Raw genomic sequence first — 103,491 nt, 5'->3', positions numbered from 1 at the left:
ACGCCGGCGGCGAACGGGAACAGCAGCACCTGGTCCGCCTGGCTGGCTGCCTTGCCCAAGGCGCGTTCATCGGGCTGGCCGACGTTGATCCACTCCAGGATCCGGCCCGTGTAGTCCGCAAGCCCCAAGTCCGGTACGCCGGGTGTGGACAGGCCCGCACCGAACGCCAACTCACCGTCGACGTCGTTGAGCCGGTGTGCGCGCAGCCCAAACGCCAACAACCGCACCACCATCCGCTCATCGGTCTCACTGGGATGACGGGCCACCGTCAGCGTGTGGTCGGCGTAGTAACCGTGATCGACATCGGAGACGCCAAGTTCGACTTTGAACACTGTTGCAGAAAGGGCCACGTCATAGTGTCCACCCTGGTGGTGTTCCCCGACCAGGCAGGCTGCTTCGAGTGGTCAGGCCGCCGAGCTAGCGGTCGGATCGAGTCGCCACCGATAGTTCAGGCGACACTGCTGATGATCGCGATAACCAGCCCGCCCAGGGTCAGCACCCCGACCATCACCGCGGCGGCGATCGCCCGGCCCCGCCGGTGCCGGCGTACGTCGTAGATCGCCACCGCGATGCCGGCGAGGATCAACCCTGCATAGGCTGCCAGCCCCACCGTCAGTGTCGCCGTTGACGCGGCGCTGGCAAGGGTCACGTTGTGCACGGCGTGAGCCTACGGCGCGCGGGTTGGCCAGGTGGTCGCCGAGGGGAGTCGTCATCCGCAGAGCGAGCTGATTCCCTCGATGTCGTCGGTGGTAAGCGAGCAACGCTAGAGACCTTCAGTGGAGCAAGTTCACAGGGAAAGTTTGCGCACCGTCGGATCGGTCAACCCCACCTCTGGTCCAGCACGGCTGCATTCGCTCGGTTCGGGCGTAGCATTAATGCACGTCGGGGCCGTCCCCAGGAAGGGTACCGATCATGTCCTACTTGACCCGCTCGCTCGTCGTAACGTCTGCAGCGATGCTTGCGTTCAGTTTCAGTAGTGCCATCGCCGCAGCCGACCCGCCAGCTCCGGGGACCCCCTGCGGCGCCGGCAAGGTGATCACGTCCATCAATAGCTGTGAGCCGCTCAACTCGCCCTGCACCGGCTACGACAGCATGGTGATCGGTCGCGTGGCCGCCGACGGGCGGTGCGTGATTCCCGGGCTTGATGGCACCACCTGGTAGCACGCGATCTTGCACTTTCCGCTGAGCGGCGAAACCAGCGCCGATCCGGCCTGTCCGCTCTCAAATATCTTGGCAGGCAGTACCTTCGCGACTGCCAGAAAACCTGAGACGGCACTGCGGTTGATGGTCTCAATTGTTGTGGCAGTTCTGTATTTTGAGCGGTGGCTAGGATCGGTAGGTTCGGATTCGTGCTCACACCGGTAGGTCCCGCACTCGACGCGGTCATCGACGACCCCGAAGCGGTCATGGACTGGTACCGGGCGGTGAGCTGAGTGGCGGACGGCGGCCCCGCCCTTCCTGCACAAGTGGGGCGAGGCGCGGTAGCCGACCACGCCTCGCCTCGCTTCACTGGGCCGGACCCAGGCAGTAGGTCCGTGGCGGAGCTGGATAGTTGTAGGCATTGGTTTCAGCTGGGCACTGTCCGGCGCTGTCGCTGTCGATGCGATGGACGACCTTATATGTCTTGTCGTCGCTGACGGAGCAGTCGAGTTGTTCGAGAAGGTCGGTGCCCGGCTGTGGGTGATAGCAGTGCCCCACGGCGAGGTTCTCGACGAGGCAGAGCCGTCCGACCGTGTCCGTGTCGCCGACGGTCCACTTGTAGCCGATGTAATTCTGATTGGGGCAGGGTTGGTCGGTTTCCATGACAACGCCGACCGTGTAGCTCGGATCGGTCGTGCAGGAGCCGCGTTGAATGTCGTTGCCCTTCTCTGGCGTGCCGGAACCGATTGTGACGCAGTCGCCAACAGCGAAGCTAGTGATCTCGTGCTTGGCCTCTGAGGCAGCGCGTTGCTCCTCACGTTTCTCGGCCAGACTGAACTTCGCGAGAATCACCAAGGCAGTGCCGATGACGACCATCGCGACCCGCACGCCCTTCCTGCGCCACCACCGCTGCTTGGCGGGTACTGGCCTCTCATTCTCGGTCATTGGGTGAATCTCCTTGTCGGCCTGGGGGATTGCATTAGGGAGTAAAATCATCGGCATGCCAATGACCGCTACTGCTTAGCTGCGGCTGTCTTCTGTGTGGGCCCTAAGCGCCGGTAGCAACATTCTGCGTGTGGCGTTCTCTATGCGGTTACTGGGTAACTGAGTAGCTCGTTCTGATCATTGCCTAATGCCGGGAACGTTGCAACAGGAGTGGTATAAGTGGCCGTGAAATGCGCATATGTACTTGTTCGGAGTGTCTGCGTCGCCGGAACGGGTGGCGGCGTCCCTGTCAAGTGATTTGCCATGGCGTCAGCCGACGTGATGCCGGTGGACGACGGCAGCAAATCGATGTGGAACACCATGTCATCCGGGAATGTGAGAGGTCCGACCGTTTGCAAGGCGAGTGTGGCTATCATGGCGGCGACAGCGCGGCCGGTGGGTGTGCCGGCATCTATGCCTTCGCGTATGGCCCGCAGCAGGATTCGCCGTTCGCCGAAAGTCGCGATGGTGCGGGTGATCTCAGCGACGGAGCTTCCGAGTCGGTCGATCGCGGCGACGATCACGGTGTCGCCGGCGCGGGCGTAGTCGAGCATGGCGGCCAGGCGTGGCCGCTCGGTGCGCGCTGATCCGGGGAGTTTGTCGGTGAAAACACGATCGGGGTCGACGCCGGCTGCGGTGAGCGTCGCCAGTTGTGCATCGTGATCCTGGCCGGTGGTGCTGACGCGGGCGTAGCCCAAGATCGCCGACACTCCGACACTGTCTCACTGTCCACCTACGGCGAGGATCTGAGACACGCGGTGTGAGACAAGAAATGAGACACCACGAGCTGGAGGAATGCGCTCGGGAGTGGTGCCGTGGAGGCGTGTCTCGTTTCTCTAGATACGAGACAGGGCGACTGTCTGCGGGTGTCACTATTGTCACGTGCGTGAATCTGCGACCGCCTCCGCAACCTGCCGATCTCGACACCGTTCGCGACTCGTACGACCGCGTGGCCGACAACTACGTCGAAATGGTGACAACGACAGGTATCGGCGACATCCGCACCCACCCGTGGCTCAAAGCAGCCATAGACGCATTTGCGAGCACAGTCGCCTCGATAGGCCCTGTCCTCGACGTCGGCTGCGGGCCAGGAACGGTCACGGCCTATCTCGCCGAGCGCGGTATCAACGTTTCGGGAGTCGATCTCTCACCGCGCATGATCGACCACGCGCGACGCCTACATCCTCAGTGCACGTTCACCGTTGGTTCGGCGACCGACGTCGACCTCCCCGAGGGGTCGCTGGGCGGAGTGCTGGGTTGGTGGTCGCTGTTCAACCTGCCACGCAACGTCCTACCGGCGGTTCTGGCCTCTTTCGCCGCGGCTCTGCGCCCAGGCGGCCAGCTGATCATCGCTACCCACGTCGGTGACAGCGATGTCGAGCGCACCGAGGCCTACAACGGGGTGCCGGTCCAGTGGACGACCTACCAATGGCAGCCAGAACAACTCATCGCCCTAGTGCAACAGGCAGGATTGCGACTCGTGGCCGACCTTCGCCTCCCCGCCGATCAGACCAGCGGACCCGCCGCCGTCCTTGTCGCACAACGAGACGACCCGTAGCCGTCGCCCGTTTCGGCGAGACAAGATGTGATCGCTCTTGAATCTCTAGAAAGGAGACAGGGCCGTCGATTCAGCGGTTTTATGCCTGAAGGTCAATTCCTTGGGTGGCTGCGTCGCGCTGGATCCGTACAACCGTCCACATCCATTTGCTATTTCGGCCGGATGTCACGCCGGCGACACTCAGAAAACTACTGTCCGAGCTGAAGACCACAACGACCGATGCAAGCGGTCGCGAGGGGGGGAGGTCTCGCACATCACCTGCACTGTCGAGTGGGCTGATCCAGCGGTCACCGAGGGAAAGATCATCTACATCCCTCAGAACTCTCTGTTCGCCGTCAGTGATCGCCCGGGGGAGATCACCGACAAGATCCAACCGGTCCTCTACAGGATGGATCCCGGCCTGAAGATCGATCACCAGCGCATGCATGCTGATGTGGAGTCGAGCCAAGCCCTCATCGCCGGCGCAGTTGACGAATGGTTCCGCTTGGCTGACCGAATTGGTGATGCACGCTCCGAGCTTCGCGGTCTCGGCGACCCGACCGCCATCGCGTCGACTCGAGACGACCTTTCTCAGCGCATCGCTCAATTGCGTGAAGCTTCGGCACTTTCCGCCGAGGACATCGATGCGTACCAACACCTTGTGGATCGGCTTGCGGCCAACTCGTCGCGCCGTGATGCCATCCGTCTCGAAACAGCCGCAATCGCGCCTTACCTCGCGCGAGTTGATGACCAGTATGTGACCACAGGGGTGTCGGCCGAGATCCGGCTTACACCATTAGCAGACGCCTTCCCGCATGCTCTCGCAGGTGAACTCACCCGCCTGAGCGCAGACGCCGCGGCGCCGCTGAATGATTCGATCACCCGTGCGGTGATCGAATATCAGTCGGCCCTAGATGTGGAGGCGAACGCGCTCGAAGAGGATGAGCGCGCGCTGCGCGAGGCCAACGTCGACCTGATAATGCGCAACCAAGCCAATTCTGAGTTGGAAGAGGTCATCAATTCTCATAAGCGTCAAGAAGACCTCCTAGCAGACATTGCGGACAAGCAGGAGGCACTGCAGACCTTACTGGGGGCTCAGCTGACGCAGGTGGCTGTCATCCAAGAAGAGCGGGAGAAACTCGTAGAGTACATCGACGGGTTTGTCGCTCGCTTCCGGTCAACCGAATATCCGCTTGATGACATGACGTTCGGAGTCGAGCGGATGGTGACAGCCGAGGCGTTGCAGTCGGTTTCGGCCGGCTTCAACCGGCAAGAGAACACGGCCTACTTCGACAGGTCGTCGGACCTCGTAAAGATCGACACCGTACTTGCCGATCCGGCAGCGTTTTTGGCTAGTCTGCGTGATGGCGGCCAGAAGGTGAAAACCGGCAACACCCTGTTGCAGGTGGCCCGGAACGCACTATGCGTTACACCGGAAGTGCGGTTCATAGCGACCCTAGACGGCGATCGCATCGGAGGATTCGAGCGTTCCTCCATGACGCCCGGCAAGCAAGCACTCTTCGCGCTTACACTGATCCTCAACGAGTCCGAAGAGTCGTGGCCTTTGCTGATCGACCAACCCGAAGACGACCTCGACAGTCGTTCGATTTTCGAGACCATCGTGCCCTACCTAGTCGAGCGCAAACGCGACCGCCAGATCTTGATGGCTAGCCATGATGCGAACCTGGTAGTAGGTGCCGACTCGGAGCAAGTGGTGATCGCCAACCGCCACGCGAACGACCGCCAAAACCGCGAAGGGCAGGAGTTCGCGTACTTGTCGGGCTCACTCGAACACAGCGCGCCTGAAAACGACAGCGATTATGTTCTGGAGTCGTGTGGGGTGCGGGAGCATGCTTGCAAGATCCTGGACGGTGGCGAGACCGCGTTTCAGAAGCGCCGCGACAAGTACAAGATCTAGCAGTCTGCAAGAACCCCTATGGCTGCGTAGTCGGGTCTCGACAGGCGCGAGATGGCGAAGAGCGAAACGGCGAAAGGGGCAGCGCCCCGAGTTTCGAGTGCCGATAGTCTCAGTCAGATGGCATCGAGTCCCAACACCGTTGTCCAAGTCTCAATCACGATGTCATCCAACAGTGGCCGGCAAGCGACCAGGCGTTGATTCATCTGATGCAATATGCAGTGGTTCACTTGACATAATGTAGCTTATCGGCACAGAACCAACCTGGTGGTGATGGCGACCAAGCGGCGTACGGTCAATCTCTTTCGCCGTGCTGCTCGCGGCGCCATTCCCGGGAAGCCTCTCGTGCCCAATCGTCATCCGTCTCGCAAATGGCCTGTCAAGACTCGGTCGCCGCACAGGCGTCGATACCTGGGATGTGGACGTCGTCATTTTTCGCCGCCAGGTCGGGCCGCGACAACTCCCGCTATAGGCCCCTGCGCACCCACCCGCCTAGGATGCAGTTACGTCACGGTGACGTTTTACGCATTGGTGCCCGTAGGTCGATTCGGTTGCTCCACAGTCGGTTTCGGCTTTCTGACGCTACGGCGGGCCAAGCGTCAGCTCCGGGTGTTGTGTGGGTGTAGCGTCGTTGGCGAATCTCAAGGGGTTGGCCAGATGGTGATGACGACTGGACGGAAACAGCGAGCTGCGCAGCTCGCGTACCTGGTGCCCGTGTTGGCGGTCGTTGCCGCCGGGTGCGGTGTCGATGCCACGCGACCGACGGCGTCAGATGATGCCGTGACGCTCCTGCCGGTTCCATCCAACGTTCCGCCCGTTCCGTTGCCTAGCGATATTCCACAGGTGCCGTTGCCGGGCGCCATCCCGAACGTGCAACTGCCCAATGAGATTCCGCGAGCCCAGCTTCCGGCGGACCTACCACACGTCGAGTTACCCGCCGCGATACCGCAGATTGAACTGCCTTCGGCAGTTCCGCCTCTCCCCTTTCCGTGAACGCGGACAGTTCCCAGATTCGTCACTGTGACGTATTTTCTTGTGCCCCAATGGATTTCATGGTTATGGGACAATGTGATGGGCGTACGTCCTGGAACAGCCCCCGCGCCGAGGAAGGGCAACCCTTGGTAACTGGTGAGAGGCGGTCGAAACGTGAGCGTCGATACTGAGGATTTTGTCAGGGCATGGGGTGCCCCGATGTGTTCGCAGGCTCCCGCTCCGGAGCGCTTCGACCAGTTCCAGAACGTGGTACCTGATCTGCTGCTGACGTTCTGGCGTGAGTTCGGCTTCGCCGGATTCGGAAACGGGCTGTTGTGGTTGTGTGATCCCGTCGTGTGGCAGCCCGCTGTTGATGCGTGGACCCGCGGTCTCGAATTGGAAATGGGTACCGATCGCTGGGTGGCCGTCTGCCGGAGCGCTTTTGGGCGTATGCAGTTGTGGGGGCAGCGCACCGGGATGAGCTTGACGATTACGCCCTACCGAGGCTCGGTGTGGCCTACTGACCGGTCCGACAGGATGGCGACGGGTGACGATCGTGACGACCAGATCTACGCGGCGCTGATGGGTGCGGACAGGGCCGGCCTCGATGTCGTTGGTGACGACGGCCAGCCCTTGTTCGATGAGATCGTGGGTCGGCACGGCATAGTCGGCCCCACTTCGATGTACGGGTTTGTGCCGGTGCCCGCGCTAGGGGGCGCTTTGCGGTCGGATCGCGTGGAGATAGTTGATGCGGTGGTTCACCTCCAAGTGCTCAGCGACATTGTTCCCCGCCACGTGGGTGACGATATGCGCCAGGCACCTCGCTGGCGGATGCTTCAAGTCGATCAAACCGGCCTCGCTGGGATGACCGCGAAGCTGGTGACGAACACACCGACCAACGACGCTGGTTGGCCCGCCGACCTACCGGAGGGCACCACTGAAGTCGTCATCGTTGACGACACACCCGGGCCGTTGTTGACGCTGCGTGTACATCCCGTGGGCGAACCATCCGGTGGCGTTCATGTCCGTTTCGATCAGCTTGCCGTCCGGACCCGCTGAACCGCGATATCGGCCAGCGATGACGTAGTTTGAAAGTTCGAAACCGCGCACCTGGGGAGGCCTTTGCCGTGAGCCAGAGGCCCGAGCCCTCACCGATCGACCCTGACGATGCGGCGCGACTCACCGAGCAGATGACGGCTCGCTCCAGCGCTTGGCCCAGCGGTGCCGAGAAGCCCAAGTTCACCAAACCGGTGGAACTCTCTCCGCGATTCGCGGCATGGGCGCAGGCTCATGGCTACGTGATCGTTCCCGAAGATCGTGCCCGCACTCTCATCGTCGCCCCTGAGCACCACCCCAATTGGCTGGTTTGGCCGACTCCCTCTGCCAACGGCTTGTGGGCGGTCGGCCACCGCTACCGGGACGGACGGGTCACTCGGCTGTTCGACGTCGCAGACGGGGACGATTTGGAGCGCGTGCTGTACTACCTGATCGGTGATGGGGCCCGATTCCAACGAACCGGCGTATTCCCAATCGAATATCCCTCCGTTTGGGCCACAGGCTGGAGTCAAGCGCCTACCACGTCCCCGGACGCCCCGGCTGAGTTGATCGACCCCGACGGAGTCGTCAGGTACCGCGCGCACGTCCCCGGAATGTGGCGTCCCCGCGTCCTGTCATACGTTCTGCAGACGAGCCCCAGCCGTGTCGCGAAGGCCTACGACGCCAATTTCAGAACGCCATGGCGGCGTATGCCGACCCGGCGCCCCAGCCTCTCCCGAATAGGATCCGCCGCAATAGTTTTGGCGCTCATAAGTGCCGTGATCTATGGGGCGGCGCACGCGGGCGACAATGCGCTGACCGTTACGCTGTTCGCACTCACCGCTCCACTGGTCGTGGGTGCAACGGCCGCCCTGGGCGCAGGGTTGGTTCTCGGCGCTATTGACGAGAATGCGTTGGTGCGTGACGGCGCCCTGTGGTGGGTGACGGCAGGCGTAGCCGGATCCGGACTTACCGCCGAACTCGTGGGAATGTGGCTCGCCTACGGCGCTGACGGGACGACGTGGTTCTACCCGCTGATAGCCGCCGCCGGCGCATTCACCGCAGCGGGAATCGTGTGGGCCATCGGCGCCCTCGTAGAGCGATAGCGATACGTTCAGTCGACGTTAGGGTGCAGTATGGACGCGCCAGAGCCGACCCACAGCGCGGATGTGGGAAGGCGTATCGCTGCGTCTCTGCTGACGAATGTGTCGAGCCTGGCCGAGGACATGCACAGGTACATCGTCGAGCGGGTACCGGAGATCGGCGGCGACGCCGAGCTTCGTGGTCTGACCCTTGGATCGTGCTCGTCGAATCTCGAAGCGGTATTTTCGATGATTCGTCATGGAATCGACGCAGCGGCTGCCGAGGCACCGGTAACGGCGCTCGAACACGCACGAGCAATGGCGTCACGAGGCCACAGCGTCGACGTGATGCTGCGGTTCTATCGGTTGGGCCACGAATACTTCACCGAGAAGCTCTTCGACCTGCTGACCGAGAGGATCGAGGACCCGGCCGTCGCACTGAGGACGTTTGTCGAACTCGAGCGGTTCGGGTTTCGGTACATCGACCGCATCTCGAGTCTCGTGGCCGCGGAGTACGTCGCTGAACTCGACCGCCGCCAGAACCAGGCCAGAGCCGAGCGAGCCGACGTGGTGCGGGCACTGCTCGCCGGGGAACGTGTCGATCATGCTCGGGCCGAACGTGTGCTCAGCCACCCGCTCACCGGTCGGCAAATCGGTTTCGTGTGCTGGGCCGACGATCGCGGCGTTGATCTAGAGGCGTTCGCCAGGCGCGTCGGTCGATTTCTCGGCGCGCGACATTCGGTCGTCATGGCCGACGGCCCACTTGCCGTGTGGGGATGGGTATCGATCACCGGAAACCCGAGTCCGTCGCTGACAGACATGCCAACAGAGTTGGCGGACGAAGGCGATAATGTCCACGTCGCGGTGGGCTCGGCCCACCCGGGGGCCGCCGGATTCCGCACCTCCCACCTCGAGGCCTTACGCGCTCGCCGGGTCATCGAACTATCTGGGCGCGCGGCACCAACGATCACCGCATTCAGCGATATTGCCTTGGTGGACGCCATCTCGCGCGACCTGGACGCCGCACGAGCCTTCGTTGCCGCCCAGCTCGGCGATCTCGCACGAGACGACGCGAAAGAGCGTGACGAGCGCGCGACCCTCCTGGCCGTCCTCGACGCGCAAGGCAGCCTGACGACCGCGGCACGCACGTTGGAAATCCACAAGAACACGGTCCTGCAAAGGGTGCGTCGCGCAGAGGAGCGCATGGGCCGGCCCGCCACGGTCGACGTCGTCGAGCTGCATGCCGCACTCCTCGTCTGCGACGTGCTGGGGGCCTCGGTACTGCGCGAGCCATAGCGTCACCACCGGATCGCGGGCGCGCCGGGATGTGCTGACGGCACACCGGAGAGTGCTGCGAGGGCCTTGTTGGTCGACGCCGGCGGTTTGTAGTTTTCGAGGCATCTCATCCCCGCAGCGCGAAGGATTCCGATGTTGACCACCGCTCAACACTCCCAGCCCCCGACGCCCTCGCCGCACGCGTTGCCTGATCCGGGCGAGCAGGTTCCCGCGCTGTCCTGGCCGATACTCGGCATCTTCACCTTCGCGCTTGCGCTCTTCGGCGCATCGACGTGGGCGGCGATCAGCGACGTTTTGCCTGCGATCGCCACCATTGCGGCGAGCGCCGTGGCGATCTTCGTCATGTTCACCGTCCTACACGACGCCTCGCATTATTCGATCAGCTCCCACCGCTGGGTCAACGTCGCCTTCGGTCGCGTCGCGATGTTCTTCGTCTCGCCGCTGATCTCGTTCAAGTCGTTCTCGTTCATCCATATCGAGCATCACCGCAACACCAATGACGGTGCGTCCGATCCCGATCACTTCGTCAGCGCCGCGCCCTGGTGGCAGCTGCCGATCCGCTTTCCGGCCATGGACGTGCCCTACATCAGTTTCTTGGTACGGAACGTGAGCAGACGCCCACGCGCGGAGATTCTCGAGACGGTGGCCTTGATGGCCTTTTCGGTGTCGGTGATCGTGTTGGCCGCCTTCGCCGGCCATCTGTGGACGCTCGCGCTGGTCTACCTGATTCCTGAGAGAATCGCGATGTTCGTGCTGGCTTGGTGGTTCGACTGGCTTCCCCACCACGGCCTGGAAGACACCCAACGCGAAAACCGGTACCGCGCAACCCGTAACCGTGTCGGCTCGGAGTGGATCCTGACTCCCCTACTGCTGTCCCAGAATTACCACTTGGTCCACCACCTACACCCCTCGATCCCCTTCCACCGCTACGTCGCGACCTGGCGGCGCAACGAGACCGCGTACCTCGAGCGCGACTCGGCAATCGGTACAGTCTTCGGTCAGCAGCTCGACGCCACGCAGTACCACGAGTGGAAACGCCTCAACGGCAAACTGGCTGCGCTGCTGCCTGTCCGGATGCCACGTTCCTCCGCAGCACGCCATGCCGGTTCATACCCGATCCCTGTCAGAAGCGTCGAACCCCTGACCAACGACAGCGTCAAAGTCAGTTTCGATGTTCCCGCTCACCTCACCGATCAGTTCGCATTCCAGGCAGGCCAACACCTGACCGTCAAACACCGCATAGGCGGAAAGGAGGTGCGACGAAACTACTCGATCTGCACCTCGGCCACATCGGGCGAACTGGCGATCGGCGTAAGGCGCATCGCCGGTGGGCGATTCTCGACATTCGCGGTCGAAACACTACGGGCCGGTGACGTTTTGGAGCTGATGACCCCCACGGGCAGCTTCGGTGCGCCGCTTGATCCACTCGCTCGGCGCCACCATGTCGCGGTCGCAGCCGGCAGCGGTATCACGCCGATCTTGTCAATCATGCGCACCACCATGGAGATTGAGACCGAGAGCCGCTTCACTCTCTTCTACGGCAATCGAGCCAAGGACTCGACCATGTTCGCCACCGAACTCGACGAGCTCGAGGCACGATATGCAGATCGCTTACGCATCTTCCACATCCGCTCAGCGGAGGCCCACCACCCTGCCGCGCTTCGCGGCCGGATCGACCTGGCGATGGTTCACCGGCTCCTTGAGCGCGACCTCACGTCAATCGACCAGTGGTATCTCTGCGGCCCAGGCGATCTCGTCACGACCATGCGCGACGACCTGGCAGCGGCGGGAGTGTCGATCGAGCGGACACACCTCGAACTGTTCCGCGGCACGAACCGACCTACACAGGTAAACGAGTTCCCCAAGTCCGCACTGACCATCACCCTGTCCGACGCCGAGTACACCGTGGAACTCGCCGCCGGTGAGACGGTCCTCGAATCCGCGCTGAAAAACAACATCGACGCGCCCTATGCCTGTCTCGGCGGCGCTTGTGGCACGTGCAAAGCCAGGATCACCACAGGCGCAGTATCGATGGAGCAGAACTTCGCACTCAACACCGCCGAGGTCGAGGCGGGCTTCATACTGACCTGCCAATCGCATCCGATGACCCCAACCGTCGCGGTCGACTACGACACCTGATGCTGCGTGAGCAGAGCCGGTTCCTCTGCGATACTGGCGACGGATCAGTGGCGTGGTTGTGGAGGTGAGCGGTGCGAAAAATCTGTGGCATCGCGATGGCCTTGGCATCGTCGGCTGTGGTGGTCGCGGGCTGCACGTCGGTGCAGGATGGGCACGCGGTCAGCGACCCAGCCTTCACGGCAAACGGTGATGGGGTCATTTTGGCCCTCCTCGACCCCGGCAATTACCCGACCAAACCCCTCGACCCAATGGGGACCGCCGGAGGTCGTGGACATGTTGTGGAGTCACAACGAATGGCCGAATACCTCGTTCTGCCCAGCGATGTGGACAAGAGCATGACGACCCAGGGCAACCTCGACGGTCTCGGTACCGCCATACCATTGCCCACCGCCGGGCTCATCGACGGATTCGTTGTCTCCGGCACCGAGAAGATCCTCGAATCTCATCACTATGTCGCCGGCTTCGCCGCGCAGCGATTCGGTTCCACGCGGGCCATGACGGTGATGGTCGCTCGCTTTCCGGACGAGACGACTGCTGCCGATGCGGCGACCCAGATGGCCGCCGTCCCAGCTCCAGGTGGGACTCGCGTTCCGTTCCCGATCCCGCGGCATCCCGAGGCGTTGGGCTCCACCTTCGACGTGGGCGACGGCGCCCACTACGTCGAGAGTTACACAGCGCACGGCCCGTATGTGCTCTACCAGTTCGTGAACTCTCAGGAATCACCAAACGGGGCAGCCGATCTCGCCGCGGCAACGTTGGACCGGCAAGCCCCACGTATCGACGGGTTCGTGCCCACGGATCCCGCGAAATTGGGTGATCTTCCGCTCGATCCCGACGGCCTCTACGCAGCGACGCTTCACCAGGAAAGCGACGCGAAGGACTTCACTCAAGGTGTCTACGGTCCGCAAGGCGGTTTGGCATACGAGGGCGATACCGGATCCATGGGCGAGGTCTACACCGACACCGGCGTCGATACCGTCGTGCGAGGCGCGGCGGTCGTCTACCAGACCAAAGACGCGGCGTCGGCGCGTCGATTCACCGACACCCTGGTCAGAGACGCCGACGGCGACAAGGCGTTCAAACCGATACCAGCGGTTCTCGGACTGCCCGAATCTCGTTGCTATGACGGCACAACCGGCCGCAGCGGTCCCAACGGTGCGATCTTCCAATGTGTCGCCACCGCCGGTCGCTACGCCTTCCGCGTCTTCTCGCATCAGAAGCTCGACGTCTCCCAACGCACCGCTTCGCAGTATCTGATGCTCAACTCACGACGATGATCTCCTGCACCAGAGGCGCTTTCGGCCAAGAAGCATCAGATGGGCTGAGCGCCGGGCTCCAGTAGTCGCTTGGGGTGCATGCCGTCGACCTGGCCGATGAATGGCGGATGGATGCTGTAGCCGAGCATGCGGCGAATGTCTTCGGATACGGCGCGCACCGTGTCACGTGTCATCGACAAGGTGAACGCCTCCTGCGGGCGCAGCCACGGCTCGCAGTATTGGGCCGTCACCGCCAAGCGTGCGTTCGCGGTACGGTTGGCGCCTCCGCCGTGCCACAACGTTCCGAGAAAGAACACGCATGATCCGGCGCTCATCACCACGGGCTTGCGTTCGTCGGGCTCGGGTAACCGATCGCCCCAGGTGTGGCTGCCGGCGACGATGTCGGTGGCTCCGTTGTCGGTGGTGAAATCGTCGATGGCCCAGATCGTGGCCGCGCCCAACGCTTTTCGCGGTCTGGGCAACGGGTAGAACCCGTCGTCGGTATGCAACATCTGGGCCTGCTCCCCCGGCAGGATGTTGATCACCTGCAACATCGACAACAGATAGTTCGGCATGAACAGCCGATCCAGCAGCGCCAGTACTCGCGGATGGTCAGCGATCCGGTCGCAGCTGCGGGTCTTGTTGAAGACGCTGTAGACCCGTTGGGTGGTATGGCCTTCGAACCCGTTGCGGCCCCGCTGATCCAGCAGCGGCATGACGGATTCGCGAATGGCATCGAGCTCTGCCGCCGTGAGCAGTTCGGGCAGGATCACATATCCGTCGCGCAGCAGTGCCGCCAGGTCTGCGTCGGCTACGGTCGGGTCGACCTGCTCGCCGGTGCTGCGGGTTCGTCGATATGTGCCGGCAAGGTCGCCGGTCAACTCCATCAACGATGTCACTTCAGTGCTCATGGCAGCCCCTACCCGAAACATAACTGACTTCTGTTATGGTTCGAACTATGGCACGCGCCCCGATCGGGCGTCAACAATTACTCGACGCCGCCCGCGATGAACTCGTACAGGGAAACGGTGTCATCGAACTGAGCGGGCTCACCCGCCGTGCCGGCCTCAGCACCGGCGCGCTCTACCACCACTTCGGATCGAAGAGCGGGCTCCTGACGGCGATCTACGACGGCTTCTACGACGGGCTGCGCCACGCGATCGCCGATGCGCATCTACCCACCGGAGACTGGGCCACTCGCGAACGCGACCGCACCCACCGCTTCGTCGCCTATCACCTCGCCGATCCACTGGCGCCGATCCTGCTCAATCGCACCGCCGGCGATCCGCAGTTGACCGAACTCGAAGCCGCCTACATTCACGACCTCATCGACAACGCCGCCGCCAACATCCGCCATGGCCAGAACCTTGGTCAGCTGTCGCCGGACCTGGACCCCGACGGTGCGGGCGCGTACGTCATCGGCGGTCTGCGTCACGGCATCGCACAACAACTCCGCGTCACTCCTGCGCCGGACTCGGACCAAGCCACACAAACCTTGTGGCGCTTCACCGCTGCAGTCCTCGGCATCGGGTAGGCCGACGGGCCCATACCACCACCCGCGGTCAGCTCCGCTCGTCCTGCCCGCGGCCGGCGATGCGGTTCAGCGTCGAGATGCCGGGGATGTTGGTCAGCTTCCGGAAAACGTCGTTGCCGGTGTTGATCAACGATTCCAATTGCGGCAGCAGGCGGTCCACCGTTCGGAACATCGGATCGGCCATGGCCATATACCGTTCCGTCCGGTCGATCGTCGTGTTGAGCCGTTCTGTCGCGACAGCGAGATTTTCCAGCAAATCGGGCAATTGCGCGGCAAGCTGAGCCGACGCCGGCGGGATGCGCATCGCGCCGCTCGCCACCGCCTGGGCGGCTTCCACGGCCGACTGGGCTGTACCAACTGCCGCCTGAGCGGCCGATTTGAGGTCGCTGGGTTTAGGCACTTTCTGGCTACTCATACTGAGAACTGTCCCCCACATGGGCCACGCCGACACCGGTAACCAGCAATATCGCGCACCCGTGGTTGCCGAAGGATCATGGCAGGGCAAACTGATCAGGGCACCGCCGCATCGACAGCGCCGCTGCGTCGTGCAGTCCGGACGGAAGGAATCCACCATGAGCACACCCCGGACCCCGATCGACCCGGATGCGCCAGTCCTTGTGACCGGCGCCAGCGGCTATATCGGGAGCTGGATTGTCCGCGCCCTCCTCGAAGCCGGCCACACCGTTCACGGCACCGTGCGAAACCCGCAAAAGACCACTGCCTTGGAGCATCTGCACAAGCTCTCGGCGGATCATCCCGGGCGGCTGATGCTCTTCAAGGCGGACCTGCTCGCCCCCGGCAGCTTTGACGATGCCATGGATGGGTGTCAGGTCGTCATGCACACCGCCTCGCCATTCCTGCTGTCCGGCTTCACCGATGCGCAGGAGGCTCTGGTTCGCCCGGCCCTCCAGGGAACGCGCAATGTGCTCGACGCGGTCAACCGCACCCAGAGTGTCAAGCGGGTCGTGTTGACCAGCAGCGTGGTCGCGATCTACGGCGACGCCCGGGAATCACGGGACGTCCCCGGCGGAGTTTTCACCGAGGAACACTGGAACACCACCAGCAGTGTCGATCACCAGCCCTATCCGTACTCGAAGACCGTGGCTGAGCAAGAGGCCTGGCGATACCAACAGGGGCAGGAACGCTGGGACATGGTCACCATCCATCCCGGCCTGGTGCTCGGGCCTTCTCTCACCAGTGCCAGCGACTCGGCGAGCCTGAGCACGATGAAGCAGTTCACCGACGGCAGCATGCTGGCCGGCGCTCCCGCGTTGACCATGGGCGTGGTGGATGTCCGCGATGTCGCCGATGCGCACCTGCGTGCTGGTTTCACCGCCGAGGCGCACGGCCGCTACATCGTCAACGCCGAGTCACTCACGCTGCTGGACATCGGCAGGATCCTGCGACGCCGGTTCGGCCCGTTCTACCCGTTCCCGAGGATGACCGCACCCAAGGTGCTCGTGAAAGCCATCGCTCCGGCAGCCGGGCTGACGCGAAAGTTCGTCGATCGCAACATCGGTTACCCGCTGGAATTCGACAACTCCCGCAGCCGCAATGAACTGGGACTGGTCTACCGTCCTGCGGAGCAGACCATTACCGAACACTTCCGGCAGATGCTCGACGACGGGCTGGTTCGGCGGATGCCCGGCAGCTAGGCCCCGGGTTCTGGCGGAAGGCCGTATCGCACGGCAATCCCGGTGAGCAACATGGTCATTCGCTGCTGAAAGGCATCTTCGCTGAACGGGTCGAAACCGGACTGGGCGATCGCGCGCAACGTTGGATAGTCGCACGTCGGGCGTTTGGCTGTGAGCTTGAAGATCCGGGCCAGCCATGGTTGTCCGCTCTGGGCGTGGAGGTACTCCCGGTGCGCCTCGGTGACGCTGCCGACTGCCAGGGCGCTCACCGCCGACCAGACCGCCATGGCGTCATCGGGTGACAGGCCGTGCTCCGCCAACGCCTCGACCGCGTCGCCGGTGTACTCCATCTCCATGGCATCGCGCACCCCGCCCGTGACGAACTTCTCCACGAGCGCCGGCTCGGAGGCCAGCACCGTCCGGATGTACGACGCGTAGCTGCGCATCCAGGTTGCCCAGTGCTCGCCGGCGTATCGCGGTGGCGGCGACATGACGAGTGCGCTCTCGGCAGCCAACCGCAATAGATCGTCCTGGTTCTTCACGTGGTGGTAGAGCCCGGGAAGGCTGATGTCCAGGTGCTCGGCGACGCGGCGCATGGTGACGTTCTCGCTGCCGATCTCCAGTACGGCCGCGACGATGGCCCGCTCGTCGATGCGCGGCGGCCGGCCGCGGCGCGGCGTTAAAGCTTTGGAGCTCATGGTTTCCCGATTGTCGTAGCGCGATTCATCGGTGTTCTCCCGCGTGGCGAGACACTTTCGATCTGGGGCTTGACGCTAATCGATGGGAGTTCTAAGAATCAATATGAAAATTCGGATGACCACGGGAGAGATGAATTGACTGACGCTGCGCACCGCCAGAACCGTCAGGTGCTGTTGCGCCGACGCCCCGAAGGGCTGGTCTCCCCCGACGACACGGAGATGGTGACCACGATCGCGCCCACACCGGCCGAGGGCGAGGCGCTGTTGCGCACCACCTATGTCGGCATCGACGCTGCCGCTCGCACGTGGCTGGACGGCGAGCCCGGCTACCTTCCGGCCCTCGAGCTCGGCGAGGTGGTTCGGGTGGCGGGTATCGGCGAAGTCGTCGAATCCCGTTGTGATGCCTACAAAGTCGGCGACCTGGTGACCACTCTGACCGGATTGCAGGATTACGCGATCATCCGCGACGACCTTTTCAGCACGCCGGTGGTCGGGTACACCGATCCGCTGGCCGTCATGTCGATCTACGGGCCGACCGGCGCGACGGCCTACTTCGGCATGAAGGGCGTCGGCAATCCGCAACCCGGCGAGACCGTCGTCGTATCAGCGGCCGCGGGTGCCACCGGGTCGGTGGCCGGCCAGATCGCCAAGATCGCCGGCGCGCGCGTGGTCGGTATCGCCGGCGGTCCGGAGAAATGCCGTGCCGTAGTAGAGGATTTCGGCTTCGACGCCTGTGTCGACTACAAGGAGGGCAACCTGACCGCCGCGCTACGGAAAGCGTGCCCGAACAGGATCAACGTCTACTTCGACAACGTCGGCGGCGACATTCTGGATGCCGCGCTGGCCAACCTGGCGCACAAGGCACGCGTGGTGATGTGCGGCATCATTTCGAGCTATCTCAACGGTGACCACCCCGGGCCGGCCAATTACGTGAACCTGCTCGCCACGGCCTCGACGATGCAGGGCTTCATCGCACTCGAAGAGTGGGCGCGTTTCGACGAGGCGTTCGCCGCACTGCAGGGTTGGGAGCAGGACGGGCTGTTGGTGCATCGCGAAACCGTATACGAGGGGCTGGAATCCAGTATCGACGCACTCAACGGTCTGTTCACCGGCGCCAACATCGGCAAGATGCTGGTCAAGATCAACGAGCCGAGCCAATGAGAGGATGAGCAACTTCCAGGGTTGACGTCGTCACCCGAAATGGGGTGGCACCGGCCACTGGTTGTCGATCAGCGCCTGGTTCGCGGCCTGCCAGCGGTCGATGGTCGCGATCCCGTGGTCGACGTAGTCCGCCGGTTGGACCGGGCTCTGCTGGCGGGTGTTCTCCATGCCGGTCCGCTCTTTGAACACCCGGTCTACTCCGGAGTTCATGAGGTCGTGGGCGATGGCCGGCCTGTTGTGTCCATCACCGGGGATGTCATCCCAGAGCAGCGCGTGCCCGATCTCGTGCGCGAGCGTCTCCCCGATCAACCTGCCGAAGACCTTTGTGGCGAGGTCCGTCAACGCGGGGTTGGCGACCAGCGAGGTCTGGAGTTCGATGACCAGGGCCTGGGTCTCGGTGTCGACATCGATGGCATCAGGCTCGGTGTACATGCCGGGGAAGATGTCGATCGTCTCATCGAACGTGTCTGCCGCCGGCCCGTTCGTGATCCCGAGGTTTCCGTCCGCGTCCTTGTTGCGGATCGTTGCGGTCACCACATTGGCTGCCGGAACATGTGCCGGAAGAGCATCGTTCAGGCCGCCGAGCTGCCAATAGACACGTGTGTTCGAGGTGGCGAGAAGGTTTTCCACCACCGCCTTGGTATGGCCGAGCAGCACGCCCTTGCGTCCGGCAAGCTGTGCGTCGGCCAGCGCCTGGTCGAAGTCGGCAGTGCTCTCCACCACCTTGACACATTGGGGCACCGACAGTTTGAGCTTCATGCTCGCGATGCGGACGCCGCCACCGTCGAGCAGTTCGATGTCCAGATCGGTGATCCCGGGCACGATGCCGCGCACCTTGGTGCGCGGGGAATCAGGGTTGTCGATCTTGACCGTGCCGGCTTTCGGCGTCGACCAGCGCAACCGGGCGTCCGCCGGCGCGTTGCGGAACTTGGCCGCCACCTCGATCACGAGCGACTTGTCGTTCGACTTCGGATGGAACGCCCTCAAATCAGCCGATTCGGTGTCGCCGTCGAGGATGATGATCGGCTTGGCCGAGTCCTCCGCACTGTGCTTGTCTCGCGCGTCGACTTCGATCTTCTCGCCGGTGGGTCGAGTGACCGACACGGACGCCTTCTCACCGCCCGCCGTCTTGGTGATCTTCTCGACATCCTCGGTGGTGCTTGCCTCCTTGGGGTTCGTGGTACCGGCGCCGACCATGCCGCGGATCGCGGTCTCGGTCAGGCCGGCGGCCTGCGCGTCGTTGATCAGACCCTGCTGCTTCGCCGAACCGATGGTCTTGATCGCTTTGTCGATGTCCTTGCTCATCTTTGCCTGCAGCGCCAGATCGGCGGCCTTGGTGCCGAAGGTGGTCGCCGTCTGCAGCGATTGCTGAAGGGCCGCAGCCGCATTCCGCTGGGTCCCCTCGAGGCCGGTGATGTCCTTGAACGCTCCTGCCTGTCCGAGCAGGCTCAGAGCGGCACCAACACCCGTCGGATCCGGAGCTGCCGGCGCATTCTGCATCGCGATGATCGGGGCCGGCAGATCGGTCGGCTTGACCTCGGCCGGCGTAGCTCTCCTGGTATCGGTCGAGACCGGCAGTAGTGCCGTCGGCGAATCTGGAATCGGCGACTCCTCCCACCGCCAGAACCTTGTCTCGTCCATGGATTCACAGGAGTTGCATGCGCCCATGACGGCTTCCGCGTATACGCCACGGGTCGGGATGGCGATTCGCGTCGGCTCGATCGGTGTGTTCGGTTCATAGTGCTCGAGCAGGTCGATGGGGTTTTCCACGTCCTGCTTGAAGGTCGGATCCAGATGAAATCCCCGAGCGACGGGCAGCACGAGGCTGTTGCCGATGATCCCGATGAGTTCGTTCTCCACGACGCTGGCGACCGATCGACCGCCCGAGTTGGGCGCCTCGAAGCCGTCGAGCAGCATGAACAGGCGGGCGTCGCTCAGGCTCGACCATAGCCGCTGGTGCATCACCTCGATGTTCTCGTTGAGGTGATCGAGCAGGTGGCGCGCGAGCTCCTTGTCCTCTTCACGCGGGTTACGCAATTCCTGGCGATTCAACGGAGTTTCGATGCGGACGTCATCGAAGCCGGTGAGGTCGTTGCGGATGAAAGCGTTTCGGAACAACGCATCCGACAGGTGCGCCGTGCGGTAACGCAACGATCCCGACTCGACGATGACCCGCGAGCCGGCCGGAAGCACGTCGAAAAGCAGCGGTGAGCCCGGGACATTCAGGCGCGCACTGATTTTCACCGCCTTGACGTCGGCGCGGTGCACCGGTGCCAATGTCGACGTCATCCGAAGTGACAGCGACAGCTGGCGATCGTTGGCGAAGGTCGACACCAGGGTCGGATCCAGCCTGAGATCGATCTCGGAATCATCGGCGCGGACAGCGAAGACACGCAGGGCCGACGCCACGTTGGACGCGATGCGCGGGCCCATCTGGTCGAGAAAGACCCGGTCCTTGAATTGTTGCTCCTTGAGGAACTGCGCGTAGAAGTCGGCGGCGTCGAATCCGAATAGCTTGAGTAGCGGGGACCATGTGTTCGGGTCGAACTGCTCGTCTTTGTCGCGGGGCCGAGTGAGCTGGAATCTGATCGACAGGTCACCCTCGACCGATTCGAGGTTCTCGTCTGCGTAGCGCCCCGTGGGCAGATCGCTTCCGATGTAGCCGGCGTCGATGCGTTCGAGGGCGGCGAATCCCGCGCGTAGTGGTTGGGAGACCCAGCGGGCCAGGGTGTTTCGCCACCGCAGTGCCTTGTCGCGGGTGAACCACGACATGAGCATCGGTACCAGGAGGCACTCTTGCACATCGACCAGTCGCTGGCGGATCAGCATGTGCCGCAACACCTCGAAGTATTGGATGGTGATCGCGTGGCAGTGGTTGTAATTCGCGACCGTTTCGGTCGTGGCAGTGACGCGCTCGCCCTGGGCCACCGTGTGTACCACCGAGGTTCGTTGGCTCCGGACCGACGACGCGCTCTGGATCGTGCGATCGCGAAGTTGGTTGAGCGCGTTGGCCGATGTCTGTCGCGACGAGTTCTGCCACGCCTCGCTGTCGGCGCTGGCATACCCGCCGCCGACCCCCAGTAATCCGCCGACCGGCCCGACAATCGCGCTGATCCCGAGGCCCCCTCCGACTCCTCCGGTCGACGAACTCGATCCGCCCCGGGTCGATTCGGTCAGCGTCCCGGACACGATCTCATTCACGTCGCGGTCGCGGACCAGGCTTGCGTCAATCCGATCAACCGATGTGCGCGATTCCTCCAATGTGGTGACCTCGCGCCGCTCCCAGTCGACGACCGCGATCTGCTTCTTCTGGCCAGGTGCCATCGGCAGGCTGTAGAGCAAATTCCCCATCGAATAGCCGTCGGACACATATTCCTGTTTGAACCTCAGCACGTGGCCGTGGGCAATGGTCGTCGCTTGGTGGACGGTTGCCTCATCCCAGTCGATGGGGTCCGCCCCGGACAGCGGACGCCTGCCGGGATCGCGCGCGACCGCCTTACCCAGGAACCGCTGGAGATCGCCGTGCAGAGACAGGCGCACCGCGCTGCTGATCCGGTCCGCCGTGACCGTTGCCGGATCCCGGGTGATGGCGCGCAGGATGCCGGCGTCGACCGCCAGATTCTGTGGCAGCGCGGCCGCGTCGGTCGCCAGGATTTGTGGCAGTGTTCCGGTGGAGCCCGCTCTCACCGCGATGTCGGCATCGCCGGCAACACGCCGCCCGGCGGGGACTGCCTTGGTGGTGTCGGGTGCGGTCATCACCACGTCCTGAAGCAACCCGGGCAGGAATTTGTCGACCACAGACCAAGGGACCTTGTGCGGTTCTTCGAGAGTCAAGGCGCGGATCGCCGGTTCGGTGGTTCGCACCACATACGAGAACGAGTACTCCTCCAACGTGCGGTCAGGCTTGGTGAAGTCGACACAGCGCCCCGCGCCCGCGTCACTCGAGAAGGTGCCGTCGGCACGTCCCAATTCGGTCGAGTCCGGCGACCTCGGAGCATCGGCCGGGGCGTGACAGTCGCAGTCGTCGTCGGTGTCCTTCGGTTCCGGAAGGTCGATGACAAGCAGGACGTGCTCAGGAAACTCGTTGCCCTCCAGATGGATTGGCGCTGTCTCCGGTTCTTCTCCGGTCCCCACCGTGGCATGTGCCGCACTGAACTCGCCTATCGGGTACGGGCCGGAGAAGAAGCCGTGCCGATCCGTGGTCACCACGATCAGTGCACGGAAGTCGGCATCTGCCGGGTCGGCTACCGAAGCTGCCCACACGACGACTTGCAGGTTGGATGCGGGGCGCCGTCCCGCGGCGTCGATCACCTGCCCTCGTAGCCGATTGGGCTTTCCGGCGGACGGGTCGGTGTTGGGCAGCGGAGACCCGAAGACCTTCGGGTCCACCTGGATGGTCAGCCTCTGCGGCAAGGTCGTCCCAGGTTCGACCCGCGTGGCGAGAACGTCGCCATCGGGAGCCAAGACCCGGACGCGCACGGCGCCCACCAACGTCGATCGATCCGGGATCGCAAGGGTCACCTGACCGTTCGGCGGTGTGGGTGTCGAGACGGCGAAGGGCACGGCGGTGCCGGTGTCCGGGTTGGCATGTGACGAGGTCAGGTCGACGGAGTGACCGCTGAAGTCCGTCGTGGCATTGGCGCCGCGCTCGAGCACCACGTCGAGGGTCTGGCCGGCACCCGTGCTCACGGTCAGTTGGCCGCGAATTCTGACGAGGACTCGTGCGCTGATGCCCTCGACTTCGACCAGGCCATCGACGGTGAGGAAGGGGCCATGTGTGTCACGATGCTTGACGATCGCCGCGGCAAGCACCTGCCCGATTCCGTCGACAGACGCGAGTTCGTCGACGGACGCCGTGTTGATGTCGATCAGTGCCATGGCACACCTCATCCTTGTCGTGATGAACCGCGTCGATCGTCCCGCCGATCAGCCTCCAGGGCGCGAGTAGTCGACTACCCAATTCGTGCTAACCGGCTGAGACAAGAACGCGATCTCGGCTAGGGAGCGAAGAGTGCGATTCTGTAACGGTTGGGGCTCAGTGATTGGTGTGATGTAGGGTACGTACGTACGTAGTTACTACGTAGATAAGTAGGCCGGTATTCGTGGCCGAACCTGGCGCAGCGCGGAAGGGGAATGGGTGAAGTGCCTTCCATCCCGCATGCACACCACGGCCACTGTAATCGCCGAATGCTTTTGCGCACGGGGCTTTTCGTCGCTGTATCGATGGCGGCAGTGGGAGCTCCGCAGGCGCACGCCGATCCGGGCCCCGGTCAATGGGACCCCACCCTGCCCCGCCTGCTCAGTGCGGGGTCGCCGGGCGATCCGGTGGCCATCGCCAACGCGTCGTTACAGGCAAGCACTTTTGCGGCACAGACCACGTTTGACCTCGGAAAGAAATTCCTGGGAAGCCTCGGGCTCGCACCGGCTGACCCCGCCACGGCGGTGGCCCCGGCATTCCGCGGCAACCGTGTGTACGGCAGACAGGCGGTCGAATACGTCATCCGGCGGGCCGGCACACAGCTCGGTGTTCCTTATTCCTGGGGAGGCGGCAGCTTGACCGGACCCAGTCGCGGAGTCGATTCCGGCGCCGGCACCGTCGGCTTCGATTGCTCGGGGCTCACCCGTTACGCGTTCGCCGGTGTGGGTGTCCTGCTCCCCCGCTATTCGGGTGACCAGTACGCCGCGGGGCGTCAGCTGCCGCCGTCACAGGCCAAGCGAGGCGACCTCCTGTTCTGGGGACCCGGCGGCGGACAACATGAAGCCCTCTATCTCGGTGCCGGTCAGATGATCGAGGCTCAGCAGACAGGGGTACCGGTGAAGGTCTCCCCGGTCCGGCCCTCGGGGATGACGCCCTATGTCACTCGCGTCATCGAGTACTGACGCGGTGGTGGCCGAGTGGCCGCCGCCCTTGATCAGCGGCAGAACAGCCCGGACAGCCCCAACGCGAAAGTTGCCACCGGGGCCAGAGCAATGACGGTCGTGGCACCGAGAAGACCTGCGCGCGCACCGAGCCTGGTCCACGGCGCGGGCGGCAATGCAAGACGCTCGGCGCGGTTGAGCAACGCCACATCGGCAGCACCGAGTGTCTGGGCGGGCGTGGCGCCGGCGAGGGCCATCAGTCCGGTCAGCAGCGTGTGTTCCCCGCAACGGCGTGCAGCGGCATCGTCAGCACACATCTCCAGCAGCCGGGCGACATCGACCGCTCCGCGCGTCACCAGCTTGAGCCTCGGGAACGCCACCGCCAACCCGCGCAGCACCGTGACGATCTTCGGATGGTGCCCGTCCAGGTGCGCGCGTTCATGAGCGAGAACGGCTTGAAGCTCATGGCTGCCGAGGGCGGCGATCGCACCCGTAGTGACCACGATCGCGGGTGGCGCGCCCGCGACGCAGTACGCCGTGCGCTCCCCGGCGTCGACGATGAAGACGTCGCGCTGGCCGGCGGGACGTCCCACCAGCCGAACTGCCTGGGCATGACTGTGGGCATGGGCGCGCAGCCGGTGAATGGTGCGCAGTGCCTTCACCCCGTAACCAATCACCGCGACGGTCAGCGCAACCGCGACACCCACGACCGTCAGCTGGGCCGCCAGGCCGGCACGGCCCGCGGCGATGTCGCAGAACACTTCCACACAGGACGCCAGCAGAGAGCGGCGTTCACCACCGTGGAACACCACGTCACCGATGACCACCAGCGGAATCGCGATCCAGGTTGCCAATACGCTGACGATGGCGGTCAACCACGCGGCCACACCGACTCTGGGGGCCGACCCGCCGCGGGTGAGGGCACTGAGCAGCATGGGCGCCAGCAGCACCATCGCAACGCTGTAGATCAGCAGGCCCGCTGCGACGTTCACCGCTTCTTCGCCCTTGTCGACCGCCTGGCCAGGGTGCGGAGGGCGGCACGCAACCGATCAGAGTCCTGCGGATCGATCTGTTCGATGAAGTAGCTGAGCACGAGATCGGAACGACCGCCGCCGTCGAGTGCCTCGCGCATCAACTGTGCGGAGTGCTGCTCGCGGTTCAACGTCGGCCAGTACCGGTAGGCCCGCCCGTCGCGATCGCGTTCCAGCCAGCCTTTCGTATGTAGGTTGTCCATCGTCGACATGACTGTGGTGTAGGCGATCCGGCGCTCCTCGGCGAGTTCGTCGAACACCTCTCGCACGGTGACCGCCGCGTCCCCACGGTTCCAGATGCGATCCATGATGTCGGCTTCCAGTTCGCCGAATCCCCGTACGCGCACTACACCCCTCCACGGTCGATGGTGCGAGCCTACCCGGCAAAGTGGCCGTCGGGCTGCCTCGACGCGGCCTCGGTAACTACTACATAGGGCAGTACGTAGTAGTCACCGTGAGTGGCGACCGGCCGCGCAGCCACGCCCGCCCATCGCGATCTACTATCTCCGTACGTAGCTAGTAGAGTGGACGGGACATGTATCCGCCCAGGCGGCGTGATCAAGGACATCTCGTCGATGGAGGCCTCGTGCAGCACCGCACCAGAAACCTGTGGGTCACGGCGATCGCGGCCGCCGTGATGCTCACCGCATCATCAGTGTCGGGTACGTCGGCACTCGCAGAACCCGAGGGCGCTGGGCAGCCCGCCGAGCCGGCACCGCACGTGGGCTCGTCGCAATGGCCGTTGCCTCTCGCGGCCGACGTCGGTATCCCGGCGGGGCAGAATCCGCTGCCGTTCACCGGCGAACCCCCGTTTCTGCCGCCGACGTTCAATCCGGCGAACGGGTCGATGGTTGGTGTCGCCAAGCCGATCTACATCAACTTTCAACGGCCGATCGCCGACCGTCAGATGGCCGAGAACGCGATCCACATCTCCTCGACTCCACCGGTGCCAGGCAAGTTCTACTGGATGAGCGACACCCAGGTACGTTGGCGCCCAATCGATTTCTGGCCGGCAGGTACGGTCGTCAACATCGATGCGGCCGGCACGACCTCCACTTTCCGGGTGGGCGATGCGTTGGTGGCGACCATCGATGACGACACCCATCAGATGCAGGTGCACCGTAACGGCGTGCTGGAAAAGACCTTTCCCGTATCCCTCGGCAAGCCGGGTTATGAAACCCCCAACGGCACGTACTACGTGTTGGAGAAGTTCGCCGACATTGTCATGGATTCGTCGACCTACGGCGTTCCGGTGAACTCGGCCGAAGGCTACAAACTCAAGGTCCGCAACGCCGTCCGCCTCAGCAACACCGGGATCTTCGCGCACAGCGCTCCGTGGTCAGTCGCCGATCAGGGCAAACGCAATGTCAGCCACGGCTGCCCGAATCTGAGCCCGGCGAACGCGCAGTGGTTCTTTGACCACTTCGGCAGCGGTGACCCGGTCGTCGTCAAGAACTCCGTCGGCCTCTACAACCAACCTGACGGGGCGAACGATTGGCAGATCTGAGCGGGCCTGGCTGCTCGCGGCCCTGCCACCGCCACCAGGCCCATGTTGTGATCGTGGCAACCGCGAGACCCGCGGGCAGCGCGACCGGTGCCACGGGCAAGGCGACGCCGACGAGGAGCAGCAGACCGAACCCGACGCCGATTCCCAGCAGTACCAGTCGCGCCGGCGTCCAGCGCACGTCAGCGCTGAACCGCATGGACAACAGGATCCCGAGGATCAACGCGATGGCGTGCCCGACGGCAGTGAAATCTGTTCCCGACACCGCGACCACGACGGCGATCGTCACCCATCCGGCGACCCATGTCGGGCGCCACCGAACCGGTATTGCCGCGGTGAGGGCCCCGATGACTGCGATCGCGCCGTAGCTGAGCCCCACGTCTTGCGCGTGCGCGACAGAGATCGGCAGCCAGCCCAGCTTGATCGCCGCCGCCAACCCTGCCGCGACGATCAGGGTGGCCCCGACATGACCCAGTGCAAAGGTCTGGATCAACCGCCGACTACACCACAGCAACTCCGCCAGTGCCAGCAGGCACACCAGTCCCGGCAGCAACAGGTACGTATATCCCTCGGCGGTGACGAAGGCACTGCCGAAAAGTGTTCCCCAACGGCCCTGACCCAGGTTCTCCAGATTGGTGCTCAGATGACCGACCACCCGGTCCTGCACCGTGGGCCCCAGCATCAGCAGTACCGACGCGATCAGAAACAGTGCGGCCGCATAAGCCAGGGTGACGCGCACCCGGCCCAGACTGGAAAACACTCGCGACAACATCTCGACCCAGCATACCGACCTGGGCCAGGGCTCAAATGTGCTGGTCAACGCCCCTGGTGTCGGGTCGCGGGCATCTTCTACTCATCGGGACGGGCGGCGCGGAGCGAGCTCGAGCATCAAGAAGACGGCCGCGGCCGGCAGGAGGTGGACCATCGGGAGTAGCACATACCGGCGCTGAGCCATCGCGCCGAACTTGCGCACATACCGATACAGCGACTCCAGCTTGATGAACCGGTCGCCGACATGAGCGAGCGTTCGCAGCACGCGCACCATCGCCTCTCCGCTGCGGTCGGCACCGAAGAGATCGGGGAACGGGGCAAACGCCAGTGAGACGCGCTCTCCCCCATGCGACCGAGCCCAGTCGACCATGTCGACCGTGAGCCGCTCGTCGATTCCGTTCGGTGCGCTCGACCGGCGCCATGGGAGATCGAGACTCAAATCGGTCCCGCCTCCCGCGCCGGCAAAACGCTGAAACGCCTGAATCCGTCCGTCGCGGTCACGCCCGTAGATCAACCACACATTGGGATAGCGGCCGGCCAACGTGGCGCCGAGCATCATCGAGAACCCGCGCTCGGCGCCGGCCGCCTTTCCCGAATGCCGCATCACATCGACGAGTTCGGCCCGAAGCGCCGCGTCCACGTCCGACTCGGCGATCACTTCGGTCGTCACGCCGGCGTTATGGGTGCGCCGGACCGCCTGCCTGAGATTGCGTCTTGATCTGCCGGCCAGGTCGAACCGGTCGACGTTCACCACGACGTCGCGGCCGATCGGGATGGCCCGCAGCGCGGCGCCGATCACCGCGCGATCACGCCACAACGCGAGCCTGCGCTCGGAGGCGCCCAGGACCAGAATGCGCCAGCCCTGCGCCCGGCACAGGGCGGCGAATGAGGCGACGACCTCCGGATAGCGAGCCTCGGCTCCGATCGGATCACCGCCGGCCACGGCGAAACCCATCACCGTACGGTAAGCGAGCGCGGCCGTCCCGTCGGCGGAGAACACGTAGCTCTTGCCCGCAGCCATCGCAAAAGGCGCAAGCGGATCACCCCGTGTGCCGTCGACCAACGATGCCACCACACGCACCGCATCCGGCTCTGCCGTCGAACTTCTCGGCCGGACCAGCATCGCGGCAGCCAGAATGAGACAGATCCACGCGTCCGCCGGATGTCCGAGCACCACCGCGAACGTCCCCAGCAACAGAGCCGCTGCGGCGGTGCCACCGTGGGCCACGGTCAGCGGGCGTCCGAGGAGCAGGCCGTGCAGCAGAATCGTCGCGGCCAGTGACACTGCGACCAGGCTCATCAGCACCGGCTCGTGGCCGATCCTGCCGGTGCTGTGATCGAGAACCACTGCGGCCGCACTGCCCGCCAGGGTCAGGACGACCACACCGCGGGCGATTCGGAGCCGCAGCATGCGGCGTTCGCCTGCGCCGGCAGCGTCCGTCGTCACGCCGGAGTGTGGGCGTGATGCCGGGGCCGGTGACGGAGTCACATCTACGGTCTTCCCACTGCCACTCGGAGATAACGGATCGTTGGCTGCTACCAATGATACGAACGGATCCTGAATCTCTGCCGGTGGAAAAACCCGGTACGGCCCAGGGGCAGCGACGGTGTTTCCGTCCGCGGCGCACAGCAGCGATATCCCTCACAGATGGGTGGGGATCGAACCGCTTCCCCATCAAGAGTTTTGACTCTTCCCGGACCGATTGTGTCATGACAATGCTGTCGTGCGGCAAATGCCGCAACGCCGCGGCCAGGGGGTTCATTTCATTGCGCCGATTAGGTTTACGGCTCCGCGAGGCGGGATAGCCAATGGATCTGGCGAAATTCATTCGCATTCGGATTGGAGGTCGACTTGCTATGAAGATCACCAAGATCATTGCCAGTGCAGCTGTTGCAGGTGGGATGGCGGCCGGAGCCGCCGGACTGAGTGCAGCCGGCGCGAATGCCGCTCCACCGCCCGCGCCGGCACCGAATCAGCCGATGATATCGATGACGATCCCAGGTGGCCCGAATCCCGCAACGCCTCCTGCCTGGGCGCCGCCGAAGCCTGCGGCGCCGGCGTGGGGTGGCGGCAATCCACAGGTATGGGATGAGGGGTGGAACCACTGGGGCGTCTGGATGAACGGCGTGTTCGTGCCGACGTACTAGCGGAAGTTCGACCTCCGCCACCCCGGATGCTTCCGGCGGTGGCGGAGCCGTGCTCGGAGGCCGTGATCGAGACCGAACAGGACTTCGAGCAGATTGCGCAGGGGTTCTCGACCCGGGATGACAACGGCGGGAGCGAGCGCGCAGGCCGATCGCTGCTGTGTCGACCCAGCCGCAGATATTCATCGTTGAATCCCCGATACAGGTATGTATATTGATGTGTGCGCCACGACACATCAGTGGCCGCCTCGCCGCTGCCGCTCCTCCAATAGATAAGGACCGCAATGGATCTCGTCGATCGAATCGCCAAGCACCGCCGCATGGCCGAGAGCTACCGGGATAAGTACGTGCTGCGGAAGGTGCAGGACGGCGAGACCTACGACGAGTGGGAGTTCACCGACGACGCCGTGTACACCTCGCCCTACTTCGTGGCCGGACAGGAGCTGGTTCTCAAAGATGTGGCGACGTCGTTCGATGTCGCGGCCACGGTGGAGGCCAAGGCGTACTCGGTGGTGTTCCCGGACTGGAAGCCCGTCGACCACAAGTTCTGGCCTGCCGAGAACGGCCTGGTGATGCGGTACCGCTGGGAAGGCACGACAGCTGACGGCGAGACGATGGGTTTCTACTCGATCAGCTTCATCGACACGAACGACGAAGGTCAGATCACCCACTGGTCGACCTACGTCAACGACGAGGAGTACGGGCCGTTCCTCGAAAAGGCCATCGGCGCCCGCGGGCCCTTCCATGGCGACGAGTACATGGAGGCGCTGGCCCGTCACTTCGAGAAGCACAGTCTGACCTGGTGAGTCGAGCGCACCGCGGTGCGCTGGACTCACCCGTAGCCGAGAATCCGCGGCCGTTCTTCATCCGTTACCGATCACACAGCCCGCACCAACGATGCGGACAGGGCAAACACAACATCGCGAAATAGCTTTGCTCTCCGTGCGGCACCGTCGCCGCACCAGTCAGAAACGGAGTAGAGCAATGCTTTTCAAGAAATCCGTTGGCGTAGCGGCGATGGCGGCAGCGATCGGTGTGTCCGGCGTGCTGGGTATCGGTATCGGAACCGCAAGCGCCGATCCCGGCCCGGGGTGTGACCGTCCCGGCGCGCCGTGCGAGCACCGCGACGACCGCGGGCCTCAACCCGACCAGTGGCATGGTCGCGGAATCGACCAGGGGCGTAGCGACCATCAGCCATTCGACTGGAATGGCCAGCGGGTAACCCCGATGCCCGCCGGAGACGGTCACGGCTGGGGTTTCTGGTTTCTCGGTACCTGGATTCCGCTGTAGCCCAACCGATTCCTGGCGGGGCACCCATCCCCTGGTGCCCCACCAGGTACCGACATGACATGCTCAACGCGGTGTCGAGCAGACGGCTTTCACCGCCCCGTCCATAGCAGTGGCCGCGGTCCAGCTCGCATGATCGGCCGGCTCGAACTTCGGCAATTTGGCGGCATAGTTGTCGACGTACCGAGACTGGGCCCGCAACAGGCCGCTCAGAAGCGGGTCCATCGACTCGTCTGCCAGGCGGCGTAATTCGGCCGCTTCCTGTCGCATGACCGGGATGACGGACATCGTCACGGTCCGCTGCTTGGGTGGCCAGCGTGCGGCAGCCACACGGTGATCTGTCTTCGCCCACGCCTGCTGCTTGCCGTCGTATCCGGCACTGGCCCGTTGCCACTGACCGCACACCGGGTCGGGTTTCGCCGCGGCAAACGCCTGAGTGGGTTTGGCACCCGGAGCGTCCCGCACAGACGATGCAATCACTTCGGCAGGAACGGGTTTCGCGCCGCCTGACTTTGCCGGTTCGGCAGCGGGCGGCTCGGTCTCACGCCCCGACAACGTGACCGCCAGGACACCGCCGACCAGCAATACCGCCGCGGTGGTCACACCGATCACCGTCCGCATCCGGGGGCGTCGAGTCAGGCCGGCATCCGGTCCGGAATCAAACGGCCAACGCCCTCCGTCGCCGGCACCCCGAAGCGCCACCTTGAACGCCGCGTCCGGGCGGGCTCGTAGTTCGGTGACAGCCACTTCGACGGCGGCGGTCGGCGTCCCGAGATCGGTGAGCACCTTGACGAACCGCGCCACCGACACCAGGTCGCGTCCGTAGAGGTTCTCCTGCGGTTGCGTAGCCGGCAGAAACCGCTCGACGAGGTCCTCGCGTAGCTGTGATGCGCGTGCGATTTCCGCAGCGGTGAGCCAGCGCCCCGGAACATCTTCTGCCCCAATACCGGTCATTCAGATGATCCTTCTGTCCACACCTAATGATTGGTACAACACCGCGCGCACGCCCTGCAACCGGGCAGGCACCCGAGGGCCGCCACGTTGCCGTCACAAGTTGGCCACCGAAAGGTCACGGTCAATCGAGTCCGGGTCTACGCGGGATCGCCTGGCAAACAAGCATTCTCATCGATGTCGGGCTGCCCCCGACGGAACGTACCCCACCTGACCGGAGAACCGTTGGTGTCAGGCGCGGACGCCGTCGGCCGCACCGGCAACGGTCGCGTCGGGTCGCCGGGGATATTGCCGACATCTCAACTCGGCCGGGTGGGATCGGTGAACGGTTCCGTCCTGAGTGTCACTGGCGCGCGGCGCGAGGCACAGATTGAGGTAGTGCGCTACGCGTGTTCTCACGACGCGACCCGGCCATGCTGTGAGTGCTCGACCTGCCAGTTCAGCTGCCGAACGGTGACGACGATGACGTATGAGGTGCGACCATGACCTCCGCGGCCGCTGCGCACGCCGCAGCAGGCGACCGCCGGACGCTCACACTTGCCGGCAGCGAATCTCCGCCTGCCCGCGATCAGCGCAGCGACGGCGGGCTTCGGGACAAGCTGTGTCCCCGGCCCGCGTCGGTATGGCGCGAAGTGGCCGGCGGCCGGCTTGCGGACCTGCGGGTCGAACTCGACCGACTGCCGGCGGGCAGTCGGGACGACCCGTGCTACGCCGACGCGCGGCGCAGGCTCGAGGAAGCCACTCAGATCGTCGACGCGCCACGCGGGCTGCGTGCCCTACTCAACGGAGCGGCAGTCGAAGCCGCGTGGCTCCGGATCCACGCCGTGGATGTGGCGGTCATCCGGTTGGCGACACCCGATGTGGTCCGGGCGCGCTTGCCCGAGATCGTCTCCACCGGAAAGGAACTGCTCGGTGAAAGCCATGAATCGGTTACGGCCATCCGGGAAATCATCGGCCACGCCGCGCTGACGGACTGCGATCGGGAAGTGCTGGCACACAGCGTAAAAGCCGTACACGCCGCTTCCGACAGCGAGAATGTGCGGCTGCGCAGTTTCCGCAACATCCTGCTCGGCGCCACGGCAGTCATGGCGCTGCTCGCCGTGTGTTTCGCCGTCGTCGGCGCTCACCGGTCCGACACCTTCGGTCTCGTCACATCAGGCACCTCGCTATCGGGGGCTGACATCGCGATCGCTGAGTTGCTGGGCCTGGTCAGCGCGAGTCTTGTTGGTGCTCTGGCCATCCGGAAGATGAAGGGGACGTCCACCGCGTACGCGGTGCCGATGGCCGCACTGTTGCTGAAACTCCCCACCGGCGCGTTGACCGCCGTCGCCGGTCTGCTGATGGTCAAGGCGGGCATCGCCGGGGACGGGGTCAGCCTCACCACGAACGCCCACGTGGTCGGCTACTCGTTGCTGTTCGGCGCTTCGCAGCAGGGTATTACCGGGATGGTGGACCGTCAGGCCCAGAGCCTGCTGAACAACGTCTCGTCGAAAGACAACGCCTGATACTCAACCGGCGGTCGGCTTGGCATGATGCTTGACATGGATCAGTACCGCCGGGGCCAGTTCGTGTTCGACGTCATCGATGACGGTCTAGCCGACGGCCCCGTGGTCGTGCTGCTGCACGGCTTCCCTCAACAGAACGCCAGCTGGGGGCCGATCATCTCGCTGCTCACCGCCGCCGGCTATCGGTGCCTGGCACCGAACCAGCGTGGATACTCCCCGGGCGCCCGGCCGCTGCGCCGCCGCGACTATCGAGCGGAGGAACTGGTGAAGGACACCCTCGCGCTGATCGATGCCAGCGGCGCCGAACGGGTCCATCTCGTCGGCCATGACTGGGGTGCCGCGGTCGCCTGGGGCGTGGCCGAGCACACCCCCGAGCGGCTGGCCTCTCTGGCGGCGCTGTCGGTACCCCACCCACGCGCCTTCATGCGGTCGCTGCTCACCAGCAGGCAAGGATTGGCGTCCTGGTACATGTACGTGAACCAACTGCCCTGGCTGGCCGAACGATTCATGCTCGGGCGCGACGGCGAGGGCGCGGCCATCGCCAAATCCCTGATCCGCAGCGGGCTACCGCCAGAGGCTGCCGAACGGGATGCCCGGGCCATGGCCGAAGCCGGAGCCCTGACGGCCGCGCTCAACTGGTACCGGGCCGTGCCCATGAGCCGCCCGGGCCGGGGCGCCGCGCAGAAGATCACTGTGCCGACCCTGTATGTCTGGAGTGACCGCGACATCGCGATCACCGCGAAACCGGCACACGACACCGCGAACTACGTCAGCGCTCCCTATCGCTTCGAAACGCTGCGCGGAGCCTCGCATTGGCTTCCGGAGGAAAAGCCGGCAGAGGTCGCAGAAATGTTGTTGCAGCGGTTCGCCACGTATCCGGTCTAACGCCTCGACATCGGCGTTCACCGCGAAGGCGACGACCCGGCCACCGTGAGCGCTACGCTCGGGCAGACCGCCGGGACAGCAGCCGATAGCCACCGTAAAGCACTAGAGCGACAACAAAATTGACGAAGTAGGCGATGTCGGCCCCGTGCCATGCGGTGGCCACCGCACCCTGGATCAGGGTGGTGTTCATGAACGGGACGGCCACGGCGTAGGCGATCAGGAAAGCGATCAGGGCAGCCGCCGCGTCGCGACGCGAGACGGACTCGGCACTCGGATCGATACTGCTGCGCCCGCGAATGCGGAACGTCCAGTCCACCACGACCACAGCGACGAACGCCGGAATCCAGTAGCTCACCAACAGCAGCACATCCGTGAACCGGGTCGCGGTGTCGGCGGCATGCAACCACAGGATCAGGCCGAATACCAGCGCCGTCACGATGATCGCGGACACCGGCCGGCGCACCCGCACGCCGATGGTCTGTAGCGCCAACGAGCCGCTGTAGTCGTTCATCACCCCCGACCCGATCGCGGCGAGCGCGATCACCAACAACGCCAGACCGCCGAGCAGGCCGCCACCCATCACGGCATGGACACCGTCGGCGGTGTGATCACCGATGACGGACGCGGCGGCGATCCCGATGCCCTGAACGAACACGTAGCCCAACACGATTCCGGCGAACGAATAGCCGAACACCTGCCACCGCGGGGAATCGGCTGGGAGATAACGACTGAAATCGGCGGCGTAACTGGCCCACGAGACGGCCAGGCTCAGTGCGATCGTGATCTCGAAAACGAACGCTCCGGCCAGATCGGCACCGGCCACCGACGGCGCCACCACGATGTCATGACCACTCACCAGTTTGACGGTGAACACCGCGAACGTGACGAAGAGGATGACGGTCAACACCGCCTGCAGGCGGTGGATCAACTCGTAGCCGAAGAATCCGACGGCGCCCTGTACGGCCAGCACGATCAACACCGCGCCCCAGAACGGGATGCCCAGCAGCGCCGCGAGTGCCTCCCCGCCGAACAGGCCGACGAGCGCGTCCCAGGCGATCGACGATCCCCACTGCAAAATGCCGGGCACCACGACGAGGCCGCCAAACGCCATGCGTGCGTTCGGAAGCTGGCCCGCACCGGTGCGCGGTCCCCACGTCGAGAGGTAGGCGACGACGGCAGAACCCACAACGGTGCCGATCACCATGGCCAGCAGCCCCAGCCAGAAACCCAGCCCCAGGGTGATCGCCAGTGTCCCGGTGAACACGCCGGTCATGTTGACCTGAGGCGCAAACCACACCGTGAACAGCCGGGCGGGATGTCCGTACCTCTGGTCTGCTGCCAGCGGTGCGATCCCGTGGGTCTCCACGGTCAGATCACCCGAGCCGGTCGGGCGCCGCCCGCTGAACGTGGACGCGTTGAGCGCGCCGACTCCCAAGGCCATCACCTATTCGACCACGGCCCCGGTGTGCCGGTCTGCGACGGACCCGCGCCATAATCGACAAACACCAAGATGAGCTAACGATCGGAGCGGAAGTGGCCAGGACCGAAGTCGACCGGTCCGCCTCCCCCGGGTCCACCCGACCGGCACCTCGCCCCGGCGTCCTGATCGCCGGCCTGAGTCTCGTGGCGCTCACGGTCGCCATCCTGCAGACCGCAGTCGTCCCGATCCTGGGCATCATCGCCCGGCAGTTGAACACCTCGGGAGTGGCGGTCAGCTGGGCCGTCACCGCCAACCTGCTCGCCGCCGCCGCCTCGACCCCGCTGATCGGCCGGCTCGCCGATCTCTACAGCAAGAAACGCGTGCTGCTCGGCGTGCTGGTGGTCGTGTTGGCAGGGTCAGTGCTCGCCGCGGTGACGGCCTCGGTCCCGCTGCTGGTGGCGGCCCGGATCCTTCAGGGCGCGTCGTACGCGCTCTACCCGATCAGCATCGCCATCCTGCGCGAAGAGCTCGCCGAGGACCGTCTGGTCGGCGCGATGTCGGTATTGTCCGGAACGCTGGGGTTCGGCGGCGGCGTCGGCCTCGTCGTCACCGGCCTACTCATGTCGGGCGACGCCGGTTATCACCGGGTCTTCTGGCTCACCACCGCATTCACCGCCATCGTCATCGTCGTGGCTGTCGCCGTCGTGCCCAATCGCCGGCCTGATGCCGGTGGCGCCATCGACTGGCTGGGCGCCGCGGGTCTCGCGATCGGCCTGTCGTCGGTGCTGCTCGCCATCACCCAGGGCAACTCGTGGGGATGGACCCATCCGGGCACCATCGGATTTCTGGTCGGTGGCGTCGGCGTCCTGATCGGCTGGTGGTGGTGGGAACGGCGCGTCGCCGATCCCCTGGTCTCGACCACGATGCTGGCCCGGCGTCCCATCTTGCTGACCAATCTGGCCACGATCCTTGTCGGCATGGGGCTGTACTTCGCGTTTCTCGGCCTCACCCAGTTCGTGCAGATGTCACGACAGGCGGCCGGATACGGATTCGGCGCCAGTGTGCTGCAGGCCAGCGTCTACTTCCTGCTACCGGGAGCGCTCACGGGCTTCCTGGTGGCACTCGTCAGCGGTCGGTTCATCGACCGGTACGGTGCCCGCCGAGTCCTGGTGGTCGCCGCCGTCGCGGGAATCGCCGGATTCGTCATGCTCGCCGTCGCGCATGATCACCCCTGGCAGGTCGTCGTCGCCGGGATGCTGGCCAACGCCTACATCAGCCTGGGCTACGGCGCGTTGCCCGCACTGGTCGTCAGTGAGGTGGACAGCGGCGAGACCGGCATCGCCACGAGCATGAATGCCATCGCGCGCACGATCGGCAGCTCGGTGGCGGCGGCCGTCGTCGCCGTGCTGCTCGGGCATCGGATGGTGCCATCGGAAGGCAGCTTCGTGACCATCTTCATCGCCGGTGCGGTCACCGCTGCCATGGCGATGGCCCTCATCGCCGTGTCCCGGGCGCCAGACCGCCACGATGAGTCCGTGCAGACCATGTCGGAGTCTCGCGCGATGAACCACGAGTGGGGCTGATTCGCGTCCCCACTCGCCGGTTTCCTGCCGTGGCAACACGGGGAACTGCGAAACTTGAGCCCGGCCGGTCATCACCGGTCAGGACCATGGAATCGACCGCTCCGGGACTGGCCGGGTGCACCGTGGCCGTTGGGCCGCCGCGCTATGGAATCGCGCTGTCAAGTCGCTTCAGACGAAGGATTCCATTGAAAAATTGTTAATTCATTGCGGAATCGCTTGCGAAGGGCGCCGTTATCCGCGATTGTTTACCGACAGCTTCCAAGCTGCATCCGGAGGAGGAGACCGCTGACCGGCCCAGATATCACCGCCGTCGACAAATCGACGGAACCCGACGGCACACCACGTAGTGGCGCGCCCGTCATCGAGATCGACCATGTCACCAAGCGGTTCGCCGACTACGTGGCCGTGGCCGACGCGGACTTCTCTATCGCATCGGGTGAGTTCTTCTCGATGCTCGGCCCCTCGGGCTGCGGGAAGACCACCACGCTGCGCATGATCGCGGGGTTCGAAAGCCCCACCGATGGCGCCATCCGGCTCGAGGGCGTCGACGTCTCGCGCGTGCCACCGCACAAGCGCAACGTCAACACCGTCTTCCAGCACTATGCGCTGTTTCCACACATGACCGTGTGGGACAACGTCGCCTATGGGCCACGAAGCCAGAAGAAAGGTAAGGACGAGATCAAGCGCAGCGTCGACGAGCTGCTGGAAATCGTCCGACTCACCGACTTCGCCAAGCGCAAGCCCGGCCAGCTCTCGGGCGGCCAACAGCAGCGCGTGGCACTGGCGCGTGCCCTGGTCAACTACCCCAGCGCGCTCCTGCTCGATGAGCCGCTCGGCGCACTGGACCTCAAATTGCGCCATGCGATGCAGTTCGAACTGAAACGCATCCAGCGCGAGGTCGGCATCACGTTCATCTACGTCACCCACGATCAGGAGGAAGCGCTCACCATGAGCGACCGGATCGCGGTGATGAACAACGGCAACGTCGAGCAGATCGGTAGTCCCACCGAGATCTACGACCGCCCGGCGACGGTGTTCGTCGCCAGCTTCATCGGTCAGGCCAACCTGTGGCCGGGCCGGCAGACCGGGCGGACCAACCGCGACTTCGTCGAGATCGATGTACTCGGCACGACACTCAAGGCCAAGCCCGGCGACACCACGATCGAATCCGGCGGGCAGGCCACGCTGATGGTCCGTCCCGAGCGCGTACGCGTCTCGCTCGATCAGCCATCAGGCGACGTCGCGACGGTACCCGCCACTGTCACAGATCTGACGTTCCAGGGCCCGGTTCTACGGCTTTCCCTTGCCGCACCGGATGATTCGACCATCATCGCCCACATCGGAGCTGAACAGGACCTGCCGATGCTGCGCCCCGGAGACGCCGTGCACGTCAGTTGGTCACCGGAGGCATCGCGAGTACTCCCGGCGGCAGACATCCCCACTGCCGAAGACCTCGAAGAGATGCTCGACGACAACGCCTAGACCCGCTCCATCCAACCCCCCTCATTTACGGAAGCGCCCGAATTCCCCGAAAGGTCGCCCATGCCCGACAACCTCGACCCCCGACTGCTCGCCCGGCTGACTGCGAACCGCACATCACGTCGCCGCTTCCTCGGAGGCGGCGCGGCTGCCGCAGCCGCACTGGCACTGGGGCCCTCGGTCCTGGCCGCATGCAGTTCAGGTGAGAAGTCCAGTGCCCCATCCACCTCGGCCGCACCCGACGACGGATCACCGGCCACCGGCACGGTCCGCATCTCGAACTGGCCGCTGTACATGGCTGACGGATTCGTCGCGGCGTTCCAGACCGCATCGGGTCTGACCGTGGACTACAAAGAAGACTTCAACGACAACGAGCAGTGGTTCGCCAAGGCCAAGGAACCGTTGTCACGCAAGCAGGACATCGGCGCCGACCTGGTCGTGCCCACCGAGTTCATGGCCGCCCGGCTCGCCGGACTCAAGTGGCTCAACGAGATCAGCGATTCCCGGGTCCCCAACAAGAAGAACCTGCGCGAAGACCTGCTCAACTCGAAGGCCGATCCCGGCCGCAAGTACACCGCTCCGTACATGACCGGCATGGTCGGCCTGGCCTACAACCGAGCCGCCACCGGGCGCGACATCACCAAGATCGACGATCTGTGGGATCCCGCCTTCAAGGGCCGGGTCAGCCTGTTGTCCGATGTCCAGGATGGCCTCGGCATGATCATGCAGTGGCAGGGCAATTCCGTCGAGAACCCGACCACTGAATCCATTACGAAGGCCGTCGACGCCATTCGGGAGCAGAAGGACAAGGGCCAGATCCGCCGCTTCACCGGCAACGACTACGCCGACGATCTCGCGGCCGGAAATATCGCTGTGGCCCAGGCATATTCGGGTGATGTCGTCCAGCTGCAGGCGGACAATCCAGACCTGAAGTTCATCGTTCCCGAGTCCGGCGGCGACTGGTTCATCGACACCATGGTCATCCCCTACACCACTCAGAATCAGAAGGCCGCCGAGGCCTGGATCGACTATGTGTACGACCGGGCGAACTACGCCAAGCTCATCGCGTTCACCCAGTTCGTGCCCGTGCTGTCGGACATGACCGATGAACTCGCCAAGATCGATCCCAAGGTCGCGGGCAATCCGTTGATCAACCCGCCGGCCGAGATCCTCGCGAAGCTGAAGTCGTGGGGGGCCCTCACCGACGAGCAGACGCAAGAGTTCAACAGCCTCTACGCCGCCGTGACCGGAGGCTGACGCCGATGGCAGGTGTGGCCACCAGCAGCCGGCAACGGAGCAAGATCGCCCCTTACCTGATGATCCTGCCGGCCCTGGTGTACCTCGGGATCTTCTTCGTGGTGCCGTTCTTCTCGTTGGCGCGCACCTCGCTGTCGACGTCGGGCGGCTCCGTGTACTTGCCGACGCTGGAGTTCGATTGGAACTTCGGCAATTACGCGCACGCGTTCACCGAGTATCAGGACCAGATACTGCGCACGTTCGGGTACGCGTTCGTCGCGACGGTGCTGTGCGCGATCCTCGCCTTCCCGCTGGCATACGTGATCGCGTTCAAGGCGGGCCGGTTCAAGAACCTGATCCTGGGCTTGGTGATACTGCCGTTCTTCGTCACCTTCCTGATCCGGACGATCGCCTGGAAAACGATTCTGGCCGATGACGGCTGGGTGGTGAGTGCGCTCGGCACCATCGGTCTGTTGCCCGACGAAGGCAGACTGTTGTCCACCAGCTGGGCCGTGATCGGCGGCCTCACCTACAACTGGATCATCTTCATGATCCTGCCGCTGTACGTGAGCCTGGAGAAGATCGATCCGCGGCTGATCGAAGCATCCAAGGACCTGTACTCGTCGAACGCCCGCAGTTTCACCAAAGTGATTCTGCCGCTGTCGATGCCAGGAGTGCTGGCGGGCAGCATGCTGGTGTTCATCCCCGCTGCGGGTGATTTCATCAATGCCGACTATCTGGGCAGTACCCAGACCAGCATGATCGGCAACGTGATCCAGAAGCAGTTCCTGGTGGTCAAGGACTATCCCGCGGCAGCAGCGCTCAGCATGGTGCTGATGGCCATCATTCTCGTGGGCGTGCTGCTCTACACCCGGGCCCTGGGAACGGAGGATCTGGTATGACCGCCGCCGCAGTCGAGGCCGCCACCAACCCGGCCGAACCGAAAGTCGTCAAAGGCTCCCCGCGATGGGGCGATCTGCTGTTACGGCTCATCGCCGGGCTGGTGTTGTTGTACCTGTTCCTGCCGATCTTCGTGATCGTGCTGTTCTCGTTCAACGATCCGGCCGGCAAGTTCAACTACACCTGGCAGGGATTCACCCTCGACAACTGGGCGCACCCGTTCAAGTATCCGGCGCTCACCGAGGCTCTGAAATTGAGCCTCAACGTCGCCGCCGTGTCAACGGCCATCGCCTTGGTGCTGGGCACCCTGGTGGCAATCGCCCTGGTGCGCCAACGTTTCCGTGGTCAGAAAGCCGTCGACACCTTTCTCGTGCTACCGCTGACCGCCCCCGAGGTGGTCATGGGTGCCTCGCTGTTGACGCTGTTCCTCGATCTGGGTTGGGCCACCGGCTACACCACGATCGTGGTGGCCCACATCGCATTCCAGGTCAGCTTCATCGCGATGACGGTGCGGGCCCGGGTACGCGGTTTCGACTGGACGCTTGAGGACGCCTCGATGGATCTCGGTGCGAGCCCGACCCGGACATTCTTCAAAGTGACTCTGCCACTGATAGTTCCGGGCATCGTGGCAGCAGCGATGCTGTCGTTCGCCTTGTCGCTCGACGACTTCATCATCACCTACTTCGTCAGCGGATCCACCGTCACATATCCGCTGTATGTCAACGCAGCGGTCAAGGCCGCAGTGCCTCCGCAGATCAACGTGCTGGCGACGGCCATCCTGGTGGTGAGCCTGCTGTTTCTCATGGTCGGAACGCTGTACCGGCGCAAGCGGATCGACGTCTGAATCAGGGCGTGTCCAGCCGCACCGTGACGGTCACTTTGCCCTGACCGTCACGGTGGGCGACGGCATGTCCCGACCGGTCGCGGCCATCCAGGTTCAGCAAGGTGAGTTCGCCGCCCTCGCCCAGGAAGTTGCGCCACCAGGTCTTGCTGTCCGGCGTCATCGCGTTGATGGTCACCTGGTCGCCGTCGCGGTTCACCGAAACCGGCGTCTCGAATGTGCGGCCCGACCGGCGCCCGGTGTACCGGATGACCACCACACCGTGACCGATCCATCGGCCGAGCACCGGCACGCGGGTGAGACCCACGGCCGCCGCGTTGAACCACCGGGCGACGGGGGAATTGAAGATTCCGCGTGACATTGGCGCCAGCGTAACCCGATCAGCCGACTTCGGCCGGGACCGGTGTGGCACGCGCTCCGGTGCGTGCCGCGCCGATCCCGGCGGCCACCACGAAGCAGATGCCGAACACGGCGGCCGGGGACGGAATCTGGCGTAGCAGGACAAGACCGACGAGCATGGCGAATGCCGGCTCGAGGGCCATCAGCGTGCCGAACGCGGCGGTGCTCAGATGGCGCAGTGCGGACATTTCCAGAGCGAACGGGACCACCGGTAGCAGGATCGCCAGGCCCACACCGATCAGCAACAGTTGGGGCGTCAGATGCGGAAACACCGAGGGCCCGACGACCGCGGTGCCGACCAGTCCGGCGACCGGCATGGACACCCCCAGGCCCTTGATACCCGCCACCTCGTCGCCGACCCGTTGGGTCAGCAAGATGTAGCAGGCCCAGCACAGCGCGGCGCTCAAGGCGTAGAGCACACCGATGAGGTCGACGTCTCCCGTCCAAGGCTCGGTGAGCAGCACGACGCCGGCGGCCGCCAGCCCAGGCCACAGAATCCGATTGCGGCCTTTCCCGTGCGCGACGGCCACCCCGAGCGGGCCGAGGAATTCCAGCGCGCTCGCGGTACCGAGCGGGATTCGGGACAGTGCCGCCATGAAGAGCATCGTGACCCCGGCCGTGACGACGCCGAGCGCGACACACGTCCAGAATGCGGATTTGGTGAAGGCCGACGGCCTGGGCCGCACGATCACCAGCATCAGAACGCCGGCCCACGCCAGCCGCAGCCATGCCGCGCCCTCGGCACCGACCTGGTCGATCAGGCCGACGGCCACCGCCAGCCCGATCTGCACGCACAGCATGGACGCCATGGCCATGAGCGCACCGGTGCGCGCGGGGTGCGATGTCTGTGTCACGAGGTATCGCCCTTGGCGACAACGATATTCGCCAGGACCATGCGGAGGAACGGGCGGTAGACGGCCTGTTCGTCGAGCAGGCTGTCGAGCGTGACGCCATCGTTGGCGGCCAGTACGACGCGGGCGAGGTCGAGAGCCGGGATGTTCAGCTGGCCGCCGAGGCGCGCGGCACCCTTGGAGATGTAATCCGCGAGGGCACGGACGGTCTCCTCCCGCTGTTCGGCCACCCGAGCCCGGGCTTCGGGATTGCGCAGCAGAAACAACGTGTACTCGGATCCGAGGGCCGCGCGGTCGGCCCCCTCGACCGCGACCAGATCCCGCCAACGGTCACCGAGTTCGTCGGCGTCGAGATCCTCGAGCCGGTGGAAGTTCGCGATCACATCGGCGAAGCCGTCGAGGAATTGCTGCCGCTGCCGCTCGACGACAGCGAGGAACAACTCGGCCTTGCTCCCGAAGTGGGAGTAGATGGCGCCACGGGTGTATCCCGCGACCTCGGCGATGTCCTCAAGCGCGGCGCCGTCAAACCCTTTGCGCGCGAACACCTCCTCGGCGGCGTCCAGAAGGACGTTGCGGGTGTGCTCCAAGCGGCGTTGCTTGGTCCAGCGTTCGGCCATGGACACATCCTGTCAAAGGTCGGCGCACTTGTGTTCTCGGTGTCGTGCGGCCAGTCGAGGTCCACCGATCACGGCTTGCTGCCGGGACATAACTCCTCCATGTTCGCTCATCCCGAACCCATCCATATTCATAGTTGTATCGAATATACGGACATGTATAGTAGTGATCGCAGTCACATTCCACGGCACCGGCGGGCCGGCTGCGCCCGGCCGCCGGCGAGCACCTCACCGCCGCCCGCACATCGATTGAGGAGATCCGCCCGTGCAGACAGCACGCCCCGGAGATTGGGTCGAGAACGCCACCCGTCTGGATGACATCGCTCCCGATGCGTATCGCATGGAGATTCCGACCAGTCGCTACATCGCACCGGAATTCGTTGTCCAGGAACGCGATTCGATCTGGAAGAAAGTATGGCAGGTGGTCGGCCGCATCGACGAGTTGGCGAAGGCCGGCGATTGGAAGCAGTATCAGATCTTCGATCAGTCCTACATCATCGTGCGGGGCAAGGACGACAGTCTCCGCGGATTCGTCAACGCCTGCCGGCATCGCGGCAATGTGCTGTGCCGAGATGCCCGCGGAAATGCCAAGCGCGGCTTCCTGTGTCAGTACCACCTGTGGTCCTATGACCTGGACGGCCGCCTCAAGGGCATGTTGCGCGAGGCGTTGGCCGGCCCGATCGACAAAGAGACTCACGGGCTGATCGAAGTTTCCGTGGGCACCTTCGCCGGATTCATCTTCCTGAATCCGGACCCCGATGCCGCACCCTTGGCCGAGTTCATCGGTGCCGACGTCGCGGCCATGCTGGCGCCGTACCACCTCGATGAGATGGTCACCGTGATGGACGTGACCGAGGCCATCGACTGCAACTGGAAAGTGGTCCTCGACGCCTTCCAGGAGGGCTATCACATCGACGGAATCCATCCGCAGCTCCTGCGCGTGATCAACATCGACCCCGCCACCAGCCGGTACCGGTTCTTCGATCGGCACAGCGTGTCTATGGCACCGTTCGACGTGGTCGGTGCCACGCCCGAACAGCAGGTGGACGGCATCATGGATCTGCCGGAGACCTTCCCGTCCACCGTCGCGGTCCTCCCCCGCTTCTCCGAGCTCGTGGCCGAATACCGTGCCGCCGACGGATCGCTGAGCTTCCCCGACGGGGTCACGGCCAGAACACTGCTGCAGAAGGCGACACGAGACACCTTGACCGCCATGGGACTTGACGTCAGCGGACTGACCGACGCCCAGATGAGCGACAACCACGGGTGGGTGTGGTTCCCGAACTTCTTCATGACGATCCGCGCCGGCGAGGCCACGATCATCATGGCGCTGCCGCATCCCGACGGGGACCCCAACCGATGCATCTGGCACGTCGCCAGCTATATGTGGTTGCCGGACGAGCACAAAGCCGCCTTCACCGCGGATCCGATAGTGGTCGACGAGGCCGGCAGCTACAAGTACTTCGAAGCGCTGCAACAGGATTACGAGCAGATGCCCCGCCAGCAAACCGGGCTGCGCAACACCGCACTGGAGCACATGGCGCTGGTCAAGGAGGAAGTGGTCATCGCGCACTTTCATTCGGTCGTCGACAAGTACTTGGAATCGGCGGGCTCCCGCGCCTGAAGGAGGGCGTGCGAGAAATGACTACAGAAAGGACCTTTCGTTGAAGCATGTCAGTGAGGTCCTCGACTCCTACACCGGGCGGAGTCGAGCCGCGGTGCAGTACGCAGTCACCACGAAGCGGCTTGTCGACGCGGCCAAACGACCCGGATTCGGGGTCGGAGGCTGGGCGCCGCTGGCGGATCTGGTGGCCGTGGACGAGTTCGAGCGGATCGGCAACTTCAAGGAGGTCATGAACTGGGAGCAGTACACGGATTTCTTGACCAACTGGGCCACCGCATCGGAATGGGACGGCTTGTTCAAGCGGGTCAGCGAGGTCGGCGGGGTGGTGTTCCTCGAACTCGAAGAACGCACGAAAATGGGCGATTTCGAATCGGTGGTCAACTCGGTATCGGTGTACGAGTTCACCGCCGACGACAAGATCCGTCACATCGACGTGTACTTGCAGATGGAGTTGCCCAACGCAGAGGTGCTGACCAGCTACGAGGGGATCGAGATCGCGCAGTGAGACTCCGGTGATGTTCGCCCGGTGCTCACGGTCCTGACACTTTCCGATGCGACGGTGTCCATGTGCGCAGCGAATCGGGCCGGGTGTGTACAGCGGAGCGGTTTCACCGGTTCTGCGTCCTGCTGGTTCGTGCCCTGCCTGCGCCGCTGAATTCCGTGGTAGCACCGACGTTCCTCGGTTTCGCCCTGATCAACACCTTCACGTTCGGCGTCGATCTGACGATCCTCACCGCCCTGCACGGCGGATTACGGACGCCGCTGCCGATCGCGGTGACCGTCGGATATGCCGGGGCATTCGGCCTCGCCTATTACCTCAACCGGACGCTGAACTTCCGCTCGCACGCCGCCGTGGGTCCGCAACTGACCGTGTACGTGGTGGTTGTCGTCCTGAACTACCTCGCGTTCATCCTGGGGGTCTCCAGTGGACTCGCGGCGATGGGCGTCGAGTACCACCTGGCCAGGATCGTCGCCGGAGGTTGCGAGGCGATCTACATGTACAGCGCCATGAGGTGGGTGGTGTTCCGGCAGTCAGATCCCACTGTCAGGAATCGACCAGATACTCGACCAACACGTCGCGCACCGCCGTGACCGCGGTGCGCGAAATCACCTCATAGCCGTGCGTGCTCAGGGTCGGTAGGCAGAGCAGCCCGGCCTTCGGAGACGACCCCGAAGCCTTGGTGTGCGATGCGTCGGACTCGAAGGCACCGAGCACGGCCGGCTGGGCCGAAAGCCCCAAATGATTTGCGACAGCGCACAAACGATCGGCGACATCCTTGTCGTACACGCACTGCGCATCGCTGTAGGCCACGATCGGTCCGCCCGCGACGGTGGTGCCGTATTCGGCCTCTGTCGGGCCGACCTCCACGGCGAGGGTGAGATCGCCGGGCAACGTGCGGCACGCGTGCGCCGCCCCCACCCCGCCGACCTCTTCGTTCGTGGTGAACACCAGATACACGTCTCCGGCCGGGCGTCGGCCACTCTCGTGCACTCGGCGCGCGAGCAGTAGCAGGGAAAGCACTGCCGCCCTGTCGTCCATGAAGTAGCAGCCCAGATAGTCGCCCACCTCGATCAACTCGCGCTTGCTGCGGTCGATACACACCCGGGTACCCGGCCCGATCCCCATCTTCTCGAGAGAGTCGGTTTCCTGGCCGGTGAACACGTAGACATCCGGCCAGTCCAGTGCCTTGTCGCCTTGATCCGGTTTCGTCTGCCAGACCTGTGGCGTTTCCTGTGTAGTGTGCTCCGACCCCAATGCCAGTACACCGCAGATCGTTTCGTTGTCACCGAGGACCGCGACGGGGCCCAGGCCGAAGTTGGCGGGGTACATCGTGCCCAGCGGTGTCAGCCGCAGGGTGCCGTCCGGCTCAACCCTTTTGACGAGCATCGACAACTCGTCGAGGTGCGCCAGCACCCTGGTGGCAGAACCGCCGCGCTGCGCCCCGGATATCAGTGCGATGAGGTTTCCCGCGGCATCGGTCCACAGTTTGTCGGCGTAGGGGTCCAGTTCTCGCCGGCAGACGTCGCGCACAGCGTCTTCCTGGCCACACGGACCGTAGGCGAACAACAGCTCCTGCAACAGCTCACGCTCGTACCCGTCGTCCGATACCGGCATACCTGGGTTTGCCCCGTCGCGTGGGTTCGGAAACCTGACTCCGTAGCGGGCGGTCGATCAGCGCCTCACCTCGGTGCGCTGCGCTCCGGAAACGGATCATTGGAGAAATCGATCTGTGCTGCCGGGTTGCTGATGGCGGTGACGAGGCCGGTGCCGAACGGGCCTGCACTGTCGAACAGTGTCGAAGCGCCCACCGCGACGCCGTCGGCGGCCAGGTGTGAATCGGCCTGCACGCCGATCCACTCGTCGCCGGGCAACCGCGACAGCGCGACGGTCAGGTCACCGTTGATGTAGCCCACACCGGCGGTGCCGAGATTGGTCACCAGGCTGGTGCCCTCGGCGGCCATCGCCGCCCGGACGAACGGCGAGTTCGGTTGCCCCTGCACCACGGTGATGGTGCGGTTCATGAACCTCTTGCGCGACGCGTTCTGATGTTCGGCGATGGCGCGGCTCCAACCGGCGGCGTCACTTCCCATAAATGTCCGCCGGTCCCCATCGAGGGAGGCGGGCGGTTCGAACCGGGTCGGGCTCGTCCACTCCTCCCCTCGCGGCGGCTCGCTCAGTCGGTACTGCACCAACGTCGCGCGCGCGACGGTCACGCCGTCCTGGACCAGCTCACATTCGGAATTGCGGACCCGTCGCCCGTCACGGATCAACGCCACCTTGGTGGTGGTCGGCAGCCCGCGCGCAGCCTTGAACAGGTCGACCGTCAGCCGGGCCGGCAGAAATTCGGGCAGTCCGAAGCCCGATTCCAGCGCCCGAGCCGCCAGCCCGACCAGCGCTGGGCCGTTGAGGTGGTCCTCACCCCAGTGGCTCTGTGCAAAGCGGGTCGGCTGGAACCTGTCCTGCTCGGACTGCACGAAATGGGCGTCAACCTCGGTCATCGGCGAATCGTCGCATATGGGCTAACTAATTTGGTCGGCGGGGATCACGAAGTGCGCCGCGCATCGAGCCAGCGCTGCTGGAGCCGGATGAAATGGGCGTCGACGACATCGCCGTGGCCGGGCACGAACACTCCGTCCTCCCCTCCTGCGGCCAGCACCACCTCAAGCGTGGCCGGCCAGGCCGTCAGATCGGAATCGGCGTCGATGACAGGGTCGCCCGACTGTTCCACGAGATCGCCGCAGAACACCACTGTGTGCCTGTCCGGCACCGTGACGATCAGGTCATGGCTGGTGTGACCTCTGCCAGGACGGGAGACGTTCACCGTCCGGCCACCGAGATCGACGGTGGCGCCGGAACTCCGGTGCGTGGGCACCGGCATCGCCTCGATCGCCAGATCGACGTCACCGATGGCGGCACCGTGGGCGATCGCATCCGCGCGCAGGTGCGCACGACCGGATGCCATGGTGGCGGAAACCTCTGGGGAGCAATGTATTTCGGCATCCTTGAACCAGGAGCAACCGAGGATGTGGTCGAAATGGTTGTGTGTCAGGACGATATGGTCGACGCGCTGCCCCGTCAGCGTCGCAACGTCGGCCTCGATTCCCCTGGCCTCGGCCAACGTCGTGCCGGAATCGATCAACAGAGCCCGCGCGTCGCCGCTGACCAGTCCGACCGTCACATCGAGAAATGGCAGGCGGGTGCGCCACACCCTCCTACCCAACTGCTCCCAGTCGAAGTTCATCGCCCACCGTCGATGCCGACACTGCGCCGCACGCCTGCGAAGCTACTCCCGTGCGCCCCGTCCTGTTCTGTGTCCTCGTCCTCGTCCTCGCGGCCGTCGCCTGCGGCACCACCGTCCCGTCAGCGCGCGCAGCCTGCGCCACCGCGACCGACTGCGACGTCGCCGGACGGATCGCCGCAGCCGACGCCTATTTGACGACGCGGCCAGGCACGGTCGGATACGTGCTGCGCGACCGGACCACCGGTGCCGTCTACCGGAACGCACACGCCGGCGAACAGGTGTGGACAGCATCGACGATCAAACTGGGCATGGTGGTCGACCTGCTGACCCGGCAACGCGACGGCACCGTGACGCTCACCGATTCGGACCGTTCCCTGATGGCAGCCATGCTGCATTCTTCCGACGACGATGCCGCCGACACGCTGTGGTCGCGGTACAGCGGCGCCGACCATCAGGCGTTCAACGCCGATTTTCCGGCCTACGGGCTCACCGGACTTCAACCGCAGCGCGGATTCAGCCGGACCTACCCGTACTGGGGCTTCCAGAAGGCCACGCCCGAGGACCTGGACCGATTGATGACCTATGCCCTCACCCACCTCACCGCTGCCGAGACCGCAGGCATCGTGGATGCGCTGCAGCACGTGGACGCGAACCAACAGTGGGGTGTCTGGGGCGCCGGACCGGCGATGAATCCCGGCAACAAGGACGGCTGGTCGCTCGAGCAGGGGGGCTGGGTGGTCAACAGCGTCGGTTTCGCCGGACCCCAGCAGCGCTACACGTTGGCGATCATGAACTCCCTCGGCGATCAGGGCGGCTATGACGACGGAGTCCAGACCACCACCCACCTCAGCGAAGTACTGCTGGCCGGGCGCCGGTGAACTGACCGCGCAGGTTTGCCGTGCCGGGCTATGGGGCAACTACTAGCTCATGTTGATCAGACGAATCGCCCGCCCTATGTTGTCTGCGACCTTCATCGCCCGAGGTGTCGAAACCCTGCGCGATCCGAGTGCTTCCACCGAAACGACGCGCAGGACGCTCGGCGCGCTGAGTGCTCTGCCCGGTCCGGTCGGCGCAGGGGTACCCAACAACGCCGACACGGTCGCACGGGTCAACGCGGCGGTTCAGGTGGCAGGCGGACTGCTCTTCGCGCTCGGCCGTGCGCCCCGGCTGACCGCGGCGGCGCTCGCCGTCACGATGATTCCGAGAAGCATTGGCTCACAAGCATTTCTGAAAGACTCCGACCCCCAACACGCCGCGGCGCAGCGGCGTGAGTTCCTCACCGACGTGAGTCTGCTGGGTGGCCTGATCATCGCGGCGGCCGACACCGCGGGCAAACCGTCGCTGGCCTGGCGTGGACGCCGTGCCGCGCAGCACGTCTCGGCCACTGTGGCCGCGGCCGTTCCCGGTGTGGCGGCCGGCGGCGACGCGCTCGCCGACAGCGCTATCGCCGAGAAGATCGGGCACGGTCTGGCGATCGGTGCGGAACGGGGCCGCGAGCTGGCCGACGCCGCGGTGGAGCGGACGACCGAACTGGCGGGCGAGTTGGCCCAGCGCGCGCGTGAACGCGGGCCCGAGGTAGCCGACGCGGCGCGTGCACGTGCCGAGGAGTTCGCCCTGATCGCTCGGGAACGCGGGCCGGAGCTGGCCGAGGCCGCCCGGGAACGCTCGGCCGCCCTGGCCGATCTCGCACGAACCCAACTCGACCAGCGCCGTGATCGGTAGCGTTGTGGCATGACCACGGGTGACTACCAACCGGAATTCGGGCAATACGGACAACCGGGCGGTTACCCACCGCCCTACGGCGGGCAGGTGCCGGGTGGTTATCCCCCGCCCTATGGCACACAAGCCCCGGGCGGTTTGGGCCGACGGTTCTTCGCCCGCGTGATCGACGGCATCATCGTCGGGATCGTGGCGTTCTTCCTGTCATTCATCACCGATTCGCTGTCGAACTACTGGGTCACCGGCCTGTTCAGCGGATTACTGATGTTCGTCTACTTCGTCGGTCTCGAAGTGGCCACAGGTGCGACACCGGGCAAGAAGCTGCTCGGGCTGGCTGTACATGGCGCGGGCAACACACCCAAGCCGACGGCCAAAGAGTCGGCGGTGCGTAACGCGTTCACGCTGCTGCCCATCGTCCCGTTCGTGGGCGGTTTCCTGGGCATCATCGCGATGATCGTCATCGCGGTGACCATCAGTGCCAGCCCGACCAAGCAGGGCAAGCATGACGAACTCGCCGGGGGCACAGCGGTGGTTCGGAGCTGAGAACCGTAGCCCGGCTCAGATGACCAGCCCGAGCAGCAGCACGAAGACCAGACCGGAGACCGACAGCGCCGTCTCCATCAGCGACCAGGACTTGATGGTCTGACCGACGGTCATCCCGAAATACTCCTTGACTAGCCAGAATCCGGCGTCGTTGACATGCGAGAAGAACAGCGAACCGGCGCCCACGGCGAGCACCACCAGCGACACCTCGCCGGTGCTCATCCCCTCGACCACCCCCAGCATCAGTGACGACGCGGTGATGGTGGCGACCGTTGCCGACCCCGTGGCCAATCGGATCAGCACCGCCAGCACCCAGGCCAGCAGCACCACCGACAGGTTGGCCCCCTTGGCCCATTCCGCCAGTAAGGTGCCGATTCCGGTGTCGACCAGAACCTGCTTGAACCCACCACCGGCGGCAACGATCAGGATGATGCCGGCCACCGGCGGTAACGACGACTCAACGCATTTCACGATCTGATCGCGGGTCATCCGCGCACCACGACCGAGCGTGAACATGCCGATGACGACGGCGATGAGCAGTGCCATCAAGGGCCGCCCGAGTATGTCGAACGTCTGCCGCAGCACATGTGTCTTGTCGTCGACGAAGATGTCGACGAGCGCTTTGCCCATCATGAGGGCCACCGGCAACAGCACGCTGAAGATCGTGATGCCGAAGCTCGGTCGCGTATTCGTCACAGTCGCAGTGCCGGTGACACTGCCCTCGGAGGAGCTCGCACCCGCGTCCGTGGCGTCGAAGCGGTCCGGCACATCGAGAACCACCCAGCGTCCCGCGAGCTTGCCGAACAGCGGACCGGCCACCACGATCGTCGGGATCGCCACGAGCACGCCCAAGGCCAAGGTGATGCCGAGATCGGCGTTGAGCAGTGAGATCGCCGCGACCGGCCCAGGATGCGGTGGAACGAATCCATGCATGGCCGACAGGCCGGCCAGCGCCGGGATGCCGACCGTGACGAGGGAAAGCTGAGAACGCCGGGCCACCAGGTAGATCACCGGCATCAACAACACCAGACCGATCTCGAAGAACATCGGCAGACCGATGATCGCGCCCACCAACGCCATCGCCCACGGCAGTGCCCGCGGGGAGGCATGCCCGACGATGGTGTCCACGATCTCGTCGGCGCCACCCGAATCGGCGAGAAGTTTGGCGAACATCGCGCCCAGTGCGATCAGGATGCCGACACTTGCGGCGGTCGACCCGAATCCGCTGGAGAACGAATCGAGTACGGCCCCGATGTTCTCCCCCGCGAACAGGCCAACAGTCAAGGCGCCGAAGATCAACGCCAGGAACGGGTGCAGCTTGGCGATGGTGATGAGAACGACGATCAGCGCGATCCCGGCCAGTGCGGCCAGGATCAACTGGCCGCCGCCTGCTACCGGTTCAACGAGTTCGGTCCCGGCCGCCAGATGGATGAGCGCCGTTGTCATCGGTTGTCCTGTTCTGTTGTCGCAGAATCTGATTGGGCTACAGCTTGTTCGACGTACTCGTCCACGATGGCGTCGATGCTCTGATCCACGTCGATGACGATGCCCGTCTCGTCGGATCCGAGGGGCTCCAACGTCGCGAATTGGGAATCGAGAAGGGCGGCCGGCATGAAGTGCCCCGGTCGACTGGCCTGGCGTCTTCGAATCACCTCCGGTGAGCCACTCAGATACAGGAACACCGCATCGGGGCAGTGTCGTCGCAATTGGTCGCGGTATCTGCGCTTGAGCGCCGAGCAGCTCATCACCCCGCCGTCATGGTGACCGGCCAGCCATTCGCCGATCGCTTCCAACCACGGATAGCGGTCGTCGTCATCGAGGGCGTGGCCCGCGGACATCTTGGCGATGTTGGCGGCGGGATGGAAGTCGTCGCCGTCGGCGAACGGCACCCGCATTCGCTGCGCCAGCGCGGCACCCACGGTCGACTTGCCCGACCCGGATACGCCCATGACCACCACTGGTGAACCCATACAACCGCCTCAATTGTGTGTCTGCCGTCACACAGCATCGCTTAAAGAGCATACGATTGCAACAGTTTGTCGGTTAGATCCGTTCTTTCCCCTTCCTGAGCCCTGTATGACACGATGTAACCGTGTCCTCGCCCTCAAACGTCGGTGCGCTGCATGCCACGCTGCTCACCGCGCTCGGTACCGGAATCGTGTCCGGCGAGCTGGCGGCCGACCAGGTGCTGACCCTTGATCGGCTCAGCGCCGAGCACGAGGTATCCCGCAGCGTCGCGCGCGAGGTGATCCGGGTGCTGGAGTCGATGGGCATGGTGGAGTCGCGCCGCCGGGTCGGGATCACGGTGCAACCGTCACGCAAGTGGAACGTGTTCGACCCCAGACTGATTCGCTGGCGCCTACAGGCCGGGGACCGTGCGGTACTGCTGGCCTCGCTGTCCGAGCTGCGGCGGGGATTCGAGCCGGCCGCCGCGGCCCTGGCCGCGCGGCGGGCGAATCCCGACCAATGCCGAATCCTGGCCGCGGCCGTCTCCGACATGGTGGTGCACGGGCGGGCCGGCGATCTCGATGCGTACCTGTTGGCGGACAAGGTCTTCCATCAGACGCTCCTGGACGCCAGCGGTAACGAGATGTTTCGCGCCCTCAACGACGTGGTGGCCGAGGTGCTGGCCGGACGGACCCAACACGGATTGATGCCCGACTCACCGAACCCGGCTGCTATCGCGTTGCACGACGAGGTCGCCCGAGCCGTCCGGCTGGGCGACGAGGATGCCGCAGAACAGGCGATGCGAGCGATCATCGACGAGGCTGCCACCGCGGTGGCCAACGGTGATCGCCCCGATGCTTAACTAGGTCAATGGGTCGTTCTCCCGCATTGGCACGTCGTTTCTTCGATCGCCTGGAACCGGTGCACGGGGTCACGTACTTCGCCGCCGAGCCGCGAGCGGCACTCGATTCCCTCGGGTACCGCGGCTTCTGGATGGGCTACTTCGCCGCTCGCTCGGCCCCGCTGGGCATCGTGCCGGCGGAGGTCGTCGCCGCCGCGTTCTACAACTTCACCACCGAGCGGGTCGCCAAGGCACTGCCCGCCGTCTGGGACAAGGCCAGTCCGGCAACACTGTTGGAGCTGCGGTCGGACTCTGCTGTGGCAGCATTGCGTCGATCCGGCGTCGTGGACTCCGAGTCGACTCGCCTTGCCGCCGAGCTGACCGCCAAGGCCGCCCGCACCGCACCCTTGGACGGCCGTCCCCTCTACGCCGCCAACCGAGCCCTGCCATGGCCCGAAGAGCCGATCGCCAAGCTGTGGCATGCGGTCACCCTGCTGCGCGAGCAACGCGGCGATTCCCACATCGCGGTGTTGGTCTCCGAGGGCGTCAGCGGCCGGGCGTGCAACGTGTTGCACGCCGCCGCCGGTCGGGTACCGCGCGAGATGATCATGCGCAGCCGCGACTACGACGACGAGCAATGGGAACGCTACGCCGGGCAGCTGCGCTCCCGTGGCTGGCTGGACGCCCAAGGCGACCTCACCGATGCGGGGCGAGAGGCCAAGCAGGCCATCGAGGACCGCACCGACGCGTTGTCCTTGGGTGCGCTCGACGCGTTGACCGACGACGAGGTCACCACCCTGTTCCGGGTGTTGACGCCCATCACCCGGCAGGTGGTGGCCGCCGGTGACGTTCCGGCTGCCACACCGATGGGCTTGAGCCGCGACGAACTGGACGACGACAGCGCCCATCTCGACTGAGGGTTCAGCGCGGCGCGTACATGATCAGCCCGACCCCCGCCAAGGCCACGAGCGCACCCGTGACGTCCCAGCGGTCGGGCCGGAAACCGTCGGCGGCCATGCCCCACAACAACGATCCGGCGATGAACACCCCGCCGTAGGCAGCCAGGACCCGGCCGAAGTGGGCGTCGGGCTGGAACGCGGCGACGAAGCCGTAGGCGCCGAGCGCGATCACCCCGGCGCCCATCCACATCCAGCCGCGATGTTCGCGAACGCCTTGCCAGACCAGCCAGGCACCGCCGATCTCCAGGATCGCCGCCAGCACGAACAACGCAATCGATTTGGCTACCATCGCCTACGCGACACCGAGGTAGGCGGCGCGAATGCTGTCGTCTGCCAACAATTCCCGCGCATCGCCGGTACGGGTGACATTGCCGGTCTCCAGGATGTAGGCCCGGTCTGACCGGCTCAGCGCCTGTTGGGCGTTCTGCTCGACCAGCAGCACCGTGGTGCCCTGGGTGTTGATCTCGGAAATGATCCTGAAGATCTGCGATATCACCATCGGAGCCAATCCCATCGACGGCTCGTCGAGCAGCAGTACCCTGGGCCGCGCCATCAGCGCCCGGCCGATGGCCAGCATCTGCTGCTCCCCGCCGGAGAGCGTGCCGCCCACCTGAGATCGCCGCTCGGCCAGCCGCGGGAACGTTGTGAACACCCAGTCCAACCGCTCGTCATGTTCCCCGCGGGACGCGAATTTACGTCCATAGCAGCCCATCTCGAGGTTCTCCACCACCGTCATCCCAGGGAAGACGCCGCGCCCCTCGGGGGCCTGGATCAATCCGTCGATGACGCGTTGGTGTGCCTTCACCCGGGAGATGTCGCGGCCCTCGAACCACACCGACCCGGAGGTCAAGGCCCGCAGACCTGAGATGGCCCGCATCATGGTGGTCTTGCCGGCCCCGTTGGAGCCCAGCAGCGTGACCAACTCCCCCTCGCGCACTACCAGCGATACACCGTGCAGTGCCTTGATGCGGCCGTAGTGCACCACCACGTCGCGGACTTCGAGCAACACCGGACGACTGGTCTCAACCGAGCTCGTCATCGGGCACCCCCAGATACGCGGCGATGACCGTCGGGTCTTCGCGGATTTCGTGTGGCAATCCGTCGGCGATCTTGCGGCCGAACTCCAGCACCACGATGCGGTCGGTCACGCCCATCACCAGACGCATATCGTGCTCGATCAACAGCACGGTGTAGCCGTCATCGCGGATCTTGCGGATCAACTCGATCAGTGACGCCTTCTCGGCCGGATTGAATCCGGCCGCCGGCTCGTCCAGACACAACAGCTTGGGCTCGGTGGCCAGCGCGCGAGCGATCTCGAGGCGGCGCTGATCACCGTAGGGCAGATTCTTGGCCTTCTCCTCGCCGCGATGGGCAATGCCGACGAAGTGCAGTAGTGCAGCCGCTCTTTCGATTGCCGACCGCTCCTCGCGGCGGTGCCGCGGCGATCGTGCCAACGCACCCGGCACCGAGGTCTTGTGCCGCGCGTCGGTTCCCACCATGACGTTCTCCAGCGCGGTCATCTCACCGAAGAGCCGGATGTTCTGGAACGTGCGGGCGATACCCCGGCGGGTGATCTGGTGACGCTTGATCCGGCCCAGCGGGGCACCGTCGAAGGTCACCGAACCCGCGCTGGGCCGGTACACGCCGGTGATCGCGTTGAAGCAGGTGGTCTTGCCCGCACCGTTGGGCCCGATCAGGCCCAGGATCTCACCGCGGCGGATGTTGAAGTTCACGGAGTCCAGCGCGACGAGGCCACCGAACCGCACCGTGAGATCCTTTATCTCCATCAGGATCTCGCCCTCGGCGGCCTGGATCTCGCGGTGCACGCCGGCCAGTTCCTCGACGCTCTCGGCCACACCGGGCATGGGCTCGCTCATCCCACCGGCTCCTTGTCCGTGTTGCCGCGCAACAACTGCCGAGCCGATCGCCCGTAAGTCAACAGCTGCTGACGCACCGGGAACAGGCCCTGCGGCCGGAAGATCATGAGGGCCACCAGCGCGAGACCGAAGAACAGATACTTGAGGTCACCGAGGTTGATGCCGAGGAACTCGACGCCCAGCAGCCGGTTGGGCAGATACACCACGATGAATGCGCCGAAGATGACACCGAGCTTGTTGCCCTGACCGCCGAGCACCACCGCGCACAGGAACAGCATCGAGTTGATGATGTTGAAGGTAGGCGGCGCGACGTACTGGACCTGGCCGGCATACAGCGCGCCCGAGAGGCCACCGATCGCGGCGCCGATCACGAACGCCCACAGTTTGAAACGGAACGTGTTGACGCCCATCACCTCTGCGGCGTCCTCATCTTCGCGGATCGCCACCCAGGCCCGCCCGACGCGGCTGCGTTCCAGGTTGCCCACCAGCAGGAGGATGCCGATCATGAGGATCAGGCCCAGCCAGAACCACCACGTGCCGTAGTTCGCCTCACCGGCCGAGTTACCGCTGGAGAACACACCGTTGGGAAGCTTCTCGCTCTCCCCCAGCCGCGGATACGCGACCTGGTTCAACCCGCGTGAACCATTGGTGACGTCGGACAGATTGTCGGCGAGCAGCCGGATGATCTCACCGAACCCGAGGGTGACGATCGCCAGATAGTCGCCGCGCAACCGCAGAGTGGGTGTCCCCAGGATGAGACCGGCCAGTGCGGTGACGGCCATGGCCAGCGGCACACAGGACAGCCAGGCCCAGTCCTTGCTGAAGAACCCGTCGGGGCCCACCTTGTTCCACGGGCTGTCGGGGCTGGTCAGCAGCGCGACCGTGTATGCGCCCACCGCGTAGAAGCCGACGTACCCGAGGTCCAGCAGACCGGCCTGCCCGACCACGACGTTGAGGCCGATGGCGATGATGGCGATCATCGCGAACTGTGCCATGGTGCCGCCGAAACTGATGCCGGTGGTGTTGAGGAAGCTGGGCGTGAACAACGGCAGCAGCGCCAGGAAGCCGAAACCGACCACCCCGACAAGCCATTTGGCCGCGCGCGGCAGCGTCGACCATGCGCCGCGAAGGGCGTCGCCCGGAGCCAGCAACGTCTTGGTCACCGACCCGGCGGTCTCTGAACCGTGATGCTCGCTCATACCCGCGCCTTCCCGAGGCTCTCACCGAGTATGCCCGTCGGCCGGAACAGCAGGACCAGCACCAGCAGAACGAACGCCACGACATCCCGCCACTGCGTTCCGAACACCGCCTGCCCGTAGTTCTCCATGATGCCCAACAGCAGACCGCCCAGCAGCGCGCCACGGAGATTGCCGATACCGCCGAGCACCGCCGCCGAGAATGCCTTGATGCCGAGCAGGAATCCGCCCGAGTAGATGATGCCCTGGGGCACCTTCAACGTGTAGAGCAGCGCCGCGGCGCCCGCCAGCAGGCCGCCGATGAGGAAGGTCCGCATGATGATGCGTTCCCGGGAGACGCCCATCAACGTGGCCGTTGTCGGGTCCTGAGCGACGGCCCGGATGCCGCGGCCGAACTTGGTGCGGTTGATCGCGATGTCGGTCAACACGGCCAGCACCAGAGCTGCGCCCACGATCACCAGCGTCACGTTCGACACCGTGGCACCGAAAATCGTGAACTGCGCCTTGGGCTGGACCAGGACGATCGGTTGTTGAGCGTTGCTGCCGCCGTAACCCTTCAAGAGTTTGGGCAACACGAAATGCACGAACTCCTGCAGGACGAACGACATTCCGATGGCTGTGATGAGAAAGGTCAGCGCGCGGGCATTGCGTTTTCGCAGCGGCCGGTAGGCGATGAGTTCCAGACCGACCGCCGCCGATCCCGAGACCAGCATCGCGAACAGCATGGCGATGCCGAGATACAGCACGGTCAGCGCGACACCCTTGTTGTAGGCGTTACCGCTCGGGGTGAAACCGAGAATCACGTCCAGACAGAAGTAGGCGCCGAACATGCCCAGCATGAAGATCTCGGAATGGGCGAAGTTGATCAGGCGCAGCACGCCGAACACCAGGGTGTAACCGACCGCCACCAACGCGTAGATCGCGCCCCACGACAGACCGTCGATCGTCAACTGCCAGAAGCCGTCTCGCAGGCCATCCAGATTGAAACTGATGTTGGATGCCAGGCAGGCGGACTGCTCGACGCACTGGTGGATCATCCGGCGGCGGCTCCTGACTTTCGTGGTGTGTAACGAAACGCGTCCGAGTCCTGGTGCCGGTCTCGGACGCGTTTCGCCTGGTGGGCTACTTGACTTCGTACATCCAGATCAAGGTGGTGGTGAGCTCGCCCTTGTCGGTCCACTGGTACTTACGGCCCACTCCCTGTCCCTCGTACTTGCGGACGAAGTCCAGCAGAGCCGGCCGGGTGATGGCACCCGAGTCGATGCCCTTGAGCAGGATGGTGCCCAGGTCATAACCCTCGGTGCTGTACGTGCCGGGTGCCTGGTTGAACTTCTTGGTGTACTCGTCGGCGAACGCCCCGGTGGCCGGACCACACGGGCACGACAGCAAGGCGCCCTTCGACGATTCGCCGGCCTGCTTGACGAACTCGGGGTCCTTGGTGCCGTCGGCGCTGACGAACGTCGCCGTCACACCGCCGTCCTTGAGCTGCTGGACGAAGGGCGCGGCCTCGGAGTAGTAGCCGCTGTAGAACACCGAATCCGGTGCGGCACCCTTGATCTGGGTGACCGCGGCCGAGAACTCCTTGTCCCCCTTCTTCACCGAGATGTTGCACGACGAATCAGCAACCGGGCCCAGGGTTTCACGCACAGCCTGGGCCAGGCCGAGCCCGTAGTCGGTACTGTCGTCGACCACGCACACCTTCTTGTTGCCGAGCGTGTTCTTGAGGTAGTTCGCCACCGCGGGTCCCTGAACGCCGTCGTTGGCCAGGCCACGGAAGAAGGTCCGCCACCCGTTCTCACTCAACGTGACGTTGGTGGCCGACGCGGTGGCCGCGACCAGTCCGGCCTGGTTGAACACGTCACCGGTGGCCTTGGTCTCGCCGGAGAACGCCGGCCCGACAAGGCCGACGATGAACGCCTCGTCGACGATCTGCGGGGCCACGCCGGTGGCCTTCTGCGGATCACCCTCGGTGTCAAAGCTCTTGAGCTGCACCTGGCAACCAGCGTTGGCCGCGTTGTGCTTGTCGATCGCCAGCTGCACACCGTTCTTGATGTTGATGCCGAGGGCAGCGTCCGGACCGTTGAGCGCGCCCATCATGCCGATCATCACCGGCGGGCAGTTGGCCTTACCGTCACCGGCGGGATCGGCGGGAGCGATGTCCCCGGCTGCCTTGACCTCGGCACCGTTCTCGTCGATCTGAACCTTCTCGACGATCTTCAAATCGGTCTGCGATGTCTCACCTTCCGGCGAGGATTGGTTACAGCCGGCAATCGCCAGCGCAACCACACCCGCACTTCCGAGAGCAAATGCTTTCCGTGCCACGCGACCGCGCACGCTTCACCTCCGGGTCAGAGTTGTCAGCGGCACCGGCGCCCTGACCTGTGAAGGCCCGGGCGCCGATGCTTCGGGTAGAACATAGCCAACCACCGGCCGGAGTGCGGGATGTTGAGTGAATGGTTCTGTCGCGGGTACTGGCTGAACGCGGAATATCGGCCCGGCAGAAACGCACAATTAACAACCGGGCCGACGATTCAGTTCTCCTCGGCGGGCGCTTCCTCGGAATCCTCAAGGGTCTCCAGCACCACCTCGGCCACGCGTTTCATGGTGGTTCGCCGGTCCATCGCGGCCCGCTGAATCCACTTGAACGCCTCGGGCTCCGTCATCTGGTGTTTGCTCTGCAGCAAACCCTTGGCTCGCTCGACCAGCTTGCGGGTCTCGAGCCGATCGCCGAGCGTCGCCACTTCGTTTTCCAGCGCGGCGATCTCGCTGAACCGGCTGACCGCCACCTCGATGGCCGGCACCAGATCAGTGATGCTGAAGGGCTTGACGAGGTAGGCCATCGCCCCGGCATCGCGGGCCCGCTCGACCAGCTCCCGCTGGCTGAACGCGGTCAGGATGACGATCGGAGCGATGCGCTTGCTGGCGATCTCCGAGGCCGCGTCGATCCCGTCGCGGCGGGGCATCTTGACGTCCATGATCACCAGGTCCGGGCGTAGCGACTCGGCGAGTTCGACGGCCTCCTGGCCGTCGCCCGCCTCACCGACGACCTCGTAGCCCTCTTCTCGGAGCATCTCCGCGAGGTCCAGGCGGATGAGCGCTTCGTCCTCGGCGACGAGCACGCGGCGTGGTCTGTCAGCGTCATTCGGTGACCCGGTCATGGGAGACATTGTGTCGTGGAGGCCGGAGTTCGGCGAGCGCGGGGCCATCCTCTATGGTGGTAGGCCGCAGTACTGATCGGCACGCCCTCGTATCCCAACTGGCAGAGGAAACGGATTCAAAACCCGTACAGTGTGAGTTCGAATCTCACCGAGGGCACCACGCTGTCACTGGAAGGCAGTGGCGCAAGCGAAGAGCGCGGCTCCTAGATACCCGATCAGCGCGGCGCCGAACAACCCGCTCAGCCCCTTCACCATCCAGGTCTTCTGGATGGCCGCGGCCCAGATCAAGCCGCCGTAGCCGAGTATCGCCAGAACGACACCGAGTGCCGCTCCCCCGCGCCCCTGCATCGCAGCCGGTCCGAAAGGGCGCTGAACCCCGGACGGCGGCTTGGGATCAATCGCACCCTTTTGCCCTCCCGCCGACGGTAGGTTGGGCCGAGCGCCGCGTTGCACCCGCCGCGGTTGTGCTGCGGCGAACGACAGGAGGATGCGTGAAAGCCGTTGCGCGAGTGGTGGCATTCGGGCTGATCGAACTCATCGTCTTCGGCTTGGTCCTGTTCTCGCTCGCCGGAACACTCGACTTCTGGCAGGCCTGGGTTTTCCTCGCGGTGTTCGCGCTGTCGACATGGATCCCCAGCATCTATCTGCAACGCGCAGATCCCGAGGCGCACCAACGGCGTAAGCATGCGGGACCGGCAGCGGAAACCCGAATGGTGCAGAAGATCCTCATCGCCGGCTGGTACCTGTCCCTGGCCGCGATGGTCGTGGTCAGCGCCCTTGACCATCGTTTCAATTGGTCGTCGGTACCAGGGGTGATCTGCGTGGCCGGCGACGTTCTGGTCGCCGTCGGGTTGGGCGTCACGAGCCTCGTGGTGATCCAGAACAGCTTCGCGGCCTCCACCGTGCAGGTGGAGACGGGCCAGAAGCTGGCCTCCACCGGCCTGTACGGGCTGGTGCGTCATCCGATGTACACCGGCAACGTGCTGACAATCGTCGGCTTCCCGCTGGCGCTCGGCTCCTACTGGGGACTTCTGCCTGTCCTACCCGGCCTCATCGTGCTGATCGTCCGCATCCGGGACGAGGAGAAACTGCTCGTCGAAGAGTTGGACGGGTACCGCGAATACGCGCAGAAAGCGCGCTACCGCCTGGTGCCCTATATGTGGTGACCGGGACGCATCAACCGCCGGTCATTCGAGAGCGGATGCGTTGGACAACCGCTGCGCCAAGCTCCGTACGGACGGGGCGTCAATCAACGTGAGCATCGTGAGTTCGACGTCGAGGGCCCCGTTGATCGCGGCGATGGCACGCATCGCAGCAATCGAATCGCCGCCCGAATCGAAGAACGACTCCTCCACCCCGACCCGGTCCACGCCCAGCACCTCGGCATAGATGCCGGCCAGGATCTGCTCGATCAAGGTGGCCGGCGGGCGGTACGCACCACCGGTGTCAGGTACGTCGGACACCGACACGGCCCTGACGCCCGGCTGCCCCGACCCTGGCGTGCGGCCCCACCCGTCCAACCGATCGGTCTTCGTCAGCAGTCCCAGGGACGACACGCGGCGCCCCGGATGGGCCGCCATCTCCACCAGCACCTTCTTGAAGCGTTCCATCAGCGCTTCGATGGTTTCCGCGGCGAACACATCGGTGTCGTATTGAACGCGGAGCTCCAACTCACGACCCGGACCGGCTTGCACCGAGATCGGATAGTGGTAGTAGTCGCGGCTGCTGAAACCGGTAATGGTCAATCCGTCGTCACCCGGTTGCGTCTTGGCCTCGGTCGGATAGTTCTCATAGACGAACACGGTGTCGAACAGGCTGTCCTGGCCGGTCATGCGGTGGATGTCGCTGAGCGCCACGTGCTGGTGCTCGAGCGTGTCGTTGTGGGCGCTCTGTAGTTGATCCAGCAGATCGGCCGTGGTGGTGGCCGGTGTGAAGGTGGCGCGCACCGGCACGGTGTTGATCAGCAGACCGACCATCGAATCCGCGCCATCGACCTCGGGAGGTCTGCCCGAGACGACCGTTCCGAACGCGACGTCAGGTTGGCCGGTCAGCCAGCTCAGCAGCAGCGCCCATGCGCCCTGCAGTACGACGTTCACGGTGGTGTGATGTGCGCGGGCCAACTTGGTGAGGGCGCGTGTGGTCCTCGCCTGCACCCGATACGAGGCGACGCGACGCTGCCCGAACCGCAGCTTCTGCGGCGGTCCGACAAGAATGGGCGTGTCAAAACCGGCCAGCACCTCACGCCAGGCTGCGTGGGCGGCACGGTGGTCGCGTTCGGACAGCCACGTCACGAAACTGCGGTACGGCGAGGCCGCGGGGAGCCGCACCCCCTGGTAGCAGGCGAAGATCTCCTGCATCAGGATCGGCATCGACCAGCCGTCGAGCACGATGTGATGATTGGTCAGGACGAACCGGTGCCTGCCTTCCGCGATGCGGATGAGGGCGGCCCGGAAGGCCGGCTGGTTCTCGAGATCGCACACCGCCGCCCGCTCGTCCGCACATATCTGCTCTACCTCTTGGTCGGCGCCAATTCCCTTGGCGCCCAACTCGACATACCGCCAGGGCGCCACCGGGTCAGCGGGAATGACCTGCACCGGTTGCTCGAATTGTGGGCAGAAGCGAGCCGCCAGATGCGGATGCCTGCTGACCACTGCCTGCACGGCGTCACGGAGCCGCCGAACGTCGAGCGGACCGCTCAGTGCCAGATCCAGCTGCACCGCGTAGACGTCGTCGCCGGAGCAGTTCGCGATGCCGGCGTGATACAGAAGCCCCTGCTGCAGCGGCGTCAGAAGAAGCACGTCGGCGATGGGAAATTCGCCGTAGAGAGTGTCGATCTGCTGCTGGCTCAGCCGAGCCGGGGCGATGTCGGACGGGGTCAGCCCGCCCCCGCCCCGCCTCACGTGGGCGCAGATGCCCGCGAGCGCGTCGAACCATAACCGGCTGATCCGGGTGACGGCTGTGCGGTCCAGCGCGCTGGGCGCCCACGTCCAGGTGGCGTTCAGATGCGGACCGGTGTCGGTGTCGATCGTGACGGCATTGAGCTCCACGGAGTGCGCCAGCGCGATGGGCATCGCACCGGCGGCGCCGGTCAACGACAGACCTTCCTGACTGAAGCGCCACACATCACCAGATGCATAGGCCGCTGGGGAGCCCAGCCGTCCGAGATAGTTGAATCCGATCACGGGATCGGCTGCCGGCAGCTCCACCTCGGGGTTGAGGTAGCGCAGCAGACCGTAGGTCAGACCGTCGGGCAGAGATCGAAGTTGCTCTTTGGCGTCTTTGATCACCGCGCCGAGCGCTGCGTCACCGGCCACCACCTGAGTCCAGCGCAACCCGCCGCCCCGGCCGCCGAAGCTCAACGACACCGGGTACTTGGTGGTGAACCACCCGACGGTGCGTGACACGTCGATGTCTCTGTCCTCACCGCCGCCCAAGCCGGCCACATCGTCTTGGCGCCCGTGCCCCTCGACGTCGATCGCGATCGGTGCGCCGCCGGTACCCAGGTATTGCGCCCACGCCAAAGCGAAAGCGATCAACAGGATCTCGTGCACACCGGCGTGAAATGCCGCAGGCACATCGCCGAGCAGCATGTGGGTGGTCTCCGCATCCAGGAACTCGGTCAGGTATCCGGCGGTGGCGAACGTGTCATCTGACGGTTGCGGTGACGGCAACGCGGCGGGGATCGATGCCACCTGCCGCCACACGTCGGCCTGGGTGACGACGTCGGGATGACACGCGTACCCGGAAAGCAGTTCGGCCCAACTGGGAAACGACGTTCCTGCCGGCGGCAGCAGCACGGGTTGCCCGCCGCGATGCTGAGTCCACGCGATATTGATGTCCTCCAACACAATTCGCCATGACACACCGTCGATGGCCAAATGGTGAACGACCAACGCCAGCTGTCCCGTGGACGAGCTCCACACCGCGCTCACCATCGCTCCGGCGGCGGGAGACAACCGTGACCGTGCCGCCGCGAGGGCGTCCTCGGTCAACAGGTCCACGGTGCACAGGTACGCACGGGCGTCCACCGTTTGTGCCTCCGGCACCGTCAGCGACCATCCGCCCGCCCCGTCGTCCTCGGCGCGCAGGCGCAACATTCCGTGCCGATCGAGCAGGGCCTGCAACACGATCACCACGTCGTTCTCGGCGGCACCGGTGGGGGCTTGCAGCACCACGGTCTGGTTGAACTCGTCGATCGGGCCGTCGGGACTTTCGAGGCTTTTGAGCCACCGCATGATCGGCGTCGCCACCACAGGGCCTAGCCCCTCGTCGATCACGCTGCCGGTGTTGTCGGCCATCCGCACCACCCGCGCCAACCGGGCGACGGTCTGCTGGACGAAGATGTCGCGCGGGCGACCTGTCAGGCCGGCACTGTGGGCGCGCCATATCACCTGAATGGCCGAAATGCTGTCGCCACCAAGGTCGAAGAACGAATCGTCAACGCCGACCTGCTCGAGTCCGAGGACCTGGGCGAAGATGTCGGCCAGCATCTCCTCGATGCGAGTTGCCGGGGCGCGGTAGTGGTCGATGTCTTGGTATTCGGGTGCCGGCAGCGCACGCGTGTCGAGTTTGCCGTTGACCGTCAACGGCAATGCGTCGATGGTGACGACCGCAACCGGCACCATGTAGGACGGCAGCGTCTCCCCCAGCGCCGCACGCACTTCGGCAGGATCGGCGGCGCCGGTGACGTAGCCGACCAGGCGCTTGTCCCCGGGGCGTTCCTCACGGGCGATCACCACTGCCTGCTCGACACCGTCCAAAGCCATCAGTGCCGATTGAATCTCGCCCAACTCGATGCGATAACCACGGATCTTGACCTGCTCGTCGGCACGACCGAGGTAGTGCAGTTCCCCGTCCGAACGCCAGCAGACCAGGTCCCCGGTGCGATACATCCGCATTCCGGGTGTCCCGAACGGACATGCCACGAACCTCGTCCCACTCAAACCGGGCCGGCCCACGTACCCGGCGGCCAACCCCGCACCGGCGACGTACAACTCGCCCACGACACCGACTGGCATCGGTCGCAACCAACGATCGAGCACGAAAAAAGCCAGATGCTTCAGCGGAACGCCGATCGGACTGGTCGCGACGTCGACATCACCGGAAGTGATCTCACGGAACGAGGCATGCACCGTCGTCTCGGTGATCCCGTACATATTGATCAACCGCGGCAATGCCGGATGGTCCTGCAGCCACTCCGCCAAACGCGTAGGGTCCAGCGCCTCACCGCCGAACACGACCAGGTCGAGTTCCAGCTCGGATCCGGATGCCGGTGAGAGTTCATCGACGGATTGCAGCGCATAGAACGCCGACGGCGTCTGACTCAACACGCTGACGCGTTCATCGATCAGCAGGGCGTGGAGTTCCTCGGGAGAACGCGCCACCGAATCGGACACCACGACCAGTCGCCCACCGTGCAGCAGTGCACCGAAGATCTCCCACACGGAGAAGTCGAAGGCCAACGAATGGCAATGCGCCCAAACCTGTTCCGTCGACAGCTCCAGATATTCGTCCAGCGCCTGCAAGAGTCGGGTCACGTTGCGGTGCGGGATCGCCACACCCTTGGGCACACCCGTGGTACCCGAGGTGTAGATCAGATACGCGATGTCGTCCGGCGCCGGACCTGGCACCGTGGTGTCCGGCTGACCGGCCACCACGGCGTCGTCGATCGCGATCACTGTCAATTGATGCCCCGCCAGGCGATCGGCGAGGTCCGTTGTGGTGACAGCCGCCAGCGGCGCGGAATCGGTGAGGACGAAGTCCAATCGGGAATCGGGCACCGTGGGGTCGATCGGTACATACGCCGCACCGGTTTTGAGAACCGCGACGATCGCGACGATCGCCTCGACCGAGCGGGAGAACAGCACCGCGACCCGCTGGCCCGGCGCCGCGCCCTGCTCGAGGAGCAGGTGTGCCAACCGGTTTGCGGCCCGATCGAGATCGCCGTAGGTGATGTGGCTTCCGTCGAAGCTGACTGCCACCGCACCGGCGTCTCGGGCGACCTGCGCCTCGAACAGCGCCGGCAGCGACGCCGGCGCGGGCGATGGGCGGATCAGCGCCGCGCGGTTGCCCACTGTGTCCAGGCGTACCTGTTCTTCGGTATCGACCACATCGATCGACGACAGGCGCCGGGTCGGGTCGGCCGCCATCGCCGTGAGCACCCGCTGCAGCCGATCGATCAGCGTTTCCACGGTGCTGGTGTCGTATACGTCCGTGCGGAACTCAACCGTGCCGGAAATCCCTGCGGCCTGCCCGGTTTCATCCCAGCGTTCGGCCAGCGAAAAGGACAGGTCCATCCGGGCGGTGTGAGTGTCCAGCGGCAGCTGGGTGGCCCGCAGATCCCCGAGAGCGAACCCGCCGTCAGCCGTGCCGGTCTGTCCGGGGACGTTCTGCCAGGCCAGCATGACCTGGACCAGAGGGTGGTGAGTCAGCGAACGGGTCGGGTTGAGCCGCTCGACGAGCACCTCGAACGGCACATCTTGGTGCTCGAAGGCGCTGAGGCTGTCGGCTCGTACCTTTGCCAGCACCTCGGTGATACTCGGGTCTCCTGCCAGATCCACCCGGAGCACCAAGGTGTTGACGAAGAACCCGACCAACTCATCGAGGGTCGGATCACGGCGCCCGGCAATCGGGAAGCCCACCGCCACATCCGAACTGGAGCTCAGCTTCGATAGCAAGGTCAGCAGCGCCGCTTGGACCACCATGAATTTGGTCGCATCGTGGTCGCGCGCCAGGCGAGCAACCTGCTGCTGCAGGTCGGCCGGCCACTCCACATCAATCCGGCCACCACGTTGATCAGCCACCAAAGGGTACGGACGGTCGGTGGGCAGCATCAGGCGTTCGGGCATGCCCGCCAGGTTGTCGGCCCAGAATGTCAGTTGCCGGGAGATGCGGCTGTCGGTGTCCTCGAGATCGCCGAGCAGCGCACGCTGCCACAACGTGTAGTCCGCATACTGGACCGCCAGCGGCTCCCAGTCGGGGGCATGCCCTTCGCACCGGCAGGCGTAGGCCCTGCCCAGATCGGTCACCAGCGGTGTGATCGACCACCCGTCGGCGGCAATATGGTGCACCAGCACAACCAGGACGTGTTCCTCGTCGGCGACGCGGAAAATCATTGCGCTCAACGGGATCTCGGTAGCCAGGTCGAAACTGTGCCGGGCCGCCTCCTCGATCGCGTCCTGCAGGCGGCTTTCCGGCCAACCCGCGGCGTCGACGACGTCCCAGCTGAACCCCGTCTGATCCGCCGGAACGATCAGTTGCTGAGGTGTTCCGTCCACCGTCGGGAACAGGGTACGCAGGCTCTCGTGGCGCTCGAGCACGTCCACGAAAGCCGCGCCCAGCGCGTCGACATCGAGCGACCCTTCGAGGCGCAAACCCGCCGCCAGGTTGTATACCGGTGAAGGCCCCTGCAATTGGTCGATGAACCACAACCGGCTCTGAGCGAAGGACAACGGCATCACCGCCGGCCGTTCGGCCGCCAGCAAGGGCTGCGCCCGACGTTCTTCACCACCGATCCGGAGCGCCAATTGGGCAACCGTCGGAGCGTCGAACACGACCCGCTCTTCAAGGGCGGCGTCCAAGGTTCGGTTGAGCGCGGCGACCAGGCGCATGGCCTGCAACGAATCCCCGCCGAGATCGAAGAAGGAGTCGTCGACGCTGATGTGGTTCAGGCCGAGGATCTGGGCGTAGATGCCGGCCAGGATTTCCTCGGTGGGCGTGGTCGGGGCTCGGTGTTGGTCGGTGTGCTGGTATCGCGGTGCGGGTAGAGCCTTTTTGTCGAGTTTGCCGTTGACGGTCAGTGGCCACGTTTCGATGGCCACGACGGCGGTGGGCACCATATAGGGCGGGAGTGTCTGGGTAAGTGCGGTACGCGCCTTGTCCGGGTCGGCGGTGCCGGTGACGTAGCCGACCAGACGCTTGTCGCCGGGCCGGTCTTCGCGGGCGATCACCACTGCCTGTTCGACACCGTCCACAGCGCTCAGCGCAGCCTGGATTTCACCCAACTCGATGCGGTAGCCACGGATCTTGACCTGCTCATCGGCACGGCCTAGATAGCGCAGCTGTCCGTCTGGGCCCCACGACACCAGATCTCCGGTGCGATACATCCGAATCCCCGGAGCATCGGCGTCACCGAACGGACACGCCACATACCGTGTCGCGCTCAACCCGGGCCGGCCCACATAGCCATAACCCAAACCCGCACCGGCCACATACAACTCACCCACCACACCGGCGGGCACCGGGCGCAACCATCCATCGAGCACGAAAAACGCCAGATCAGCCAACGGCACACCGATCGGCGAAACTCCGTTGCCCACATCGGCAGTAGTGATCTCCCGCAACGAGGCATGCACCGTCGTCTCGGTGATCCCATACATATTGATGAGCCGCGGCAGCCTCGGATGTTCGGTCAGCCACGGGCTCAGGCGCGGCGGGTCCAGCGCCTCGCCGCCGAACACCACGAGCTCGAGTGCGATCTGGGTTTCCGGCTGGGTGGCGTCTACCTCGTGCAGTGCATAGAACGCTGCCGGCGTCTGGCTCAGCACCCTCACGTGTTCATCGACGAGCAGGGAGTGGAACTCCTCGGGTGACCGTGTTACCGGTTCGGGCACCACCACCAACCTGCCGCCGTGCAGCAGTGCCCCGAAAATCTCCCACACCGAAAAATCGAAAGCCAACGAATGACACTGCGTCCACACCTGACCCGCCGACAACCCCAGCTCACGGTCCACGTCACTGAGCAACCGCGCCACATTCCGATGCGCAACCGCCACACCCTTGGGCACACCCGTCGTACCCGAGGTATAGATCACATACGCGACATCATCAGCCGCCACATCCACTTTCGGCGCGGTACCGGGCTGACCATAGACCGCACGGTCGTCGATGTCGATCACCGTCAGTCCACGCCCGCCCAACCGACCCATCAGATCAGCGGTGGTGACCACAGCGATCGGCGCCGAGTCGGCCAGCACGAAATCCACACGCGCATCAGGCATCGACGGATCGATCGGCACGTACGCCGCACCGGTCTTCAGCACCCCCAAGATCGCCACGACCGCCTCAACCGACCGCGCGAACACCAACGCCACCCGCCGGCCAGGCCCCACACCCCGCTCAAGAAGCAAGTGCGCCAACCGATTCGAAGCCGCGTCCAGCCCGCGGTACGACATCGAACTGTCACCGAAGCTGACCGCCACCGCCCCCGGGTCACGAGCCACCTGCCGAGCGAACAACACCGGAACCGACACCGGCGCCGGCACCGCCAACGCCAACGCCGCCCGGTTCCCCCACTCGTCGAGCTCCTCGAGCGCTTCACGGACGTCGACCGCCGGAAGCAACCGGCCGGGGTCGGCGCTCATCGAACTCAGAACCCGCTCGAACCTGTCGGCCAATTGTCGGGCGCGGCAACCGACAAACAACTGGCCGACGCCCGTCGTGCTGAGGAAGAGTTCGTCGTCCTCCTGGAGGAAGACCAGACCAAACTGATCTACCAGGCCGGTATGGGTGACAGTGCCCGTTGCCGGAGCACCATGGAAATCCGCTCTCGGAATGGTCGGGATGAAATTGATCGCTGCGCGGGCGGACGGCTGCCCGGTACCCCGGAATCGCGACGTGTTCTCGATAGCCCGGAGCGGGAACCGTTGATGGCGCAGCGCTTCTCGTATCCGCTGGTCCACGTGCCCACACAAGTCCGCCACGGTGGACCGGGCGGACATATCCACGATCAACGGCACGACGCCGGAGATCATCCCGGGCACCATCAATGCCTCGGGACGCACCCGTCGACTCACCGGAAAATCGAGTGCGACCTCGGACCCCCCGATCTCGCCATGCACCAGTAACGCGTATGCCGCGGCGATCACGGAAGCGCGGCGCACCCCAAGAGCTTTCGCCAGACCGCGCGCTCGGGCTACGACGGAGGAGTCGAGTTGGATTGGCGCGGAGGGCTCATACTCGCCTGCTTGGTTTGCGACCCCGCGCGCCGGCCCGTGGCTGTGATCAGTCTCGGGCGGGATATTCTCGGCCCAGTACGCCTGATCGTCGAGGTAATCTTCGGTAGCCTCATAGTCCGACTCGCAGTCGATCAGGCTCTTCAATGAGCCGAAGATCGCAGGTGGCATCGGCGCGTCACGGGCGATTGCTGTGTAGGCAGCGGCAATCTGGTGGCACACGAGGCCCATGCCGATTCCGTCGATCGCGATGTGGTGACAGCACACAAAAAAGTAGAACTCGTCGGCGCGCGTCTGTAGCAGCGCGAACTTGAACAACGGACCGGTGAGCGCCATCGGCACCTGCCGGATCGATGACGCCATCCGATACGCATCTCGTACCGGATCAGAGGAACCAGTCAGATCATGGTGGGCGAGCTGAACATCCGGATAGTCGACGACGGTCTGGAATACCTGGCCGTCTGATTCGGCGAAAGCGGTTCTGAGTGGTTCGGCCTCATGCACCACATGACGAATCGCCTGTGCGAGCACATCGTGCTCGATGGCGCCATCGATCCGCGCCAGCATGCCCAGCTGCCACTTGACACCCGCTCGGCCTGTTTCCTCCGAAAGCCAGATGTCCAACTGGCCCCGCGTCAGCGGGAGTCTCTCATCACATTCCATCGGTCGCGGCCTGACGACTATTGATCAACAATCCGCCCCTGCGCCAACCTCTCTCGCAGACTCTTCGGTCGAATGTCGGGCCAATGTTGCTCGATGTAGTCCAGGCACGCGGCGCGGTCCGCCTCGCCGTAGACCACCCGCCACCCGGCCGGAACATCCGCGAAGGCCGGCCACAAGCTGTGTTGCTCCTCGTCGTTGATCAAGACGAAGAAACTGCCGTTGTCGTCATCGAATGGATTGATACTCACCGGCGCTCCAGACCATCTGGACGAGTTAAATGGAACACGTTCTAAACCTAACCCAGACGCCTCGGCGGGCAGGCGTTTTTAGGGAAATCGTCAATATTTGCTGAATGTCATCTGGCGGTGGTGATGCGATACGGAGCCGACTGACGCGACCACTGTTAGCGTGGCGAATTAGCCACTGAGCCTTGGCTTGAGCCCGGTAGAGCACTCGTCGATGCAGTCGACGCCGCGCGTTTCACCGATGGTGTCATAGTGTGCCAAAATTGCTGACTTGCGAGAGGCTCCTTGCTGGCGTCGAACCAGAGGGTCGACTACGACGGCCTTCGGCCTCTCGGCAATACGAATTCAACTGATCACATCGCGCTATGCATCCGCTCAGCGCTTCGCGATCAACGGGCATGCCGATACCGGCTCGGGACGGTCTGGGCTCGAGTCATCTGCCACACCATGCACACCACTCACGTGTGCCACTGCGTTGGCGACGGTATCGGCCGAAATTGCCCCCCACCCAAGCCGACAACGTACCGTTGGGAAATACCGTAGAGCCAGAGCTGCGACCGTGGATCGACACGGAGTACGTGCTCCCCCGCGACGGGTGATCAACGTCGGTCACAGCCCGAGGTCGTCGTGTCGGCATCCGTACCGTCTAGTAGCTAGGGATCACGCAGAAGTGAGCAATTTCGCGAAAACCGCACTGCCGCCTGGACCTCCACTTCCCATGGTGGTGCAGTCCGCGTTGATGGCCGGCTTCGGTTTACGCTTCCTGAGCGGCTGCCAACGCCGCTATGGCGACATGTTCACCTTGCGCAATCCGCTGTCGGGCACGGTTGTCTACCTCGCGGATCCAGCCGACATCAAGACGGTGTATGCCGGCGACCCCAAGGTTTTTCATTCCGGTGAAGCGCATTGGTTCTTCCGGGGTCTTCTCGGCGACAGCTCCCTGTTTGTGCTCGACGAGGAAGCGCACCACAGCTTGCGGCGCCTCACGATGCCGGCATTTCATCGTGATGCCGTCGCGAACCAGGCTGCTCAGATGGTCGAGATCGCTGCCGCGAACATCGCGGGTTGGCAGGTCGGCAAGAGCTTCCCGGTAGCGCCCAAGACGACCGAGATCACGCTGGAGGTGATTCTTCGGACCGTGATCGGCGCCAGCGACCCGACGCGGTTGGCCGCGTTGCGCAAAGTCGTGCCGCGCCTGCTCTACATGAAGCCGTGGGAAACACCGGCGATCACGAAACCGAGCCTGCGGCGCCACCGTCCATGGCGAGGAGTGGGGCGGCGATTCGCGGAGGCCGACGCCCTGCTGTACGCCGAGATCGCCGACCGTCGCGCCGATCCCGGCCTCGCCGAACGCACCGACGTGTTGGCCATGCTCGTCCGTGCGACCGACGACGACGGCCGCGTGATGTCCGACAGCGAACTGCGTGATCAGCTCCTGACCGCGATCGCAGCCGGGCACGAGACCACCGCGACGGCCTTGTCCTGGGCGCTGGAACGGCTGACCCGGCATCCCGCAGCGTTGGCCAGGGCGGTGCGGGCGGCCGATGCGAGCGCGGCGGGAGATCCTGCCGGCGACGAGTACCTCGACGCGGTGATCAAGGAGACGCTGCGGATCCGTCCGGTGCTGTTCAGTTCGGGCCGGATCCTGAAGGCGCCGGTCGAGGTTGGCGGCTACCGGCTTCCGGCCGGAATCATGGTCGACCCGGCGATCGGGCTGGTACACGCCAGTCCCGCGGTGTACCCGGATCCGGACAGGTTCGACCCGGATCGAATGCTCGGCACCACCCAGAGCCCGACAACCTGGCTGCCGTTCGGCGGCGGAAACCGCCGGTGTCTCGGAGCCACCTTTGCGATGGTCGAGATACGGCTCGTCCTGCGTGAGATTCTCCGCAGGGTCGAATTGAGCACCACCACTGCAGCCGACGAGAAGCAAAGGCCGAAACATGTCACCTTCGTGCCGCATCGTGGCGGGATGATCCATGTTCGAGCGATCAGGGACACCGCGCCGATATCAACGATGTCCATGGCGCCGACGCAATGTCCTGCCCACGTTCACGGATCGCACGACTCGCGGCGCTGACGCGCCGCGAAGCTGATTGACGTTCGGTCACAGCCGGCCGAGGCCCGCGAACTTCTCCACGAGGTCGGCGGTGGCCATCACACTTTCGGCCGGCTTGGTCATTTCAGTGGCGACCTCTCGGGCGCGGGCCGCATACTGCGGGGCGAGGATGGTGCGCAGGTCGGCGACCAACGACTTTTCGGTGGTTCCCGAAAAACGGCGGGCAGTACCGACTTTCAGTCGTTTCACCCGGGTACCCCACAGCGTCTGATCGAGGTCGGTCGACAAGATCAACGTGGGAACTCCGGCCCGCAGTCCCGCGGCCGTAGTGCCCAATCCCCCGTGATGTACGACTGCGCGGCAGGCGGGAAAGGCGGCTGAGTAGTTCATCGCCCCGACGACTTTGACGTGATCGGATGGCGGCACGTCGTGCAGGTCGGTCCCGGCCGAACACACCAGCGCCCGCTCACCCAGCTCCGCACATGCGGAACTGATCATCGCGAGTGTCTTGGCGCCGGACTCCATCGGCAAGCTGCCGAAGCCGAAGAAAATCGGCGGTGTTCCGGAGGCGATCCACGAAGCGACCTCGTCATCGGAGTCGCCGGGCAGATCCATCGTCAGAGCACCGACAAAGGGCCGTTGATCAGACCATTGCGCCCATTCGGCGGCAAGGCCCGGAAAGCAGACTTCGTCGTACGCCTGGATCTCCAGACATCCGCGCTCGGTGAGCCGCCACGGTGACGGCGATGTGGCCTTCGGCAGCGCCAGTTCACCGCGCTGGATGCCCTCGACCTTCTTCGCGTTGCGCCACGCGATCCACTCGGAGGCCTTCATCGTGGAACGGCCCAATGGTGCGGGCAAGAACGGCACGAACTGGCCGTTGGCCCGCAACGGGAACAGGTGAAGGGTGGCCAACCGGATGTCGTAATACTCAGCGACATTGCCGGCGGCATCCTCGAAGTTCACGCCGGTGAACAGCACGTCGGCACCCTCGGAGAGGGACGTCAGCGTCGCGATGATCTCCTTCCAACACTGTAGGAACGGTGCGACGACCTCGCGTCGCAACTCGATCAGTTCCCGAACCTTCCAGAAATTGTGGAAGAAGTGCGTCCAGAAGTCGCGGTGTGCATCCAGTACAGCCTGCAGATCCGGACCATACGGAACCGCCGCCGGCCCGGCCGCCTCGGCGAACGAAACCAGATCAGGCGGGACAGCCATCTGCACATCGTGCCCCCGGCGCAGCAGCTCACGGCCGACGGCGACCAAAGGCTCTATGTCACCGCGTGTTCCGTAGCTCGCCAGGACGAATTTCATGGCAGATCGTGGCCTTTCACGTGCGTTGCCGAACCCCTCGCTACGCGCGCCACAGCACAGCAGTTCCATCGATGTCGACGATCTCGGCGGTAATCCCATGCTCCGCCCGGTAGTCGGTGACCGCTTCCCGGCACGGCTTGAGATCGTGGTAGTCGTCGATGACGCAGAAGCCCCCTGGAGACAGCCGCGGGTAGAGCGCGTCGAGGGCCTGGATCGTGGATTCATACAGGTCGCCATCGATCCGAAGTACGGCGATGCGATCGATCGGCGCATCCCGCAGGGTGTCCTTGAACCAACCGGGTAGAAAACGGACCTGGTCATCGAGCAGGCCGTAGCGCTGGAAGTTAGCCTTGACCTCGGTTTCGGGCACACCCAGGATGCCCGCAAGGCTCTGGGTTCTCAGGCCTTTGTCGGCTTTGTAGTTCTCGGGGTCTGCCGGCGGCAGACCCTCGAACGAATCCGCCACCCAGACACTTCGCGTCTCATCGCCATAGGCCGCCAGTACGGCACGCATCAGGATGCAGGCCCCGCCGCGCCACACTCCACATTCGATCAGGTCGCCGGGGATGTCCTCGGCCAGTACGGTCTCGACGCACCGCTGCAGACTGGTAAGTCGCTGCATTCCGATCATGGTCTCGGCCTCCGCCGGCCAATCGATGCCCAAGTCCCGCTTGTGCTGAACGAGCGTGCTGCGGTTCTCGTTCGGAGTGGCGCGTGCGAGTCGATGCGCCCCACCGCGGACCATCATGCGATTGAGCGTCTTGAAATAGAGACGGCGCCGGAGTGTCCACTGCGCCGGCATTCGCTCATGCATCCCATACCTGGTGAGGTTGCCTCGGATCAGGTCGAGGTACAGAGATCGAACGTCGTGATCGGTCACGTGAAAAGGGCCCCCAGCTTGTATTTCCAGTTGGTTTCGATGACTCTAGCCTCGAGCCGGTATGCACTCGGCTGGGTTCGCCGATTCGGATTCAACAGTTGGCTCGTCTGGTGCGGCCCGGCCGATGCGCCAAGGTCGGTGAAGGGAATTGACGACGGATCGATTGCGGCAGAGCAGGTTTCCGGCTGCCCGACGCCTCACATCGCCCGCAGGACGAATCCGGTCTGGTCTCCGCGCTGCTGCTGGTTGAGCGATAACGCGCGTTTCTCCCATTCCCAGAGCTGCTTGGGTCCGAACATTCGAAGAATCTTGGGGTCTGTCACCGCAACGTCGCGTCGATAGGCCTCGCTGCCGAGGAACTGGCCCAGATTCGAATCGTCAAACGTCCTGACCACCCGCAGCCCGGCCCTCTCGGCCGCCACCGCCATTCCCTCACGTGACGGTATGACCATGTGCCGAGGCGCATCGGCCTGCACCCAGTCCGCGCGGTAGGTGGTCCAAGCATCTGACGAGGTCGTGGGCACACGAGCCAGGCACATACCTCCCACAGCGAGCTTCTCGTAGGCAACTTTGAGTGTTGCGACCGGGTCGGGAACATGCTCGAGGGAATGATTGAACATCAGGAGATCGAATGTGCCATCCATGTCGCTCAAATCCCGTTTCATCAATGGCACGCCTTCGGCGGACTCACCGTCGGCCGAGATGAATGGATCTGCTCCGAGCAAATTGTTGAATCCAATTCTGCTCAAGCGATCGAGCAGTGCGCCGGTTCCGCAACCCACGTCCAGGATTCGCGCGTGACGCTCGACTTCAAGTTGAGCCAGCATCCTCACGACATCGCCTCCGAGGAGTACCCGGAAGATTCCCTCGGACACCCGGGCCTTGATGAGCGCCCCCGCCAACCGATTGCCGCCGCCACGCAGCTTATATGCATCATGTTGGGTCACCAGCCAGCGGAACGCGCTTGGTTGGGCCGACGCGCTGTGCGAGTAGTAGTTTGGCGGGTAATGGCGCATGAGATCTTCGCCCTCCAGCGCATCCTGGATCTGTAAGGTGTCGCACGCAGCGCAGCTGAAATATTCAAACAGCTCCCGAGTGCCGAACATCATCTCGCGAACTTCGACTGTCTGATGCGGGCCGGTCGATCCGCACAGTCGGCAATCTCTGGTCACCGCGTTCACTCGCCCAACCTCAGAGAACTCGTCGCCACTGAAGGAGGATAGCGTTTGCCGGCCCGGCCCGTGCCGAAACCGTGATGCCGCAGGGTTCGGCACGCAGGCGAAGTTGGCTCTGGCAAGCCGACTTTGGCGCGCCGTGACCGCTCGGAGCAACTAGGGCGAAAGAGCCGACAGCCCGGAGCAACCTGGGTAGTGTTTCGGCGGTGTGGGGTTCGGTGTTAGCTCTAGGAGTTCTGGTCGGGCTTGATCCCATGCGCCTTGGCATCACCCTTCTCGTGATCTCACGACCACGGCCCGTGCAGAACCTGCTCGTGTTCGGCGCCGGCTGTGTGACGGCGTGTATCCCTACGCTGGTGATTCCGCTGACGCTGCTGCACCTCACGCCCATGTTCAAGTCCACCGCCGAATCATGGGCCAAGAGCTCCACGGGCGGTTACATTCAAATCGGCATGGGTTTGGTCGCGCTCACGACGGCCACGGCGCTGACCGTGCACTTCTGGGCGCGCCGGCGAGCGGAGGTGTCCGCTTCGGGGGGTGGCGCGTCGACCCTGGTGTCGGAGGCGAATACGTCGACACCGGTCTCGCGACTTCTGGCCCGCGCGCGAGATACCCCGGCAGAGGGCGGGTCGGTGTTCCGGCGGTTGTTGCGGCGCGGGCACGACGCGTGGCAAGACGGATCCCTGTGGGTCTCGTACGTGATCGGATTCTCGTTTGCCGGTGCGCCGCCCGACGTGGCCCTGTTCCTGCTGGCGATCGTCGTGGTCTCAGGAGCCGCGGTCGGCACCCAGATCACCGCGACCATCGCGTTCGTCGTAGGGATGCTCGCCGTGGTCGAGATCGTCCTCGTCAGCTATTGGGTCGCACCCGCGAGAACCGAGGCCATCTTGCAACGGCTGCACGATTGGGCGTGGGCTCATCACCGAAAAATCCTGGTGGCCATGTGCATACTGGCCGGCACGATGCTGATCGCCAAGGGTTTGAACAGCATCTGACCTTCTCACTCCGGACCCATCGCCTGCAGGCTGCCACCGGTTCAGGAGCGACTGGCCACCGCGACCGTGGGGCCGAGCCCGCGCCGGGTCCGAAACTCGACCGTGATGGACGGGTCGGCGTGATGGCCCAGCGCGCGCAGAGCCGATGGACTGTAGGCACGGAGCGAACTTATGAATCCGTCGTGCTGCAACGGAGAGATTCCGGTGAGCGGCAGCACCACCGCCAACAATGCGATGTGCAGGGGCGCGGGCGGCCTGGGAAGGTCGACTATCAGCAGCTTCTTCGCTGCCCGGGTACCCGCCGCGAACACCCGGGCGGCGAGTTCAGGAGGCAGATGGTGCAACGACAACGCGAACACCGCAAGGTCGTAATAGCCTTCCGGAGCATCGATTTCGGTGGCGTCCATTTCGCGCACCGTGGCGCGTGGGTGTCGGCCGAGGTCGCCCTGTGCCATGCCCGCGACAAATGCGGGCTCGATGTCGGTGACCGTCACCTGAGCGGTGGGATGCTTGTCCAGTAGTTTGCGCGACAGTCCGCCGAGGCCGGCTCCGAGCTCGAGGATCTTCGGAGCGGGCACGTCGGCCACCTCGTCAAGCGCCATCCGGGCGCACCTCTCGTGGATACCGATCCTCCGCCGTTGGCCGGCGCGGTCGAGTGAATCCATGACCTTGCGTTTCAGATCGTCGACATCGTCGCGATCCAGGTACTCCAGCCGATTGGTCTGCAATCTCCGGTCCAGCCATGAAGCGTCCGGTCCGCCCCGGGGCATGTTCGCAATGTCGCGGGTTCTGCTATCCACGTAGACCAGAGCTCCAAGAGATTTCGGGGTGACGAACCTGTCGCGTCGAAGGCACCGGCCTACGCCGAAGCCCTCAGCCCACGCGCCTGAGTGCGGCGAACTTTTCCAGCAGGTCGGCCGTGGCCGCAACGCTTTCGGCGGGTTTGGTCATCTGGGTAGCGACTTCGCGGGCGCGAGTCGCATACCGTGGCTGCAGAATCGTCCGCAGATCTGCGACCAACGACTTTTGTGTAGTAGCCGAAAGACGCCGGGCTGTACCCACTTTCAGCTGCTTGATCCGGGCGCCCCAAAGCGTCTGATCCAGGTCGGTCGACAGGATCAACGTGGGAACGCCGGCGCGTAAGCCCGCGGCGGTGGTGCCCGCGCCGCCGTGGTGCACGACGGCGCGGCAAGCTGGAAAAGTGGCTGCATAATTCATGGTGTCGACGACTTTGACATGGTCGAAGTGCGGGACGTTGCTGAAGTCACTGGCCCCGGCGCACACCAGTGCCCGCTCCCCCAACTCCACGCAAGCCGCACTGATCATCGCGAGCGTGTCAGCGCCTGAATCGACGGGCATGCTGCCGAAGCCGAAGCAGATCGGCGGTGTTCCGGCAGCAATCCAGGTAGCGATGTCGTCATCGGTATCCGTCGCCAACTCCATCGTCAGTGCACCGACGAAGGGCCTTTGGCCGTCCCATTTCGCCCATTCGGCGGCCAGCCCGGGGAAGTAAATCTCGTCGTAGGCCTGGATTTCCAACGAGCCGCGCTCGGCCACCCTCCACGCGGAGGGACCGGTCGCCTTCGACAGGCCGAGTTCCTTTCGCTGCGGATCCTCGAGCCGCTTCATCATGGGCCAACTGAGCCACTCCGACGCCCTCATCATCGCCCGAGCGAGCCGCGCAGGAAGGGCCGGAACGAGCTGACCGTTGGGCCGTAGTGGGAACACGTGCAGCATCGCGAACGGAATGTCGCACGCCTCCGCGACGTTGCCTGCGGCCTCCTCGCCGATCACACCGGTGAACAGCAGATCCGCGCCGTCTGCCAATGACATCAGCGTCTTGCTGACCTCCTGCCAGTACTGGTCGAAGAGATGCCACTCCTCACGCAACAACCCGGCGAGGTCGCGGACCCGCCAGAAGTTCTTCCAGAATTTGCGCAGGAAGCGCGCCCAGAAGTCGCGGTTCAGGTCTTGCCACACACGCACATCGGGCCCGCAGGCCGTTGCCGCCGGCCCAGCGGTCTCGACGAACTCGACCAGATCGGGCGAGACGGCCATCCGGACTTCGTGTCCGCGGCGCGACAACTCACGGCCGACCGCGAGACCGGGCTCGACGTCGCCGCGAGTCCCGTAGAAAGCCAGCACAAATTTCATCGCGGAGACCTCGAGCCTTTCAGATGTCACACCCATAGAGGTGCCAAGAGACTTCGGCCATTATCCCGATCCCGCGTCAATTAGGGTCCAAAACCGAGCAGCTGGATCGGGCGAGAACCTGTGCGTCGTCCGATGAAGATCACATGGATCCAATGGGCGAGCGGCACCCCAATCCCATCCCCCGCCACGACGTCTGGCCGCTACGAGCAGCCGTGCGGACGGATTCAGGCCCGCGCATCGTCCTCGCCGCCACGCCTCCCAGCGCGGCGGTCAAACAGGAACCACACCAGTCACTCTCGGCACAGCACGACAAGTGTCGCCAGCCACGTTCCGACGTCATGTCCGCTCGGTATGCCGAATCAAGATCGGCGGCGTGGCCAAAGCGCCAAAATACATGCAAGCAGCAGGTAGTGTCCCGGGCCGTGTGGGGCTCACTACTCGGGATGGCCGTTGTGATGGCGTTCAACCCCGCCCTCTTGGCCCTCATCCTGCTCGTGATCTCCCGTCCACGTCCGGTCCAGAACCTGCTCGTGTGCTGGATCGGCTGCCTCACCACGAACATTCCCGCCCTGGTTGTCCCCGTCGTGCTGCTGCACCGTGCTCCGATGTTCAGCCCCCAGGCGCCTGCCGCAACCGCAGCCACCCGCCACATCCAACTGGGCATGGGAGTGCTCGTGCTGTCGGTTGCCGCGCTGATCGCGGTACGTTTCTGGGTGCGTCGGCGGGTGCCCGTCCCCGCCGGCAGCGGCAACAGCTCGAGCCAGGTCTTGGAAGCGGACGGGCCGGCCCCGATCTCGTCGCCGTTCGCCGGCATGCAGGATGCGGCCGAAGGCGAATCCGCGATCCGCCGGCTGTTCCGTCGCCTTCAAAGAGCTTGGGACAGCGGCGCTCTGTGGGTCGCTTTGGTGTGCGGCATGGGGTTCCTACCGGGTTTTCCGCTGGTGCTGTTCGTGGCGACCACCGTCGTGTCCTCCGGGACCACGACGGGTACGCAGATCCTCGCCGTCATCCTGTTCGTGGTCGCGATGTTCGCCGTCTTCGAGGTCGCAGTTGTCAGTCACCTCATCGCCCCGGTGCGCACTCAGGCGGTTCTGCAACCAGTCCACGACTGGGCGCTGGCGAATCGCCGCCAGGTGATGATAGGCATCTTCGTGATGATCGGGGTGCTGCAGGTGGTAAAGGGCCTGGGCGTCATCTGAATTGAGGATGTGTGGCCGGTCATCCCACGTCGGTCAAGAAGCCTCGATCCGCAAAACTCTCCAGAAGATCTGCGGTGTTGGCAACGCTTTCGTCCGGTCTGGTCATCTGAGTAGCGACCTCACGGGCTCGGGCGACATATTCCGCATCGAGAATCGTGCGCAGGTCGGCGACGAGGGTTTCGCTGGTAGCAGACGAGATACGCCGGCCCAAACCAACTTTCAGCCGTTTGACACGGCCTGCCCAGATCGCCTGATCGAGTGCCGTCCAGAAAACCAGCATGGGGACTCCGGCGCGCAGCCCCGCCGACATGGTGCCCATGCCGCCGTGGTGCACGAGCGCGCGGCAGGCAGGAAACACGGCTGCGAAATTCATCGTGTCCACGACCTTGACGCGATCGGAATCAGACATCTGCCCGAATTCGCTGGAGCCGGCGCACACCAATGCCCGCTCACCCAATTCAGCGCAAGCGGACTCGATCATGGCGAGGGTGTCGGCCGGAGATTTGACCGGCGTACTGCCGAAGCTGAAGAAGATCGGCGGCGTCCCCGCAGAGAGCCACGCGGCGACGTCATCGTCGCCGGCCGTTGTCAACTCCATCGTCAGCGCCCCAACGAAAGGCCTTTGGCCATTCCACTTCGCCCATTCGGTGGCCAGCCCGGGAAAGCAAACCTGGTCGTAGGCCTGGATTTCCAGTGATCCCCGTTCGATGATCCGCCGTGGCGACGAGACTGTCGCCTTCGGCAGACCCAACTCACGGCGCTGCGCATCGTCGAACTTCTTGACCCCGCGCCAGTTGGCCCACTCGTACACCATCAGCGCGTAACGCCCCAACGTCGGTGACAGGAATCCGAGCATGCGACCGTTGGGACGCACCGGTGAGACATGCACGGTGGCCAACGGAATACCGTAATACTCCGCGACATTCACCGCGGGCGGCTCGAAATTCAGAAAGGTGATGAGCAGGTCGGCGCCGTCGGCCAGCGACGTCAGCGTCGTCGAGATCTCCTCCCAGAACGTGACGACGGATTCCCCGATCTCGCGCATCTCGCGCCATAGTTTGGCCAGTTCTCGGAACTTCCAGAAGTTGCCGAAGAAACGGATCCAGAAGTCGCGGTGCGCATCCGACCACACCGCTGTGTCGGGCCCGTAAGGCACCGTCGGAAGTCCGGCCGCCTCAGCGAAGCTGACGAGATCAGGCGAGACCGCCAAACGCACATCGTGCCCGCGGCGCTGCAACTCGCAACCGATCGCGACGCAAGGCTCCACATCGCCGCGAGTTCCGTAACTCGCCAGCACCAACTTCATAGCGCTTCTTTCGACATGGGATCTTCGGTCAACCTGTTGCGAACAACGCCGTAGCACCGGATGTTCGGTCCGAAAAGTAAAGGCTACCCACGGTTTTACGGCTACGTCAGTGGATTTCCCCAGTAAGGCCGAAATCGGTGAGCGTTTTCGCGGCAAGTTCACGCAAAGCGCACGTGGTGTTCTCTGCGCCGGGCTGATAAGCACCGACACTGATGAAGATCTTGCCGCTGATGCGTCCGGAGAGGATGACGGTGCGGCCGCCCGTTCGTTCGAGAAGCTGTCGCGATTCACGCTGCCCGGTCGTTCGTGCGTTGGCGTAAGCGGCCACGGTGCCATCCGCCTGGCTGATCAACGAACTCAGATCGCCGAGGTAAGAAGAGAACACCGGCTGGTCTGGATCGGCGGGCGCCCTGGCCACCATCTGTTTCAGCATTCGCTTCGGTACGAACGACGGCAGCCACAGCAGCTGCTTGGACTCCTCTGGTGTCTGCTTCAAGTCCGTCAGCGATTTCTTGACCGCAGCCCGGATCTCGCGCAGATCCGTTGTGGCTTGGGTCGGATCGATCGTGACGCGCGCGTACGACAGCGCCATCGCCCGCGTGTCGTCCACTGACGTACGGTCGCTGATCGGGACCTGGAGCGTTACGGCGCCATCGTCTGCCCGTACGCGCCCGATACGTTCTCCGAACTTGGCCGCAAAGGCGGCGGCCAGTGTATGACTCGCTCCGCCGAGAGATTCTGCTCGCGCGTCCCACTCATCCAGGTCGACGAAAATGGTGAGGGCGGGTACGAGGACGACGTCGTCCACGCCGACCGCCGTGGTGGGCGCAGGACGCGGGGCCGGTGAACGCGTGCCTTCCGCCTTGGTGCGACTCTGCTTCCTGGCCGATTTCAGCGCAGTGACAAGCGCCCTCGCGGCGTCCGGAACGTCCCGCGCGGTTTGTCGGACATCCTCGCCCAACGCACGCAGTCGTGTGCGCGACAGCGGCGGGGGGTACCCGAGGTCGCGCGACTTCCCCAGGACACCCTCGACGATCACGAGCGCGAGACCGAGACCGTCGATCAAGTTGTGCGAAAGTACCAAGCTGACACCGGTCGAGCCGTCATCCAGCGAGACGACCCCGACGTGCCAACCAGGACCCGATTCCGCATTGACGGGCAGCTGCGAACGTTCGTCCACCCAGTTGGCGAATTCAGCGCGCGGACGGGTCGATTCGGCGATGTCCGAGTGTCCACGATCCACCACCCACCGATGCCGTGCGATGGGTAGCGCCGGACGCTCGATGCGACGTCCCAACAACCCTTGACCGAGAAAGTGATGAAAACGGCGTATCCCTGCGAGATCGGCAGGACGGTCATACAGCCAGGTGACCTGAATGACCACATTCATCCCTGCGGCATGATGCTCCGCCAACAGGGCTTCGTCTGCCAGAGCGAGCCGATTGTCGGGGCGTGCAGATCGTTTGGATGCGCGCCGCGTTCCCATCAGGCCCACGTTCCACGGCGCCGGTGAGCCATCGCGACGACCTCGTAACGAAACTTCAGGACCGCCGGGCGGATGAATCGATTGAGCTTGTGCAGGCGAAGAGAATTCTCGAACACCTTCCGGAAACCCTGTTCGGTCGCCCGGTATTCGGCATAGACGCGGTCCAGCGCAGCCTGGTCCCAGCTTTCGTCGCGCGCCGCCGCGTGCAGCGTGTCGTAGACGACAGACATCCAATCGGTGCCGAACGTTTCCTTCACCGGGCCCGTGTGCCGCTGGCGGTGAAGATCAGGTGTGAGGAACTCCTCGATGGCGGCCTCCTCCCGCGTCTCGAGATCGATCCCGAGAGCTACTGAAATCCGTTTCACCTCCCGACGCCAATCCTCGAGGAGATTGGCGTACTCGACGAACACGCGCGGCACGTCACGGGTATCTCTCTCGGCCAGCAAGTTGAATTTCAACCACAGCGCACTCCCGAGCTCCGGCAATGTCAAGAAGTCCGCCGCACCCGATGCGATGACTTCCTGCGGGGGGCGCACCATGTTCACGACCGCGATGTCGAAGCCGGCCAGGCGCGCGGCCTCGAACCACAAACTGGACAGCAGCGTTATCTGCAGATCTTTGATGAGTACGAGCGGCGCTGCCGGCAACGTGGAAAGAAACTGTCCGATCTTGTTGATGCAGGCGGCTTTCTGGTCGGAGTCGAGCCCACCTTCCTCCTGCAGGCGCAGCGATGCATCGAATACGGCACTCCCGTGGCTGCGCAGAATCGTGTTGTTGAGATGGAGGGACGCACGCGGCTCCCAGTAACCACGTGGGTTTCGCGGGTCGGCGCCCGACAATCCGGCCGGGAGCGTAGCGCCACACAGGGACAGGACCCGGGTAACCGCCGACGTTCCAGATCGAGGCACTCCCAACACGAACAAGGCGACCGGGCGGTCTGTGGACCCGCTCTGTCCGGCCGGGTTCACGAGAACAACTCCGCGATCGGTGCCGCGGACAGCTCCGTAAGACATGGGGCGGCGGCGAACCGGTCGATGTGCGCCGTCGCCGGATACAGGGAAGGAGTTCCCGCGGCGTGCTGCGCGACGTGGCATCGGCTCTGACTCATGACGGCAGAGTATTCGGACATGCGGTGCTGCCGTCGCGAATTGCCATATGCCGCAGGATCTCTTGGCTGCCGGGCCGGCTGATGTCGCGACATCCGGGCACCAGAAATCCACATCAGCCTGCTGGGCACCGCAGGCTCACCATGAGCTGAGACGGCGGCCCCCATTGTTGGATCAGAAGTTGGTGCAGGTGTTGAACGCTTGCTCGATCGTGCCCAGGTACGGCTGAAACATCGGAGCATTGGCCACGTCCTGGGCCGTCCGTGCCCGCTTGGCCGGCGGGTCGGCGAGGAATTGACGTAAGCCACGCTGCAGTATGGGCGATTGGTCGAACGCCATGCGGACTTGCGGATCTTGCGCATCGAGTGCCGATACCAACTGCGGGTAGCTGCATGTCGTGTTGATCGCGGAGTCCAAGTTGGGCCCCGCGGATGCGACGCCGATCCCAGCGGTCAACGACAATGCCAGGCCTCCCAGCCCGACAGCCAGGCTGGTCAACGACGGACGGAACATATTCAAAACTTCCTCCCTACCATTGCTCCCGACAGTTCCGACTGTAATCGGCCCCCGACCGTCTCGCCCATGAATTGCCCAGGTCGGCCACGGCACGAAATCAGGCCTCCTGCTTGACCAGTGGGTCGGCGGGAAGCGTCACCGGGCCCAGAACCGCACTGGCCGGCCGCTGCCGCACTCTCAGCGGCCACCAGAACCACCGCCCGAGTAGCGCGGCGATCGCCGGCGTCATGAATGCACGTACCACCAGGGTGTCGAACAACAGCCCGAGCCCGATGGTGGACCCCACTTGCCCGATGATGCGCAAGTCACTGACCACCATCGACAACATGGTGAACGCGAACACCAGGCCCGCGGACGTCACCACCTTGCCCGTGCCGCCCATCGCCCGGATGATGCCCGTGTTGATCCCGGCGCCGACTTCTTCTTTCATCCGCGACACCAGCAGCAGGTTGTAGTCCGAACCGACCGCCAGAAGCACGATCACCGACATCGCCAGCACCAGCCAGTGCAGTTCGATGCCGAGGATGTGCTGCCAGACCAGCACCGAGAGGCCGAATGCCGCGCCCAACGAAAGCGCCACCGTGCCAACGATCACCAGCGCGGCGACCAAACTCCGCGTCACCGCCAGCATGATGCCGAAGATCAGACAGAGCGCTGCCACACCCGCGATCAGGAGATCGTATTTGGACCCGTCCCGCAGATCCTTGTATGTCGCAGCCGTACCGGCCAGATGGATGGAGGCGTTCTGCAGCGGCGTCACCTTGATCGCTTCCTCGGCCGCTGTCCGCACGGCGTCGACCCGGGAAATGCCCTCGGGTGTTCCCGGATCCCCGCGGTGTGTGAGGATCAGCCGTACCGCCTTGCCGTCCGGCGAGAAGAACAGGCTCATCGCGCGTTGGAAGTCCTTGTTCTCGAACACTTCCGGAGGCAGATAGAAGGAGTCGTCATTCTGGGCGCCGTCGTAGATCTTGCCCAACGCGTTGGCGTTCGAGGACGTCTCCTCCATGATCGTGATCATCCCGGACATGGTGCTGTGCATCGTCAGCATCATGGTCCGCATCGACTTCATGATCTCGATCATCGGTGGCAGCTGAGTGACGAGTTGAGCCTGTAAGGCATCCATCCGTACCAAGTTGTCGAGCAGTTTGTGCATCTGTTGGCTGAGCTTGTCCGTGCCGTCGAGCGCGTCGAATACCGATCGGATGGCGAAGCACACAGGAATGCCGTAGCAGTGCGGCTCCCAATACAGATAATTGCGGATCGGCCGGTAGAAATCGTCGAAGCTCGCAACGGTCGCCATCAGCTGATCGGTGAGTTCCGCTGTCTCACCGGTCAAATCAACCGTGTTGTGAGTGATCGAGCCGATCAACTTCATGAGGTTGTGGGTGCCCTGCATCTGGGTGATCATCTTCTGCATGTCGTCGGCCTGCTTCAACATGCCATCCATGCGATTTTTGGCGAACGGCACGATCTGCCGGAGCGCGGCGCTCTGCAGGCTGATCTGAAAAGGGATCGACGTGCGCTCGATCGGGCTTCCCTCAGGACGGGTGATGCTCTGTACCGTGGCTATGCCCGGGACCCCGAAGACTTGTTTTGCCAATTTGTGCAGGACCAAGAAATCTGTCGGATTGCGCATGTCATGGTCCGCTTCGAGCATCAGGATGTCAGGCGTCATCCGCGACTCGGGAAAATGTCGCTCGGCGGCCGCGTAGCCCTGATTGGCCGGAATGTCTTGCGGCACATACAGGCGGTCGTCGTAACTGGTCTGGTACCCGGGCAGCGCCAATAGTCCGACGAACGCCACCGTGCACGCCGCGGCCAGAATGGGCACCGGCCACCGGACCACCGCCGTCCCCACCCCGCGCCACCGACGGACCATGAGCTTCCGTTTCGGTTCGAACAGGCCGAATCGGCCGCCGACGGCAATGACGGCCGGGACGAGCGTGACGGCCACCGCGACGGCCACCGCCATACCCACGGCGGACGGAATGCCCATCGTTTCGAAATACGGCAACCGGGTGAAGCTCAGACAGTAGAGAGCGCCGGCGATCGTCAAACCTGAAGCCACAACCACTTTGGCGACGCTGCGATAGGTGGTGTAGAAGGCCTTTTCGCGTTCCTCGCCAGCTTGGCGCGCCTCGTGATATCGCCCGACGAAGAATATTCCGTAGTCCGTACCGACGGCGATCCCGAGCGACACCAGGAGATTGACCGCGAAAGTGGAAAGCCCGATGACGTCGTGCTCACCCAGGAATGCGACGACTCCCCTGGCCGCCTGCACCTGTATGCCGACCATGATCAGCAACAGCACGACGGTGGTGATGGAGCGATACACGAACAGCAACATCGCGAGGATCACCACCAGGGTCACCAGGGTGATCTTCAATATCGATGTATCGCCGGCGTGGTTCATGTCGGTGATCAGAGGCGAAGGACCTGTGACATAGGCCTTCAGCCCGGGCGGCGGTGGCGCGTTGTCGACAATGCCCCGGACCGCTTCCACAGATTCGTTGGCCAGGGCTTGGCCCTGGTTTCCCGCAAGGTTCAGCTGGACATAGGCACTCAGATCGTCGGTGCTTTGCACACCGGAACCGGTGAGCGAGTCGCCCCAGTAGTCCTGGACGTGCTGAACGTGCGTCGTATCGGCCCGCAACTGGCGAATCAGCTCGTCGTAATAGCGGTGCGCGTCTTCACCGAGGGGCTGCTCCCCCTCCAGGACGATCATCGCCACGCTGTCGGAATCGGATTCCCCGAACACATCCCCCATGCGCTGCATCGCCTTGAACGACGGCGCATCTCGGGGTACCAGCGATACCGAACTCTCCCGCCCGACCTGCTCCAGTGAGGGAACCGCAAAGGTGACGACGGCGGTGATCGCCAACCACCCGAGGATGATCGGCACCGACAGTCGATAGATCGCCCGAGCGATCAACGGTGGTCGGTCGCTGGTCTGCCGGTTGCTCATGCGGCCTTCACCGCACGGAAGTGAGGCGCTTTCATGACGGTCAGCGCTCTTCCCTCTGCAGGATGGAACGCACGAGCTGGCCGCGGCCTGCGGGGCGCCGTGATGCACTGAGCGGACGTGGGTGCACCCGCTGCGGCCACCAGAACCACCGCCCGAGCAGCGCGGCGATCGCAGGTGTCATGAAGGCGCGCACCACCAGGGTGTCGAACAACAGGCCGACGCCGATGGTGGCTCCCAGCTGCCCGATGGTGACGAGATCGCTGACCACCATCGCCAGCATGGTGAACGCGAACACCAGTCCGGCAGCCGTCACCACCTTGCCGCTGCCGCCCATCGCCCGGATGATGCCGGTGTTGATCCCCGCGCCGATCTCCTCTTTCATGCGCGATACCAGCAGCAGGTTGTAATCAGAACCCACCGCGAGAAGAACGATCACCGACATCGCCAGAACCACCCAGTTCAACGGCATGCCGAGGATGTGCTGCCAGATGAGCACCGAGAGGCCGAATGCCGCGCCCAACGACAGCGCCACCGTGCCGACGATGACCAGCGCGGCGATCAGACTGCGAGTGACGATCAGCATGATGCCGAAAATCAGGCACAGGGCTGCGACAGCGGCGATCAGGAGATCGTAGGTGGACGCTTCCACCAGGTCTTTGACCGACGCCGCGGTGCCGGTGAGATAGATCGTGGCGTTTTGCAGCGGGGTGCCCTTGAGCGCTTCTTCGGCCGCGGTTTCGATCGGGCCGACCAGTGACATGCCCTCAGTCGTCGCCGGATCGCCGCGTTGCGATATCAGCATGCGGGCGGCCTTCCCATCCGGAGACAGGAAGATGTCCATGACGCGCCGGAAGTCCTTGTTCTCGAACACTTCCGGAGCGAGATAGAAGGAGTCGTCGTTTTGTGCGGCGTCGAATGCCTTGCCCATCGCGGTGGCGTTGTTCGACGTCTCCTCCATTTGATCCATGATTCCGGACATGGTGCTGTGCATCGTCAGCATCATGGTGCGGGTGGATTCCATGGTCGAGATCATGACCGGAAACTGCTCCGCCAATTGCGGGAGAATTTCGTCGAGCCGATCCAGATTGGCAACCAGGTCAACCATTTTGACCGTGATCTGGTCAATACCGTCGAGCGTGTCGAACACCGACCTGATCGACGAGCAGATCGGAATCGTGTAGCAGTGCGGATCCCAATAGAAGTAGTTGCGGATCGGCCTGAAGAAATCATCGAAATTCGCCACATGATCGCGCAGCATGTTGGTTGTCTGCTGCAACTCGTGGGTATCGGCGACCATCTGGTGCGTGGTGGCGACCATCTCTTGCGTCAGCGCCTGCATGCGCTTGACGATGGTGATCGTTTTCTCCATGTCCTCGGCCTGCACCAGCAGATCGTCCATGCGGTTCTTCTGGAACGGCATCAGATGTGTCTGTGACGCGTTGCTCATGCTGAGCATGAACGGAATCGTCGAGTGTTTGAGCGGCTCGCCGCCGGGGCGGGTCGGCGCCTGAACCGTGGAAACTCCAGGCACGGACAGCACACCCTTGGCCAGCTTGTTCAGCACCAGAAAATCGACGGGGTTCCGCATGTCGTGATCGGCCTCGATCAACAGGATGTCGGGCGCCATCATCAATGACTGCGGAAAATGTCGGGTGGCCGCCGCATAGCCCACATTGGCGGGGATGTCTTGCGGGATGTACTTCTGATCGTTGTAGCTGGGCTTGTAGGCGGGAAGCGCCAACAGGCCGATCAGCGAGACCGCGCATGTCGCAACGAGAATGGGCCCGGGCCACCGAACGACGGCCGTGCCGACCTTCCGCCACCGCCGGACCGCGATCTTCCGCTTGGGCTCGAACAACCCGAAGCGGCTGCCCACCGCGATGACCGCAGGGACGAGTGTGACGGCCACCGCTACTGCGGCGACCATGCCCACGGCGGTGGGAATGCCGAGGGTCTGGTAGACGGGTAGCCGGGTGAAGTGCAGACACAGAATCGCCCCGGCGATCGTCAAGCCGGAACCGACGACCACCTTGGAGACGCTGCGGAAAGTCGTGTAGAACGCGGTTTCCTTGTCCTCGCCGGCTTGGCGCGCCTCCTGGTAGCGACCGGTGAAGAAGATGCCGTAATCGGTTCCCGCCGCGATCGCGAGCGCTACCAGAAGATTGACGACAAAGGTGGTGATACCGATGACGCCGAGAGTGCCGAGTAACGCGACAACCCCTCTGGCGACGGTCAATTCGATGCCGACCACTACGAGCATGAGAATGACGGAGATTATCGATCGATATACGAGCAACAACATCACGAAGATCACCGTGAGGCTCAAGGAGGTGACCAGAGCCACCGTCCGGTTGCCGGCGGGGCCCAGATCCGCTGCGAATGCCGTCGGTCCCGTGACGTAGGCCTTGATCCCCGGCGGCGCCGGTATCCCATCGACGATCGCTCGCATCGCCTCGAGGGATTTGATCGCCGGGATCTCCTGGTTGGCAGTGAGGGTCACCTGCGCATACGTGGCCTTGCCGTCGACACTCTGCGCGGCACCCTGGGTCAGCGGATCGCCCCAGAAATCCTGGACGTGCTGCACGTGGGTCGTGTCGGCTTTCAACTGACGAACCATCTCGTCGTAATAGCCGTGCGCCTGGTCGCCCAGAGGTTGCTCGCTCTCGAGGACGATCATCGCCACTGCGTTCGAGCCGGATTCGCCGAACAGCTCACCCATGCGGTTCATCGCCTCGAAAGACGGTGCGGCAGTGGGATCCATCGCTACCGCGTGGTCCTTCTCCACCATTTCCAGAGAGGGAACGGCGACACTGAGGATGACGGTGACGGCCAACCACCCGATGATTATCGGCACCGAGAGCCGGCGGACCATCCGAGCCACGAACGGCGGGCGCTCACCTATCGACAACGGCTCCGTTGCCGGTTCGCTGTCCGTGCTCATGCGGCCTTCAGCACGCAGAAGGTGAAGGCGCTGACGCCTTGCCGGACCTTCTCGTCTTTCACTTCATCGCCGACGATGATGCGGCAACCGATGCTGTCGGTGTTGCCCTGCGCGGTGACGTTTCCCATCGCCGTCGCATCCGAGATCGGGAACTCCACCGACCATGGCAGTGTTGCCTCTTTTATGAGTCGCGGCTCGGCATCGGCATCGAAGTAGCTGATGGTCGCCACCGTCCCCGGTGGACCGAACACCTCGTAAACCAGGTGCTTGGGGTCGTGGGGACGCTTCTCCTCACGTTCGGCGCTGGTGTATGTGGGGCGAGTCTGACTGCCGAAGACACCGTGAAGTCGCGACACGGTAAATCCGCCTGCAACCGCAACCATCACCAGCACCAGCGGAATCCACAGCCGCTTCAGGATCCTGAAAATCGCGAGTTCCTCCGACTGTCTCCGCGCCGGCACCGTGTCCGGTGCACAAACATGCATTTGCAGATCGGATGCGAACAACCGAGCCCCGAATACGGCGTATCCGAGGCTCGAACGTGCACGAACGTACCTCCAACATGTGGCGTGGCTCGATGACCGCACCCGATCCCGAAGAGTAAACCATGCCCGTGCGTCAATATGGCGCAAACGACGGACATTGGCGGAATCGCCTCAACGCCTTGGTAATCACCGCAAAGGTGCACCCGCTGGCACACCAGCCGGCCCTGCGATCATCGGCACGGCGAGGTCACCGGTGAGCTCGTGCGATCCCGCTGAAAACCGAGAACCGCCTATGAACTTTCTATGAAAGGACCACGAAGTACACCATTTGCTGCGCCCCGGTCAGCGGATGCCATCCGCCGTGATGAATCCATCCGGCGCACCGATCCGCACCGCTCATTCACCCCTGGCGCCACGGGTCCCGGAGCCACCAGACCGCGGAGCGCGCTCAGGGCAGGAATCGGGCGATCTGCGGTGACGGCAGGGTCTGCGCAGCACGAGCCTGACGGAAACCGGCCACACCGCCGGCCGCCGTCATCAACACCATGCCGCCGAGGCCGGGCAGCACGGCGAACAGCAGGTCGGAAGTGCTGGCCGTACGCAGGTAGTCGGCATAACCGATCCGAAAGGACGCCGGCACCGAAAGTGGCTGTGCCGCCGGAGGTTCGGACTGAGGTGCGGGAGCGCTCGGCGCGCTTGGCGCTGCCGGAGGCGCACCAACCGGCGGTGCCGAGGGTGCCGAGGGTGCCGGGGCCGCGATGACCGGTACCGCGGGAACGACCACCGGTGCCGGTGCGGCAGGAGCGCTCGACGCCGCCGGAGCCGGAGCTGCCGGCGCCTTCGGCGGGGTGGACCGGATGACGATCTTCCGGCTGCTCGGGGCGGTGGGCACCGGCGCGAGATTCGGGGCCCTGCCCACATTGCCGCCAGTCGGGGCTCCTCCGCCGCCGCCACCGGACACGACAGCCGACGGCGCCTGTGGTGCCGCGGCGCTGCCGCCGGTGGTTATCGCCGCAGTGGGAGCCTGCTCGGCCGCGCCCGCGACACGCGCCGACTGCGGAGCCTGTTCGGTCGACGCCGAACGGGCTGCCGGCGCCGACGGCTCGCCGGCACCCACCTTGACCTTCGGCCCGGATGACGCATTGGATCCCGTAGACGCATTGGGTCCACCGAGACTCCCATTGGATTTCCGCGACCCGCCGTTGCGCTGGGCGCCGACCTTGGCGCCGTGATCGGACTTCTTCTTCTTTTGCTTGTGATCGAAGATGTGCAGGACATCGACGTCGATTCCGAACAGATCGGCCGAGGCCACCGCGGTGCCGACCGTCCCTGGTCCGGCCACCATGGCGCCACAAGCGATTGCACAGCCAGCTGCGGTGCTGCGCACCCATGACCGGTCCACGAAAAGATCCCCCCGGAAGAGATCGGCGGCACAATACCGCGCTCACTGGAACAAGTTCCCATTGTGACATACCGATGCCAGACAAGGTTTGCTGGATTGCTCCTGCAAGCAGCACGGCCAATGTCGACCGGTCAGGTGGTCGACGGCGATACCCTTTGTCGGTGGTGGTCAGCGAGTTCCGCCGCTCGGTGTGCATGCCCGAGATGGCGCTGAACAACCGCGTACCGGCCCGCACCCGGCACTACGCCGAGAGCGTGTCGAGCCGTTTGCGCGTACTGACCATCGCGACGTGGATCGCGGCCGCGGTGTCGGGAGGGTTCGGAATCTTCCAACTGGTCCTCGGCGGGCCCATGTGGCGGTTCGGATTCGTCAACCTCGGATCCGCCGCGCTGTTCCTGCTGGTGCCGCTGCTCTACCGGTTCGGTGAGCTCATCGCGCCGCTGGCGTTCTTCCTGTTCGCCTACGCATCGGTGTCGACCATGTGCTTCGCCGTCGGGACCGGTTCGGGATTGCAGTTCTACTTCGTCGTGGCGGCGTCGCTGGCGGTGCTGGTGTTGGGAATCGAGCGCATCGTGCTGGCGGGGACGTTGGCCGCGCTGGCAGTGGGCGCCGCGATCGTGCTGGAAATCCTGGTCCCCAACGATCGCGGGCTGGGGCCATCGTGGGCGCTGACGGCGGGCTTCGTCCTTTCGGCGGTCTCAGCCGGAGTGATGGTGTTTGCCACTGTCTGGATGTCGTTACGTGAGATCGCTCGGGCCGAACAGGCGATGGAAGCCGAATACCAACGATCCGAGCAACTGTTGGCCAATATTCTGCCCGCCACGATCGCCCAGCGACTGAAGGAACCGTCACGCACGATCATCGCCGACAACTACGACGACGCGTCGATCCTGTTCGCCGATATCGCCGGGTACACCGAACGGGCCAGCGATCTGACCCCGACCGATCTGGTCCGCTTCCTGGACCGGCTGTATACCGATCTCGATGCGCTGGTGGATCGCCACGGTCTGGAGAAGGTGAAGACCAGCGGTGATTCCTACATGGTGGTGGCCGGCGTACCCAAGCCGCGGACCGATCACATCGAGGCGCTGGCGTGCCTGGCCCTCGACCTCGCCGAGGCCGTCGCCGACCTGAAAGATCCGCGTGGGCGTGCCGTGCCGTTGCGGATCGGCCTGGCGGCCGGGCCCGTGGTGGCCGGAGTGGTCGGAGCCCGCAAGTTCTTCTACGACGTCTGGGGTGACGCCGTCAACGTCGCCTCGCGTATGGAGACCACCGACATCGCCGGCCGAATTCAGGTGCCGCAGAACGTCTATGACCGGATCTGTCACTCATTCGTGCTCGAGGAACGTGGCGATGTGGAGATCAAGGGCAAAGGGCTCATGCACACCTGGTACCTGGTCGGGCGCCGCGACGACGAGGCGGCACTTGCCGGGCTGGAAAATCCGGGCCCGCCGCGTGCCGCCTCCGTCGTGCCGCCTGCCGGCGTTTAGACCTTGCGGTTCTCCGACTTGATCAGCCACGCCAGCTTCTCCAGACCCTCGATGAGCTGGTGCAGGATGTCGGCGGTGGTGGGATCGTGGGCATCCACCGCATCGTGCACCTCGCGCAGCGTGCCCACCGTCGCGTAGATCCGCGTGGTGATGAGGTCGACCACCTCGCCGGTGCTCCGCTCGTAGGCGGGGAACTCCGGAAGCGTCGTGCTCGCTACGACGGTGTCCGACCGACCGTCTGGGACGGCGTCCAACGCACGCATCCGTTCAGCGATCGTGTCGCTGCCCTCCCTGGCGAAATCGACGACTTCGTCGAGCTGGAGGTGTAGATCCCGGAAGTTCGTGCCGACGACATTCCAATGCGCCTGCTTGCCCTGCAGCCCGAGCTCGATCAGGTCGACGAGCACCTCCTGCAGATGGCCGCCGAGCTCCGGTGCGGCCTGGAAACCCTGGATTTCGGATTCGTTTCGACGTGTACTCATGCCATGCACAACGCGTCCTATTCTGGAATCAATCCAGATAATGGATTCTGTGCCCGGGCTCACAACGGCTGCCCATCGACAGCGCGATCCTGCTGGTTGAGCAGCCGCGCGTATGCCGCGCCCATGCCCAGCAGAGCCAGTCCGACGACGATGAACACCGCAACCCGGAACATCCCGTCGAGCGTGCCCAGGTCGAAAAGGAACAGTTTCGCCATGGCCGCGGCGACGAGCGCCATCCCACCGCCGATCGGCAGCGAACGCTGCTCTCGGGGACGACGCCCCGCGTGACCGAGCAGTCCGGCCGCCACGGCGATCCAGCAGATCGTCGCTGCCATGTGGCCGGCGAAGAACCCGGCACCCGTACCGCCGACGACAACGCCGGCCGTGACGGTGAACATCGTGACCGCGTACCCGGCTGCCACGGCGGCGAACACCCACACCAACCGCCCCACCTCATGATCGGCCTCGCCGTCGGCCGAGAATGCCCATGCGATGGCAGCGGCCGCGGCGATCGCCAGGAAGCTGCCGATGAGCACCGAAACCGTAAGGCCGACAGATAGTTCCGTGGCATCCAGCAGGGTTTCGGGACCGGCCACATCAAGGTAGATCATGCCCCCGGCCACGGCCAGGCCGACCGCGATCCACCGCGTCACGCCACGACGACGTCCGGCGATTGCGACCACCGTGGCCATCGCCAACAGCACCGGACCGGCCACGGGACCGTCGAAGGCCACCAGCACAGCGATCAGTGCGGCCGCGGCCGCGAGGACCGACCACACCTGGCGGACCACGAGGCTCAGGCCCGGCACCCGCTCGCCGAGGGCCACGATCGCCACCAAGGCAGCTGCCAGCGCCGCTGCCAGCAGCGCGGCAATGGCACGGTCTACGGCAGCGGCCACACTGAGCACCGGGAGGACACCTACCGCCGTCAGGATTGCCGTCGCCGCCGGATTGGTGGTCGATCGCAGGACCAGCAGCCCACCCGTCAACGCCAGCACAGCCGCAAGTCCGCAGGTCAGCGCGAGCATGAGGTCATGCCTGCCATTGATCGACGCCGCCCCCAGTGCCATCACAAGCGGCAATGTGGGTGCCGCGACGCGCGCGGCGTGCAAGCGCAGCCAGTCCCGTCCGAGCTGCGCCGGGAGCGCGGCGGCCGACAAGGCCAGCATGAATCCGATCAACAGCAGTGTCACCCCGTCGGTGACCACGGGAGCCAGGGCGATCAGCGGCAGCAGCACCAAAAGAGCAAGAGGTTCGGAGTTCCACCGCCGTGCCAGCGTCAGGCCGCACGCACCGATCGCCGCGGCCGACGCCAGACCGACCGGCGCCGTTACCCAGTCATAGATCGTCGTCACGGCGATCACGTCGATGTATGCGGCGGCGACACCGGTCGCCGCCACTGCGATCGCACCGACTCGTCCGCCCGTCCGGCGATGCAACCGCCATCCGACACCGAGCAGCCCCACGGCCAGGACGGCACCCGCGGCCACCCGGAACTCCGGCCGCAGGATGCCCGCCTGCGCCGCCAGGACGAGCAGCAGCACCACACCGGTGAGCGTCACCGTCACCCCGGCAACCGCGAGCGCCTTGCCGATCCAGCCTTCCGAACGTTCCCGGCGAGGCGCGGCGACGGGCTGTTGCGGCACCGACGGGACCGCAGCCACCCACGGCGTCGACATCGTTGGAGGCGCAGGCAATGGCGGTGGGACGGGCGCCTGCTCGAACGTCCGGTGCAACTCCGCCAGGTCCGCCGAAACCCGGTTCACATATGCCGAGATCGCAGCGAGGTCGGACGACATCCTGGCCATCACAACGCGATGAGGTTCGCTCATGTGGCCATCGTGGCAACAAACCCGGCTGCCGTGATGAGTAGGACTACTCGTCGAGGCCGTGTTCGATGGCATAGCGGGCCAATTCGACACGGTTGGCAACCTGCAACTTGCGGAACGTGGCCTGGACGTGGTTCTCGACCGTACGGTGGCTCAATGACAGGCGCGTGGCGATCTGCTTGGCCGTCAACCCTTTTGCCACGTAGCGCAGCACCTCGGTCTCGCGCTCGGTCAGGCTCGGAGTGGCCGGGCCGTCGTCCGGCCGCTGCGCGATACGCCGGTACTCCCCCAGTACCAGTCCGGCCAGGCCCGGGGTGAACACCGCGCGCCCCGCCGCGGTGGCCCGCACCGCCGCCGTCAGCTCGACTTTCGACGCGCTCTTCACCAAATATCCGGTGGCTCCGGCCTTCACCGCTTCCAGGACATCGTCGCGCTCGTCGGAGGCCGAGAGCACCAGCACCCGCGACGACGGCGACACCGTGAGTACCTCAGCGGTGGCCGTGGCGCCGCTGCCGTCGGACAAGCTCATGTCCATCACCACCACATCGGGCAACACCACACCAGCCCGCCTTCGCGCCGAATCGACGCCGTCGGCTGTGGCCACCACATCGAAGCCCTCATCGGCCAGATCGCGTGCCACCGCATCGCGCCAGATCGGGTGATCGTCGACGACCATCACGGTCAGTGCCTCGGTCATCGCTGTCCCTCCTCGAGCGCGGAACGCCCTGCGGACGAGCGGGGCAGCGTCAGCTCCCATTCCGTGCCGCAACCCGGCGCGGTGTGCAACTGGGCCTGCCCGCCCAACCAATCCATCCGGCCCACAATCGATTTCGAGATCCCCACATGTCCTTCACGGACCGCCTCGGCAAGCCGCCCGGCGCCGATGCCCACGCCGTCGTCGCGGATACTCACCGTCACCGAATCCCCCAGGTCTTCCAACAGCACGAAAACCCGGGCATCTGGCCCCGCGTGCGCGGTCGCGTTGTCCAGGGCATTGCTCGCCGCGGCGAGCAACTCATCTGCAGCCTCGTGATCGAGCAGCACCGGATCTGCCGGCAGACTGACCGAAATCCGATCCGAGGCGCGGGCCCGCAGCAGCGCGCCGATGTCGACAGCCCCTCCGGTGCGCACCTCCGGGTCGCGAGCGCTGACCAACCTGCGTAGCGCCCTCTCCTGCTCCCCGGCCAACTCTGCCAATTGAGCTGTCTCGCCACCGATTTCACGTCCGCGCCGTGACACCAGGGCCAACACCTGAATGGCGCCGTCGTGTACCCGGCGGGACAGCCGTTCTCGTTCTTCCAACGACGCGGCCAACCGGACCGCCTGCTCCAACTCGGCGTGCGCACGACGCGCCGTCTGGGCGGCCATGCCCACCGCCAGTCCCACCGCAAGCTCGATGACGATGGTGGCGTTGCGGCCCAGGTTGACGCTGACATAGCCCTTCAAGGTGGCCGCGGCAGCCATCACCGCCAGACCTGTCGCCATCCCCCCGACCGGGCCGAACTGCAGCGCCGCCGAAATCGTGGCGTTCGTCGCCCACAAGGTGGTGGGCCACGACTGGTTGTCGGCGATCCAGTGGTCGGTCGCAACCAATTCGGTCGAGAGCATGAGGACCAGGACCACCAGGATCTCGGCGGTCACCCACGCCGGGCGGCGCCCGAAACCCTGCAGGTAGGCGATCCCACACGCAATGCTCCAGGCGATCAGTACCGCGCACAGCGCCCCGGCGAGTACCGGACGTGCCAGATCGTCGTTGATCGCGATCTGAAACCCCACCGCGTACAGGCAGCTCAGCAGCCGAAAGATCTGCGCGGCACGCCACAACGGCGTGACCGGGTCGGGGCGGCGCTGCATTGGCTCAGCATAAAGTTGCCGGGCAGTGCCGGGGAGCACCGATTTCGCGCGTCGGCGCGGCTATTCGCCCCTGGCCACAGGCCGGTCCGGATCCGACGCCCACTCCGACCACGACCCCGGATACAGCGCCGCGTCGACGCCGGCTGCAGCCAAGCCTGCCACCGCGAGCGCAGCCGTGACCCCTGAACCGCAGTAGGTACCGACGGTGGCATCGCCTGCCGCGCCACGGTCGGCGATCAGGGCGTGAAGACGGGCAGCCGGCAACAACGTGCCGTCCTCGGCGAGCAACTGCGTGCTGGGCAGATTGATCGCCCCGGGGATGTGGCCGGCGACCGGGTCGACGGGTTCGTTGTCTCCGCGGAATCGTTCCGGTGCCCGCGCGTCCAGCAGTACGTCGACGCCGGACTGCGCCTCGCCCGCGGTGAGGGTGCGCAGTGCGCCCCGGTAGAGGTCGGTGTGGACCACGTCGACGTCGCCGGGCCCCGGCGTTACGGGGCCGCGCTGCAGGGATCCGCCGGCGGCGGTCCAGGCCGCCAGACCGCCGTCGAGAATGCGGACGTTCTCGATCCCGGCCGCGGACAGCACCCACCAGGCGCGCGCGGATCCGGCGCGGTTCCAGTCGTCGTAGACGACGGTGGGGACGCCCTTGCGCATGCCCCAACGACGTGCCGCTCCCTGCAGGGCCGACCCGGAAGGCAGCGGATGGCGACCACGGTCCGTGACCTTGTGATCTGCCAGTTCATCGTCCAATGAGACATAAACGGCACCGGGCAGATGACCGGCCAGGTAGGCCTGTTCGCCATCAGGTTGTGCCAGCGACCAGCGCACGTCCAGCACCGTAACCGGATGCCCCGAGGCGATGAGCTCACGTAGTTCACCGACGGTGACGAAGACGTCTTCTCGTGTGGAGACCACGTGATCGACGCTACATCACCTTGGACAGAAACTCCTTTGTGCGTTCATGTTTGGGGTTGGCCATCACCTCGCGAGGAGGGCCGGTCTCCACGATGACGCCGCCGTCCATGAACACCAGCTTGTCGGCGACCTCACGGGCGAAACCCATTTCGTGGGTCACCACCACCATGGTCATGCCCTCGCCCGCGAGTTTCTTGATCACCGCGAGCACCTCGCCGACGAGCTCGGGATCCAGTGCCGAGGTCGGCTCGTCGAACAGCATCAGCTTCGGGTTCATCGCCAGCGCCCGGGCAATGGCCACCCGCTGCTGCTGCCCGCCCGACAGCTGGGCCGGATAGGCGTCGGCCTTGGCGGCCAAACCCACCTGATCGAGCAGGTCCTTGGCCCGGGCCAGCGCCGCGTCCTTCTTCATCTTCTTGACGCGAACCGGCGCCTCGACGATGTTCTCCAGCGCTGTGCGGTGCGGGAACAGATTGAAATGCTGGAACACCATGCCGATGTCGCGGCGTTGCCTGGCCGCATCGCGCGGCGCCATCTCGTGCAACTTGCCGCCACGCTCGCGGTAACCGATCAAATCGCCGTCGACGTACAGCCGGCCGGCGTTGACCTGTTCAAGGTGATTGATGCACCGCAGGAATGTCGACTTGCCCGAACCGGACGGCCCGACCATGCACAGCACCTCGCCCCTGCCGACGTCCAGGGTGACGCCCTTGAGAACGTGCAGGGCACCGAAGCTCTTGCATACGCTCTCGGCCCGCACCATCGGTTCGGCTGCGGCGGTCATGGATGCGGTTCTCCCATCTGCGCTTTGGCCAGAGCCTCGAGCTGCTTGGTGGTCAACTTGCGTGATGCGCCGCGCGCGTAATAGCGCTCGAGGTAGTACTGACCGACCATCAGGACGCTGGTGATCGCCAGGTACCAGGTGGAGGCCACGAGTAGCAACGGCACGGGCTGGAACAGCTGAACCCCGATATCCTTTGAGCGGCCGTACAACTCGAAGCTGTAGGGCACGGCGGTGACGAGCGAGGTGGTCTTCAGCATGCTGATGAACTCGTTGCCCGTCGGGGGGATGATCACCCGCATCGCCTGCGGAAGCACAGTGCGCCGCATGGTCATTCCCCACGACATGCCGAGCGCCACCGACGCCTCGGCCTGACCCTCCGGAACCGAATTGATGCCCGCCCGGATGATCTCGGCCATATAGGCAGCCTCGTTGAGACCCAAGCCGAGAACCGCCAGCCAGAACACATTCGGATCCGACAGGCTGAACTCGAAGAACGTGGGACCAAACGGTACGCCGAGCTGAATGTTCCTGTAGATCACGGGCACCAGGCCCCACAGCACCAACTGCACGTAGATCGGTGTGCCGCGGAAGATCCACAGATAGGCCCACGACACCGCTTTGAGGACCGGGTTGGGCGACAACCGCATCACGGCGAGGAGCACGCCGAGCACGAGGGCCAGCGCCATCGAGTAGATGGTCAACTGCAACGTGTTCCAGGCGGCTTCCGAAATGCGTTGGTCGAAGAGGTACTTGGCGTACGTCTCCCACCCGTATGCCTCGTTGGTTGCCGCACCGTAGACGAACAGCCCGAGCAGGATGACGATGACCACCGCCGCCACCCAGCGCCACGGATGCCTCAGCGGGACGGCATCGATGGCGGCAGGCGGCGATCCATCGGTCATCGGCGACTCAGCTGACTGCACCGTTGATGACCGGCTTCTCGACCATCCCGTTCTCGGCGCCCCAGTTCGCGGCGACCTGCTTGTAGGCACCACTGTCGATGAGGTGCTGCAGTGCCTGCCTGAGGGATTCGGCCAGCGGTGAACCCTTCTGCACAGCCCACCCATAAGGCGCGGAATCGAAGATCTCCCCCGCAGCCTCGAGCTTGCCGCCGCTCTGCTTGATCGCGTACGCCGTGACCGGCGAGTCGGCCGACATGGCATCGGCCTGCCCGAGCATGACCGCACTGGTGGCCGCGGTCTGATCGTCGAACTTCACGACGTTGATCGTCGGCTTGCCGGCCTCGAGGCACTTCTGGATGCGGGCCGGCATCTCTTCGGTGTCTTGCACTGTCGCCGTCTGCACCGCGATCTTCTTGCCGCAGGCGTCTTCCGGATTGATACCGGCGCCGACCTTCTGCGCCCACGCCGAGCCGGCCTCGAAGTAGGTGACGAAGTCCACCTGCTCCTCACGCTTTTTGGAGTCGGTGAACGAGGACATCCCGACGTTGTAGTTGCCGCCTTGCACCGACGGGATGATCTTGTCGAACAACGACGCGCGGTACTCCGGGGTGAGGCCCAGCGTCGCGGCGATGGCATTCATCAGATCGACGTCGAAGCCGATGATCTTGCCCGCGGGGTCTTTGAATTCGTTCGGCGGATACGACGGATCGGTCCCGATGATCAGCTTGCCACTCGATTTGATCGGCTCGGGCAGCGTGTTGGCGATCGCGTCGACCTTCTCGGCCGACGCCGCGGTGGTCTGGGTGGCCGGGCCGCTGCTGTCGGTATTGGTGGCGCAGCCAGACAACGCGAACGCGCCGCTCGCGGCGACCACCACCGCGAAACGCCACACCTTCCGTCGACGGGGATGACATCCAAGTGTCACGGTTGCCTCTTTTCTCTGTCTGCGGCTGTGGTCGGGCTCTCCCGAATCGGAGACGTTAACGGCCCGCGGCCAAGGATGCACCGCCGGTAACGGAACCTTAACGAGCATGCTTCAACGCCACAGCCGTAACGCAAAAACCGCGATCTACATCTACGTTTGTGTCAAACTGCCTGCATGGAAACCACTGCTTCGCCAAACTTGTTGCCACATCTGTG

Annotated in this window: 91 protein-coding genes and 1 tRNA gene (1 of these 92 running past the window's edge); 38 read left to right on the top strand and 54 right to left on the bottom strand. The window is 64.6% G+C overall.

Going from position 1 to position 103,491, the window contains the following annotated elements; genetic code table 11:
- Together H977_RS0110255 and H977_RS0110250 are read right to left on the bottom strand one after the other, a co-directional pair.
- Nucleotides 1-350: YaeQ family protein (locus H977_RS0110255; protein ID WP_036475657.1), on the bottom strand; the 350-nt coding region annotated here is incomplete at its 3' end.
- A gap of 98 nt (nt 351-448) precedes the next feature.
- On the bottom strand, nt 449-658 hold the full coding sequence (locus H977_RS0110250) for a hypothetical protein (RefSeq protein WP_029107781.1): 210 nt from the start codon (nt 656-658) through the stop codon (nt 449-451).
- 254 nt (nt 659-912) lie between these two features.
- On the opposite strand from H977_RS0110250, the gene H977_RS0110245 reads away from it, so the two are divergent.
- Nucleotides 913-1,161: a hypothetical protein gene (locus H977_RS0110245; RefSeq protein ID WP_036475549.1), complete on the top strand. Its 249-nt coding sequence runs from the start codon at nt 913-915 to the stop codon at nt 1,159-1,161.
- A 345-nt stretch (nt 1,162-1,506) separates the two neighbouring features.
- Here the strand turns inward: H977_RS0110245 and H977_RS0110235 are convergent, their stop codons facing one another.
- A complete protein-coding gene (locus H977_RS0110235) occupies nt 1,507-2,085 on the bottom strand; it encodes a hypothetical protein (protein WP_036475547.1) in 579 nt (192 codons plus the stop codon).
- A gap of 140 nt (nt 2,086-2,225) precedes the next feature.
- Nucleotides 2,226-2,834, bottom strand: a complete 609-nt coding sequence (locus H977_RS36130; RefSeq protein ID WP_155946584.1) for a recombinase family protein — start codon at nt 2,832-2,834, stop codon at nt 2,226-2,228.
- Between the two features lie 176 nt (nt 2,835-3,010).
- Here H977_RS36130 and H977_RS0110225 point away from each other — a divergent pair, with 176 nt between their 5' ends.
- The 7 genes from H977_RS0110225 (at nt 3,011) to H977_RS0110195 (ending at nt 13,377) form a co-directional block, all read left to right on the top strand.
- Nucleotides 3,011-3,682: a class I SAM-dependent methyltransferase gene (locus H977_RS0110225; RefSeq protein WP_231395920.1), complete on the top strand. Its 672-nt coding sequence runs from the start codon at nt 3,011-3,013 to the stop codon at nt 3,680-3,682.
- Nucleotides 3,683-3,782: 100 nt separating this feature from the next.
- Complete coding sequence (locus tag H977_RS0110220) at nt 3,783-5,579, top strand: hypothetical protein (protein WP_029107777.1); 1,797 nt, start codon at nt 3,783-3,785, stop codon at nt 5,577-5,579.
- 1,143 nt (nt 5,580-6,722) lie between these two features.
- Nucleotides 6,723-7,607: a DUF7161 family protein gene (locus tag H977_RS0110215; protein WP_155946583.1), complete on the top strand. Its 885-nt coding sequence runs from the start codon at nt 6,723-6,725 to the stop codon at nt 7,605-7,607.
- 68 nt (nt 7,608-7,675) lie between these two features.
- Entirely contained in the window at nt 7,676-8,689 is a 1,014-nt protein-coding gene (locus tag H977_RS0110210) for an Imm61 family immunity protein (RefSeq protein WP_029107775.1), read from the top strand.
- Nucleotides 8,690-8,719: 30 nt separating this feature from the next.
- Nucleotides 8,720-9,961 carry a PucR family transcriptional regulator gene (locus H977_RS0110205; RefSeq protein ID WP_029107774.1) on the top strand — a complete coding sequence of 414 codons (1,242 nt, stop codon included), beginning with the start codon at nt 8,720-8,722 and terminating at the stop codon, nt 9,959-9,961.
- Nucleotides 9,962-10,093: 132 nt separating this feature from the next.
- Nucleotides 10,094-12,100, top strand: a complete 2,007-nt coding sequence (locus H977_RS0110200; RefSeq protein ID WP_036475544.1) for a fatty acid desaturase — start codon at nt 10,094-10,096, stop codon at nt 12,098-12,100.
- Between the two features lie 95 nt (nt 12,101-12,195).
- Entirely contained in the window at nt 12,196-13,377 is a 1,182-nt protein-coding gene (locus H977_RS0110195; RefSeq protein WP_029107772.1) for a DUF7373 family lipoprotein, read from the top strand.
- 35 nt (nt 13,378-13,412) lie between these two features.
- On the opposite strand, the gene H977_RS0110190 is transcribed toward H977_RS0110195, so the two are convergent.
- The gene (locus H977_RS0110190) at nt 13,413-14,267 is read right to left on the bottom strand and encodes a phytanoyl-CoA dioxygenase family protein (RefSeq protein ID WP_029107771.1); all 855 of its coding nucleotides are present in this window, start codon (nt 14,265-14,267) and stop codon (nt 13,413-13,415) included.
- Between the two features lie 47 nt (nt 14,268-14,314).
- Between H977_RS0110190 and H977_RS0110185 the strand changes: the two genes are divergently transcribed.
- Nucleotides 14,315-14,890 carry a TetR/AcrR family transcriptional regulator gene (locus H977_RS0110185; protein WP_029107770.1) on the top strand — a complete coding sequence of 192 codons (576 nt, stop codon included), beginning with the start codon at nt 14,315-14,317 and terminating at the stop codon, nt 14,888-14,890.
- 28 nt (nt 14,891-14,918) lie between these two features.
- Here the strand turns inward: H977_RS0110185 and H977_RS0110180 are convergent, their stop codons facing one another.
- Nucleotides 14,919-15,305, bottom strand: a complete 387-nt coding sequence (locus tag H977_RS0110180; protein WP_029107769.1) for a hypothetical protein — start codon at nt 15,303-15,305, stop codon at nt 14,919-14,921.
- Between the two features lie 157 nt (nt 15,306-15,462).
- On the opposite strand from H977_RS0110180, the gene H977_RS0110175 reads away from it, so the two are divergent.
- Entirely contained in the window at nt 15,463-16,545 is a 1,083-nt protein-coding gene (locus H977_RS0110175) for an SDR family oxidoreductase (protein WP_081681683.1), read from the top strand.
- Here H977_RS0110175 and H977_RS0110170 read toward each other — a convergent pair.
- A complete protein-coding gene (locus H977_RS0110170; protein ID WP_029107767.1) occupies nt 16,542-17,222 on the bottom strand; it encodes a TetR/AcrR family transcriptional regulator C-terminal domain-containing protein in 681 nt (226 codons plus the stop codon). The genes H977_RS0110175 and H977_RS0110170 overlap by 4 nt on opposite strands.
- A gap of 135 nt (nt 17,223-17,357) precedes the next feature.
- On the opposite strand from H977_RS0110170, the gene H977_RS0110165 reads away from it, so the two are divergent.
- A complete protein-coding gene (locus H977_RS0110165) occupies nt 17,358-18,383 on the top strand; it encodes an NADP-dependent oxidoreductase (protein WP_029107766.1) in 1,026 nt (341 codons plus the stop codon).
- Between the two features lie 30 nt (nt 18,384-18,413).
- Here H977_RS0110165 and H977_RS32855 read toward each other — a convergent pair whose 3' ends face one another.
- Complete coding sequence (locus H977_RS32855) at nt 18,414-23,261, bottom strand: ComEA family DNA-binding protein (protein ID WP_029107765.1); 4,848 nt, start codon at nt 23,259-23,261, stop codon at nt 18,414-18,416.
- Between the two features lie 309 nt (nt 23,262-23,570).
- On the opposite strand from H977_RS32855, the gene ripB reads away from it, so the two are divergent.
- Nucleotides 23,571-24,263, top strand: coding sequence for an NlpC/P60 family peptidoglycan endopeptidase RipB (gene ripB / locus H977_RS0110155; protein ID WP_231395919.1), 693 nt, complete (start codon nt 23,571-23,573; stop codon nt 24,261-24,263).
- 32 nt (nt 24,264-24,295) lie between these two features.
- Here the strand turns inward: ripB and H977_RS0110150 are convergent, their stop codons facing one another.
- Both H977_RS0110150 and H977_RS0110145 read right to left on the bottom strand, forming a co-directional pair.
- A complete protein-coding gene (locus H977_RS0110150) occupies nt 24,296-25,234 on the bottom strand; it encodes a M56 family metallopeptidase (protein WP_029107763.1) in 939 nt (312 codons plus the stop codon).
- Complete coding sequence (locus tag H977_RS0110145; protein ID WP_029107762.1) at nt 25,231-25,620, bottom strand: BlaI/MecI/CopY family transcriptional regulator; 390 nt, start codon at nt 25,618-25,620, stop codon at nt 25,231-25,233. Before H977_RS0110145 ends, H977_RS0110150 begins: the two co-directional genes overlap by 4 nt.
- 290 nt (nt 25,621-25,910) lie before the next feature.
- Here H977_RS0110145 and H977_RS0110140 point away from each other — a divergent pair, with 290 nt between their 5' ends.
- A complete protein-coding gene (locus H977_RS0110140) occupies nt 25,911-26,780 on the top strand; it encodes a L,D-transpeptidase (protein ID WP_081681682.1) in 870 nt (289 codons plus the stop codon).
- Here the strand turns inward: H977_RS0110140 and H977_RS32850 are convergent.
- Nucleotides 26,722-27,549 (bottom strand): rhomboid-like protein, encoded by an 828-nt coding sequence (locus H977_RS32850; RefSeq protein WP_036475540.1) that lies wholly within the window; start codon nt 27,547-27,549, stop codon nt 26,722-26,724. The genes H977_RS0110140 and H977_RS32850 overlap by 59 nt on opposite strands.
- An 81-nt stretch (nt 27,550-27,630) precedes the next feature.
- On the bottom strand, nt 27,631-28,995 hold the full coding sequence (locus H977_RS0110130) for a bifunctional lysylphosphatidylglycerol flippase/synthetase MprF (RefSeq protein ID WP_029107760.1): 1,365 nt from the start codon (nt 28,993-28,995) through the stop codon (nt 27,631-27,633).
- 362 nt (nt 28,996-29,357) lie between these two features.
- Here H977_RS0110130 and H977_RS0110125 point away from each other — a divergent pair, with 362 nt between their 5' ends.
- From H977_RS0110125 to H977_RS0110110, 3 genes are all read left to right on the top strand, one after another.
- A complete protein-coding gene (locus tag H977_RS0110125) occupies nt 29,358-29,696 on the top strand; it encodes a hypothetical protein (RefSeq protein WP_502691153.1) in 339 nt (112 codons plus the stop codon).
- 281 nt (nt 29,697-29,977) lie between these two features.
- A complete protein-coding gene (locus H977_RS0110115) occupies nt 29,978-30,499 on the top strand; it encodes a nuclear transport factor 2-like protein (protein WP_029107757.1) in 522 nt (173 codons plus the stop codon).
- Between the two features lie 178 nt (nt 30,500-30,677).
- Nucleotides 30,678-30,983, top strand: a complete 306-nt coding sequence (locus tag H977_RS0110110; protein WP_029107756.1) for a hypothetical protein — start codon at nt 30,678-30,680, stop codon at nt 30,981-30,983.
- Between the two features lie 63 nt (nt 30,984-31,046).
- On the opposite strand, the gene H977_RS0110105 is transcribed toward H977_RS0110110, so the two are convergent.
- Nucleotides 31,047-31,934: an ESX-1 system-associated protein gene (locus H977_RS0110105; protein WP_029107755.1), complete on the bottom strand. Its 888-nt coding sequence runs from the start codon at nt 31,932-31,934 to the stop codon at nt 31,047-31,049.
- A 479-nt stretch (nt 31,935-32,413) separates the two neighbouring features.
- Here H977_RS0110105 and H977_RS0110100 point away from each other — a divergent pair, with 479 nt between their 5' ends.
- Both H977_RS0110100 and H977_RS0110095 read left to right on the top strand, forming a co-directional pair.
- Nucleotides 32,414-33,436: a hypothetical protein gene (locus H977_RS0110100; protein WP_029107754.1), complete on the top strand. Its 1,023-nt coding sequence runs from the start codon at nt 32,414-32,416 to the stop codon at nt 33,434-33,436.
- Nucleotides 33,437-33,472: 36 nt separating this feature from the next.
- Nucleotides 33,473-34,321, top strand: a complete 849-nt coding sequence (locus H977_RS0110095) for an alpha/beta fold hydrolase (protein WP_029107753.1) — start codon at nt 33,473-33,475, stop codon at nt 34,319-34,321.
- A 52-nt stretch (nt 34,322-34,373) separates the two neighbouring features.
- Here H977_RS0110095 and H977_RS0110090 read toward each other — a convergent pair whose 3' ends face one another.
- Nucleotides 34,374-35,762, bottom strand: coding sequence for a purine-cytosine permease family protein (locus tag H977_RS0110090; protein ID WP_029107752.1), 1,389 nt, complete (start codon nt 35,760-35,762; stop codon nt 34,374-34,376).
- Nucleotides 35,763-35,854: 92 nt separating this feature from the next.
- On the opposite strand from H977_RS0110090, the gene H977_RS0110085 reads away from it, so the two are divergent.
- The 5 genes from H977_RS0110085 to H977_RS0110065 all read left to right on the top strand — a co-directional run bounded on the left by H977_RS0110085 (nt 35,855) and on the right by H977_RS0110065 (nt 41,783).
- Complete coding sequence (locus H977_RS0110085; RefSeq protein WP_029107751.1) at nt 35,855-37,324, top strand: MFS transporter; 1,470 nt, start codon at nt 35,855-35,857, stop codon at nt 37,322-37,324.
- 399 nt (nt 37,325-37,723) lie between these two features.
- On the top strand, nt 37,724-38,806 hold the full coding sequence (locus tag H977_RS0110080) for an ABC transporter ATP-binding protein (RefSeq protein ID WP_231395918.1): 1,083 nt from the start codon (nt 37,724-37,726) through the stop codon (nt 38,804-38,806).
- A 60-nt stretch (nt 38,807-38,866) separates the two neighbouring features.
- Complete coding sequence (locus H977_RS0110075) at nt 38,867-40,060, top strand: polyamine ABC transporter substrate-binding protein (RefSeq protein ID WP_029107749.1); 1,194 nt, start codon at nt 38,867-38,869, stop codon at nt 40,058-40,060.
- Nucleotides 40,061-40,065: 5 nt separating this feature from the next.
- Entirely contained in the window at nt 40,066-40,941 is an 876-nt protein-coding gene (locus H977_RS0110070) for an ABC transporter permease (RefSeq protein ID WP_029107748.1), read from the top strand.
- Nucleotides 40,938-41,783, top strand: a complete 846-nt coding sequence (locus H977_RS0110065; protein ID WP_029107747.1) for an ABC transporter permease — start codon at nt 40,938-40,940, stop codon at nt 41,781-41,783. The genes H977_RS0110070 and H977_RS0110065 overlap by 4 nt, the downstream gene beginning before the upstream one ends.
- 1 nt (nt 41,784) lies before the next feature.
- Here H977_RS0110065 and H977_RS0110060 read toward each other — a convergent pair whose 3' ends face one another.
- Genes H977_RS0110060 through H977_RS0110050 form a run of 3 tightly spaced genes read right to left on the bottom strand, consistent with a single transcriptional unit; the run spans nt 41,785 to nt 43,647 of the window.
- Complete coding sequence (locus H977_RS0110060; RefSeq protein ID WP_029107746.1) at nt 41,785-42,141, bottom strand: nitroreductase/quinone reductase family protein; 357 nt, start codon at nt 42,139-42,141, stop codon at nt 41,785-41,787.
- 19 nt (nt 42,142-42,160) lie between these two features.
- Nucleotides 42,161-42,994, bottom strand: coding sequence for an EamA family transporter (locus H977_RS0110055; protein ID WP_051288780.1), 834 nt, complete (start codon nt 42,992-42,994; stop codon nt 42,161-42,163).
- A gap of 35 nt (nt 42,995-43,029) precedes the next feature.
- Nucleotides 43,030-43,647 (bottom strand): TetR/AcrR family transcriptional regulator, encoded by a 618-nt coding sequence (locus H977_RS0110050; RefSeq protein WP_029107744.1) that lies wholly within the window; start codon nt 43,645-43,647, stop codon nt 43,030-43,032.
- 262 nt (nt 43,648-43,909) lie between these two features.
- Between H977_RS0110050 and H977_RS0110045 the strand changes: the two genes are divergently transcribed.
- The 3 genes from H977_RS0110045 to H977_RS32845 all read left to right on the top strand — a co-directional run bounded on the left by H977_RS0110045 (nt 43,910) and on the right by H977_RS32845 (nt 46,360).
- The gene (locus tag H977_RS0110045) at nt 43,910-45,268 is read left to right on the top strand and encodes an aromatic ring-hydroxylating oxygenase subunit alpha (RefSeq protein WP_029107743.1); all 1,359 of its coding nucleotides are present in this window, start codon (nt 43,910-43,912) and stop codon (nt 45,266-45,268) included.
- 40 nt (nt 45,269-45,308) lie between these two features.
- Nucleotides 45,309-45,773 carry a hypothetical protein gene (locus tag H977_RS0110040; protein WP_029107742.1) on the top strand — a complete coding sequence of 155 codons (465 nt, stop codon included), beginning with the start codon at nt 45,309-45,311 and terminating at the stop codon, nt 45,771-45,773.
- Between the two features lie 62 nt (nt 45,774-45,835).
- A complete protein-coding gene (locus H977_RS32845; RefSeq protein WP_051288764.1) occupies nt 45,836-46,360 on the top strand; it encodes a GtrA family protein in 525 nt (174 codons plus the stop codon).
- Here the strand turns inward: H977_RS32845 and H977_RS0110030 are convergent.
- The 3 genes from H977_RS0110030 to H977_RS0110020 form a co-directional block, all read right to left on the bottom strand.
- A complete protein-coding gene (locus H977_RS0110030) occupies nt 46,314-47,384 on the bottom strand; it encodes a M42 family metallopeptidase (protein WP_029107741.1) in 1,071 nt (356 codons plus the stop codon). The genes H977_RS32845 and H977_RS0110030 overlap by 47 nt on opposite strands.
- 65 nt (nt 47,385-47,449) lie before the next feature.
- Entirely contained in the window at nt 47,450-48,268 is an 819-nt protein-coding gene (locus H977_RS0110025; RefSeq protein WP_029107740.1) for an acyl-CoA thioesterase domain-containing protein, read from the bottom strand.
- A gap of 44 nt (nt 48,269-48,312) precedes the next feature.
- On the bottom strand, nt 48,313-49,011 hold the full coding sequence (locus H977_RS0110020) for an MBL fold metallo-hydrolase (protein ID WP_029107739.1): 699 nt from the start codon (nt 49,009-49,011) through the stop codon (nt 48,313-48,315).
- A gap of 50 nt (nt 49,012-49,061) precedes the next feature.
- Between H977_RS0110020 and H977_RS0110015 the strand changes: the two genes are divergently transcribed.
- From H977_RS0110015 to H977_RS0110005, 3 genes are all read left to right on the top strand, one after another.
- Complete coding sequence (locus H977_RS0110015; protein WP_029107738.1) at nt 49,062-49,889, top strand: serine hydrolase; 828 nt, start codon at nt 49,062-49,064, stop codon at nt 49,887-49,889.
- Between the two features lie 76 nt (nt 49,890-49,965).
- Entirely contained in the window at nt 49,966-50,733 is a 768-nt protein-coding gene (locus H977_RS0110010; RefSeq protein WP_029107737.1) for a DoxX family protein, read from the top strand.
- Between the two features lie 9 nt (nt 50,734-50,742).
- Nucleotides 50,743-51,273, top strand: a complete 531-nt coding sequence (locus H977_RS0110005) for an RDD family protein (RefSeq protein WP_029107736.1) — start codon at nt 50,743-50,745, stop codon at nt 51,271-51,273.
- A gap of 15 nt (nt 51,274-51,288) precedes the next feature.
- Here H977_RS0110005 and H977_RS0110000 read toward each other — a convergent pair whose 3' ends face one another.
- The gene (locus H977_RS0110000) at nt 51,289-52,719 is read right to left on the bottom strand and encodes a GntP family permease (RefSeq protein ID WP_029107735.1); all 1,431 of its coding nucleotides are present in this window, start codon (nt 52,717-52,719) and stop codon (nt 51,289-51,291) included.
- A complete protein-coding gene (locus H977_RS0109995; protein ID WP_029107734.1) occupies nt 52,716-53,243 on the bottom strand; it encodes a gluconokinase in 528 nt (175 codons plus the stop codon). The genes H977_RS0110000 and H977_RS0109995 overlap by 4 nt, the downstream gene beginning before the upstream one ends.
- A gap of 122 nt (nt 53,244-53,365) precedes the next feature.
- Here H977_RS0109995 and H977_RS0109990 point away from each other — a divergent pair, with 122 nt between their 5' ends.
- A complete protein-coding gene (locus H977_RS0109990; protein WP_029107733.1) occupies nt 53,366-54,082 on the top strand; it encodes a FadR/GntR family transcriptional regulator in 717 nt (238 codons plus the stop codon).
- Nucleotides 54,083-54,090: 8 nt separating this feature from the next.
- Nucleotides 54,091-54,978 (top strand): SCO6745 family protein, encoded by an 888-nt coding sequence (locus H977_RS0109985; RefSeq protein ID WP_029107732.1) that lies wholly within the window; start codon nt 54,091-54,093, stop codon nt 54,976-54,978.
- Nucleotides 54,979-54,982: 4 nt separating this feature from the next.
- Here the strand turns inward: H977_RS0109985 and H977_RS0109980 are convergent, their stop codons facing one another.
- From H977_RS0109980 to H977_RS0109950, 7 genes are all read right to left on the bottom strand, one after another.
- Entirely contained in the window at nt 54,983-55,309 is a 327-nt protein-coding gene (locus H977_RS0109980) for a YnfA family protein (RefSeq protein WP_029107731.1), read from the bottom strand.
- Between the two features lie 3 nt (nt 55,310-55,312).
- Entirely contained in the window at nt 55,313-56,059 is a 747-nt protein-coding gene (locus tag H977_RS0109975) for an ABC transporter ATP-binding protein (RefSeq protein WP_029107730.1), read from the bottom strand.
- Nucleotides 56,043-56,897 carry an ABC transporter ATP-binding protein gene (locus H977_RS0109970; RefSeq protein WP_029107729.1) on the bottom strand — a complete coding sequence of 285 codons (855 nt, stop codon included), beginning with the start codon at nt 56,895-56,897 and terminating at the stop codon, nt 56,043-56,045. Before H977_RS0109970 ends, H977_RS0109975 begins: the two co-directional genes overlap by 17 nt.
- A complete protein-coding gene (locus H977_RS0109965; RefSeq protein WP_029107728.1) occupies nt 56,894-58,096 on the bottom strand; it encodes a branched-chain amino acid ABC transporter permease in 1,203 nt (400 codons plus the stop codon). The genes H977_RS0109970 and H977_RS0109965 overlap by 4 nt, the downstream gene beginning before the upstream one ends.
- Complete coding sequence (locus H977_RS0109960; RefSeq protein ID WP_029107727.1) at nt 58,093-59,130, bottom strand: branched-chain amino acid ABC transporter permease; 1,038 nt, start codon at nt 59,128-59,130, stop codon at nt 58,093-58,095. Before H977_RS0109960 ends, H977_RS0109965 begins: the two co-directional genes overlap by 4 nt.
- 85 nt (nt 59,131-59,215) lie before the next feature.
- Nucleotides 59,216-60,427: a branched-chain amino acid ABC transporter substrate-binding protein gene (locus tag H977_RS0109955; RefSeq protein WP_029107726.1), complete on the bottom strand. Its 1,212-nt coding sequence runs from the start codon at nt 60,425-60,427 to the stop codon at nt 59,216-59,218.
- Nucleotides 60,428-60,624: 197 nt separating this feature from the next.
- A complete protein-coding gene (locus H977_RS0109950) occupies nt 60,625-61,251 on the bottom strand; it encodes an ANTAR domain-containing response regulator (protein WP_029107725.1) in 627 nt (208 codons plus the stop codon).
- A gap of 83 nt (nt 61,252-61,334) precedes the next feature.
- Here H977_RS0109950 and H977_RS0109945 point away from each other — a divergent pair.
- Nucleotides 61,335-61,411: transfer RNA gene (locus H977_RS0109945), tRNA-Leu, on the top strand.
- 5 nt (nt 61,412-61,416) lie between these two features.
- On the opposite strand, the gene H977_RS0109940 is transcribed toward H977_RS0109945, so the two are convergent.
- Entirely contained in the window at nt 61,417-61,599 is a 183-nt protein-coding gene (locus H977_RS0109940) for a hypothetical protein (RefSeq protein ID WP_029107724.1), read from the bottom strand.
- Nucleotides 61,600-61,742: 143 nt separating this feature from the next.
- On the opposite strand from H977_RS0109940, the gene H977_RS0109935 reads away from it, so the two are divergent.
- Nucleotides 61,743-62,417, top strand: coding sequence for a methyltransferase family protein (locus tag H977_RS0109935; RefSeq protein WP_029107723.1), 675 nt, complete (start codon nt 61,743-61,745; stop codon nt 62,415-62,417).
- Nucleotides 62,418-62,438: 21 nt separating this feature from the next.
- On the opposite strand, the gene H977_RS0109930 is transcribed toward H977_RS0109935, so the two are convergent.
- Entirely contained in the window at nt 62,439-71,867 is a 9,429-nt protein-coding gene (locus tag H977_RS0109930) for a non-ribosomal peptide synthetase (protein WP_081681672.1), read from the bottom strand.
- A 17-nt stretch (nt 71,868-71,884) separates the two neighbouring features.
- The gene (locus tag H977_RS0109925; protein WP_029107721.1) at nt 71,885-72,115 is read right to left on the bottom strand and encodes an MbtH family protein; all 231 of its coding nucleotides are present in this window, start codon (nt 72,113-72,115) and stop codon (nt 71,885-71,887) included.
- A gap of 667 nt (nt 72,116-72,782) precedes the next feature.
- Between H977_RS0109925 and H977_RS0109920 the strand changes: the two genes are divergently transcribed.
- On the top strand, nt 72,783-74,192 hold the full coding sequence (locus H977_RS0109920; RefSeq protein WP_029107720.1) for a cytochrome P450: 1,410 nt from the start codon (nt 72,783-72,785) through the stop codon (nt 74,190-74,192).
- 27 nt (nt 74,193-74,219) lie between these two features.
- Here H977_RS0109920 and H977_RS0109915 read toward each other — a convergent pair whose 3' ends face one another.
- From H977_RS0109915 to H977_RS0109905, 3 genes are all read right to left on the bottom strand, one after another.
- Nucleotides 74,220-75,485: a glycosyltransferase gene (locus H977_RS0109915; protein ID WP_029107719.1), complete on the bottom strand. Its 1,266-nt coding sequence runs from the start codon at nt 75,483-75,485 to the stop codon at nt 74,220-74,222.
- Between the two features lie 40 nt (nt 75,486-75,525).
- Nucleotides 75,526-76,365, bottom strand: coding sequence for a TylF/MycF/NovP-related O-methyltransferase (locus H977_RS0109910; RefSeq protein ID WP_029107718.1), 840 nt, complete (start codon nt 76,363-76,365; stop codon nt 75,526-75,528).
- A 197-nt stretch (nt 76,366-76,562) separates the two neighbouring features.
- Nucleotides 76,563-77,546, bottom strand: a complete 984-nt coding sequence (locus H977_RS0109905) for a class I SAM-dependent methyltransferase (protein ID WP_029107717.1) — start codon at nt 77,544-77,546, stop codon at nt 76,563-76,565.
- 200 nt (nt 77,547-77,746) lie between these two features.
- On the opposite strand from H977_RS0109905, the gene H977_RS0109900 reads away from it, so the two are divergent.
- A complete protein-coding gene (locus tag H977_RS0109900) occupies nt 77,747-78,535 on the top strand; it encodes a GAP family protein (protein ID WP_029107716.1) in 789 nt (262 codons plus the stop codon).
- Between the two features lie 41 nt (nt 78,536-78,576).
- On the opposite strand, the gene H977_RS0109895 is transcribed toward H977_RS0109900, so the two are convergent.
- On the bottom strand, nt 78,577-79,305 hold the full coding sequence (locus H977_RS0109895; protein ID WP_502691152.1) for a class I SAM-dependent methyltransferase: 729 nt from the start codon (nt 79,303-79,305) through the stop codon (nt 78,577-78,579).
- A 103-nt stretch (nt 79,306-79,408) separates the two neighbouring features.
- Nucleotides 79,409-80,689 (bottom strand): glycosyltransferase, encoded by a 1,281-nt coding sequence (locus H977_RS0109890; RefSeq protein WP_029107714.1) that lies wholly within the window; start codon nt 80,687-80,689, stop codon nt 79,409-79,411.
- A gap of 410 nt (nt 80,690-81,099) precedes the next feature.
- Between H977_RS0109890 and H977_RS0109885 the strand changes: the two genes are divergently transcribed.
- Complete coding sequence (locus tag H977_RS0109885) at nt 81,100-81,888, top strand: GAP family protein (protein WP_155946579.1); 789 nt, start codon at nt 81,100-81,102, stop codon at nt 81,886-81,888.
- Nucleotides 81,889-81,907: 19 nt separating this feature from the next.
- Here H977_RS0109885 and H977_RS0109880 read toward each other — a convergent pair whose 3' ends face one another.
- From H977_RS0109880 to H977_RS0109845, 9 genes are all read right to left on the bottom strand, one after another.
- The gene (locus tag H977_RS0109880) at nt 81,908-83,194 is read right to left on the bottom strand and encodes a glycosyltransferase (protein ID WP_029107712.1); all 1,287 of its coding nucleotides are present in this window, start codon (nt 83,192-83,194) and stop codon (nt 81,908-81,910) included.
- Nucleotides 83,195-83,300: 106 nt separating this feature from the next.
- A complete protein-coding gene (locus H977_RS0109875) occupies nt 83,301-84,680 on the bottom strand; it encodes a hypothetical protein (RefSeq protein WP_029107711.1) in 1,380 nt (459 codons plus the stop codon).
- Nucleotides 84,680-85,693, bottom strand: a complete 1,014-nt coding sequence (locus H977_RS0109870) for a sulfotransferase family protein (protein WP_502691159.1) — start codon at nt 85,691-85,693, stop codon at nt 84,680-84,682. Before H977_RS0109870 ends, H977_RS0109875 begins: the two co-directional genes overlap by 1 nt.
- A complete protein-coding gene (locus tag H977_RS35215) occupies nt 85,645-85,788 on the bottom strand; it encodes a hypothetical protein (RefSeq protein WP_155946578.1) in 144 nt (47 codons plus the stop codon). Before H977_RS35215 ends, H977_RS0109870 begins: the two co-directional genes overlap by 49 nt.
- 172 nt (nt 85,789-85,960) lie before the next feature.
- Nucleotides 85,961-86,299, bottom strand: a complete 339-nt coding sequence (locus H977_RS0109865; RefSeq protein ID WP_036475535.1) for a hemophore-related protein — start codon at nt 86,297-86,299, stop codon at nt 85,961-85,963.
- A gap of 100 nt (nt 86,300-86,399) precedes the next feature.
- Nucleotides 86,400-89,267, bottom strand: coding sequence for an MMPL/RND family transporter (locus tag H977_RS0109860; protein WP_029107708.1), 2,868 nt, complete (start codon nt 89,265-89,267; stop codon nt 86,400-86,402).
- 40 nt (nt 89,268-89,307) lie between these two features.
- The gene (locus H977_RS0109855) at nt 89,308-92,208 is read right to left on the bottom strand and encodes an MMPL/RND family transporter (RefSeq protein ID WP_051288762.1); all 2,901 of its coding nucleotides are present in this window, start codon (nt 92,206-92,208) and stop codon (nt 89,308-89,310) included.
- On the bottom strand, nt 92,205-92,615 hold the full coding sequence (locus H977_RS0109850; RefSeq protein ID WP_029107706.1) for an MmpS family transport accessory protein: 411 nt from the start codon (nt 92,613-92,615) through the stop codon (nt 92,205-92,207). Before H977_RS0109850 ends, H977_RS0109855 begins: the two co-directional genes overlap by 4 nt.
- Before the next feature lie 526 nt (nt 92,616-93,141).
- Entirely contained in the window at nt 93,142-94,038 is an 897-nt protein-coding gene (locus tag H977_RS0109845; protein ID WP_029107705.1) for a hypothetical protein, read from the bottom strand.
- Nucleotides 94,039-94,289: 251 nt separating this feature from the next.
- Here H977_RS0109845 and H977_RS0109840 point away from each other — a divergent pair, with 251 nt between their 5' ends.
- On the top strand, nt 94,290-95,585 hold the full coding sequence (locus H977_RS0109840; protein ID WP_051288779.1) for an adenylate/guanylate cyclase domain-containing protein: 1,296 nt from the start codon (nt 94,290-94,292) through the stop codon (nt 95,583-95,585).
- Here the strand turns inward: H977_RS0109840 and H977_RS0109835 are convergent.
- The 8 genes from H977_RS0109835 to H977_RS0109800 are packed head-to-tail and all read right to left on the bottom strand — an operon-like array spanning nt 95,582 to nt 103,243.
- Nucleotides 95,582-96,067 (bottom strand): Dps family protein, encoded by a 486-nt coding sequence (locus H977_RS0109835; RefSeq protein ID WP_029107703.1) that lies wholly within the window; start codon nt 96,065-96,067, stop codon nt 95,582-95,584. The genes H977_RS0109840 and H977_RS0109835 overlap by 4 nt on opposite strands.
- A gap of 59 nt (nt 96,068-96,126) precedes the next feature.
- Entirely contained in the window at nt 96,127-97,899 is a 1,773-nt protein-coding gene (locus H977_RS0109830; RefSeq protein WP_029107702.1) for a DUF2339 domain-containing protein, read from the bottom strand.
- 43 nt (nt 97,900-97,942) lie between these two features.
- Nucleotides 97,943-98,593: a response regulator gene (locus H977_RS0109825; protein ID WP_029107701.1), complete on the bottom strand. Its 651-nt coding sequence runs from the start codon at nt 98,591-98,593 to the stop codon at nt 97,943-97,945.
- Nucleotides 98,590-99,750: a MacS family sensor histidine kinase gene (gene macS, locus H977_RS0109820; protein WP_029107700.1), complete on the bottom strand. Its 1,161-nt coding sequence runs from the start codon at nt 99,748-99,750 to the stop codon at nt 98,590-98,592. Before macS ends, H977_RS0109825 begins: the two co-directional genes overlap by 4 nt.
- A gap of 60 nt (nt 99,751-99,810) precedes the next feature.
- Nucleotides 99,811-100,665 carry a sulfurtransferase gene (locus tag H977_RS0109815; protein WP_029107699.1) on the bottom strand — a complete coding sequence of 285 codons (855 nt, stop codon included), beginning with the start codon at nt 100,663-100,665 and terminating at the stop codon, nt 99,811-99,813.
- Nucleotides 100,666-100,675: 10 nt separating this feature from the next.
- Entirely contained in the window at nt 100,676-101,428 is a 753-nt protein-coding gene (locus H977_RS0109810) for an amino acid ABC transporter ATP-binding protein (RefSeq protein WP_029107698.1), read from the bottom strand.
- A gap of 17 nt (nt 101,429-101,445) precedes the next feature.
- Entirely contained in the window at nt 101,446-102,351 is a 906-nt protein-coding gene (locus H977_RS0109805) for an amino acid ABC transporter permease (RefSeq protein WP_029107697.1), read from the bottom strand.
- Between the two features lie 7 nt (nt 102,352-102,358).
- On the bottom strand, nt 102,359-103,243 hold the full coding sequence (locus H977_RS0109800) for an ABC transporter substrate-binding protein (RefSeq protein WP_029107696.1): 885 nt from the start codon (nt 103,241-103,243) through the stop codon (nt 102,359-102,361).
- Between the two features lie 207 nt (nt 103,244-103,450).
- Between H977_RS0109800 and H977_RS0109795 the strand changes: the two genes are divergently transcribed.
- Nucleotides 103,451-103,491, top strand: partial view of an HdeD family acid-resistance protein gene (locus tag H977_RS0109795; RefSeq protein WP_036475529.1) — the 5' end (the start) only. It continues 559 nt past the right edge of the window; the window shows 41 of its 600 coding nt (coding positions 1-41); its start codon is at nt 103,451-103,453; the stop codon falls past the right edge of the window.

The sequence above is a fragment of the Mycobacterium sp. URHD0025 genome, assembly GCF_000426065.1.
In the GTDB taxonomy this organism is placed as follows: domain Bacteria; phylum Actinomycetota; class Actinomycetes; order Mycobacteriales; family Mycobacteriaceae; genus Mycobacterium.
The sequence above is the reverse complement of the archived record's forward strand: the minus strand, read 5'-3'. Positions and strand labels throughout refer to the sequence as shown.

What these genes read in the sequence shown, in the direction of transcription:
- H977_RS0110245 (WP_036475549.1), top strand. Translation starts at nt 913, where the DNA reads ATGTCCTACTTGACCCGCTCGCTCGTCGTAACGTCTGCAGCGATGCTT.
- H977_RS0110235 (WP_036475547.1), bottom strand. Translation starts at nt 2,085, where the DNA reads ATGACCGAGAATGAGAGGCCAGTACCCGCCAAGCAGCGGTGGTGGCGC.
- H977_RS0110205 (WP_029107774.1), top strand. Translation starts at nt 8,720, where the DNA reads ATGGACGCGCCAGAGCCGACCCACAGCGCGGATGTGGGAAGGCGTATC.
- H977_RS0110200 (WP_036475544.1), top strand. Translation starts at nt 10,094, where the DNA reads ATGTTGACCACCGCTCAACACTCCCAGCCCCCGACGCCCTCGCCGCAC.
- H977_RS0110195 (WP_029107772.1), top strand. Translation starts at nt 12,196, where the DNA reads ATGGCCTTGGCATCGTCGGCTGTGGTGGTCGCGGGCTGCACGTCGGTG.
- H977_RS0110190 (WP_029107771.1), bottom strand. Translation starts at nt 14,267, where the DNA reads ATGAGCACTGAAGTGACATCGTTGATGGAGTTGACCGGCGACCTTGCC.
- H977_RS0110185 (WP_029107770.1), top strand. Translation starts at nt 14,315, where the DNA reads ATGGCACGCGCCCCGATCGGGCGTCAACAATTACTCGACGCCGCCCGC.
- H977_RS0110180 (WP_029107769.1), bottom strand. Translation starts at nt 15,305, where the DNA reads ATGAGTAGCCAGAAAGTGCCTAAACCCAGCGACCTCAAATCGGCCGCT.
- H977_RS0110175 (WP_081681683.1), top strand. Translation starts at nt 15,463, where the DNA reads ATGAGCACACCCCGGACCCCGATCGACCCGGATGCGCCAGTCCTTGTG.
- H977_RS0110170 (WP_029107767.1), bottom strand. Translation starts at nt 17,222, where the DNA reads ATGAGCTCCAAAGCTTTAACGCCGCGCCGCGGCCGGCCGCCGCGCATC.
- H977_RS32855 (WP_029107765.1), bottom strand. Translation starts at nt 23,261, where the DNA reads ATGGCACTGATCGACATCAACACGGCGTCCGTCGACGAACTCGCGTCT.
- ripB (WP_231395919.1), top strand. Translation starts at nt 23,571, where the DNA reads ATGCTTTTGCGCACGGGGCTTTTCGTCGCTGTATCGATGGCGGCAGTG.
- H977_RS0110140 (WP_081681682.1), top strand. Translation starts at nt 25,911, where the DNA reads ATGCTCACCGCATCATCAGTGTCGGGTACGTCGGCACTCGCAGAACCC.
- H977_RS32850 (WP_036475540.1), bottom strand. Translation starts at nt 27,549, where the DNA reads ATGTTGTCGCGAGTGTTTTCCAGTCTGGGCCGGGTGCGCGTCACCCTG.
- H977_RS0110125 (WP_502691153.1), top strand. Translation starts at nt 29,358, where the DNA reads ATGGATCTGGCGAAATTCATTCGCATTCGGATTGGAGGTCGACTTGCT.
- H977_RS0110115 (WP_029107757.1), top strand. Translation starts at nt 29,978, where the DNA reads ATGGATCTCGTCGATCGAATCGCCAAGCACCGCCGCATGGCCGAGAGC.
- H977_RS0110110 (WP_029107756.1), top strand. Translation starts at nt 30,678, where the DNA reads ATGCTTTTCAAGAAATCCGTTGGCGTAGCGGCGATGGCGGCAGCGATC.
- H977_RS0110105 (WP_029107755.1), bottom strand. Translation starts at nt 31,934, where the DNA reads ATGACCGGTATTGGGGCAGAAGATGTTCCGGGGCGCTGGCTCACCGCT.
- H977_RS0110100 (WP_029107754.1), top strand. Translation starts at nt 32,414, where the DNA reads ATGACCTCCGCGGCCGCTGCGCACGCCGCAGCAGGCGACCGCCGGACG.
- H977_RS0110095 (WP_029107753.1), top strand. Translation starts at nt 33,473, where the DNA reads ATGGATCAGTACCGCCGGGGCCAGTTCGTGTTCGACGTCATCGATGAC.
- H977_RS0110090 (WP_029107752.1), bottom strand. Translation starts at nt 35,762, where the DNA reads ATGGCCTTGGGAGTCGGCGCGCTCAACGCGTCCACGTTCAGCGGGCGG.
- H977_RS0110075 (WP_029107749.1), top strand. Translation starts at nt 38,867, where the DNA reads ATGCCCGACAACCTCGACCCCCGACTGCTCGCCCGGCTGACTGCGAAC.
- H977_RS0110070 (WP_029107748.1), top strand. Translation starts at nt 40,066, where the DNA reads ATGGCAGGTGTGGCCACCAGCAGCCGGCAACGGAGCAAGATCGCCCCT.
- H977_RS0110065 (WP_029107747.1), top strand. Translation starts at nt 40,938, where the DNA reads ATGACCGCCGCCGCAGTCGAGGCCGCCACCAACCCGGCCGAACCGAAA.
- H977_RS0110060 (WP_029107746.1), bottom strand. Translation starts at nt 42,141, where the DNA reads ATGTCACGCGGAATCTTCAATTCCCCCGTCGCCCGGTGGTTCAACGCG.
- H977_RS0110055 (WP_051288780.1), bottom strand. Translation starts at nt 42,994, where the DNA reads ATGGCCATGGCGTCCATGCTGTGCGTGCAGATCGGGCTGGCGGTGGCC.
- H977_RS0110050 (WP_029107744.1), bottom strand. Translation starts at nt 43,647, where the DNA reads ATGGCCGAACGCTGGACCAAGCAACGCCGCTTGGAGCACACCCGCAAC.
- H977_RS0110030 (WP_029107741.1), bottom strand. Translation starts at nt 47,384, where the DNA reads ATGCCGGTATCGGACGACGGGTACGAGCGTGAGCTGTTGCAGGAGCTG.
- H977_RS0110025 (WP_029107740.1), bottom strand. Translation starts at nt 48,268, where the DNA reads ATGACCGAGGTTGACGCCCATTTCGTGCAGTCCGAGCAGGACAGGTTC.
- H977_RS0110020 (WP_029107739.1), bottom strand. Translation starts at nt 49,011, where the DNA reads ATGAACTTCGACTGGGAGCAGTTGGGTAGGAGGGTGTGGCGCACCCGC.
- H977_RS0110010 (WP_029107737.1), top strand. Translation starts at nt 49,966, where the DNA reads ATGTTGTCTGCGACCTTCATCGCCCGAGGTGTCGAAACCCTGCGCGAT.
- H977_RS0110005 (WP_029107736.1), top strand. Translation starts at nt 50,743, where the DNA reads ATGACCACGGGTGACTACCAACCGGAATTCGGGCAATACGGACAACCG.
- H977_RS0110000 (WP_029107735.1), bottom strand. Translation starts at nt 52,719, where the DNA reads ATGACAACGGCGCTCATCCATCTGGCGGCCGGGACCGAACTCGTTGAA.
- H977_RS0109995 (WP_029107734.1), bottom strand. Translation starts at nt 53,243, where the DNA reads ATGGGTTCACCAGTGGTGGTCATGGGCGTATCCGGGTCGGGCAAGTCG.
- H977_RS0109985 (WP_029107732.1), top strand. Translation starts at nt 54,091, where the DNA reads ATGGGTCGTTCTCCCGCATTGGCACGTCGTTTCTTCGATCGCCTGGAA.
- H977_RS0109980 (WP_029107731.1), bottom strand. Translation starts at nt 55,309, where the DNA reads ATGGTAGCCAAATCGATTGCGTTGTTCGTGCTGGCGGCGATCCTGGAG.
- H977_RS0109975 (WP_029107730.1), bottom strand. Translation starts at nt 56,059, where the DNA reads ATGACGAGCTCGGTTGAGACCAGTCGTCCGGTGTTGCTCGAAGTCCGC.
- H977_RS0109970 (WP_029107729.1), bottom strand. Translation starts at nt 56,897, where the DNA reads ATGAGCGAGCCCATGCCCGGTGTGGCCGAGAGCGTCGAGGAACTGGCC.
- H977_RS0109965 (WP_029107728.1), bottom strand. Translation starts at nt 58,096, where the DNA reads ATGAGCGAGCATCACGGTTCAGAGACCGCCGGGTCGGTGACCAAGACG.
- H977_RS0109960 (WP_029107727.1), bottom strand. Translation starts at nt 59,130, where the DNA reads ATGATCCACCAGTGCGTCGAGCAGTCCGCCTGCCTGGCATCCAACATC.
- H977_RS0109950 (WP_029107725.1), bottom strand. Translation starts at nt 61,251, where the DNA reads ATGACCGGGTCACCGAATGACGCTGACAGACCACGCCGCGTGCTCGTC.
- H977_RS0109940 (WP_029107724.1), bottom strand. Translation starts at nt 61,599, where the DNA reads ATGCAGGGGCGCGGGGGAGCGGCACTCGGTGTCGTTCTGGCGATACTC.
- H977_RS0109930 (WP_081681672.1), bottom strand. Translation starts at nt 71,867, where the DNA reads ATGGAATGTGATGAGAGACTCCCGCTGACGCGGGGCCAGTTGGACATC.
- H977_RS0109915 (WP_029107719.1), bottom strand. Translation starts at nt 75,485, where the DNA reads ATGAAATTCGTCCTGGCGAGCTACGGAACACGCGGTGACATAGAGCCT.
- H977_RS0109895 (WP_502691152.1), bottom strand. Translation starts at nt 79,305, where the DNA reads ATGCCCCGGGGCGGACCGGACGCTTCATGGCTGGACCGGAGATTGCAG.
- H977_RS0109890 (WP_029107714.1), bottom strand. Translation starts at nt 80,689, where the DNA reads ATGAAATTTGTGCTGGCTTTCTACGGGACTCGCGGCGACGTCGAGCCC.
- H977_RS0109880 (WP_029107712.1), bottom strand. Translation starts at nt 83,194, where the DNA reads ATGAAGTTGGTGCTGGCGAGTTACGGAACTCGCGGCGATGTGGAGCCT.
- H977_RS0109875 (WP_029107711.1), bottom strand. Translation starts at nt 84,680, where the DNA reads ATGGGAACGCGGCGCGCATCCAAACGATCTGCACGCCCCGACAATCGG.
- H977_RS0109870 (WP_502691159.1), bottom strand. Translation starts at nt 85,693, where the DNA reads ATGTCTTACGGAGCTGTCCGCGGCACCGATCGCGGAGTTGTTCTCGTG.
- H977_RS35215 (WP_155946578.1), bottom strand. Translation starts at nt 85,788, where the DNA reads ATGAGTCAGAGCCGATGCCACGTCGCGCAGCACGCCGCGGGAACTCCT.
- H977_RS0109865 (WP_036475535.1), bottom strand. Translation starts at nt 86,299, where the DNA reads ATGTTCCGTCCGTCGTTGACCAGCCTGGCTGTCGGGCTGGGAGGCCTG.
- H977_RS0109860 (WP_029107708.1), bottom strand. Translation starts at nt 89,267, where the DNA reads ATGAGCAACCGGCAGACCAGCGACCGACCACCGTTGATCGCTCGGGCG.
- H977_RS0109855 (WP_051288762.1), bottom strand. Translation starts at nt 92,208, where the DNA reads ATGAGCACGGACAGCGAACCGGCAACGGAGCCGTTGTCGATAGGTGAG.
- H977_RS0109845 (WP_029107705.1), bottom strand. Translation starts at nt 94,038, where the DNA reads ATGGTGGCCGGACCAGGGACGGTCGGCACCGCGGTGGCCTCGGCCGAT.
- H977_RS0109840 (WP_051288779.1), top strand. Translation starts at nt 94,290, where the DNA reads ATGCCCGAGATGGCGCTGAACAACCGCGTACCGGCCCGCACCCGGCAC.
- H977_RS0109835 (WP_029107703.1), bottom strand. Translation starts at nt 96,067, where the DNA reads ATGAGTACACGTCGAAACGAATCCGAAATCCAGGGTTTCCAGGCCGCA.
- H977_RS0109830 (WP_029107702.1), bottom strand. Translation starts at nt 97,899, where the DNA reads ATGAGCGAACCTCATCGCGTTGTGATGGCCAGGATGTCGTCCGACCTC.
- H977_RS0109825 (WP_029107701.1), bottom strand. Translation starts at nt 98,593, where the DNA reads ATGACCGAGGCACTGACCGTGATGGTCGTCGACGATCACCCGATCTGG.
- macS (WP_029107700.1), bottom strand. Translation starts at nt 99,750, where the DNA reads ATGCAGCGCCGCCCCGACCCGGTCACGCCGTTGTGGCGTGCCGCGCAG.
- H977_RS0109810 (WP_029107698.1), bottom strand. Translation starts at nt 101,428, where the DNA reads ATGGTGCGGGCCGAGAGCGTATGCAAGAGCTTCGGTGCCCTGCACGTT.
- H977_RS0109805 (WP_029107697.1), bottom strand. Translation starts at nt 102,351, where the DNA reads ATGACCGATGGATCGCCGCCTGCCGCCATCGATGCCGTCCCGCTGAGG.